101 protein-coding genes, 1 tRNA gene, 1 rRNA gene and 4 pseudogenes (1 of these 107 only partly in view) are annotated in these 114,798 nt (G+C 60.9%); 54 read left to right on the forward strand and 53 right to left on the reverse strand.

The window, feature by feature from the left end:
- Positions 1-154: 154 nt before the first annotated feature.
- A 5S ribosomal RNA gene (rrf, locus tag N430_RS11155) occupies positions 155-270 on the forward strand.
- Positions 271-336: 66 nt separating this feature from the next.
- Here the strand turns inward: rrf and N430_RS11160 are convergent.
- The gene (locus tag N430_RS11160) at positions 337-1,200 is read right to left on the reverse strand and encodes a universal stress protein (RefSeq protein ID WP_110639154.1); all 864 of its coding nucleotides are present in this window, start codon (positions 1,198-1,200) and stop codon (positions 337-339) included.
- A gap of 153 nt (positions 1,201-1,353) precedes the next feature.
- Here N430_RS11160 and N430_RS11165 point away from each other — a divergent pair, with 153 nt between their 5' ends.
- A complete protein-coding gene (locus tag N430_RS11165) occupies positions 1,354-1,971 on the forward strand; it encodes a tRNA-(ms[2]io[6]A)-hydroxylase (RefSeq protein ID WP_110639153.1) in 618 nt (205 codons plus the stop codon).
- A 3-nt stretch (positions 1,972-1,974) separates the two neighbouring features.
- Here N430_RS11165 and N430_RS11170 read toward each other — a convergent pair whose 3' ends face one another.
- A complete protein-coding gene (locus tag N430_RS11170; protein WP_110639152.1) occupies positions 1,975-2,295 on the reverse strand; it encodes a YqjD family protein in 321 nt (106 codons plus the stop codon).
- Between the two features lie 127 nt (positions 2,296-2,422).
- Here N430_RS11170 and N430_RS11175 point away from each other — a divergent pair, with 127 nt between their 5' ends.
- Complete coding sequence (locus tag N430_RS11175) at positions 2,423-2,686, forward strand: hypothetical protein (RefSeq protein ID WP_110639151.1); 264 nt, start codon at positions 2,423-2,425, stop codon at positions 2,684-2,686.
- A 9-nt stretch (positions 2,687-2,695) separates the two neighbouring features.
- On the opposite strand, the gene N430_RS11180 is transcribed toward N430_RS11175, so the two are convergent.
- Positions 2,696-3,184 carry an LEA type 2 family protein gene (locus N430_RS11180; RefSeq protein ID WP_110639150.1) on the reverse strand — a complete coding sequence of 163 codons (489 nt, stop codon included), beginning with the start codon at positions 3,182-3,184 and terminating at the stop codon, positions 2,696-2,698.
- A gap of 136 nt (positions 3,185-3,320) precedes the next feature.
- Between N430_RS11180 and N430_RS11185 the strand changes: the two are divergent.
- The 3 genes and pseudogenes from N430_RS11185 to N430_RS11195 form a co-directional block, all read left to right on the forward strand.
- Positions 3,321-3,827, forward strand: a pseudogene (locus N430_RS11185) (RNA polymerase sigma factor); the annotation flags it as partial.
- A gap of 4 nt (positions 3,828-3,831) precedes the next feature.
- Entirely contained in the window at positions 3,832-4,707 is an 876-nt protein-coding gene (locus N430_RS11190; protein ID WP_256592121.1) for a FecR domain-containing protein, read from the forward strand.
- A 129-nt stretch (positions 4,708-4,836) separates the two neighbouring features.
- Positions 4,837-7,260: a TonB-dependent receptor gene (locus N430_RS11195; RefSeq protein WP_110639148.1), complete on the forward strand. Its 2,424-nt coding sequence runs from the start codon at positions 4,837-4,839 to the stop codon at positions 7,258-7,260.
- 109 nt (positions 7,261-7,369) lie between these two features.
- On the opposite strand, the gene N430_RS11200 is transcribed toward N430_RS11195, so the two are convergent.
- Entirely contained in the window at positions 7,370-8,260 is an 891-nt protein-coding gene (locus N430_RS11200; RefSeq protein ID WP_110639147.1) for a LysR family transcriptional regulator, read from the reverse strand.
- Between the two features lie 101 nt (positions 8,261-8,361).
- Here N430_RS11200 and N430_RS11205 point away from each other — a divergent pair, with 101 nt between their 5' ends.
- The 6 genes from N430_RS11205 to N430_RS11230 all read left to right on the forward strand — a co-directional run bounded on the left by N430_RS11205 (position 8,362) and on the right by N430_RS11230 (position 13,910).
- A complete protein-coding gene (locus N430_RS11205; RefSeq protein ID WP_110639146.1) occupies positions 8,362-9,441 on the forward strand; it encodes an extracellular solute-binding protein in 1,080 nt (359 codons plus the stop codon).
- A 25-nt stretch (positions 9,442-9,466) separates the two neighbouring features.
- Entirely contained in the window at positions 9,467-10,429 is a 963-nt protein-coding gene (gene speB / locus N430_RS11210; RefSeq protein WP_110639145.1) for an agmatinase, read from the forward strand.
- A gap of 136 nt (positions 10,430-10,565) precedes the next feature.
- Positions 10,566-10,883, forward strand: coding sequence for a hypothetical protein (locus N430_RS11215; RefSeq protein ID WP_110639144.1), 318 nt, complete (start codon positions 10,566-10,568; stop codon positions 10,881-10,883).
- A 20-nt stretch (positions 10,884-10,903) separates the two neighbouring features.
- Positions 10,904-12,052, forward strand: coding sequence for a PQQ-dependent sugar dehydrogenase (locus N430_RS11220; RefSeq protein ID WP_110639143.1), 1,149 nt, complete (start codon positions 10,904-10,906; stop codon positions 12,050-12,052).
- 154 nt (positions 12,053-12,206) lie between these two features.
- Positions 12,207-13,316: a cell division protein ZapE gene (gene zapE, locus N430_RS11225; protein ID WP_110639157.1), complete on the forward strand. Its 1,110-nt coding sequence runs from the start codon at positions 12,207-12,209 to the stop codon at positions 13,314-13,316.
- Positions 13,317-13,328: 12 nt separating this feature from the next.
- Positions 13,329-13,910: a DinB family protein gene (locus tag N430_RS11230; RefSeq protein ID WP_110639142.1), complete on the forward strand. Its 582-nt coding sequence runs from the start codon at positions 13,329-13,331 to the stop codon at positions 13,908-13,910.
- Here the strand turns inward: N430_RS11230 and N430_RS11235 are convergent.
- From N430_RS11235 to yegQ, 6 genes are all read right to left on the reverse strand, one after another.
- Positions 13,907-14,905 (reverse strand): alpha/beta fold hydrolase, encoded by a 999-nt coding sequence (locus N430_RS11235; protein ID WP_110639141.1) that lies wholly within the window; start codon positions 14,903-14,905, stop codon positions 13,907-13,909. The two genes, N430_RS11230 and N430_RS11235, sit on opposite strands and share 4 nt — an antisense overlap.
- Positions 14,906-14,980: 75 nt before the next feature.
- Positions 14,981-15,418, reverse strand: a complete 438-nt coding sequence (locus N430_RS11240; protein ID WP_110639140.1) for a YqaA family protein — start codon at positions 15,416-15,418, stop codon at positions 14,981-14,983.
- Positions 15,418-15,846, reverse strand: a complete 429-nt coding sequence (locus N430_RS11245) for a DUF411 domain-containing protein (protein ID WP_110639139.1) — start codon at positions 15,844-15,846, stop codon at positions 15,418-15,420. Before N430_RS11245 ends, N430_RS11240 begins: the two co-directional genes overlap by 1 nt.
- Positions 15,847-15,860: 14 nt before the next feature.
- Positions 15,861-16,604, reverse strand: coding sequence for a copper resistance protein B (locus N430_RS11250; RefSeq protein WP_110639138.1), 744 nt, complete (start codon positions 16,602-16,604; stop codon positions 15,861-15,863).
- A complete protein-coding gene (locus N430_RS11255; protein WP_110639137.1) occupies positions 16,597-18,288 on the reverse strand; it encodes a copper resistance system multicopper oxidase in 1,692 nt (563 codons plus the stop codon). Before N430_RS11255 ends, N430_RS11250 begins: the two co-directional genes overlap by 8 nt.
- Positions 18,289-18,366: 78 nt before the next feature.
- Positions 18,367-19,701, reverse strand: a complete 1,335-nt coding sequence (gene yegQ / locus N430_RS11260) for a tRNA 5-hydroxyuridine modification protein YegQ (protein ID WP_110639136.1) — start codon at positions 19,699-19,701, stop codon at positions 18,367-18,369.
- A gap of 129 nt (positions 19,702-19,830) precedes the next feature.
- On the opposite strand from yegQ, the gene N430_RS11265 reads away from it, so the two are divergent.
- Positions 19,831-20,895, forward strand: a complete 1,065-nt coding sequence (locus tag N430_RS11265; protein WP_110639135.1) for an AI-2E family transporter — start codon at positions 19,831-19,833, stop codon at positions 20,893-20,895.
- Positions 20,896-20,904: 9 nt separating this feature from the next.
- On the opposite strand, the gene N430_RS11270 is transcribed toward N430_RS11265, so the two are convergent.
- A complete protein-coding gene (locus N430_RS11270) occupies positions 20,905-22,968 on the reverse strand; it encodes a TonB-dependent receptor domain-containing protein (protein WP_110639134.1) in 2,064 nt (687 codons plus the stop codon).
- A 230-nt stretch (positions 22,969-23,198) separates the two neighbouring features.
- On the opposite strand from N430_RS11270, the gene N430_RS11275 reads away from it, so the two are divergent.
- The 3 genes from N430_RS11275 to N430_RS11285 are packed head-to-tail and all read left to right on the forward strand — an operon-like array spanning position 23,199 to position 24,182.
- Entirely contained in the window at positions 23,199-23,444 is a 246-nt protein-coding gene (locus N430_RS11275) for a helix-turn-helix domain-containing protein (protein WP_110639133.1), read from the forward strand.
- Positions 23,445-23,455: 11 nt separating this feature from the next.
- Positions 23,456-23,827 (forward strand): head completion/stabilization protein, encoded by a 372-nt coding sequence (locus N430_RS11280; protein ID WP_110639132.1) that lies wholly within the window; start codon positions 23,456-23,458, stop codon positions 23,825-23,827.
- Positions 23,820-24,182, forward strand: a complete 363-nt coding sequence (locus N430_RS11285; protein WP_110639131.1) for a hypothetical protein — start codon at positions 23,820-23,822, stop codon at positions 24,180-24,182. Before N430_RS11280 ends, N430_RS11285 begins: the two co-directional genes overlap by 8 nt.
- Before the next feature lie 2 nt (positions 24,183-24,184).
- Here the strand turns inward: N430_RS11285 and N430_RS11290 are convergent, their stop codons facing one another.
- Positions 24,185-24,571 (reverse strand): helix-turn-helix domain-containing protein, encoded by a 387-nt coding sequence (locus tag N430_RS11290; protein WP_110639130.1) that lies wholly within the window; start codon positions 24,569-24,571, stop codon positions 24,185-24,187.
- A gap of 201 nt (positions 24,572-24,772) precedes the next feature.
- Between N430_RS11290 and N430_RS11295 the strand changes: the two genes are divergently transcribed.
- The gene (locus N430_RS11295) at positions 24,773-25,078 is read left to right on the forward strand and encodes an ogr/Delta-like zinc finger family protein (RefSeq protein ID WP_110639129.1); all 306 of its coding nucleotides are present in this window, start codon (positions 24,773-24,775) and stop codon (positions 25,076-25,078) included.
- Positions 25,079-25,121: 43 nt separating this feature from the next.
- On the opposite strand, the gene nuoN is transcribed toward N430_RS11295, so the two are convergent.
- From nuoN to N430_RS11380, 16 genes are all read right to left on the reverse strand, one after another.
- The gene (gene nuoN, locus N430_RS11300) at positions 25,122-26,591 is read right to left on the reverse strand and encodes an NADH-quinone oxidoreductase subunit NuoN (protein ID WP_103446704.1); all 1,470 of its coding nucleotides are present in this window, start codon (positions 26,589-26,591) and stop codon (positions 25,122-25,124) included.
- A 7-nt stretch (positions 26,592-26,598) separates the two neighbouring features.
- On the reverse strand, positions 26,599-28,131 hold the full coding sequence (gene nuoM / locus N430_RS11305) for an NADH-quinone oxidoreductase subunit M (RefSeq protein WP_103446705.1): 1,533 nt from the start codon (positions 28,129-28,131) through the stop codon (positions 26,599-26,601).
- Positions 28,132-28,180: 49 nt separating this feature from the next.
- Positions 28,181-30,034: an NADH-quinone oxidoreductase subunit L gene (nuoL, locus tag N430_RS11310; protein WP_060513526.1), complete on the reverse strand. Its 1,854-nt coding sequence runs from the start codon at positions 30,032-30,034 to the stop codon at positions 28,181-28,183.
- Positions 30,031-30,339, reverse strand: a complete 309-nt coding sequence (gene nuoK, locus N430_RS11315) for an NADH-quinone oxidoreductase subunit NuoK (RefSeq protein ID WP_008096201.1) — start codon at positions 30,337-30,339, stop codon at positions 30,031-30,033. Before nuoK ends, nuoL begins: the two co-directional genes overlap by 4 nt.
- Before the next feature lie 3 nt (positions 30,340-30,342).
- Positions 30,343-30,843 carry an NADH-quinone oxidoreductase subunit J gene (gene nuoJ, locus N430_RS11320; RefSeq protein WP_027920603.1) on the reverse strand — a complete coding sequence of 167 codons (501 nt, stop codon included), beginning with the start codon at positions 30,841-30,843 and terminating at the stop codon, positions 30,343-30,345.
- Between the two features lie 10 nt (positions 30,844-30,853).
- A complete protein-coding gene (gene nuoI, locus N430_RS11325) occupies positions 30,854-31,402 on the reverse strand; it encodes an NADH-quinone oxidoreductase subunit NuoI (RefSeq protein WP_003251442.1) in 549 nt (182 codons plus the stop codon).
- Positions 31,403-31,413: 11 nt separating this feature from the next.
- Positions 31,414-32,421 (reverse strand): NADH-quinone oxidoreductase subunit NuoH, encoded by a 1,008-nt coding sequence (gene nuoH / locus N430_RS11330; RefSeq protein ID WP_027920602.1) that lies wholly within the window; start codon positions 32,419-32,421, stop codon positions 31,414-31,416.
- Positions 32,418-35,132, reverse strand: a complete 2,715-nt coding sequence (gene nuoG / locus N430_RS11335) for an NADH-quinone oxidoreductase subunit NuoG (protein WP_110639128.1) — start codon at positions 35,130-35,132, stop codon at positions 32,418-32,420. Before nuoG ends, nuoH begins: the two co-directional genes overlap by 4 nt.
- Positions 35,133-35,265: 133 nt before the next feature.
- Entirely contained in the window at positions 35,266-36,627 is a 1,362-nt protein-coding gene (gene nuoF / locus N430_RS11340; RefSeq protein ID WP_110639127.1) for an NADH-quinone oxidoreductase subunit NuoF, read from the reverse strand.
- Positions 36,624-37,121 (reverse strand): NADH-quinone oxidoreductase subunit NuoE, encoded by a 498-nt coding sequence (gene nuoE, locus N430_RS11345; protein ID WP_003251433.1) that lies wholly within the window; start codon positions 37,119-37,121, stop codon positions 36,624-36,626. The genes nuoF and nuoE overlap by 4 nt, the downstream gene beginning before the upstream one ends.
- Before the next feature lie 2 nt (positions 37,122-37,123).
- A complete protein-coding gene (gene nuoC, locus N430_RS11350) occupies positions 37,124-38,905 on the reverse strand; it encodes an NADH-quinone oxidoreductase subunit C/D (protein ID WP_027920599.1) in 1,782 nt (593 codons plus the stop codon).
- Between the two features lie 79 nt (positions 38,906-38,984).
- On the reverse strand, positions 38,985-39,662 hold the full coding sequence (locus tag N430_RS11355) for an NADH-quinone oxidoreductase subunit B family protein (protein ID WP_027920598.1): 678 nt from the start codon (positions 39,660-39,662) through the stop codon (positions 38,985-38,987).
- Positions 39,663-39,672: 10 nt separating this feature from the next.
- A complete protein-coding gene (locus tag N430_RS11360; RefSeq protein ID WP_011534614.1) occupies positions 39,673-40,086 on the reverse strand; it encodes an NADH-quinone oxidoreductase subunit A in 414 nt (137 codons plus the stop codon).
- A 381-nt stretch (positions 40,087-40,467) separates the two neighbouring features.
- Positions 40,468-41,130 (reverse strand): lysoplasmalogenase, encoded by a 663-nt coding sequence (locus N430_RS11365; RefSeq protein ID WP_110639126.1) that lies wholly within the window; start codon positions 41,128-41,130, stop codon positions 40,468-40,470.
- 224 nt (positions 41,131-41,354) lie between these two features.
- Entirely contained in the window at positions 41,355-42,680 is a 1,326-nt protein-coding gene (gene aceA, locus N430_RS11375) for an isocitrate lyase (RefSeq protein WP_054913919.1), read from the reverse strand.
- Between the two features lie 490 nt (positions 42,681-43,170).
- Positions 43,171-43,935, reverse strand: coding sequence for a secretin N-terminal domain-containing protein (locus tag N430_RS11380; protein WP_178083383.1), 765 nt, complete (start codon positions 43,933-43,935; stop codon positions 43,171-43,173).
- Positions 43,936-44,079: 144 nt separating this feature from the next.
- Here N430_RS11380 and N430_RS11385 point away from each other — a divergent pair, with 144 nt between their 5' ends.
- Together N430_RS11385 and N430_RS11390 are read left to right on the forward strand one after the other, a co-directional pair.
- Positions 44,080-45,240 carry a hypothetical protein gene (locus tag N430_RS11385; RefSeq protein WP_110639124.1) on the forward strand — a complete coding sequence of 387 codons (1,161 nt, stop codon included), beginning with the start codon at positions 44,080-44,082 and terminating at the stop codon, positions 45,238-45,240.
- A 93-nt stretch (positions 45,241-45,333) separates the two neighbouring features.
- Positions 45,334-46,776, forward strand: a complete 1,443-nt coding sequence (locus N430_RS11390) for a SulP family inorganic anion transporter (RefSeq protein ID WP_110639123.1) — start codon at positions 45,334-45,336, stop codon at positions 46,774-46,776.
- A 109-nt stretch (positions 46,777-46,885) separates the two neighbouring features.
- On the opposite strand, the gene fusA is transcribed toward N430_RS11390, so the two are convergent.
- Both fusA and N430_RS11400 read right to left on the reverse strand, forming a co-directional pair.
- Positions 46,886-48,997, reverse strand: a complete 2,112-nt coding sequence (gene fusA, locus N430_RS11395) for an elongation factor G (protein WP_110639122.1) — start codon at positions 48,995-48,997, stop codon at positions 46,886-46,888.
- Between the two features lie 73 nt (positions 48,998-49,070).
- Positions 49,071-49,496 carry a hypothetical protein gene (locus tag N430_RS11400; protein ID WP_110639121.1) on the reverse strand — a complete coding sequence of 142 codons (426 nt, stop codon included), beginning with the start codon at positions 49,494-49,496 and terminating at the stop codon, positions 49,071-49,073.
- 131 nt (positions 49,497-49,627) lie between these two features.
- Here N430_RS11400 and N430_RS11405 point away from each other — a divergent pair, with 131 nt between their 5' ends.
- Entirely contained in the window at positions 49,628-49,930 is a 303-nt protein-coding gene (locus N430_RS11405; RefSeq protein ID WP_054884890.1) for a hypothetical protein, read from the forward strand.
- 3 nt (positions 49,931-49,933) lie between these two features.
- Here N430_RS11405 and N430_RS11410 read toward each other — a convergent pair whose 3' ends face one another.
- A complete protein-coding gene (locus N430_RS11410) occupies positions 49,934-51,184 on the reverse strand; it encodes an aspartate aminotransferase family protein (RefSeq protein WP_110639120.1) in 1,251 nt (416 codons plus the stop codon).
- Between the two features lie 102 nt (positions 51,185-51,286).
- Positions 51,287-52,186 (reverse strand): transcriptional regulator GcvA, encoded by a 900-nt coding sequence (gcvA, locus tag N430_RS11415; protein WP_110639119.1) that lies wholly within the window; start codon positions 52,184-52,186, stop codon positions 51,287-51,289.
- 267 nt (positions 52,187-52,453) lie between these two features.
- Here gcvA and N430_RS11420 point away from each other — a divergent pair, with 267 nt between their 5' ends.
- Together N430_RS11420 and N430_RS11430 are read left to right on the forward strand one after the other, a co-directional pair.
- Complete coding sequence (locus N430_RS11420) at positions 52,454-53,836, forward strand: amino acid permease (RefSeq protein WP_110639118.1); 1,383 nt, start codon at positions 52,454-52,456, stop codon at positions 53,834-53,836.
- A gap of 514 nt (positions 53,837-54,350) precedes the next feature.
- Positions 54,351-55,046, forward strand: a complete 696-nt coding sequence (locus N430_RS11430) for a glutathione S-transferase N-terminal domain-containing protein (RefSeq protein WP_110639116.1) — start codon at positions 54,351-54,353, stop codon at positions 55,044-55,046.
- A 169-nt stretch (positions 55,047-55,215) separates the two neighbouring features.
- On the opposite strand, the gene N430_RS11435 is transcribed toward N430_RS11430, so the two are convergent.
- Positions 55,216-56,832 carry an inorganic phosphate transporter gene (locus N430_RS11435; RefSeq protein WP_110639115.1) on the reverse strand — a complete coding sequence of 539 codons (1,617 nt, stop codon included), beginning with the start codon at positions 56,830-56,832 and terminating at the stop codon, positions 55,216-55,218.
- A gap of 121 nt (positions 56,833-56,953) precedes the next feature.
- Between N430_RS11435 and N430_RS11440 the strand changes: the two genes are divergently transcribed.
- Entirely contained in the window at positions 56,954-57,430 is a 477-nt protein-coding gene (locus N430_RS11440; protein WP_256592122.1) for a GNAT family N-acetyltransferase, read from the forward strand.
- Between the two features lie 108 nt (positions 57,431-57,538).
- Here the strand turns inward: N430_RS11440 and N430_RS11445 are convergent, their stop codons facing one another.
- The 11 genes from N430_RS11445 to N430_RS11495 all read right to left on the reverse strand — a co-directional run bounded on the left by N430_RS11445 (position 57,539) and on the right by N430_RS11495 (position 71,908).
- Positions 57,539-58,993: a right-handed parallel beta-helix repeat-containing protein gene (locus tag N430_RS11445; protein WP_110639114.1), complete on the reverse strand. Its 1,455-nt coding sequence runs from the start codon at positions 58,991-58,993 to the stop codon at positions 57,539-57,541.
- A gap of 3 nt (positions 58,994-58,996) precedes the next feature.
- Positions 58,997-60,082, reverse strand: coding sequence for a polysaccharide lyase (locus N430_RS11450; RefSeq protein WP_110639113.1), 1,086 nt, complete (start codon positions 60,080-60,082; stop codon positions 58,997-58,999).
- A 146-nt stretch (positions 60,083-60,228) separates the two neighbouring features.
- Positions 60,229-61,641 (reverse strand): alginate biosynthesis protein AlgX, encoded by a 1,413-nt coding sequence (locus tag N430_RS11455; protein ID WP_110639112.1) that lies wholly within the window; start codon positions 61,639-61,641, stop codon positions 60,229-60,231.
- 27 nt (positions 61,642-61,668) lie between these two features.
- Complete coding sequence (locus tag N430_RS11460) at positions 61,669-62,298, reverse strand: alginate O-acetyltransferase AlgF (protein WP_110639111.1); 630 nt, start codon at positions 62,296-62,298, stop codon at positions 61,669-61,671.
- An 18-nt stretch (positions 62,299-62,316) separates the two neighbouring features.
- A complete protein-coding gene (locus N430_RS11465) occupies positions 62,317-63,411 on the reverse strand; it encodes an alginate O-acetyltransferase (protein ID WP_110639110.1) in 1,095 nt (364 codons plus the stop codon).
- A gap of 9 nt (positions 63,412-63,420) precedes the next feature.
- Entirely contained in the window at positions 63,421-64,848 is a 1,428-nt protein-coding gene (locus N430_RS11470; protein WP_110639109.1) for an MBOAT family protein, read from the reverse strand.
- Positions 64,849-64,862: 14 nt separating this feature from the next.
- Positions 64,863-66,317 (reverse strand): alginate export family protein, encoded by a 1,455-nt coding sequence (locus N430_RS11475; protein WP_110639108.1) that lies wholly within the window; start codon positions 66,315-66,317, stop codon positions 64,863-64,865.
- Entirely contained in the window at positions 66,314-67,765 is a 1,452-nt protein-coding gene (locus N430_RS11480; RefSeq protein WP_110639107.1) for a tetratricopeptide repeat protein, read from the reverse strand. The genes N430_RS11475 and N430_RS11480 overlap by 4 nt, the downstream gene beginning before the upstream one ends.
- A gap of 21 nt (positions 67,766-67,786) precedes the next feature.
- Complete coding sequence (locus tag N430_RS11485) at positions 67,787-68,950, reverse strand: PilZ domain-containing protein (protein WP_110639106.1); 1,164 nt, start codon at positions 68,948-68,950, stop codon at positions 67,787-67,789.
- Positions 68,951-68,982: 32 nt separating this feature from the next.
- Positions 68,983-70,509, reverse strand: a complete 1,527-nt coding sequence (locus N430_RS11490) for a glycosyltransferase (RefSeq protein ID WP_178083384.1) — start codon at positions 70,507-70,509, stop codon at positions 68,983-68,985.
- A gap of 91 nt (positions 70,510-70,600) precedes the next feature.
- Entirely contained in the window at positions 70,601-71,908 is a 1,308-nt protein-coding gene (locus tag N430_RS11495) for a nucleotide sugar dehydrogenase (protein ID WP_110639105.1), read from the reverse strand.
- Positions 71,909-72,434: 526 nt separating this feature from the next.
- Here N430_RS11495 and N430_RS11500 point away from each other — a divergent pair.
- The 11 genes from N430_RS11500 (at position 72,435) to fdhA (ending at position 84,687) form a co-directional block, all read left to right on the forward strand.
- Positions 72,435-72,809 (forward strand): helix-turn-helix domain-containing protein, encoded by a 375-nt coding sequence (locus N430_RS11500; RefSeq protein WP_110639104.1) that lies wholly within the window; start codon positions 72,435-72,437, stop codon positions 72,807-72,809.
- A 78-nt stretch (positions 72,810-72,887) separates the two neighbouring features.
- Positions 72,888-73,526 carry a UvrY/SirA/GacA family response regulator transcription factor gene (gene uvrY, locus N430_RS11505; protein WP_054884910.1) on the forward strand — a complete coding sequence of 213 codons (639 nt, stop codon included), beginning with the start codon at positions 72,888-72,890 and terminating at the stop codon, positions 73,524-73,526.
- A 6-nt stretch (positions 73,527-73,532) separates the two neighbouring features.
- On the forward strand, positions 73,533-75,356 hold the full coding sequence (gene uvrC / locus N430_RS11510) for an excinuclease ABC subunit UvrC (RefSeq protein WP_110639103.1): 1,824 nt from the start codon (positions 73,533-73,535) through the stop codon (positions 75,354-75,356).
- 33 nt (positions 75,357-75,389) lie between these two features.
- Complete coding sequence (gene pgsA / locus N430_RS11515; protein WP_028626065.1) at positions 75,390-75,950, forward strand: CDP-diacylglycerol--glycerol-3-phosphate 3-phosphatidyltransferase; 561 nt, start codon at positions 75,390-75,392, stop codon at positions 75,948-75,950.
- A gap of 64 nt (positions 75,951-76,014) precedes the next feature.
- Positions 76,015-76,090 (forward strand) — tRNA-Gly (locus N430_RS11520).
- 221 nt (positions 76,091-76,311) lie between these two features.
- A complete protein-coding gene (locus tag N430_RS11525) occupies positions 76,312-78,111 on the forward strand; it encodes an integrase arm-type DNA-binding domain-containing protein (protein ID WP_110639102.1) in 1,800 nt (599 codons plus the stop codon).
- Between the two features lie 266 nt (positions 78,112-78,377).
- Positions 78,378-79,316, forward strand: coding sequence for a LysR substrate-binding domain-containing protein (locus N430_RS11530; protein ID WP_110639101.1), 939 nt, complete (start codon positions 78,378-78,380; stop codon positions 79,314-79,316).
- 116 nt (positions 79,317-79,432) lie between these two features.
- Complete coding sequence (locus N430_RS11535; protein WP_110639100.1) at positions 79,433-80,689, forward strand: SRPBCC family protein; 1,257 nt, start codon at positions 79,433-79,435, stop codon at positions 80,687-80,689.
- A 9-nt stretch (positions 80,690-80,698) separates the two neighbouring features.
- Positions 80,699-81,829 carry a hybrid-cluster NAD(P)-dependent oxidoreductase gene (locus tag N430_RS11540; protein ID WP_110639099.1) on the forward strand — a complete coding sequence of 377 codons (1,131 nt, stop codon included), beginning with the start codon at positions 80,699-80,701 and terminating at the stop codon, positions 81,827-81,829.
- A gap of 228 nt (positions 81,830-82,057) precedes the next feature.
- Positions 82,058-83,386, forward strand: a complete 1,329-nt coding sequence (locus tag N430_RS11545; protein WP_110639098.1) for an MFS transporter — start codon at positions 82,058-82,060, stop codon at positions 83,384-83,386.
- A 104-nt stretch (positions 83,387-83,490) separates the two neighbouring features.
- Positions 83,491-84,687, forward strand: a complete 1,197-nt coding sequence (gene fdhA / locus N430_RS11550) for a formaldehyde dehydrogenase, glutathione-independent (protein ID WP_110639097.1) — start codon at positions 83,491-83,493, stop codon at positions 84,685-84,687.
- 103 nt (positions 84,688-84,790) lie between these two features.
- Here fdhA and N430_RS11555 read toward each other — a convergent pair whose 3' ends face one another.
- From N430_RS11555 to N430_RS11565, 3 genes are all read right to left on the reverse strand, one after another.
- Positions 84,791-85,141 carry a RidA family protein gene (locus tag N430_RS11555; RefSeq protein WP_110639096.1) on the reverse strand — a complete coding sequence of 117 codons (351 nt, stop codon included), beginning with the start codon at positions 85,139-85,141 and terminating at the stop codon, positions 84,791-84,793.
- Positions 85,142-85,153: 12 nt separating this feature from the next.
- Entirely contained in the window at positions 85,154-86,473 is a 1,320-nt protein-coding gene (locus N430_RS11560) for an MFS transporter (protein WP_110639095.1), read from the reverse strand.
- Between the two features lie 111 nt (positions 86,474-86,584).
- Entirely contained in the window at positions 86,585-87,907 is a 1,323-nt protein-coding gene (locus N430_RS11565; RefSeq protein WP_110639094.1) for an FAD-binding oxidoreductase, read from the reverse strand.
- Positions 87,908-88,050: 143 nt separating this feature from the next.
- On the opposite strand from N430_RS11565, the gene N430_RS11570 reads away from it, so the two are divergent.
- From N430_RS11570 to N430_RS11590, 5 genes are all read left to right on the forward strand, one after another.
- Complete coding sequence (locus tag N430_RS11570) at positions 88,051-88,971, forward strand: LysR substrate-binding domain-containing protein (protein ID WP_110639093.1); 921 nt, start codon at positions 88,051-88,053, stop codon at positions 88,969-88,971.
- Between the two features lie 1,048 nt (positions 88,972-90,019).
- Entirely contained in the window at positions 90,020-90,595 is a 576-nt protein-coding gene (locus N430_RS11575) for an OsmC family protein (protein ID WP_110639092.1), read from the forward strand.
- Complete coding sequence (locus N430_RS11580) at positions 90,595-91,287, forward strand: DsbA family protein (protein ID WP_110639091.1); 693 nt, start codon at positions 90,595-90,597, stop codon at positions 91,285-91,287. The genes N430_RS11575 and N430_RS11580 overlap by 1 nt, the downstream gene beginning before the upstream one ends.
- A gap of 40 nt (positions 91,288-91,327) precedes the next feature.
- Complete coding sequence (locus tag N430_RS11585) at positions 91,328-91,891, forward strand: TetR/AcrR family transcriptional regulator (RefSeq protein ID WP_110639090.1); 564 nt, start codon at positions 91,328-91,330, stop codon at positions 91,889-91,891.
- Between the two features lie 209 nt (positions 91,892-92,100).
- Complete coding sequence (locus N430_RS11590; RefSeq protein WP_110639089.1) at positions 92,101-92,358, forward strand: TonB-dependent receptor; 258 nt, start codon at positions 92,101-92,103, stop codon at positions 92,356-92,358.
- Positions 92,359-92,388: 30 nt separating this feature from the next.
- Here N430_RS11590 and N430_RS29695 read toward each other — a convergent pair.
- A pseudogene (locus N430_RS29695) lies at positions 92,389-92,731 on the reverse strand (FCD domain-containing protein); the annotation flags it as partial.
- A 338-nt stretch (positions 92,732-93,069) separates the two neighbouring features.
- Between N430_RS29695 and N430_RS11600 the strand changes: the two are divergent.
- The 3 genes from N430_RS11600 (at position 93,070) to N430_RS11610 (ending at position 96,418) form a co-directional block, all read left to right on the forward strand.
- Entirely contained in the window at positions 93,070-94,452 is a 1,383-nt protein-coding gene (locus N430_RS11600) for an FAD-binding oxidoreductase (RefSeq protein ID WP_110638758.1), read from the forward strand.
- A 14-nt stretch (positions 94,453-94,466) separates the two neighbouring features.
- A complete protein-coding gene (locus N430_RS11605; protein WP_110638757.1) occupies positions 94,467-94,817 on the forward strand; it encodes a cupin domain-containing protein in 351 nt (116 codons plus the stop codon).
- Between the two features lie 89 nt (positions 94,818-94,906).
- Positions 94,907-96,418, forward strand: a complete 1,512-nt coding sequence (locus tag N430_RS11610; protein WP_110638756.1) for a CoA-acylating methylmalonate-semialdehyde dehydrogenase — start codon at positions 94,907-94,909, stop codon at positions 96,416-96,418.
- A gap of 158 nt (positions 96,419-96,576) precedes the next feature.
- Here the strand turns inward: N430_RS11610 and N430_RS11615 are convergent, their stop codons facing one another.
- The 3 genes and pseudogenes from N430_RS11615 to N430_RS29985 form a co-directional block, all read right to left on the reverse strand.
- A complete protein-coding gene (locus tag N430_RS11615) occupies positions 96,577-98,040 on the reverse strand; it encodes a PucR family transcriptional regulator (RefSeq protein WP_110638755.1) in 1,464 nt (487 codons plus the stop codon).
- Positions 98,041-98,072: 32 nt separating this feature from the next.
- A complete protein-coding gene (locus N430_RS29980) occupies positions 98,073-98,837 on the reverse strand; it encodes a methyl-accepting chemotaxis protein (protein ID WP_371922774.1) in 765 nt (254 codons plus the stop codon).
- A gap of 93 nt (positions 98,838-98,930) precedes the next feature.
- Positions 98,931-99,950 (reverse strand): annotated as a pseudogene (locus N430_RS29985) (cache domain-containing protein); the annotation flags it as partial.
- 664 nt (positions 99,951-100,614) lie between these two features.
- On the opposite strand from N430_RS29985, the gene N430_RS29700 reads away from it, so the two are divergent.
- The 5 genes from N430_RS29700 (at position 100,615) to N430_RS11640 (ending at position 104,606) form a co-directional block, all read left to right on the forward strand.
- Positions 100,615-101,040, forward strand: coding sequence for an MFS transporter (locus N430_RS29700; protein ID WP_305888042.1), 426 nt, complete (start codon positions 100,615-100,617; stop codon positions 101,038-101,040).
- Complete coding sequence (locus N430_RS29705; RefSeq protein WP_256592124.1) at positions 100,992-101,615, forward strand: MFS transporter; 624 nt, start codon at positions 100,992-100,994, stop codon at positions 101,613-101,615. The genes N430_RS29700 and N430_RS29705 overlap by 49 nt, the downstream gene beginning before the upstream one ends.
- Before the next feature lie 135 nt (positions 101,616-101,750).
- The gene (locus N430_RS11630; protein ID WP_110638753.1) at positions 101,751-102,353 is read left to right on the forward strand and encodes a helix-turn-helix domain-containing protein; all 603 of its coding nucleotides are present in this window, start codon (positions 101,751-101,753) and stop codon (positions 102,351-102,353) included.
- A 124-nt stretch (positions 102,354-102,477) separates the two neighbouring features.
- Positions 102,478-103,083 carry an HD domain-containing protein gene (locus N430_RS11635; protein ID WP_110638752.1) on the forward strand — a complete coding sequence of 202 codons (606 nt, stop codon included), beginning with the start codon at positions 102,478-102,480 and terminating at the stop codon, positions 103,081-103,083.
- A gap of 674 nt (positions 103,084-103,757) precedes the next feature.
- A complete protein-coding gene (locus N430_RS11640; protein ID WP_110638751.1) occupies positions 103,758-104,606 on the forward strand; it encodes a glycine betaine ABC transporter substrate-binding protein in 849 nt (282 codons plus the stop codon).
- 50 nt (positions 104,607-104,656) lie between these two features.
- Here N430_RS11640 and N430_RS11645 read toward each other — a convergent pair whose 3' ends face one another.
- Both N430_RS11645 and N430_RS11650 read right to left on the reverse strand, forming a co-directional pair.
- On the reverse strand, positions 104,657-105,784 hold the full coding sequence (locus N430_RS11645; RefSeq protein ID WP_110638750.1) for an SRPBCC family protein: 1,128 nt from the start codon (positions 105,782-105,784) through the stop codon (positions 104,657-104,659).
- Positions 105,785-105,900: 116 nt separating this feature from the next.
- Entirely contained in the window at positions 105,901-106,824 is a 924-nt protein-coding gene (locus N430_RS11650; RefSeq protein WP_110638749.1) for a LysR substrate-binding domain-containing protein, read from the reverse strand.
- Between the two features lie 415 nt (positions 106,825-107,239).
- Here N430_RS11650 and N430_RS29710 point away from each other — a divergent pair.
- The 7 genes and pseudogenes from N430_RS29710 to N430_RS11680 all read left to right on the forward strand — a co-directional run.
- Positions 107,240-107,410, forward strand: a pseudogene (locus tag N430_RS29710) (Rieske 2Fe-2S domain-containing protein); the annotation flags it as partial.
- A 606-nt stretch (positions 107,411-108,016) separates the two neighbouring features.
- Positions 108,017-109,171, forward strand: coding sequence for a hybrid-cluster NAD(P)-dependent oxidoreductase (locus N430_RS29715; RefSeq protein ID WP_256592128.1), 1,155 nt, complete (start codon positions 108,017-108,019; stop codon positions 109,169-109,171).
- An 837-nt stretch (positions 109,172-110,008) separates the two neighbouring features.
- Entirely contained in the window at positions 110,009-111,349 is a 1,341-nt protein-coding gene (locus tag N430_RS11660) for an FAD-binding oxidoreductase (RefSeq protein WP_218278051.1), read from the forward strand.
- Positions 111,350-111,373: 24 nt separating this feature from the next.
- Complete coding sequence (locus tag N430_RS11665) at positions 111,374-112,264, forward strand: dihydrodipicolinate synthase family protein (RefSeq protein ID WP_110638747.1); 891 nt, start codon at positions 111,374-111,376, stop codon at positions 112,262-112,264.
- A 113-nt stretch (positions 112,265-112,377) separates the two neighbouring features.
- A complete protein-coding gene (locus N430_RS11670) occupies positions 112,378-113,445 on the forward strand; it encodes a glycine betaine/L-proline ABC transporter ATP-binding protein (protein WP_110638746.1) in 1,068 nt (355 codons plus the stop codon).
- A gap of 30 nt (positions 113,446-113,475) precedes the next feature.
- On the forward strand, positions 113,476-114,333 hold the full coding sequence (locus N430_RS11675) for a proline/glycine betaine ABC transporter permease (protein ID WP_110638745.1): 858 nt from the start codon (positions 113,476-113,478) through the stop codon (positions 114,331-114,333).
- Positions 114,320-114,798 carry the 5' portion of a proline/glycine betaine ABC transporter permease gene (locus N430_RS11680; protein ID WP_110638744.1) on the forward strand. Its footprint extends 361 nt past the window's final position, so only the first 479 of its 840 coding nucleotides appear in the window; the start codon lies at positions 114,320-114,322; the stop codon falls past the right edge of the window. Before N430_RS11675 ends, N430_RS11680 begins: the two co-directional genes overlap by 14 nt.

A 114,798-nucleotide genomic window follows, 5' to 3' on the forward strand; every position in this document is an offset into this window, starting at 1 on the left:
AATTGCCCGTGAGGCTTGACCATATAACACCCAAGCAATTTGCTGACGCAGATTGCGGTGGTGAAGACGAAACGAACCGAAAGTTCGCAAGACCACAAATTCACATATCCGAATTCGCTGGGCTGTCCATCTGGACATTCTGGCTACAGAATTTCTTGACGACCATAGAGCATTGGAACCACCTGATCCCATCCCGAACTCAGCAGTGAAACGATGCATCGCCGATGGTAGTGTGGGGTTTCCCCATGTGAGAGTAGGTCATCGTCAAGATTCATTTCGCAAAACCCCTATCTGCGCATGCAGGTAGGGGTTTTGTCTTTCTGGCAGAGAAAACCCTCAACCCCGGGCTAGTTCCGCCAGGTGTGCCGTTGCTTCTTCGCTCTTGAGTACCAGTACATCGCCTACCAGCGAATCGAGCACCACTTCCGAGGTATTGCCGATGAGGGCACCGGAAATCCCGGTGCGCGCAACGGTGCCGATCACTGTGACAACGGCATCCAGTTGCTTCTCGAAATGGGGAATCAGCACATCTGCTGGCCCTTCCGCGACATGCAGGCGGTCTTCGTTGATATCGAACTCGGCCTGGAACGCACTGCAGGCCTCCCGATAGCGCTTCTCGATGGTTTCACTCAACTGATAAACCGGGTCTGACGCCGACAGCATGGGGGAGGGGTGCGCACTGACGACATGCAGGTTGCCTTTGGCCAACCCGGCAATCGCGTAGCCGTGGTCGATGATGCTGGCGTGCAGGCGACGATGATCCTCGTCCTGGTTGCCCACATCCACCGCTGCCAGGATCACACCACCAGTCCAGGGTCGTTCGCTCTTGACCATCAGCACTGCACACGGGCACTGACGTAGCAGCTTCCAGTCGGTAGGCGTCAGCAGGGCCTTTTTCAGCGGGTTATCTGGCCGATGTTCCTTGATCACCAGCTCACAACCTTCAGCCTGCTGTACGGCGATGATCGATTCATGCAAGGTTTCATGCCAGGTCTGTTCATGGGTGACATTGTCATAGCCATCATCATGCAACTGGCTGCCGAGCAGGCTGAGCAAGGCACTGTGGTCATGCTTTTTGTCACACATCAGCAGATGCAGGCGAGCACCGGTCACGCCGGCAATCAGCTTGGCCCGGGTCAGCGCACGGCTATGGGCATGTTCGGGGTCGAGGACGACGAGGATGCTACGGACAGCTTGCATGGGGGTGAACTCCGTCAAAGGTGGCGACCAATGCCTGACTATAGTCGGCGCCTCCCGCGTCGCCGCTTGATGTACATCAAGCATAGTCACTGGTGCTGCCCGTCGCCCTCGGTATAATCGCCGGTCTTGCCTGTCCAGTGTGGTTGTTCGCTTATGTCGCTGATCCCCGAAATCGATGCCTTCCTCGGCTGCCCGACCCCAGATGCCTGGATCGAAGCGGCGCTCGCCGATCAGGAAACCCTGCTGATCGATCACAAGAACTGCGAGTTCAAGGCGGCCAGCACCGCCCTGAGCCTGATCGCCAAGTACAACACCCACCTGGACCTGATCAACATGATGTCGCGCCTGGCCCGTGAAGAGCTGGTGCATCACGAGCAGGTGCTGCGGCTGATGAAGCGCCGTGGTGTGCCGCTGCGGCCGGTTTCGGCAGGGCGCTACGCGTCTGGCCTGCGCCGCTTGGTGCGGGCGCACGAACCGGTGAAGCTGGTGGACACGCTGGTGGTCGGGGCGTTCATTGAGGCCCGCAGCTGTGAGCGCTTTGCGGCCCTGGTACCCCACCTCGATGAGGAGCTCGGCACCTTCTACCACGGCTTGCTGAAAAGCGAAGCCCGCCACTATCAGGGCTACTTGAAGCTGGCCCACCAATATGGGGACGAGGCGGACATCGCCCGTCGCGTCGAACTGGTGCGCGCAGCAGAAGCAGAGCTGATCCAGTCTCCCGATCAGGAACTCCGCTTCCACAGTGGTATCCCGATGGCGCAGGCTGCCTGACGCCTAGTAGCGGCGCCCCAGCAGCAGGCCGATCACCAGGCCGAAGCCTGCTGACACAGCCACGGTCTGCCATGGATGGCCACCAATATAGTCCTGGGTGGCGTCGACCACCGGTTGCGCCTTGGCGCGGACCTGGCCGGCGGCCTCACGGGCCTGGCGCAGTTTAAGGCTCACCTGCGCCCGCAGGGTCTCGGCTTCTTCGCCAACCAGCGTGGCGCTTTCGCTGAGGAGTTTTTCCGATTCTTCGATCAATGCCTGCAGTTCACTGAACACCTGGTCCTTGATCTGATCACTGTCGGCCAGTGCGGCGGTTTTTCGGGCCATGAACACGTCCTCGTTGATGGGGGATTGAACAATGGATGCCAGCGCGCCGGGAAAGTTGCGATGGCTTTGCCGATGATGCGACGCCAGGGTGTAAGATAGCGGCCATTTTCAACAGGCAGGTACTTTCATGACTTTCAATCTGGCCAACATGAGCTTCGAGGAACGGGCGCAGATCGAGGCGGAAAAGGCCCGCCTGTTCGAGATGTGGCAGAACAACCTGGGTAAGGCCAAGGGTGAAGCCGCGCGGCTGATCGCCGAAAAACCACGCCGCAAAGGCAAGTGGGCGGAATGGGTGCGGGCCGAACTGGACGCTTTGTCGCCGCCGGAATACGCCAGCATGGTCCGCAGCGAGGTCAACAAGATGATGGCTGCCGCCAGCACCAATCGCTGATCCATCCCCCTACCAATACAGGCTGCCCTCCTTGGGCAGGTCCAGCTTGCCCTCGTCGGTGAAGCGCACGGTGCCAAACGGCCCGCTGGCCAGCTTGCCACGCAGCTTGTAAGGCATCCCTTGCAGTGAATCGAGCTTGCCCAGGCCATAGGCCTGGCGCAGGAAGGCGAACGCCGTGATGCTCACCGGCACCACGATCACGGCTTCGTCGTAGCGGCCGATGTGCCCTTGCTGATCGCTGACCCCAGCCGCCAGCGGCTGCCCGTTCACCTCCAGGTTCAGCGCAATGCCGTTGTAGTCGATGGCCGACTCGTTGGGGTTCTGCACCCTCATCTTCACTGCCATGCGCATTTCAAGCTCCTGTCCCGGCAGCGGTTCGATGCCGATCACACTGATGTTGAGCGGGTCACGGGCCTGGAACAGTGCGCAGGCGTTGAGCCCGCCAGCCAGCATCAGCACCAGCAGCAGACGAAGGGAGCGGTGCAAACGGGCAGCCATGTGGAAGGTCCTTGCCGACGAAGTGGTGCCTGCAGTGTGGCAAATGCGCGGCAGCGTTGAAAGTGCAGGGCTTTATGAAAGATACTGTTTCTCATTAACGCCCGACAATTTCTCTTACTGGCAGTGCTTCTACCCCATGCTGACGTCTCCCGTGTCCGGTCTGCTGGCAAGTTTCCAGGAGCACTACGACGACCTGCTGCAGTTTCTCACCCGGCGCATGAGCGACCGGCAGCGTGCCGCCGACGTGGCCCAGGAGACGTACCTGAAGCTGGTGAAGATCGACGAGCAGGCGGTGCCGGTGCTGCATGCGCGCAGCTTCATCTTCCGTGTGGCCGGCAATCTGGCCATCGATGCCCTGCGCCGTGAACAGCGCATTGCGGCCAGCCATGACGACGGTGACGGAGCAGGGGAGGTGGCTTGCCCGGCGCCGCCACCGGAGGCGACGCTGCTGGCCCGCGAGCGCCTGCAGATTCTCGACGAAGCCCTGCTGCAGTTGTCCAGCAACGCTCGCCAGGCGCTGTTGCTGAACCGTGTCGAGGGCCTGACCCAGGCGCAGATCGCACAACGGCTGGGCGTTTCCGAGAGCATGGTGGCAAAATACATCGGCCAGGCCCTGCGCCATTGCCGCGACTGGCTCAAGCACAACCATGACTGATACCTCGACCATGCACGCTCCGCAGCCGATCAGTGACTTGTCCGACGATGCCCTCGACTGGCAGGTACTGCTGCACTCGGGCCATGCCAGTGCTGCCGATCAGGCGCGCTACCAGCGCTGGTGCCAGCTGAGCCCGGCACATGCCGAGGCGGCGCATGAGGCCGAAGCGCTGTGGCAGGATCTGGGCCATACGCCGACTGCCCAGGTGTTCGAAGCAGCGCCCGTGCGCCGCAACAGGCGCCACTGGGCAACGGGCATCGCCGCCTCCCTGGTGCTGCTGGTGGCAGGTTACGGCGGCTGGCAACAGGCGCCGATGTGGCTGGCGGACTATCACACGGGCATCGGCGAGCAACAGCGCATTACCCTCGCGGACGGTACGCGGGTACTGCTCAACAGCGCCAGTGCCCTCAACGTGGCCTTCAGCGCCGGCGAGCGCAGGGTGACGCTAGAGGCCGGCGAGGCCCTGTTCGAAACCACCGATGACCCACGTCCCTTCGTGGTCGAAACCGCCGGTGAAGCGGTGCAGGGCAGTGCGGCAACCTTCAGTGTGCGCCGTGACGGCCATGTGGTGCTGGCCAAAGGTGAAGCGCGGCTTGGTGATCACAGCCTGGCCATCGCAGCCGACGCCAGCGCGCAGACGGCCTGGCAGCGGGGCAAGCTGATCTTCAATGGCAAACCGTTGGGGCAGGTGCTGGCCGAGCTCGAACGCTACCAGCACGGCCGCATTCTGCTCTCCGACCACAAGCTCTCGGCACTCGAAGTCAGTGGCGTATTCGACCTGAACGAGCCACAGGCCCTGCTGCGCACCCTGGAGCAGCGTTACGGCCTCAAGGTCACCTATCTGCCGTGGCTGGCCGTGGTCCACTGAGCCTGTAAAAAATAATCGAAACTTTTTTCATTTGGCGCTGCAAGTTCGTGCAAGCCAGAACGTCGTAGTGGGACTGATCAGCAACCCATTCTCATTTACGACTTGTCTGGAAGCTTATTCGTGCCTCTTTTGCCCATGCCCACCCACCGTCGCGGCGGTCGCCTTCACCATGCCTTGATGTCCTGCAGTGCCTTGGCCATGTTCGCCGGCCCCCTGCAGGCATGGGCCGCCACAGACGTGCCTGCACAGGTTCAGGCGCGCCAGGTGCAACTGGACCTGCCGGCACAACCTCTGGATCAGGCCCTGACCGCTTTCGCCGACCAGGCCGGCCTGCACCTGCTGTACACCACGGGAGATGTGGCAGGCCTGAACAGCCCGGCGCTGCAGGGCAGCTACAGCCTCGAGCAGGCGCTGCAACGGCTGCTGGCCGGCAGCGACATGGCCTGGCAGTTCAGCGATCCGCGCACGGTCACCCTGCGCAAGGCTGCGCCTGCGCCGCAGGCGGTCAACCTCAAACCCATCGAAGTCAGCGTTGCCTCGCGCACCAGCACGGCCATCAGCGAAATCCCCGGCACGGTGTGGGTGGTGGACCAACAACAGTTGCGTGAACAGATCGACAGCGGCGTCAGCCTCAAGGAGGCCATTGGCAAGCTGGTGCCAGGCCTGGACCTGGCGCCCGAGGGGCGCACCAACTATGGCCAGAACATGCGTGGGCGCAATGTGCTGGTGATGATCGATGGCGTCAGCCAGAACAGCTCGCGCGGCCTGTCGCGCCAGTTCGACAGCATTTCACCGTTCAACGTCGAACGCGTCGAGGTCTTGTCCGGCGCCAGCGCTATCTACGGCGGCGGCGCCACCGGCGGCATCATCAACATCGTCACCAAGAAAGGCGAACCCGGCCCGGCCCGCTTCGAGACCCAGCTGGGTGCCAGCAGTGGCTTCAACAACAGCGACGACCTGGCTACGCGCTTCGCCCAGTCGGTCAGTGGCGGCAACGAGCGAGTCAGCGGGCGCCTGGGGATCTCCGGCGAGCAGAACGAAGCGTTCTACGATGGCGCAGGCGATCAGATCTTCATCGACAACACCCAGACCGACCTGCAGTACAACCGCACCATCGACGTGCTGGGCACCCTCGGCCTGAAGCTCACCGATGAGCAAAGCGTCGACCTGCTGGCCCAGTACTACGATTCCGGCAACCACGGCAGTACCGGTATCTACTTCCCCAACCTCAACTACAACGCCCCCTCCGACCTGGAGGACGCCGAATTGCGCAGCGGCTATTCCTCGGACCTGGAGCCACGCACCCGGCGCCTGCTGCTCAATGCGAACTACCACCACACCGATGTGCTGGGCCAGGACTTCTACCTGCAGGCCTCGTACCGCAAGGAAAACGACAACTTCTTTCCGTTCCCGTACTACAACCGCGCCACGCCGACCGGTGCGCGCGGCGTGTACTTCGCCGCCTCGCAGCAGAACTTCGAGGTCACCAGCCTCAAGGGCCTGTTCGCCAAGCAGTGGGATACCCTCAAGCTGACCTATGGCGTCGACCTGGACCGCGAGCGCTTCAATGCCGACCAGACCACCTTCGACGCTCTGACTTCATCCGAAAGTGGCGGCCTGGACCTGGACAAGCAGAGCAAAGCCGAGCGCTATCCCAGCTACCGGGTCGATGGCGTTTCGGTCTACGCCCAGCTCGACTGGCATGCCACCGACAACCTGACCTTGTCCGGCGGCGCCCGGCGCCAGCAGATGGACGTGGATGTCAGCGACTTCAAGGGCGTGCCTGGTGGCAGTAACGACTATGAGGTCAACCTGTACAACGTCGGCGCCATCTACGACTTCAAGAACGGCCATCAGGTGTGGACCAACTATGGCGAAGGCTTCGACCTGCCGGACCCGGCCAAGTACTACGGCAAGCCTGGCCTGAGCGTCGCGGACAACCCGCTGGCCGGCATCAAGAGCCGCCAGGTCGAACTGGGTTGGCGCTATGCCGACCTGGATTGGGACGCGCAGGCAGCGCTTTACTACATCTGGTCGGACAAGATCATCAACGTCGACTCGCAAACGCTGACCATCAACGTTGAAGACCAGAAGAGCCGCGACTTCGGCTTCGAGGGCGCGCTGACCCGGCACTTCCAGACGGGCTGGGAGGCGGGGGGTACCGTTCACCTGACCCGTTCCGAGGAAGAAGACACCGACGGTGGCTGGATCAAGCGCGATGCCCGCTATGCCTCGCTGTCCAAGGCCACGGCGTTCGTCGGCTGGAAGGGTGATGGGCGCAGCGCGCGACTGCAGGCCAACCATGCCTTCAGCCTGAAGGACGATGCCGATCATGAGATCGACGGCTACACCACCTTCGACCTTCTAGGCAGCCAGGACACCGGTTTCGGTACCTTCAGCGCAGGTATCCAGAACCTGCTGGACAAGCAGTACAGCACCGTGTGGGGGCAGCGGGCGACGCTGTTCTACTCGCCGACCTATGGACCGGCCTATCTCTATGACTACCAGGGGCGCGGCCGTACCTACACCCTGACCTGGAGCATGGCTTACTGATTCTTGCTGTCTGACCCGGCCTCTTCGAGGGCTCGCCCCACAGGGATAGCGCCCAACCTCAGGGCAGCGCTGTTCCTGTGGGAGCGGGCAAGCCCGCGAAGAGGCCAGATCAGCAGAACGCTACCAGCAAATCTTCCACAAATGCCGCCTGCGCCTCCCCTGGCACCTGCGCCCGGTGCCGGGCCAAGGTGAAGGGCACCACGAAATCCAGCCCCGGATCCAGCGCCCGCAACACCCCCTGAGCCTCCCAACTCGCCGCACAGTGACACGGCAGATAGCCAATATGGCGCCCCGAAAGAATGAGCGTCAGCACGCTCTCGATCTGTTCCGCCACCGCCATGCTGCGCCGGCTCTGGAACGGCTCGCCGCCCTTGAGAAAGCGATAGGGATGACGGACCTGATCCGCCTCCAGCAACTGCTCGTGGGTCACCTCGGCCACATCGAACAGCACATGCCCCTTGCCGCAGTACAACCGCTGCCGCTCCTCGAACAACGGCTGGTAGTCAAACGCCGCCTGGTTGCCGGAAAAGTAGCTGATGGCGAAGTCCAGCCGTTGCTCCAGCAGCAGCCGCTCCAGCTCCGCTGGAGGCGCGCTGATCAGCTCCAGCTGCACCGCTTCCTCGCGGTCACGAAAGCGTGAAATGGCCGAGGCCAGGCGCAGGCTCACGGCCGCATCCTGGTTCTCGGCCATGCCCACCCGCACTGTGCCCAGCAGGCGCCCGGCCACGCCGTTGGCCTGTTGGCGGAACAACTCGATGTTCAGTAACAGACCACGTGCCGCTTCCAGCAGCAACTCGCCCTTGTCGGTCAGGCGAAAGCCGCCTTTGCCGCGGCTGCACAGGCGATAACCCAGGCGCGTTTCCAGCTGCGCCATGCGCTGGCTGATGGTGGGTTGGCTCAAGCCCAGTACGCCTTGGGCAGCACTGAAGCCGCCGGCCTCTACTACAGTGACGAACAGCCGCAGCTGGTGCAGGTCGGGGTCGTGCAGTTGTCCGAGCATCACATTGCTCCCGATGAATGTCAGCTTTGCAAACTTGCCATTCTTGCAATGTTACCCGGCTGGCATGCTGGCGGCATCCACCCATTTGCGAGGTGCCCATCATGCGTCGATCGCTGTGCCTGTTGTCCCTGATCCTGGCCCTGCCGCTGCAGGCCGAAGAAAAGGTCGTCAATCTCTACAGCTGGGCCGACTACGTCGCCCCGGAAACCCTCCAGCGCTTTGAAAAGGAAACCGGCTACAAGGTGCGCTACGACACCTTCGACACCACCGAAGTCCTCGAAACCAAGCTGCTCACCGGCCGCAGCGGCTACGACGTGGTCGTGCCGTCCGCCACCGTACTGGCCCGGGCGCTGAAGGCCAATGCCCTGCAGCCGCTCGATGCGCAAGGCATGCCCGGTTACGCCAACCTCGACAAGGACCTGCTGGCCAAGCTGGCCGAGGCCGACCCAGGCAACCGTTACGCAGTGCCCTACACCTGGGGCACCCTGGGCCTGGGGGTGAATGTCGAGGCGGTGCGCCAGCGCCTGGGCGATGTGCCGCTGGACAGCCTCGACCTGCTGTTCAAACCCGAGTACGCCAGCCGCCTCAAGGCGTGCGGCATCGCCATGCCGGACTCGCCCCAGGAAGTGATTGGCGTCGCCCTCAACTACCTCGGCAAAGACCCCTACAGCCAGGACAAGGCTGACCTCGCGGCGGCGCAGAACCTGCTGAACCAGCTGCAACCGTCGATCAGCTACGTCGCCAATGGCCGGCAGATCAACGACCTGGCCAACGGTAGCGTGTGCCTGGCACTGACCTACAACGGCGATGCAGCCATGGCCGCCGACCAGGCGCGCCGCGCCGGCAAGCCGTTCGAGCTGATCTACCGCATCCCCCGTGAAGGCACGCTGGTGTGGCAGGACAACCTGGTCATCCCCAAGGACGCCCCGCACCCGGAAGCTGCCCGGGCGTTCATCGCGTTCATGCTGAAACCTGAGTCGGTGGCAGCGCTCACCAATACGCTGTTCTTCGCCAATGCCAACCAGGCGGCCACACCGCTGGTGGATGAAGCCGTGCGCAATGACCCGGATATCTACCCCCCTGCCGACGTGCGTGAGCGCCTGTATGCCGACCGCAGCATGGCGTTGTCCGACCTGCGCCAGCGCAACCGGCTGTGGACGGCCTTCCGCAGCCGCCAGTGACCGATAACCATAAAGGAGCCCAACCGTGGAACAAGCCCAGAACAACGACCAGGCCATGACCCGCGACAGCCTGTACGGTACCGCAGCGGAAAGTACCTACGCCGGTATCACCAGTTTCTCCCGTCGTCGCTACAGCCGCGATTTGCGCGGGGTGGATGTGGTGGTCAGCGGTGTGCCGTTCGACACTGCCACCAGCAACCGCCCCGGCGCGCGTTTCGGGCCGCGTGCGATCCGTGCCGCCTCGGTACAGCAGGCCTGGGCGCGCCACTGGCCGTGGGCATTCGACCCGTTCGACCACCTGGCAGTGATCGACTATGGCGACTGCGCCTTCGACAGCGGCACCCCGCAGTCGGTACCCGACAGCATCCAGGCCCACGCCGAGCACATTCTTGAAGCCGGTTGCGCCATGCTCACTCTGGGTGGCGACCATTTCATCAGCTACCCGCTGCTCAAGGCCCATGCCCGGCGCCATGGCCCGCTGGCGCTGATCCATTTCGATGCGCACAGCGACACCTGGCCGGACGAAGAGGGCCGCATCGACCATGGCACCATGTTCTGGCATGCCGCCCGCGAGGGCCTGGTCGATCCGTCCTGCTCGGTGCAGGTCGGCCTGCGCACCACCAATGACGACAGCCAGGGCTTCGCCATTCTCGATGCCCGGCAGGTGCACCGCCAGGGCACCGAAGCGATCATCGCCGCGATCCGCCAGCGGGTCGGTGACAAGCCGGTGTACCTGACATTCGACATCGACTGCCTCGACCCGGCGTATGCACCCGGCACCGGTACCCCGGTATGTGGCGGCTTGAGCACGGTGCAGGCGCTGGAGATCCTCGGTGGCCTGCGCGGCATCAACCTGGTGGGCATGGACCTGGTGGAAGTGGCACCGGCCTATGACCACGCCGACATCACCGCGCTGGCCGGGGCCACCCTGGCCATGGAGATGCTGTGCCTGTACGCGGCGCGGCACAAGGTCGATGCCGCCCGGTGATCGGCGGGCCTGATGCAGCGTGCCATCAGGCCCATACTGAAACATCAGGAATCGCATTCACACTTTTGCCGCGAACCCTTCGCGCCTTAGGCTATCCAAACGCTCAAGGCGCGCTTTTTCGTACAGGAGGTGAAGCATGAAACTCACGGTGCCAACCTTGATCATCGGCTTGACTCTGGGCCTGTCGGTGCAGGCAGCGCCTGCGCAGCCCTTGCAGCTCGCCGCCAGTAACAACAACCCCTACAACAGCCCGATCCAGCGTGCCAACCCCAACAGTCGCCAGGGCAGCATGCCGGCCACACCGCCCGTGCGCGGCCCGTCCACCCAGCCCATCTATCGCACGCCAAGCCTGGATAACCGTGGTATTGGCAATGGCGACAACCTGCGCCGCCAGCAGCAGGCCCCCAATCTGGAGCCGACGCGGCCACCGCGTGATAGCCAGCGTGCGCCTTGACCCATAGAAAGGAATCCTGCATGACCCGAACCCACTGGCTGACCGCCTTGACCGCTGCTGCGCTGTTGCCGCTGCTGGCACACGCCGCCCCTGAACAGCAATTTTCCAGCGAAGAAGGGCAACTCACGGTCAGCACCGTGGCCGATGGCCTGCGCAACCCTTGGGCGCTGGCTTTCCTGCCAGGTGGCAAGGACATGCTGGTCACCGAGCGCCCAGGCAACCTGCGCGTGGTGAGCGCCGAGGGCAAGGTCGGCCCGCCCATCAGCGGCGTGCCCAAGGTCTGGGCCGAAGGCCAGGGCGGCCTGCTCGATGTGGTGCTGTCGCCTGAGTTCGCCAAAGACCGCACGGTGTACCTGTCGTATGCCGAGGAGGGCAGTGATGGCAAGGCCGGCACAGCGGTAGGCCGTGGCCAGCTGTCCGAGGACCGCGCCCGGCTGGAAAACTTCAATGTGATCTTCCGACAGCAACCCAAGCTTTCCGAAGGCAATCACTTCGGCTCGCGGCTGGTGTTCGACCGCGACGGCTTCCTGTTCATCGCCCTGGGCGAGAACAACCAGCGCTCGACCGCCCAGGACCTGGACAAGCTGCAGGGCAAGGTCGTGCGGATCTTGCCCGACGGCGAAATACCGAAGGACAACCCCTTCGTCGGCAAGCAGGATGTGCGCCCGGAAATCTGGTCGTTCGGCCACCGCAACCAACAGGGCGCGGCGCTAAACCCCTGGACCGGCCAGCTCTGGACCCACGAACACGGCCCGCGTGGCGGCGACGAGATCAACATCCCGGCGCCTGGCAAGAACTATGGCTGGCCAATCGCCACGCACGGTATCAACTATTCGCTGATGCCGATCCCCGAAGCCAAGGGCAAACATGTCGACGGCATGGTCGACCCGCACCATGTCTGGGAGAAGTCGCCCGGCATCAGCGGCATGGCCTTCTATGACAGCCCGACCTTCAAGGCCTGGGATCACAACCTGTTCATTGGCGCGCTGGCCACCCAGGAACTGATCCGCCTGCAACTCGATGGCGACAAGGTCGTCCATGAAGAGCGCTTGCTGGGTGACCTGAAGGCGCGCATCCGTGATGTGCGGGTGGGGCCGGATGGCTACCTGTATGTGCTGACCGATGCCAAGGATGGGGAGTTGCTGAAGGTGGGGTTGGGCGAGGGCTGAAGCAGCTTTTTGACTGCAATGGCCCTTTCGCGGGTAAACCCGCTCCCACAGGGACCTCATTGGCTTCAGGCGTGGTGAAGCCCCTGTGGCAGCGGGTTTACCCGCGAAAGGGCCAGCCCATACAATGCAGTCCTCACAGTTCAAGCCAGCAGCCATGCAACTCGACCCGCTAAATTGCTATCGCGTGGCACTTTCAGAGCACGGCTTCGCCGAAGATCCGGCCCAGGTCAAGGCTGTCACGGCCCTGCAAACCTGCTTCGAAGCCCTGGAGCATGGCCATACCCCCCAGGGCCTGTACCTCTGGGGCCCGGTCGGTCGCGGCAAGACCTGGCTCATGGACCTGTTCCACCGCTGCCTCAGCGTCCCGTCCCGGCGCCAGCACTTCCACCATTTCATGGCCTGGGTCCACCAGCGCCTGTTCCAGCTCAACGGCACTGCCGACCCGTTGAAGGCGTTGGCGCGGGAACTGGCCGCGCAGATCCGCGTGCTGTGCTTCGACGAGCTGTTCGTCAGCGACATCGGCGATGCGATCATCCTCGGCCGCCTGTTCCAGGTGCTGTTCGATCACGGCGTCGTGGTGGTCGCCACCTCCAACCAGCCACCGCAACAGCTGTACCGCGATGGCTTCAATCGCGAGCGCTTTCTGCCGGCCATCAGCGCCATCGAACGGCACATGCAGGTGCTTTCGGTGGCAGGCGAGCAGGATCATCGCCTGCACCCGGGCGCACAGCGCCAGCGTTACTGGGTGGCCCAAGCGGGGAGCAAAGGCGGCGCGCTCGAAGCCGTTTTCCAGCAGCTCAGCCCGGATGACCCCGGCAGCAATGCACCCCTGCTGATCGGTACGCGGCAGATCCAGGTGATCCGCCGCAGCACCCAGGCCATCTGGTGCCACTTTACCGAGCTCTGCGAACGGCCTTTGGCCGCCATGGAGTTCATGGCCTTGTGCGATCAGTTCCCGGCCATCCTGGTCGAGGGTATCCCGGCCCTGGGCGGCGAACAGCGGGCCGGGCGCATCGCCCGTGGCACCGAAGATGGCGCGGCGCGTGTTGCGGCAGGTGACCGCGAATTGCCGATGCTGTCGCCCGAGGATGACGCCGTGCGCCGCTTCATCGCCCTGGTGGACGAATGCTATGACCGCCGGGTGGCCCTGTACCTGGAGGCGCAGGTTCCGCTCGATGCGCTCTACACTCAAGGGTATCTGGCGTTCCCGTACCAACGGACCCTGAGCCGGCTACGGGAGATGCAACTGCAACGCTTCGCCTGAAGGAGCCAAACCATGGAGCCGCTGTCGCATCATCTGCTGACCCAGGCCTACAACAATGGCTGGGCCAACCACCGCCTGTACAAGGCCTGCCTGCAACTGACCCACGACGAGTTCGTCGCCCCCCGTTGCAGCTTCTTCCCGTCGATCAAGGCCACCCTCAACCACCTGCTGACTGTGGACTGGTTCTACCTGGACATGCTCGAGTGCGAACAGCGCGGTGAGGCGCCGAACCCGGATGGCGAACGCTTCTTCGAGCCGGAGCAACCGTTCGCCACCTGCACCGACCTGCATGCCGAGCAGGCTCAGGCCGACCATCGGCTGATCGCCTATTGCAGCTTGCTGCAGGACGACCAACTGGCGCGCTACGTGAGTATCGTGCGGCCCGAACGGATCCAGCGCGAACAGCGCCTGCGCTTGCTGGCGCACCTGTTCGAGCACCAGATCCATCACCGTGGGCAGGTGCATGCGATGCTCAGTGATACGGCAGTAAGGCCGCCGCAGCTGGATGAGTTTTTCTGTGAAGAGGAAGCCGACCTGCGGGCGCTGGACTTTGCCGAACTCGGCTGGAGCGAAGCGCAGGTCTGGAAGGGTTAGCGGCCGAGCCACTCCACCAGCGTGCGGTTGAAGCGCCGTGGCTCCTCGATCTGCGGCGCATGCCCCATGCCTTCGAAAGTCACCAGTTCGCCTTGTGGAATCAGCTTGGCCACTTGTGGCCCCAGTTCCTTGTACTTGCCCAGCTTGACCTTCACCTCAGGCGGGGCGATGTCGCTGCCGATCGCCGTGGTGTCCTGGTCGCCGATCAGCAGCAGGGTCGGCATCTTCAGGTCCTTGAACTCGTGATACACCGGCTGGGTGTAGATCATGTCGTAGATCAGCGCCGAGTTCCATGCCACCGCCTCATGCCCCGGCCCCTTGTTCAGGCCCACCAGCATCTGCACCCAACGCTCGTATTCAGGCTTCCAACGTCCCGCGTAGTAGGTCTTGCGTTCATACTCACGCACGCCTTCGGCATCGAGCTTGAGCTCACGGGCATACCACTGGTCCACCGTGCGGTAGGGCACGCCGAGGGCTTTCCAGTCTTCCAGGCCGATCGGGTTGACCATCGCCAAGCGCTCGACCTGCTGCGGGTACATCAGCGCGTAGCGGGTGGCGAGCATGCCCCCGGTGGAGTGGCCGAGCACGATAGCCTGCTTGACGCCCAGCTGTTCGAGCAGGGCGTGGGTGTTCACCGCCAGTTGCTGGAAGCTGTACTGGTACTGGGCCGGCTTGCTAGAGGTGCAGAAGCCGATCTGGTCCGGGGCGATCACACGGTAGCCCGCCTGGCTCAAGGCGTCGATGGTGGTCTCCCAGGTGGCGGCGCAGAAGTTCTTGCCGTGCATCAGCACCACGCTGCGGCCATTGGCCTGGCCCTGGGCCGGCACATCCATGTAGCCCATCTGCAGGTGCTGGCCCTGGGACTGGAAGTCGAAATGCTTGAGTGGGTGAGGGTAGGTGAAGCCTTCGAGCTGTTTGCCGTAGGTGGGCGATTCGGCAGCGATGGCGGGGATGCCGACGAGGCAGGCCAGGGCCAGGGCGGTTGCGCGCAGCATGGGGGAACTCCGTGTAGGACCATGTAGGAATTGGCGACTGTAACAGTCAGTGGACCACCTTAAACGTTAAAGGTGTTACCAGGCGTGAAACCAGCCCAGGGTAATCATCGCCACGACGATATAGCGCCCGCCCTTGGCCAGGGTCACCAACAGCAGAAAACGCCAGAACGGCTCACGCATGATGCCGGCAATCAGGGTCAGCGGATCGCCGATCACCGGCATCCAGCTCAGCAGAAGCGACCATTGCCCCCAACGCTGGTAGCGCTGTTGCGCGCGTTCCAGCTGGCTGGCGCTGAAGGGGAACCAGCGCTTGTCGCGCAGGTGCTCGAGGGCCCGACCGAGCAGCCAGTTGACCACCGACCCGAGCACATTGCCCAGGGTGGCCACCAGCAGCAAGGTCAGCCAGACTTCGGGCTGGCGCAGCAGCAGGCCGACCAGCACCGCCTCCGATTGCAGCGGCAGCAGGGTGGCGGCACCGAAAGCGCTGAAAAACAGCGCCCAGAGGCTCAGCATCAGTAGCTGGCGACCACGGTGTCCTGGCCATCCTGGGTCACGCCGATGACCTGGTAGGCATCCTTGTGGTCACCCATTTCCATGCCAGGCGATCCCATGGGCATGCCCGGCACGGCCAGGCCCTTGAGGTCGTTGCGCCTGGCCAGCAGGCGCACCTGTTCGGCGGGTACATGACCCTCGACGAACTTGCCGTCGATCACCCCGGTGTGGCACGACGCCAGGCGCGGCGCCACGCCCAGGCGCTGCTTGACGGCGCTCATGTTCGGCTCGACGTGGTCGTTGACGCTGAAGCCGTTGTCGCGCAAGTGGCTGATCCAGGCCTTGCAGCAGCCACAGTTGGGGTCGCGATAGACATCGATGGTTTCGCCAGCCTGGGCCAGGCCGGTAATGGCCAGCAGGCCGAAGGTGATCAGGTGTTTACGCAGCATGGTCGAACAACTCCTTAGAAACGCAGGCGTATGCCTGCCACCAGACGGGTTTGGCCGAGGTCATCGCCGTCCTCACGGGCCTGACTGGCGCGGTTGCCGTGCAGGCGCTCGAAGCTTACCCCGACATAGGGCGCGAAGCCCCGGCTGATTTCGTAGCGCAGGCGCAGGCCGACTTCGCTGTCGGCAAGCCCGGCGCCCTGTTCGTGGCCGGCATCGTTGCGGCCGTAGAAGTTGGCTTCCAGGTTCGGCTCGAGGATCCAGCGGTTGCTCAGCAGGATAGCGTAAGCGGCTTCCAGGCGCAGTGCGCTCTGTTGTCGCTCGCCGGCATAGGCGGTGGCTTCCAGTTCCAGGCCATACAGCGGGGTGCCCTGGATGCCGAAGGCGGCCCAGGTCTGCCCGCTGGCCGGCTTGAAGTCCTGGCGCAGGCCGCCGACCAACTCCCACCAGGGGCTGATCGCATGGCCCCACAGCGCCTGCAACTCTGCCTTGTGGGTCTTGCCTTGTTGCCGTTCACCCTCGGTGCGCAGCCACAGGCGATCGATGTCGCCACCGACCCAGGCCGTGGCGTTCCACTTGAGGGCGCTGCTGCTTTCGAAGTTCTGGTACTCCAGCTGATCGACGATCACTGCCCAATCGACGGCACGATCATGCACCTGATGGCCGGGCAGGGGCGAAGCAGCGGCCATGGCCCGTTCGCTGGCCAGCAGCGCGGCCAGGGCGACACCCGTGACCAGGCGCCGGTTGTTGATCTCATTCATCGACCCGTACCTCGCGGAACATGCCGGTCTCCATGTGGTAGAGCAGGTGGCAGTGGTAGGCCCAGCGGCCCAGGGCGTCGGCCGTGACCCGGTAGCTGCGGCGGCTGCCAGGTGGCATGTCGACCGTGTGCTTGCGCACCAGGAAGCGCCCGTGTTCGTCCTCCAGGTCGCTCCACATGCCGTGCAGGTGGATGGGGTGGGTCATCATGGTGTCGTTGACCAGGGTGATGCGCACCCGCTCGCCGTAGGCCAGGCGCAACGGCGCGGCATCGCTGAACTTGACCCCGTCGAACGACCAGGCGAAGCGCTCCATGTGCCCGGTCAGGTGCAGTTCGATATCCCGCGAAGGCTCGCGGCCATCCGGGTCGGGGTAAGGGCTGCGCAGGTCGGCATAGGTCAGCACCCGGCGGCCATTGCCGCGCAGGCCGATGCCAGGGTCGGACAGGTTGGCGCGGGGGGCCATGGTCTGCATGTCGACCAGCGGGTTGCCGGTTTCGCTGTCGGGATGGTCCTGCATGCTGCCCATGCTGCCGTGGTCCATGCCGGCCATGGCGCTGTGGTCCATCGCGGCCATGTTGCCGTGGCCCATGTCGGCCATGCTCAGCACCGGGCGCGGGTCAGGCGCTGGCACCACGGCCTGCAGGCCCATGGCACGGGCCAGGGTGCCGCGGGCATAGCCGCTGCGGTCCATGCTCTGGGCGAACAGGGTATAGGCGGGCAGGTCGCCGACGGTCACCAATACGTCATAGGTTTCGGCCACTGCGATACGCAGCTCGTCCACGCTCACCGGCGTCACCGGCAGGCCGTCGGCGGCGATCACGGTCAGCGTGAGGCCCGGGATGCGGAAATCGAAATAGCTCATGGCCGACGCATTGATCAGGCGCAGGCGCACGGTTTCGCCGGGTTGGAACAGGCACGTGAAGTTGCCGTCCGGGGGCTGGCCGTTGAGCAGGTAGGTGTAGCTGGCGGCGCTGATGTCGGCGAGGTCGGTCGGGCTCATGCGCATGCGCGCCCAGGCCAGGCGCTCATCGACGGTATTGCCCCAACCCTTGTCCGCCACGTCGGAGACAAAGTCGGCGAGCGTGCGTTTGTGGTAGTTGAAGGCGTCGGACTGCTTTTTCAGGGTCGCGAGTAACGCTTCTGGCGCCTGTTCGGACCAGTCGCTGAACAGCAGCACATGGTCGCGCTGGTAGCTATGCGGCTCGGGCTCGCGCGGCTCGATGACGATTGCGCCATACACCCCGGCCTGCTCCTGCAGGCCGGAATGGCTGTGGTACCAGTAGGTGCCGCTCTGGCGCAGTGTGAATTGGTACAGGTAATCGCCACCTGGGGCGATGCCGGCGAAGCTCAGGCCCGGTACGCCGTCCATGTTGGCCGGCAGGAGGATGCCGTGCCAGTGGATCGAGGTGTCCTGGTCGAGGCGGTTGCGCACGCGCAGGGTCACCGTATCACCTTCGCGCCAGCGCAGCAGCGGGCCGGGCAGGCTGCCATTGACGGTCAGCGCGGTGCGTGGCCGGCCGGTGATGTTGACCGGCGTCTGGCCAATGAACAGCTCGAAGTGCTGGCCGGCCAGCTCGCGGCCATCGCTGGCCTGGGCCAGCGGCCGCCACAAGCCCAGGCCGGCCAACGTGGTGGCGGCGCCCAGGCCTTTGACGAAGGTGCGGCGGGTAGGGTTGCGCAACATGGCGTGGCCTCATGCAGGGGAGCCACGATCCTCGCCGTTTGCGCCTGTCAGCTGGCTGAGGCGCAGATTACAGCCGTGTCAGGCAGCCTGTTCAGCGTCGCCCAGGTCACGCATCAGCAGGCCGTAATCCAGCGCAACCTGCTCGGGAATCGGCAGGTACACCACGTGGCCGTCGCCGGGCGCCACCTCGATGGCGCGCTGTTGGCGATCGAGCAGGCGGTGCAGGTCGAAGTGGTAGTTGCCACGCGGGGTCATCAATTCCAGGTGGTCACCCAGGGCGAAGCGGTTCTTCACCTTGACCTCGGCCAGGCCATCGACGCGCACCCCTGTCAGTTCGCCGACGAACTGCTGGCGCTCGGACAACGAGTTGCCGCGCAGGTAGTTCTGGTACTCGTCGTGTACATGGCGGCGCAGGAAGCCTTCGGTGTATCCCCGTTGCGCCAGCGATTCGAGGTTGTCCATCAGGGCCAGGTCGAACGGCCTCCCGGCCGCAGCGTCGTCGATGGCCTTGCGGTATGACTGGACCGCCCGGGCGCAGTAGAAATGCGACTTGGTGCGGCCTTCGATCTTCAGCGAGTGAACGCCCATGGCGGCCAGGCGCTCGACGTGCTGGATGGCGCGCAGGTCCTTGGCGTTCATGATGTAGGTGCCATGCTCGTCCTCGAAGGCCGGCATCTCGCTGCCTGGGCGATTGCTTTCCTGCAGCAGGAACACCTGCTCGGTGGGGGCGCCAAGGCCCAGGGTCGGCTCGACCTCGCGAACGATGTCTCCGCTGGCGTCTTCGGTGGCCGGCGTGGCCTCGTATTTCCAGCGGCAGGCATTGGTGCAGGTGCCCTGGTTGGCATCGCGCTTGTTCAGGTATCCGGACAGCAGGCAGCGACCGGAGTAGGCCATGCACAGTGCGCCATGGACGAACACTTCCAGCTCCATGTCCGGCACGTGCTGGCGGATCTCCTCGATCTCTTCCAGCGACAGCTCCCGCGACAGGATCACCCGGCTCAGGCCCAGTTGCTGCCAGAACTGCACGCTGGCCCAGTTCACCGTGTTGGCCTGTACCGACAGGTGCACCGGCATCTGCGGAAAATGCTGGCGTACCAGCATGATCAGCCCGGGGTCGGACATGATCAGCGCATCGGGCGCCATTGCGATCACCGGTGCCAGGTCCTTGAGGAAGGTCTTCAGCTTGGCGTTGTGCGGCGCGATGTTGACCACCACATAGAAGCGCTTGCCCTGGGCATGTGCCTCGCTGATGCCCAGCGCCAGGTTGGCGTGGTCGAATTCGTTGTTGCGCACCCGCAGGCTGTAGCGCGGCTGGCCGGCATAGACCGCGTCGGCTCCGTAGGCGAAGGCATAGCGCAGGGTCTTGAGGCTGCCGGCGGGGGCAAGCAGTTCGGGCTTGGCGGGTAGGGTCATGGGCGCACCGGGGCAAAGGCGCGGATGCTAACGGCTGAGCGGCGGCGGGGTATTGATTTGAATCAAGGTCAGCGTGGCACTTTTGCGTAGGTGGTGTGCACTAATAACCATGACACCCAAGGAGCCGCCATGAACCAAGACGCCCTGCAGAACAAAGCCCTGGCAGTACTTCTGACACTGGTGACCATCGCCTTCGTGTGGATCCTGCTGCCGTACTACGGCGCGATCTTCTGGGCGGTGATTCTCAGCATCCTGTTCGCGCCGTTGCAGCGTCATTTGCTGATTCGCTTTGGCCGCCGCCGCAACCTGGCGGCGGGCTGCACCGTGCTGGTATGCCTGCTGGTGGCGGTGCTGCCGGTGATCGTCACCAGTGCCTTGCTGGTGCAAGAAGGCGCCGCGCTGTACCAGCGCATCGAGAGCGGGCAGCTGGACATCGCCGGCTACGTCGAGCACGGCAAGGACATGCTCCCGGCCTTCGCCCAGCACGGCCTGGATCGCATGGGCGTGGGCAACCTGGACGGCCTGCGCGACAAGATCACCAAGTGGGCTACCCAGGGCAGCCAGGTGCTGGCCAGCCAGGCGTTCAACTTTGGCCAGGGCACCTTCGAGTTCCTGGTGAGCTTCGGCATCATGATGTACCTGCTGTTCTTCTTCCTGCGCGAGGGGGCCGACGTGGCGCGCCGGGTGCGCCTTGCCGTGCCGCTGCCGGAACACCAGAAGCGCCGGCTGCAACTGAAGTTCAACCGGGTGGTACGGGCCACGGTCAAGGGCAATGTGCTGGTGGCCATCACCCAGGGCGCGCTGGGTGGCTTCATCTTCTGGGTGCTGGATATTCCCAGTGCGCTGGTCTGGGCGGTGCTGATGGCGTTTCTGTCGCTGTTGCCGGCGGTGGGGGCGGGGATTGTCTGGGCGCCGGTGGCCGCGTATTTCCTGCTTACCGGGGCGATTTTGCCGGGAGTGATCCTGACGGCGTTCGGGGTACTGGTGATCGGCCTGGTGGACAACCTGCTGCGGCCGATCCTGGTGGGCAAGGACACGCGGATGCCCGATTACCTGATCCTGGTGTCCACCCTTGGCGGCTTGGCGGTATTCGGGCTCAATGGCTTCGTGATCGGGCCATTGATCGCGGCGTTGTTCGTCTCCAGTTGGGCAATCTTCGCCGCGACGAAACCTCAGGTGCAGTTACCGTCCTGAGGCGTTCAGTCAACGGAAGCTGTACGAAACCCCGGCGTAGACGCCAAAGCCTTCGCCCGGTGTCGAGCGGGCCACGTCCTGCCCGGCATCGTCGTACCCCGGCGTCACGGTTGCCGCGTAGCGCTGGTTGGTCAGGTTGCGCAGGTCCAGCCAGGTCTGCCAGTCCTGCTTCGGCGAATCCCAGCCCAGGCGCGCACCGAGCAGGGCATAGGCGTCGGCGTGGTAGCTGTTGGCGTAGTCGACCTGCACCTTCGACGCCATCTGCGTGTTGACCCCGGCGTAGAACCCGCTCGGCCAGTCGTAGCGCAGCTCGGCCTGGTAGTAATGCATGGGGATGCCGGGCAGGCGGTTGTCGCCGAACTTGTCGTCATCGCGGTAGTGGAAGTCGCTGAAGGTGTAGGCCTGGCGCAGGCTCAGCTTGCCAGTGCCGGGTTGCGCCCAGAGGATGCTGTCCAGCCCGGCCTCGACGCCTTGGTGCACGGTAGGGCTGGCGTTGAATTCCTTGAACGGCAAGCCTTGCACGACTTCCACGTTGAGCAGTTCGTGACGTACCTGCGAGTAGTACCAGGCCAGGTCCCAATGCCCCAGCGCCGAGTCACCGCGGGCGCCCAGTTCCAGGGTGGTGGCGGTCTGGTTCTGCATCTTCATCGGCTGGTTGTTGACCGGCGCGCTCCACACCAGCGACCACGGGTGCGGTGGCTCCACCGAGCGGCTGAGGTTGCCGTAAACCTGAAGGTCCGGGCGAATGTCGTAGCGCAGGCCCACACGAGGCGCATAGTCCCAATCATGCTGGCTGACCTTGCCACCACTGGCCGGGTAAGTGACATCGCTTTCCCGACGGGTGTAGATCATCGCCAGGCCCGTGGTCAGCCACAGGTTCGGGACCAGTTCCAGGTCATTACCGGCATGCAACACCGTGTCCGAGCCCTGGTAGCTGAAGTCGCGTGTGCGGGCGCCGACCACATCGTTGACCCGCGAGAACTGCGAGGCGCCACTGTTGGGCAGATGCTTGGTGGTGCGCCAGCCAAGGGTGGTCTTGCTTTCGTGACCGAACAGGGTGTCACGGCGGAAGTAGTTCAGCGTGCCGCTGACATCGGTGTAGGCCACCTTGAGGCGCATCGGGCCTTCGCGCAGGTCCATCGGGTAGTCGTGATAGACAAGCCCCGTCTCCAGCCGCGAATCGTCATCGAGGAAGAAGGTGGTCTTGTTGCCCACCCAGGTGCTGCCGGGTTGCGGGCGGCTGTCGTTGCGCGACAGGTAGCTTGGGTTGGCGGCGCGTGGATCGTGCTTGATCTGCTCCTTGGTCAAACGCCCGGCCAGCTCGTTTTCGGTTTCCCGATAACGCAGGTAGAAGCGCGTTTCCAGGTTCGGGTTGAAGCGGTAGCCGACATTGGCGGCGATGCCTTTCGAGCTGCCGCTGCTGTGTTCCTGATAGCCGTCGTACTCCGAGTCGGTCAGGGCCACGTAGTAATCGAGGTTGCCCAGCACCTGCCCGGAGCTGATCTGCCGGTGCTGGTAGCCGCGGCTGCCGGCCTCGTAGCGCACCTGCAGCGGCGCGGCATCGTAGCCGGTGTGGGTCACGTAGTTGATGGCCCCGCCCAGGGCCAGCGAGCCTTGATCGAAGCCGTTGGCCCCGCGCAGCACTTCGGCACGGCTCAGCCACAGGGGTTCGAACAGCTCGTAAGGCGTACCCCCCGGGCCGGTCAGAGGCAGGCCGTCGAACATCGTGTAGACCCCGGAGCCATGGGCACCCGGCGCACGGTTGATGCCCGAGCCGCGGATCGACAGCTTGATGCCATCGTTACCCGCCGACTGCGCGAACACGCCGGGCTGGTAGGCCAGCACATCCTGGTTGCTGGCAACACGGCCTTGCCCGACAGTTTGCATGTCCACCAGGTTGGTGGCACCCGGTACTGCTCGCAGGCGTTCGCGGGCATCGTCCAGTTCGCTTTGCTCCTCGTCGTTGATCAGTACCTGGCCCAATTCGACGGCAGGCGCTGCCGTGGCGTGCTGGCTGACGGTGAATAGGGCCAGCAGACCAAGGTAAGACGAGAGGGGTAAAACGGGACGCATCGTACAACTCCAGGCGATAGGCGGACGGGCAACGGCGTTGTGACGCGCGAAAAGCCGATCGAAGCACGGCGATAAGAAATTTTCCTGTGTAGCTCGTGTTGGACGGATGTGTAAGACGGTTCTTTACAAGTTGCATCGCTGGAGCAGGCAAGGCCGGCGTCCGTAAGGTGGCCCCATAGGCGGCAGCACTCCGCGCTGCCCAATCTGGCGACTACTTGGGGAACTCAGTGATGGACACCAACCTGCGACGGACACCTGAAAGCCATGCCGATGCGCCGATTCACCTGACACCACGTGAACAGCAAGTGCTGTTGTGGTGCGCCTACGGCAAGACTTCATGGGAGATCGGTCAGATCCTGCAGTGCAAAGAGTCGACGGTGAACTTTCACGTCTCCAACCTGCTGCGCAAGTTCGATGTTCCCACGCGCGTCGCAGCCGTCATCAAAGCTATCCGCTACGGCATGCTGGCCGAGTAGTGAGGAACGACATGCGTGCAGAACACTTAACCCCGCAATCTCCAACCGAGCCTTCGTTCAATGCTTCACGGTTTCCTGATTGTCACGATCCCTTTTGGCCACGCATCGAACTGAGCGTGCTACGTGAACACCTGCAGCTTGGCGAGGCGGTCAGTGAGGCGCGCCTTGCCTTGGCCGCGCGCTGCGCCGCCATCGATGCCGCCAGGGAATTCGCAAGCTGGCGTAGCGCGTTGCGTCGTCGCGGTTACCGGCGCCTTGAAGAGGTGGCCGGGCATGCCAGCGGCAGGGCGCTGTCAGTCTGCTATCGGTACTTCATTGCGGCTGCGGTAAGGCGTGGCCTGCATGCCGGGCCGACAGCCGGCGGAGGAACTGCACATGGATGAGCCCTACCTGATGGAGGCCGCTATCGCTGCTTTCTACGAATTGCTGGATACCGAGGGCAGGGCGTTGTTCGGTGCGCTTTTGGGGGCCTTGCTGGTAAGCGCCGCCCGGGATCGGTTCATCATCGTTTCGCGCAAGCGCCTGTCTGCCCGCAAGCAGGTGTTGCTGGTGTTCCTGACCCTGGGGGTCGGTTACTTGTTCGAGCCGCTGTTGCACGCGATGGCGCCAATGCTGTCCCGTGGCATGGCCGCGTTCGCCGCTGCGGTAGTGGTTATCCCGATTACCTTGAAGGTGCTGGTCTGGCTGGACTCGGTAGACCTGCGCGAGCTCATCCAGCGCTGGCGCCGCCGAGGCTGATCTTACTGTGTCGCAGGCGAGCGCTTTGTCAGCTCCTGCAATTGCCGCTCGAGCTGACGGATACGCTGCTTGTCTTCGATGTACAGCAGCACCGACTGGCGGTCTGAATGGGAAAGCTCGCGTAGCCGGTCGAGCATGTCGCTCTGCCAGTTGTCCTGGCTTTCCGGCGCACGGCTGTCATCGCGCTCACCCAGAAGCAGCCAGTCCAGCGAGCAGCTGTGCTGTCGGGCAAGGTCTATGCAAAGTGAGTATGGAATGCTGTCGCGTACTTTCCAGCTGCTCAGGGTCTGCGGGCTGACTGCCAAAGCCCTTGCCAGCTGAACGTCGGTATTCGAGCCGGTCAGTAGCTTGAGGCGTGCCAGCACCGATGCAAACAAGTGGCTACTCATAACAAATATCCATGACTGGTTTAACAACATTCCTTGGGCTTAGAATACTCGTTATGAATATTTTCAATCCGATTTGAGGAGATATCTTGGCATGAGAAGTAATATGATGAAAAAACTTTCTAGAATCGTAGTCAATGCTCGGGCCAATGGCGGGCTTTTCCTACAGCGTGATGGTTCAAGCAGCACGCGCAGGTACATTGCGTGAGTACCTACAAGCTTGTCTGCCCCCACTGCAACAGCCGTATGCGCATTCGGACCAGTGAAGGTCGGCATATCTTCCTGCGCGTAGCCTACTTGCAATGTATCAATGAGGCCTGCGGCTGGTCGGTGAGGGCGGAGTTTGAAATGACCCACGAACTTTCGCCCAGTGGCATGCCCAACCCAGAAGTGCACTTGCCTTCGGCCAGCAAGGAACTGCGCAAGTCTGCTGCCCTGGCGCGCAATGAAAGCTCGCCGGGTGGCCCAGGGCTGGGAAAGCCCACCGAGGCGGCCACCAAACGCAGATAAAAAAACACCCCGCATGTGCGGGGTGTTTGTTTTTCAGCTGTGATCAGCCAAGCAGTTGCAGGCCTGCGTGCTGGACCATTTCCAGCAGTGGCTGCGGGTACACACCCAGGACGAAGGCGAGAATGGCGATGGCCAGCAGCATCACGCCGCCGGTGCGCTGTTCCCACTTCAGCGGGGCGTCGTGGCGACGCAGGTTCGGCTCGACCAGGTACAGGGTGACCATGACGCGCAGGTAGTAGTACACACCGATGGCGCTACCGATCACCAGGGCACCGACCAGCCACCACAGCTGCGACTCGACGCCGGTGGCGATGATGTAGAACTTGCCGATGAAGCCGGCGGTCAGCGGGATACCCGCCAGCGACAGCATCATCACGGTCAGCACGGCGGTCAGGTACGGGCGGCGCCAGAACAGGCCGCGGTACTCGTACAGCGCGTCGGCGTCGCGGCCGCCGTAAGGCGAGGACATCAGGGTGATGACACCGAAGGCGCCGAGGCTGGTGATCACGTAGGTGACCAGGTACACGCCCATGGCTTCCAGGGCCAGGCCCTTGCTGGCGACCAGGGCGATGACCAGGTAGCCGAAGTGGGCGATGGACGAGTAACCGAGCAGGCGCTTGAGGTTGCTCTGGGTCAGCGCCAGCAGGTTACCGATCAGGATCGACGCCACGGCGATCACGGCCAGGACGGTGCTCAGCACGCCGCTGCTGGCAGCAGGGGAGAGCATGAACAGGCGCACCACCACGGCGAACACGGCAACCTTGCTGGCGGTGGCCAGGAACGCGGCGACCGGCGCCGGGGCGCCTTCGTACACGTCCGGGGTCCACAGGTGGAACGGTACCAGCGACAGCTTGAAGGCCAGGCCGACCAGCATCATGCCCAGGCCCAGCTGGGCCAGCAGGCTTGGCATGCTGGTGGCGGCCAGGGCCTTGCCCAGCTGGTCGAAGGTCAGGCTGCCAGCGTCGGCGTACAGCAGGGCCATGCCGAACAGCAGGAAGGCGGAGCCGGCGGCCGACAGCACCATGTACTTGATGCCGGCTTCCAGCGAACGCTTGTTGAAGAAGGCATACGCCACCAGGCCATAGACCGGTACCGACAGCAGCTCCAGGCCGATGAACAGGCCGGCCAGGTGGTTGGCGCTGACCAGCACCAGGCCACCAAGGGCAGACATCAGCAGCAGCAGGTACAGCTCTTCACGGTTGCCCGGGAAACCCTTGGAGCCTTCGCCGAGGTAGGCGTGGGCGAGGGTGACGCAGGCCAGCGTGGCGACCAGGATGATCGCCATGTACAGGCAGGCGAACTTGTCGATGGTGACCAGCGAGGTCACCGCCAACGGCGCGACCTTCAGCGCCGGCAGGATCGACAGCAGGGCCAGGTTCAGGCCCACGGTGGACAGCAGGAAGGTCTGCGAGTGGTTGCGCTTCCAGGCGATCGCCAGCATCACCACCACCGTGGTGATGGTGGTGATCAGCATCGGCGCCAATGCGATGAAGTGTTGAGTGGTGAATTCCATAGCGCTCTTACCGGGCCGAAGCGAGTTGAGTGAAAGCGGAACCGAGCCACTGCTGCACACCACTCATGGTGGCGGCAGAGGTGTCGAGGAACGGCTGTGGATACACGCCCAGCAGGATCAGCAGCCCGGCAAGGCCGAGGACCATGATCAGCTCGCGACCGTCCATGCCGGCCAGCACGGTGTCGGCCTTGGCCGGGCCGAAGTAGGCGCGGTGGATCATGATCAGCGAGTACACCGAACCGAACACCAGGCCGGTGGTGGCGATCACGGTGATCCACGGTACATGCACGAAGCTGCCGATCAGGATCAGGAACTCGCCGACGAAGTTGCCGGTACCTGGCAGGCCCAGCGACGCCGCGGCGAAGAACAGGCTGATGGCTGGCAGGTAGGCGATGCGGTGCCACAGGCCGCCCATTTGACGCATGTCACGGGTATGCAGGCGCTCGTACAGCTGACCGGACAGGATGAACAGCGCGGCAGCCGACAGGCCGTGGGCCAGCATCTGGATCACCGCGCCTTGCAGGGCCTGCTGGCTGCCGGAGTAGATACCGATCAGCACGAAGCCCATGTGCGAGACGCTGGAGAAGGCGATCAGGCGCTTGATGTCGGTCTGCGCGAAGGCCAGGAAGGCACCGTAGAAGATACCGATCAGGCCCAGGGTCATGGCGATCGGCGCAAACTCAGCCGAGGCGTTCGGGAACAGCGGCAGGGCAAAGCGCAGCAGGCCGTAGGCCGCAGTCTTCAGCAAGATACCGGCCAGGTCCACGGAACCTGCGGTCGGTGCCTGGGCGTGAGCGTCAGGCAGCCAGGAGTGGAACGGTACCACCGGCAGCTTCACCGCGAAGGCGATGAAGAAGCCCAGCATCAGCAGGTACTCGGTACCGGCTGGCAGCTGTGCCTTGAGCAGGTCGCTGTAGTTGAAGGTGATGACGCCAGTGTTGCTGTAGTTGACCAGTACCAGGCCCAGGATCGCCACCAGCATGATCAGGCCGCTGGCCTGGGTGAAGATGAAGAACTTGGTCGCCGCGTAGATCCGGGTCTTCTTGCCGTCTGCCGAGCTGTGACCCCAGAGCGCGATGAGGAAGTACATCGGCACCAGCATCATTTCCCAGAAGAAGAAGAACAGGAACAGGTCCAGGGCCAGGAACACACCGACCACGCCGCCGAGGATCCACATCAGGTTGAGGTGGAAGAAGCCGACGTGGCGCTGGATCTCTTTCCAGGAGCACAGCACCGACAGCACACCGAGCAGGCCGGTGAGCAGGATCATCAGCAGCGACAGGCCGTCGAGGGCCAGGTGGATGCTGATGCCGAAGCGCTGGATCCACTGGACTTTGTATTCCACCGCCCAGTGGGGTTCGGCGCCCGGGGCAGGGGCCAGGGTGTAGTCGCCGTGGGCCCACAGCCAGAGGCCGATGCCGAGCAGCAGGGACATGGTCAGCAGCGCGATCCAGCGCGGCAGGGTGGCGCCGAAGCGCTCACCCAGCCAGCACAGCAGGCCGCCGATGAAGGGGATCAGGATCAGCCAAGGCAAAATCATGACGGGTTGGTTTCCTTTCGCAGAGTCGCAAGGTTCGCAAAGTTCATGGTCATACCGCTGCCACTACTACAGCGCCGAGTACCAGCACTGCGCCAACGGCGATCGAAGCGGTGTACCAGCGCAGCTGGCCGGTCTCGGTCTTGCTCATGGCGACGTTGCCGCCGCGAGCCAGGCGAGGGATCAGGCCGATGCTGCGGTCAACCGGATCCTTGCGCAGGACGTGGCTGATCAGCAGGTAAGGTTTGACGAACAGCTTGTCGTAGATCCAGTCGAAGCCCCAGGCGGCGAACCACCAGGCCGACAGCACACGACCGATGCCGCTGTTGGCGACCGCGCTGACGAAGCTGCGCTTGCCGAGGAACAGCAGGGCCGACAGCAGGATGCCGGCGATGGCGATGGCACCCGAGGTGATCTCCAGCGCGTGCTTGGCTTCGCCACCGGCATGGCCGGCGCTCTCAGGCAGCACACCGGCCAGTGGCGGGGTGATCCAGGCGCCGACGAAGGTCGACAGCACGATCAGCACGCCCAGCGGCAGCCAATGGCTGATGCCGTGGCCAGCGTGGGCTTCGGTCTTGGCTTCGCCGTGGAAGGCGATGAAGATCAGGCGGAAGGTGTACAGCGAGGTCATGAACGCGCCGACCAGGCCGGCGTACAGCAGGCCGGTGTTGCCGCTGGCGAAGGCTTCCCAGAGGATCTCGTCCTTGGAGTAGAAGCCCACGGTCACGATCGGCAGGGCAGCCAAGGCAGCACCACCGACCACGAAGCTGGCGTAGGCCAGTGGCAGTTTCTTCCACAGGCCGCCCATCTTGAAGATGTTCTGCTCGTGGTGGCAGGCAACGATCACCGCACCGGAGGCAAGGAACAGCAGGGCCTTGAAGAAGGCGTGGGTCATCAGGTGGAAGATCGCCGCGTCCCAGGCGCCAACGCCCAGGGCCAGGAACATGTAGCCGATCTGGCTCATGGTCGAGTAGGCGAGGATACGCTTGATGTCGGTCTGTACCAGCGCGGCGAAGCCGGCCAGTACCAGGGTCACGCCACCCACCACACCCACCAGGTGCAGGATGTCCGGCGCCAGCAGGAACAGGCCGTTGGTACGGGCGATCAGGTACACGCCCGCGGTCACCATGGTTGCCGCGTGGATCAACGCCGAAACCGGGGTCGGGCCTGCCATCGCGTCGGCCAGCCAGGTCTGCAGCGGCAGCTGGGCCGACTTACCGACCGCGCCACCCAGCAGCATCAGGGTTGCCAGGACCATCCAGGTGTCGCCAGCCTGGAACTTCTGCGGTGCCAGCACCAGCAGTTCCTGCACGTTCAGGGTACCCAGCTGGGCGAACAGGATGAACAGGCCGATGGCCATGAACACGTCGCCAATGCGGGTGACGATGAACGCCTTGAGTGCCGCGTTACCGTTGTTGCGGTTGCTGTAGTAGAAACCGATCAACAGGTACGAGCACAGGCCCACGCCTTCCCAGCCGAAGTAGATGAACAGCAGGTTATCGCCGAGGATCAGGAACAGCATGCTGGCGATGAACAGGTTGGTGTACGAGAAGAAGCGCGAGTAACCGGCTTCGCCACGCATGTACCAGGAGGCGAACAGGTGGATCAGGAAGCCCACACCAGTGACCACGCCCAGCATGGTGACCGACAGGCCGTCCACATACAGGGTGAAGTTCGGCGCAAAGCCATCCACCGACATCCACTGCCACAGCAGCTGGCTGTACGCGCCGCCCTCAGGCGGGGCGACGTTGAATTGCCAGATGACGTAGGCGGCCACGGCGGCCGAGAGGCCGACCGAACCGACGCCGATCAGCGCGGACAGGTTCTCCGAGAACCGACCACGCGAGAACGACAGCAGCAGGAAGCCGATCAGGGGGAAGACGAAAGTCAGGAAGATAAGGTTCATCCGCGCATCTCACTGGCAGCATCGATGTCGAGAGTGTGGAAGCGGCGATACAGCTGCAGCAGGATTGCCAGGCCAATGCTGGCCTCGGCGGCTGCCAGGCTGATCACCAGAATGAACATCACCTGGCCGTCGGGCTGGACCCAACGGGCACCGGCGACGATGAACGCCAGGGCAGAGGCGTTCATCATGACTTCCAGGCTCATGAGCACGAAGAGGATGTTGCGGCGGACCATCAGGCCAACCAGACCTAAGCAGAACAGGATGCCGGCGACTGCCAGACCATGCTCGAGAGGGATAGCACCCATGATTTACTCCTTCGCCTCGTTGCGGCCCAGGTGGAAGGCGGTGACCGCTGCAGCGAGCAGCAGCATCGACGCCAGTTCGACCACCAGCAGGTACGGGCCGAACAGGCTGATACCCACTTCCTTAGGGCTGACGGTGGTACCGCTGATGGCCGCGCCGCTCGGCGAGACGAACAGCACGTACAGCAGCTCCAGCAGCAGCAGGGCGGCCAGGATCACCGGCCCTGCCCAGATGCCGGGCTTGAGCCAGCCCCGCTCCTGGGCGACCGAGGCCGGCCCGAGGTTGAGCATCATTACCACGAACACGAACAGCACCATGATGGCGCCGGCGTAGGCGATCACTTCCAGGGCGCCGGCGAACGGCGCACCCAGGGCGAAGAAGATCATCGCGACGGAAATCAGCGAGATGATCAGGTACAGCAAGGCGTGCACGGGGTTGGTGCCGGTCACCACCCGAAGGGTGGAGACCACGGCGATCCCGGATGCGAAGTAGAAAGCGAATTCCATCTTTCTGTCCTTATGGGAGCAAGCTCTTCACGTTGATCGGCTCGGCTTCGTTCTGTGCAGAGCCCTTCGGCTTGCCAGCGATCGCCATACCCGCAACACGGTAGAAGTTGTAGTCAGGGTTCTTGCCGGGGCCGGAGATCAGCAGATCTTCTTTCTCGTACACCAGGTCCTGACGCTTGAACTCGGCCATTTCGAAATCCGGAGTCAGCTGGATCGCGGTGGTCGGGCACGCTTCTTCACACAGGCCACAGAAGATGCAGCGCGAGAAGTTGATGCGGAAGAACTCCGGGTACCAACGGCCGTCCTCGGTCTCGGCCTTCTGCAGCGAAATGCAGCCGACCGGGCAGGCCACCGCGCAGAGGTTGCACGCTACGCAGCGCTCCTCGCCGTCGGGGTCGCGGGTGAGGACGATGCGGCCGCGGTAGCGCGGCGGCAGGTACACAGGTTCTTCGGGGTACTGCAGGGTGTCGCGCTTGCGGAACCCGTGGGAGAACACCATTGCCAGGCTGCGCAGCTGGGTGCCGGTGCCCTTAACGATGTCGCCGATATACTTGAACATGGGTCAAATCCTCACTGGGCCGCGACGGCTGGCGTGTTGTAGAGCACGATCGCAGCGGTCACCAGCAAATTGATCAGGGTCAGCGGCAGGCAGAACTTCCAGCTGAAGTCCATCACCTGGTCATAGCGTGGGCGCGGGATCGAGGCGCGCAGCAGGATGAACAGCATGATGAAGAACGCGGTCTTCAGAGCGAACCACAGGAACGACAGTTGCGGCAGGATGCCGAACGGGCCGTGCCAGCCGCCGAAGAACAGGGTCACCAGCAGCGCCGAGATGAGGATGATGCCGATGTACTCACCGACGAAGAACATGCCCCATTTCATGCCGGCATACTCGATGTGGTAGCCGTCGGCCAGTTCCTGTTCCGCTTCCGGCTGGTCGAACGGGTGACGGTGAGTCACGGCGACGCCAGCGATGAAGAAGGTGCAGAAGCCGAAGAACTGCGGAATGATGAACCACAGGTTCTGTGCCTGGTACTCAACGATATCGCGCATGTTGAACGAACCCACCTGCACCACCACGCCCATCAGCGCCAGGCCCAGGAACACTTCGTACGACACGGTCTGTGCCGAGGCACGCAAGCTGCCCAGCAGGGCGTACTTGTTGTTCGACGACCAGCCGGCGAACAGCACCGCGTAGACCGACAGGCCGGCCATGGCGAAGAAGAACAGCAGGCCGATGTTCAGGTCGGCGACGCCCCACAGCGGGGTGATCGGGATCACGCAGAAGGCGATCAGCAGGGCACTCATGGCCACGACCGGCGCCAGGGTGAAGATCATGCGATCGACGAAGGGCGGGTTCCAGTCTTCCTTGAAGAACATCTTCAGCATGTCGGCAGCGATCTGGAACATACCGAACGGGCCGACGCGGTTCGGACCGTAACGGTCCTGCCACCAGCCCAGCAGGCGCCGCTCGACGAAGCTGAGCAGCGCGCCGCAGACCACCACCGCGAGCAGGACCACGACGGCCCGGACCACGGTGAGGATCACATCGATCACTTCGGGGGTGAACCAGCTCATTGTGCTGCCTCCTGCAGACCTTCGACGGATGCACCGAAGATGGCAGGCGGGATGCCGGCCAGGCCTTTGGGCAGGGCAACCAGGCCAGCGCCCAGTTCTTCATTGATGCGCAGCGGCAGGCGCAGGGCCACACCGGCAACGTTCAGGCTCAGCAGGGCGCCGTCGTTGACACCCAGGCGGTCGGCTTCGGACTTGGCCAGGCCGACGTAGGCGACCGGGATGCGCTCCTGCACCGGGGCGGCGCGCGAGGAGCTCTCTTCGCTGCCGAACAGGTGGAAGAACGGTACCGCCGTCCAGGTGCCACGGGCCGGGTTGAAGGCGCCCGGGATGGCGTTGAACCAGTTCAGGCGATCGCCTTGCGATTCGATCAGGCGCACGCCCGGGTCACCGGCACGCAGGTGGCCACCGACCTCGTCCTGGAACTTGTTCCAGGCTTGCGGCGAGTTCCAGCCCGGCGACCAGGCGAACGGCACCTGCTGGCGCGGTTCGGCCGACCCCGAGTAGCCTTCCATGGAGAAGGCGAACGCGGTGTCCTTGTCCTGCGGGGTACGTGGCTCGTGCACGCTGATGTTGGCGCGCATGGCGGTGCGGCCGGAGTAGCGCAGCGGCTCACGGGCCAGCTTCATGCCTTTGATGCGGAACGCGGCGCTAGGCGCGGCGTTGACGATGCCGGCCAGTTGCGGGGCGGCTTCGGCGCAGGCGCTGGTGACGTGGTCCAGCTGGGTCCAGTCGACCGGCTTGTTGAGCAGGGTGGCACGCAGGGCGTGCATCCAGCGCCAGCCTTCGTGAACCAGAATGCTGCTGTCCAGGTACTGCGGGTCGAACACCTGGAAGAAGCGCTGGGCGCGGCCTTCCTGGCTGACCAGGGTACCGTCGCCTTCGGCGAAGGAAGCGGCCGGCAGCACCAGGTGGGCGCGGTCGACAGTGGCGGTCTTGGAGTGGTCGGCGACAATCACCACCTTGGCTGCGGCCAGGGCAGCATCGACCTTTGCGGCCGGTACGCGGGCGTACAGGTCGTTTTCCAGCACGACGATGGCGTCGGCCTTGCCGCTGATGACGGCGTCCAGTGCGGCATCCACCGACTCGCCACCCAGCATGGCCAGGCCGAGGCTGTTGGCCTCAGGCACCACCAGGCTCAGCGAACCGTTCTTCTCGCGCAGCTTCAGGGCCTTGGCGATGTTGGCGGCGGCTTCGATCAGCGCCGGGTCGGCCAGCGAAGTACCGGCGATCACCAGTGGGCGCTTGGCGGCGACCAGGGCGTCGGCGATGCGTTGGGCCAGGGCCTTGGCTTCAGCGTCCAGGCCTTCTACGGCCGGCGCGCTTGGGTCGATGGCGTTGGCTACGGCGAAACCGATGCGGGCGAGGTCCGCCGGGGCAGCGTGCACGCATTCTTCAGCCACGTCGTCCAGCTTGGTTTCAGCCAGCGAAGCGATGAACAGCGGGTACAGCGCGTGCTGGCCGATGTTCTTCACGGCGGCGTCGAGCCACGGTTGCACCTTCATGGCTTCAGCCATGGCCTCGGCCTTGCCCTTGGTGGACTGGCGTACGGCCAGGGCAACACGGGCAGCGGTCTGGGTCAGGTCTTCTCCGAGCACGAACACGGCGTCGTGGTCTTCGATGTCGCGCAGGGTCGGCACTGGCAGCGGGCTGTTGTTCAGCACGTTCAGGGCCAGGCGCACGCGGGCCAGTTCGCCAGCTTCCATACCGGAGTAGAAGTAGTCGGCGCCGACCAGCTCACGCAGGCCGTAGTTGCTTTCGAGGCTGGCACGTGGCGAGCCGATACCGACGATGGTGCGGCCGCGCAGCAGGTCGGCGGCCTTGTCCAGGGCGGCGTCCAGGCCCAGCTTGGTGCCGTCGGCCAGGTGTGGCTGGCGTGGGCGGTCCTTGCGGTTGACGTAGCCGTAGCCGAAGCGGCCGCGGTCGCACAGGAAGTACTGGTTGACCGAACCGTTGAAGCGGTTCTCGACCCGACGCAGTTCGCCATAGCGCTCGCCCGGGCTGATGTTGCAGCCGCTGGAGCAACCGTGGCAGATGCTCGGGGCGAACTGCATGTCCCACTTGCGGTTGTAGCGCTCAGAGTGGGTCTTGTCGGTGAACACGCCGGTCGGGCAGACCTCGGTCAGGTTGCCGGAGAACTCGCTTTCCAGCACGCCGTCTTCGACGCGACCGAAGTACACGTTGTCGTGGGCGCCATAGACGCCCAGGTCGGTACCACCGGCATAGTCCTTGTAGTAGCGCACGCAGCGGTAGCAGGCGATGCAGCGGTTCATCTCATGGGCGATGAACGGGCCGAGGTCCTGGTTCTGGTGGGTACGCTTGGTGAAACGGTAGCGGCGCTCGTTGTGGCCGGTCATTACCGTCATGTCCTGCAGGTGGCAGTGACCGCCTTCCTCGCACACCGGGCAGTCGTGCGGGTGGTTGGTCATCAGCCATTCGACGACGCTGGCGCGGAACGCCTTGGACTCGTCATCGTCGATGGAAATCCAGGTGCCGTCGGAGGCAGGGGTCATGCAGGACATGACGATACGACCACGGGTGTCGTTCTCGTCGGTGTACTGTTTGACCGCACATTGCCGGCAGGCGCCGACGCTACCGAGCGCCGGGTGCCAGCAGAAATAAGGGATGTCGAGGCCGAGTGACAGACACGCCTGTAACAGGTTGTCTGCACCGTTGACTTCGAGCGCTTTGCCGTCTACGTGGATAGTGGCCATTGTTCAAAGTTCTTCGTTGGCCCGCGTGAGCGGGCGTGGCTAATGGAAATCGGTGAGCTTGCGACACGCCACGATCGACTCGGGCCTGCCGGCAAGCTGGCGAGTGGCACGGACCACCCGCCTAATCATCTTGTTATGCGCCGACCACGATCGGCTTCGCCAGGTTCGGACGCAAAGTGCCAGCGCTTTCAGGCGCAACACCGGCCTCGAACTCCGAGCGGAAGTACTTGATGGCACTGCCCAGCGGCTCGACGGCACCCGGTGCGTGAGCACAGAAGGTACGGCCTGGGCCGAGGAAGTTGACCAGCCCCAGCAGCGTCTCGATGTCTTCGGCGCGGCCCTGGCCTTTCTCCAGTGCGCGCAGCATCTTCACGCTCCACGGCAGGCCGTCACGGCATGGGGTGCACCAGCCGCACGACTCACGGGCAAAGAACTCTTCCATGTTGCGCAGCAGCGAGACCATGTTGACGCTGTCGTCGACCGCCATGGCCAAACCGGTACCCATACGGGTGCCGACCTTGGCGATGCCACCGGCGTACATCTGCGCGTCGAGGTGCTCGGGCAGCAGGAAGCCGGTACCGGCGCCGCCTGGCTGCCAGCACTTGAGCTTGAAGCCGTCGCGCATGCCACCGGCGTAGTCTTCGAACAGCTCGCGGGCGGTGACGCCGAACGGCAGTTCCCACAGGCCCGGGTTCTTCACCTTGCCGGAGAAGCCCATCAGCTTGGTGCCATGGTCTTCGCTGCCTTCACGGGCCAGCGACTTGTACCAGTCGTTGCCATTGGCGACGATGGCCGGGACGTTGCACAGGGTTTCGACGTTGTTCACGCAAGTCGGCTTGCCCCACACGCCAACGGCGGCAGGGAAGGGCGGCTTGGAGCGCGGGTTGGCGCGGCGGCCTTCCAGCGAGTTGATCAGTGCGGTTTCTTCACCGCAGATGTAGCGGCCGGCACCGGTGTGCACGAACAGCTCGAAATCAAAACCGCTGCCCAGGATGTTCTTGCCCAGCAGGCCGGCGGCCTTGGCTTCGTCGATGGCGCGGTTGAGGTTCTTCGCCGCGGTGGTGTATTCGCCACGCAGGAAGATGTAGCCACGGTAGGCCTTCAGGGCGCGGGCGCTGATCAGCATGCCCTCGACCAGCAGATGGGGCTGTTGCTCCATCAGCATGCGGTCCTTCCAGGTGTTCGGCTCCATTTCGTCCGCGTTGCACAGCAGGTAGCGGATGTTCATGGATTCGTCTTTGGGCATCAGGCCCCACTTCACGCCAGTGGGGAAGCCCGCGCCGCCACGGCCCTTGAGGCCGGAGTCCTTGACGCTCTGCACGATGTCGTCGGCGGACATCTGCGCCAGCGCCTTGCGGGCAGCGGCGTAGCCGTTTTTCGACTCGTACTCGGCCAGCCAGACCGGCTCGCCGTCATCACGCAGGCGCCAGGTCAGCGGGTGGGTTTCGGCCGTGCGCGCGATGCGGTTGGCCGGGCCGAAGGAAGTAATGGTCATACGTAACCCTCCAGCAGTTTGGAAACACCAGCCGGCTGCACGTCACCGAAGGTGTCGTCGTCGATCATCAGCGCCGGGGCCTTGTCGCAGTTGCCCAGGCAGCACACCGGCAGCAGGGTGAAACGCCCGTCCGCAGTGGTCTGGCCGAGGCCGATGCCCAGCTCGCTCTGGATTTGGCTGACCACCGATTCGTGGCCGCCGATGTAGCAGACCATGCTGTCGCACACGCGGATGATGTGGCGGCCAACAGGCTGGCGGAAGATCTGGCTGTAGAAGGTGGCGACACCCTCGACGTCGCTGGCCGGGATGCCCAGCACTTCGCCGATGGCGTGGATGGCGCCGTCCGGCACCCAGCCACGTTCCTTCTGGACGATCTTCAAGGCTTCGATGGACGCCGCGCGCGGGTCCTCGTAGTGATGCATTTCGTGCTCGATGGCCGAGCGCTCGGTTTCGCTCAGGGCGAAACGGTCTGTCTGGATAAGCGTGCTGTTCATGCTTAGCGGTCCACGTCAGCCATAACGAAGTCGATACTGCCCAGGTACGCAATGAGGTCGGCGACCATGCTGCCTTTGATCACCGAAGGGATCTGCTGCAGGTGCGGGTAGCTCGGGGTACGGATCCGGGTGCGGTAGCTCATGGTGCCGCCATCGCTCGTCAGGTAGTAACTGTTGATGCCCTTGGTCGCCTCGATCATCTGGAACGACTCGTTGGCCGGCATGACCGGCCCCCACGAGACTTGCAGGAAGTGCGTAATCAGGGTTTCGATGTGCTGCAGGGTGCGCTCTTTCGGCGGCGGCGTGGTCAGCGGGTGATCCGCCTTGTACGGGCCTTCCGGCATGTTGCGCAGGCACTGGTCGATGATGCGGATACTCTGGCGCATCTCTTCGACACGGACCATGCAGCGATCGTAGGCATCGCCGTTGTGGGCCAGTGGTACTTCGAACTCGAAGTTCTCGTAGCCGGAGTACGGGCGCGCTTTACGCAGGTCGAAGTCGCAACCGGTGGCACGCAGGCCGGCACCGGTGGTACCCCACTCCAGGGCTTCCTTGGTGTTGTACGCGGCAACACCGATGGTACGGCCCTTGAGGATGCTGTTCTGCAGGGCGGCCTTGGTGTACTCGTCGAGGCGCTTGGGCAGCCATTCGACGAAGTCCTTGACCAGCTTGTCCCAGCCGCGCGGCAGGTCGTGGGCGACGCCACCGATGCGGTACCAGGCCGGGTGCAGGCGGAAACCGGTGATCGCTTCGATCACGGTGTAGGCGCGCTGGCGGTCGGTGAAGGTGAAGAACACCGGGGTCATGGCGCCGACGTCCTGGATGTAGGTACCCAGGAACAGCAGGTGGCTGGTGATACGGAAGAACTCGGCCAGCATGATGCGAATCACGTCGACCTTCTGCGGCACCTGGATGCCGGCCAGCTTCTCGACCGCGAGCACGTACGGCAGGTTGTTCATCACCCCGCCGAGGTAATCGATACGGTCGGTGTAGGGGATGAAGCTGTGCCAGGACTGGCGTTCGGCCATTTTCTCGGCACCACGGTGGTGGTAGCCGATGTCCGGCACGCAGTCGACGATCTCTTCACCGTCCAGCTGCAGGACGATACGGAAGGCACCGTGGGCCGAAGGGTGGTTCGGGCCGAGGTTGAGGAACATGTAGTCCTCGTTGGCGCCCTGACGCTTCATGCCCCAGGCTTCCGGGTTGAAGCGCGCCGATTCCTCTTCAAGCTGCTGCTTGGCCAGGGTCAGGCTGTAGGGGTCGAACTCGGTGGCACGGGCAGGGTAGTCCTTGCGCAGCGGGTGACCTTCCCAGGTCGGCGGCATCATGATGCGGCTCAGGTGCGGGTGGCCGGCAAAGTCGATGCCGAACATGTCCCAGACTTCGCGCTCGTACCAGTTGGCGTTTGGCCAGATACCGGTCACGGTCGGCAGGTTCAGGTCGCCTTCGCTGAGCGACACCTTGATCATCACATCGCTGTTACGTTCAACCGACAGCAAGTGGTAGAAGACGCTGAAGTCGGCAGCTGGCAGGCCGCGGCGCTGGGTGCGCAGGCGCTCGTCGACGCCGTGCAGGTCGTACAGCATGCTGTACGGCTTGGCCACGCCGCGCAGGAAGCTGAGCACTTCCTTGAGCTGGGCGCGCTTGACCCACAGCACGGGCATGCCGGTGCGGGTTTCCTGGGCGACGAATGCGTCGGCGCCAAAACGGTTGTGCAGTTCGACGACCACATCCTGGTCGTCAGCCTTGTAGGGCGGAATGAAAATAGCGTTGTCCGCTGTCATGGTCTCGGTCGCTTTGGGTCAGCGTTAAGAATGAAGCCAGGCCGCCGGCTCCATCGGGAGCGGGCGGCAGGTCGCTGGATCAGACTTCGTCGGGGCTGCGCAGGTTGGTTACCGCAATGCGCTGTTCACGACGCAGGTCTTTCTGGGCTGGCATCTCGGCACGGTAGATGCCTTGATCACCAACCACCCAGGAAAGCGGGCGTCGTTCTTGGCCGATCGACTCCTGCAGCAGCATCAAGCCTTGCAGGAAAGCCTCAGGGCGTGGCGGGCAGCCAGGCACGTAGACGTCCACGGGGAGGAACTTGTCGACCCCCTGAACGACCGAGTAGATGTCGTACATGCCACCGGAGTTGGCGCACGAACCCATGGAGATGACCCACTTCGGCTCGAGCATCTGCTCGTACAGGCGCTGGATGATCGGCGCCATTTTGACGAAGCAGGTACCGGCGATGACCATGAAGTCGGCCTGACGCGGCGATGCCCGGATGACTTCGGCGCCAAAGCGGGCGATGTCGTGGGGCGCCGTGAAGGCCGTGGTCATTTCCACGTAGCAGCAGGACAGGCCGAAGTTATACGGCCAGAGGGAGTTCTTGCGACCCCAGTTGACCGCGCCACGCATCACATCTTCAAGCTTGCCCATGAAGATGTTCTTGTGGACCTGGTCTTCGAGCAGCTGGTCGGTGACGGTTTCCCGATCACCTACCGGGTATTGCTCGTTGGGCGCATCCGGATCGATTCTGGTGAGATTGTATTGCATTGCCAAAGCCTCATTGTTTCAGCTTCGCTTGCCGCTTGCGGCGACCTTCGGGTGCCCAGTCAAGAGCTCCGACGCGCCATAGGTAGACAAGACCAGCCAACAGAATTGCTATGAAAACGAGTGCTTCGACGAATCCGGTCCAGCCACTTTCGCGGACGGACACAGACCATGCATACAGGAAGAGGGCTTCGATATCGAAGATCACGAACAGCATCGCGACCAGATAGAATTTGGCGGACAGGCGCAGGCGGGCGCTGCCGACGGGCAGCATGCCGGATTCGAAGGGTTCGTTCTTGGCGCGGCCCCAGGCCTTGCTACCGAGCAGGCTGGAGAGACCGAGCATGAAGGCACACAGGCCGACGACACCCAGAAGGAAGATGGCAAAGCCCCAGTTGTGGGCGATGAGTCCTGCCGAATCGGACATGCTAGAGATCCTTATACAGAGACCCAGCTCTGCAGTCTGAAATAAGTAGAGCGGCGACGTGGTGTCGCAGGTGCAGTGACCAAATGTCGCAGCTGAATCAATCGGGCTGATTTTATGGGTAAACCCGATGCAAGTAAAATTTCCGTTGCAAATTTATTCGTAGGATTTAGAACAAAACTCGCTCCTAACTGGCTGAAAGCCTTGAGATTCGGGCATTGCATGCGGTTTTGTTAATTATGTTTCTTGCGACTGGTAACGAATTACAAACTTCGTAATGATAATTAATATCATTTGAGCTGAACCCATCTAATTGGGCTGTTCTGCACCTTGTAAAGTTCATCTGCAGATTCCCCCTACTTGTAAATGCGAAAGACTCCTGTTCTAGCAGCTTCCGATGCCGCGCGCACCGCTCTGGGTCAATACTTTATCGGTTGAGCCATGACGGACTGACGATGCGATGGCCCACTGGCCGAGCCAGTAGGCGAGGATGATCAGGTAAGGCGCGGCAGCGAATGGGCTGACGAAGCGATCGATGCCGATCAGGCTGTCGGAGAACACGAACAGGCAGGCGCCCAATGCGGCAACACCACCGCAGGCCAGCGAGCGCCAGAGCATGGCGCTGATGGCCAGGGCGTAGACCGCGACCGGGGCCAGCAGCGGGCCAAGGCCGTGGCTGGCCAGCACGCCAAAGAGGGTTATGCCGGTGATGGCGCTCAACAGCAGTGCGGGCAGGGCGGGGCGCAGGTTCTTGCCTAAATAGGCGCGCAGGTAGGCCAGATGGGCGCAGAGGAATGCGACAAGGCCGAACACGAACAGGTCAGCAGGGATGGCCAGGAGGATGTCGCCCAGTACCGAGAACGCCAGGCCGATGGTGATCCAGCGGCGATAGGGTGAGGCGGGGGCGGTGTAAAGCCAGGCAATCAGTGCCAAAACTGGAATGGGCTTGGCCAACAGGCCGAGCAGCGCGTTGTCGCTGGCCACTGCATATAGATAGAGGGCGGCGGCGGCCAGGGCGAGCATCATCAGGTGGCTTGGACGGGGCATGGGCGGTCCTTGCTGCTGGGCTGCCACAAGCATAGCCCTGATCCTGGGAATTGCTTCAGCCTGAACCGGCCCTTTCGCGGGCACGCCCGCTCCCACAGGATAACCACAGCCTTCGAACTGTGCGCAGTTCCTGTGGGAGCGGGCGTGCCCGCGAAAGGGCCAGTACAGGAAAAAGAAAAGCCCGGGGCTTTCGCAAGCCCCGGGCCTCTGTCAGCAACCCACTATCAGTGGAACTGCTCTTCCTCGGTCGAACCGGTCAGTGCAGTCACCGACGAAGCGCCACCCTGGATCACGGTGGTCATGTCGTCGAAGTAGCCGGTGCCGACTTCCTGCTGGTGCGCCACGAAGGTGTAGCCCTTGCTGGCGTCGGCGAATTCCTGCTCCTGCAGCTTCACGTAGGCGGTCATGTCGTTGCGGGCGTAGTCGTGCGCCAGGTTGAACATGCCGTGCCACATGTTGTGGATGCCGGCCAGGGTGATGAACTGGTGCTTGTAGCCCATGGCCGACAGCTCGCGCTGGAACTTGGCGATGGTCGCGTCGTCCAGGTTCTTCTTCCAGTTGAAGGAAGGCGAGCAGTTGTACGACAGGATCTGGTCCGGGTATTCCTTCTTGATGGCTTCGGCGAAGCGACGGGCTTCGTCCAGGTCCGGCTTGGCGGTCTCACACCAGATCAGGTCGGCGTACGGGGCGTAGGCCAGGCCGCGGGCGATGGCCTGGTCGAGGCCGGCACGCACCTTGTAGAAGCCTTCACGGGTACGCTCGCCGATCACGAACGGCTGGTCGTACGGGTCGCAGTCGCTGGTCAGCAGGTCGGCGGCGTTGGCATCGGTACGGGCCAGGATGATGGTCGGCACGCCCGATACGTCGGCAGCCAGGCGCGCAGCCACCAGCTTCTGTACGGCTTCCTGGGTCGGTACCAGTACCTTGCCACCCATGTGGCCGCATTTTTTCACCGAGGCCAGCTGGTCTTCGAAGTGCACGCCGGCGGCGCCCGCTTCGATCATGTTCTTCATCAGTTCGTAGGCGTTCAGCACGCCGCCGAAACCGGCTTCGGCGTCGGCCACGATCGGCGCGAAGTAGTCGATGTAGCCGTCGTCACCTGGGTTCTTGCCGGCTTTCCACTGGATCTGGTCGGCGCGGCGGAATGCGTTGTTGATGCGCTTGACCACGGTCGGTACCGAGTCGACCGGGTACAGCGACTGGTCAGGGTACATGGACTCGGCCGAGTTGTTGTCGGCGGCGACCTGCCAGCCAGACAGGTAGATGGCCTGGATGCCGGCCTTGACCTGCTGCACTGCCTGGCCGCCGGTCAGGGCGCCCATGCAGTTGACGAAATCTTTTTCTGGGCGGAAGGATGGATGGGCACCTTCGGTGACCAGCTTCCACAGTTTTTCTGCACCCTGGCGGGCAAAGGTGTGCTCAGGTTGCACGGAGCCACGCAGGCGAACGACATCGGCGGCGGTGTAGGTACGGGTCACGCCTTTCCAGCGCGGGTTCTCGGCCCAGTCTTTCTCGAGGGCTGCAATTTGCTGTTCGCGTGTCAGTGCCATGGAAATAAACCTCGTCGCATCGATCTTGGGTTAATTGTGCTGATGCTCGGGGCCGATCAGGGACCTGGCAGCTGTCCTGTCCGGGGGAGTGCGGCGGCGAACGCGAAGGCTCGAAGGGGAAGGAGGTGCAGGTCAGGCGCAGGTGTGCTCCGGCAGGTCGGCTCGTGGTTGCCTTGCTGCGGTGCTACGCGATTGCCATTACTGCGGTGATGCGCTTCCGTCCCTCGGGACAACTTCTTCGTTGCAGTCGCAATCCCGTCGAACCGCCTTGTGGGCCGTATAGACACGAGGTGCCTCCAGGGGTGGGAGGAGTACGCCTCGAAGGCCCTTGCCAGGGCCCCTGATTAGCGGGAGCGAGGCCATCATGCCTTTGGGAAAAAGACCCTGTCAACGGTTTTGTAGTGCTTTTTTCTACTTACTACATCTTTGGTCTAGTGCGACTTGGCGGTCAGTTTCAAGGCCTTTGGTCGAGGCCTTGAATTGCCTGGGATCAGTCCAGAAGGTCGACTTTGACGCGCAAAGTCATGTTTTCACCCCGTTGTGTGCTGTAAGTGCGACTTGACGGGTTGCGCTCGGCTTGGCTCTGCTGGTTGTAGCCGGCCAGGGTGATCCACTCGCCGAGCCTGCCACTGATTGTCGTGTCGGTACTTTGCACTTTCACTACATCGGCACGTTCCTGGCTCATTCGGTCGTTATTGGTGCTTATTTGCAGGCGAACCGTATCGCCGCTCAGGCTCGGCGTGACGTAGAAACCCTGGGTCACATTGCGGTATTCGGTGTTGCTCTGAATGCGCCCGTAGCCATCGGTGCTGGTGCTGGTGATCGGGATGCTCTGGCCGATCTGGATCAGCGCGGGTTGGCCTTCGCTGGCCTGGATTTGCTGCAATCCGCCATCGCGGTTGCTGGTGCCGTAGCGGATGACCTGGCCGTTGCCGCGGTTGTCCTGGTAGTTGCTGTCATTGTTGTCGACGCTGATCAGCAGGCGTTTGGGGGTGGTGTCCAGCTGTTGCAGCAGGGCGCGCAGGTCGTCGATGCGTTCGGGGCTGGCATTGACGATCAGCTTGTTCTCGAAGGCGCTGACCGTGCCGTCGCGGCCGATGAAGGCCTGGGCGGCAGGCAGCAGTTCGGCGCTGCTGCGATGCTGCAGGGGCACCACCTCGGTGGCGGCCTGGGCGGTGAGGCTGGTGGCCAGCAACAGGGCAGTGAAGAGGGGGCGTAGCGGCATGTCCATGATCTCCGCAGGTGGAATCAACATGATGGCAAATTTGTCAGATATTTGCCGGGCCTGGATCACAGCTGTCCGTATGCATGGCTGCCATGGAAAGGGAGAAGGGTGTTTTATCTTCTTTTATCTTGTAGGCTATAAATTATAGTCGTTACGATAATTGAGGATAATGACATGTCACCCTCCCGCCCGTTGCTGCGTCGCGAACAGTTGGCCAAAGCCCTGGCCCAGGACCTGGCCGGCGAGTCGTTGGTCGATTACAGCTCGGGCATGTTCCTGGCTGCGCCTCGGCGTACCGGCAAGAGCACCTTCCTCAACAACGACTTCATCCCTGAGTGCGTGCAGCGTGGCTGGCTGCCGGTGTATGTCGATCTGTGGTCGGACCGCGATGCCGCCCCGGCCGATCTGATCAGCGGCGCGATCGGTACCGCGCTGGGCCGTTTCGAGGGTGCGTTGCCCAAGGCCGCGAAGAAAGCGGGCATCGACAAGATCAACCTGCTGCGTACCCTCAGTTGGGACTTCACCCGCCCGCAACTGCCAGCCGGTACCACCCTGGCCCAGGCGTTGGCGGTGCTGCACCAGGTGTCAGGGCAGATGGTGGTACTGATCATCGATGAAGCGCAGCACGCGCTCAACAGTGAAGATGGCCTCAATGCCATGTTCGCCCTCAAGGCGGCGCGCGACCATCTCAATCGTGGAGACCGCCCGGACGGCCTGCGCCTGGTGTTCACCGGGTCCAGCCGTGACAAGCTCGCCAACCTGGTGCTCAAGAGCAAGCAGCCGTTCTTCGGTGCCAGCATCACCCCGTTTCCGTTGTTGGGGCGCGAGTATGTCGGCTTCATTACCGAGCTGTGGAACCGCCGTCTGGCCGACAGCAACCAGTTCAAGGCCGAGGATCTGGAATATGCCTTTGAGTTGGTGGGGCGGCGGCCAGAAATGCTCAACAAGTTGCTGGCTGAGGTCAGTGTGGGGTTGGGCGAAGCGGCCAACTTGGGCGAGTTGTTGCGCACCGGCGCGCTCAACCACCAGGCTGGGGTGTGGAGTGACTACGAAAGTGCCTGGAACGAGTTGTCGCCGTTGCAACAGGCTGTGCTTGAGGTCATGGCCGACCGCGCGCAGGTCCGGCAGCCGTTCTCGCCGTTTACCGAGCAGACCATGATCGATGTCGCACGCAAGCTGGAGCAGGCCGGGGCCAACGTCAACGCCAGCACGCCCAATGTGCAGAAGGCCCTGGATGCGCTGCGCGACAAGGAGCTGGTGTGGAAGGCCAACCGTGGCGAGTACGCCCTGGAGGATGCGTCGATGGCGCAGTGGCTGACCCGTACAGGCCGATAGCATGCCTCGCGGTGGCCGTTGTCAGACAAATTCCGTAACATCGCGCCCCTTGTTTTTCCGTACCGTCCGCCCGGACCGCACCACAGGATGCCCATGAAACCCGCCCGACTACGCGCCGACCTGCTCGCCGGCCTGACCACTTCGTTCGCCCTGGTGCCCGAGTGCATCGCCTTCGCCCTGGTAGCCCACCTCAACCCTTTGATGGGCCTGTATGGCGCCTTCATCATCTGCACCCTGACGGCGCTGTTCGGCGGCCGCCCGGGGATGATCTCCGGTGCCGCAGGCTCCATGGCGGTGGTGATCGTCGCACTGGTGGTGCAACACGGTGTGCAATACCTGCTGGCCACGGTGCTGCTGGGCGGGGTGGTGATGATCCTGTTCGGCCTGCTGCGCCTGGGCAAGCTGGTGCGGCTGGTGCCGTACCCGGTGATGCTCGGCTTCGTCAACGGCCTGGCGATCGTCATCGCCATGGCCCAGCTCGAGCACTTCAAGGACGGTGAGCACTGGCTCAGCGGCGCACCGCTGTACCTGATGATCGGCCTGGTGGCGCTGACCATGCTGGTGGTCTACGTGCTGCCGAAGCTGACCCGTGCGGTGCCGCCGGCACTGGTGGCGATCCTCGGGGTTGGCGTGGCGGTGTACCTGCTTGACCTGCCGACGCGCACCCTCGGCGACATGGCGCACATCGCAGGTGGCCTGCCACAGCTGGCTTTGCCGCAGGTGCCGTGGAACCTGGAAACCCTGAAGATCATCGCCCCTTACGCGGTGCTGATGGCCATGGTCGGCCTGCTGGAAACCCTGCTGACTCTCAACCTCACCGACGAGATCACCGAGAGCCGTGGCTACCCGGACCGCGAATGCGTGGCCCTGGGGGCGGCCAACATGGTCTCCGGCCTGTGCGGTGGCATGGGTGGCTGCGCGATGATCGGCCAGACCGTGATCAACCTCAGCTCCAACGGCCGTGGCCGGTTGTCGGGCGTGGTGGCCGGGGTGATGATCCTGCTGTTCGTGCTGTTCCTGTCGCCGCTGATCGAACGCATTCCGCTGGCGGCGCTGGTCGGGGTGATGTTCGTGGTAGCCCAGCAGACCTTCGCCTGGGCCTCGCTGCGGGTATTGCACAAGGTGCCGGTGAGCGATGTGCTGGCGATCATCGCGGTGACCGTGGTGACGGTGTTCACCGACCTGGCCACGGCGGTGCTGTTCGGTATTGTCATCGCGGCGGTGAACTTTGCCTGGCAGCACGCCCGCGAGCTGTATGCCGACAGCCACGAGGACGGGGAAGGTGGCAAGCATTACCAGGTGCATGGCACGCTGTTCTTTGCCTCGACCACGCCGTTTCTCAACCAGTTCGACCCCGCCAAAGACCCGGCCAAGGTCACCCTCGATTGCCAGCACCTGAGCTTTGTCGATTATTCGGCGATTGCGGCGTTGAAGACCCTGCGTGAGCGTTATGCCAAGGCCGGCAAGCACCTGCGCGTGGTGCATCTGTCGGAGCGCTGCAAGAAGCTGCTGAAGCGGGCTGGCGAGCAGCACTGAAGTTCTGTGCTACTTATGCCGGCCTCTTCGCGGCTAAAGCCGCTCCCACAGGGGGATGCGATCCCTGTGGGAGCGGCTTTAGCCGCGAAGAGGCCGGCACAGGAGAACGTCATTCCCCGCGGTTCTTCTTGACGATGCCATCGGCAATGCTCGCCGGTGCCTCGGCATAGCGGGTGAACTCCATCGAAAAACTCGCCCGCCCCTGGGTCATCGAGCGCATCGAGGTGGCATAGCCGAACATCTCGCCCAACGGCACCTCGGCGCGGATCACCTTGCCCGCCGGTGTCTCATCGCCATCCTGGATCATGCCCCGGCGCCGGCTCAAGTCGCCGAGGATATCGCCCTGGTACTCCTCCGGCGTCACCACTTCGACCTTCATCACCGGCTCCAGCAACACCGCGCCGCCTTTCTGCGACAACTGCTTGGTGGCCATGGAGGCGGCGATCTTGTAGGCCATTTCGTTGGAGTCGACGTCGTGGTACGAGCCGTCGAATACCGCCGCCTTCAGGTTGATCAGCGGGTAACCGGCCAGCACGCCGTTCTTCATCTGCTCCTCGATGCCTTTCTGGATCGCCGGGATGTACTCACGCGGCACCACGCCGCCGACGATCTCGTTGACGAACTCCAGGCCTTCCTTGCCTTCATCGCCAGGGGCAAAGCGGATCCAGCAGTGGCCATACTGGCCGCGCCCGCCGGACTGGCGAACGAAGCGGCCCTCGATCTCGCAGGTATTGCGGATCTTCTCGCGGTAAGCCACCTGCGGCTTGCCGATGTTGGCGTCGACGTTGAACTCGCGTTTCATGCGGTCGACGATGATGTCCAGGTGCAGTTCGCCCATGCCGGAGATGATGGTCTGGCCGGTTTCTTCATCGGTGCGCACACGGAACGACGGGTCTTCCTGGGCCAGCTTGCCCAGGGCGATGCCCATCTTCTCCTGGTCGCCCTTGGTCTTCGGTTCCACCGCCACCGAGATCACCGGGTCGGGGAAGTCCATGCGTTCGAGGATGATCGGCTTGTCCATGTCGCACAGGGTGTCACCGGTGGTGACGTCCTTCATGCCGATCAGCGCAGCGATATCGCCTGCGCACACGTCCTTGATCTCGGCGCGCTGGTTGGCATGCATCTGCACCATGCGGCCGATGCGTTCCTTCTTGCCTTTCACCGAATTGAGTACGGCGTTGCCTGAGCTGAGCACGCCGGAATATACCCGGGCGAAGGTCAGGGTGCCGACGAAGGGGTCGGTGGCGATCTTGAAGGCCAGGGCAGAGAAGGGCTCTTTATCGTCGGCGTGCCGCTCCAGGTGCTTTTCTTCGTCGTCCGGGTCGGTGCCCTTGATCGCCGGGATTTCCGAGGGCGCGGGCAGGTAGTCGATCACCGCGTCGAGCATCAGCGGTACGCCTTTGTTCTTGAACGAAGAGCCGAGAATGGTCGGGACGATTTCATTGGCGATGGTGCGTTGGCGCAAGGCCGCCTTGATTTCATCGACGCTCAGTTCCTCGCCTTCGAGAAACTTCATGGTCAGCTCATCGTTGGCTTCGGCGGCGGCCTCGATCATGTGTGCACGCCATTCGTCGGCCAGTGCCTGCAGTTCGGCGGGAATGGCTTCTTCGCGGTAGCTGGTGCCCTGGTCGTTGTCGTTCCAGTAGATCGCCTTCATCTTCACCAGGTCGATCTGGCCGATGAAGTTCTCCTCGCTGCCGATGGCCAGCTGGATTGGCACCGGGTGGTGACCCAAGCGCTGGTCGATCTGCTTGACCACGCGCAGGAAGTCGGCGCCCTGGCGGTCCATCTTGTTGATGTAGGCCAGGCGCGGCACGTGGTACTTGTTGGCCTGGCGCCAGACTGTCTCCGATTGCGGCTCGACGCCGTCGGCGCCGCTGAACACCACCACCGCGCCGTCGAGCACGCGCAGCGAGCGCTCCACCTCGATGGTGAAGTCGACGTGGCCGGGGGTGTCGATGATGTTGAAACGGTACTTGTCGGCGAACTGCTTGGTCGAGCCTTGCCAGAAGGCTGTGGTCGCCGCCGAAGTGATGGTGATGCCGCGTTCCTGTTCCTGGGCCATCCAGTCCATGGTCGCGGCGCCATCGTGCACCTCGCCCATCTTGTGGTTGACCCCGGTGTAGAACAGGATGCGTTCGGTGGTCGTGGTCTTGCCAGCGTCCACGTGGGCGACGATGCCGATATTGCGGTACAGCTCGATGGGCGTTGTACGGGCCATGGCGGGCTACCTGCGGATGGGCGGATTCCCCCACGGTAGCAGAGCGGGGAAATCCTGCCTGACCGCCGGGCCGTCAGTCAGCCTGGGCTTGCAGCATCCATTGGCCGTCGATTTCGCGGGCCAGGCCGCTGGCCGGCAGCAGGGCCAGCAGGCGCTGGTGCAGGGCGGCTTCGGTGAAGGTCTTGAGGGTGGTCAGGTCCAGCGCGCCGAGCAGCGTAAGGTCGGCCTTGGTGTACGACAGCCAGGCCTTTTTCAGTACCTGGGCGACGTCACTCCCGGCGGTGCTGGCGAAGCGGCGGTGCCACGGGCGGCCTTCGAAGGTGAAGTTGTGTGCGTGGCTGTAGGTGCTTTCGTCGCTGCCTTCGGCGCAGCGGTGGCAGCGGCACGGGCCTTCGCCAAAGGCGTTGCGCAGGTAGCTGTTGAAATCCACGACGGGCTTGAGGGTCAGGCGTTTGTCGACCTCGAACAGGTCGGCGATCAGGGGTTCTTCGGCGCTCACTCAGGTGTCCTCGTGTGGTGTGGCGTGCATCGGCGGGCACCCTAACAGATCGGGGCAGCTTTTGCAGGCCCGGCCTCTTCCGCGTACTCTACGCGCCCATCTACCCCGACACCCTTTTGAGGTAACCCCGCTTGAGCACCAAGTACCCCTACACCGCCACCGTGACCATCAGCGCCGAAGACCGCGGCGGTGACACCGAAGCCTCGGAAAACCCAGGCATGCGCGTCGGTCTGGAAGCGGTAACCGAAACCCTGAAGAAGGTGCATTTCGTCGGTACGCTCGCGGCCCCCGAGAAAACCGCCACGCACATCTGCGTGACCCTGGAGAACGGCCTGACCTACTACGGCCCGATCGTCAACGGCCACGCCGAACTCGAAGGCGGCTGGATCGCCTTCGAGTCCGACATGCTCACCCCTGAAGAACTGGGCCTGTAAGCCTCAGCTCAGTTCAGCCAGGCACTGCTCGAAGATATCCAGCCCTTCCTCGAGCACTTCGGCCTCGATGGTCAGCGGTGCCAGCAGGCGAATGATGTGCCGCGCCTTGCCGCTGGGCATCAGCAGCAGCCCCTTGGACCGCGCCGCTTCCATCACCTTGGCCAACTGGGCTGGTGCCGGGCTGCCATCGGCATTGACGAACTCGATGCCACGCATGGCGCCGGTGCCGGTCAGGCGGCCGATGTACGGGCTCAGGTTCGAGGCCTTCCACCGGGCGTGGCGGCTAACGATCGCTTGCTCCTGGCGTTCACCCCAAGTGGCAACGTTGTCGTCGGTCATCTGTGCCAGGCTCGCCAGCGCCGCCGCGCAGGCGATCGGGTTGCCCGAATAGGTCCCACCCAGGCCGCCCTTGGGCAGTGCCGCCAGCAAGTCCTGACGCCCGACCACGGCGCCCAGCGGCATGCCGCCGGCGATGCTCTTGGCCAGTAACAGCAAATCCGGTTCGATGCCTAAGCGTGGGAAAGCGAAACGCTGGCCGGTACGGCCGAAACCGGACTGGATCTCGTCGATGATGATCAGGATCCCGCGCTCGTCGCAGAAGCGCCGCAGTGCCTGGGCAAACGCTGGGTCAAGGGCCAGGAAGCCGCCTTCGCCTTGCACCGGTTCGAAGATGAACGCCGCCACGTCCTCCACCGCCAATTCGACGCTGAACAGGCGGTCCATGGCCTTGAGCGCCTGCTCGCAGGTGACGCCGGTATCGGCGCTGGGGTAGGGCAAGTGGTACACCGGCCCCGGCAGTTCACCGACCTTTTGCTTGTACGGCGCGACCTTGCCGTTGAGGTTCAGGGTGGCCAGGGTGCGGCCGTGGAAGCCGCCGTCGAAGGCGATGATGGCGCGTTTGCCAGTGGCGGCGCGTGCAACTTTCAGGGCGTTTTCCGCCGCTTCAGCGCCGCTGTTGGTGAGCATGCCGGCCAGCGGGTAGCTGACCGGGACGAACTGGCGCAGGCGCTCCATCAATTCCAGGTACGGGCCATGGGGCGCAGCGTTGAAGGCATAGTGGGTCAGGCGGCTGGCCTGGGCCTGGATGGCCTCGACCACGGCCGGGTTGCAGTGGCCCAGGTTGAGCACGCCGATACCGCCGACAAAGTCGATGTAACGTTTGCCGTCGGTATCCCAGACTTCGGCATTACGGCCATGGGAAAGTGTGATCGGATGAACGATGGCAATGGATTGGCTGATACTTTCCAGATTCATGGGCACGCGGACCTTGTTCGAGTTTCTTAATATCCAAGCGCGCCGCGGTATTATTCCGCAAACGAATTATTCGATTGCGATCATTCCCTGGATTCGCGAACTCTAGCGGTCGTCCTCGGCCGCCCGCTCGCGGATCCACTGCACGAAGGCCTTGACCTTGGGCACTTCGGCAGCATGTTCGGCGTGGGCGATGAAGTGCCGGCCATTGCTCGCCACCGGGTGGTCCCAGGCCACCACCAGCTTGCCTTCGCTCAGTTCTTCGGCCACCAGGTAGCGCGGAATCAGGGCAATGCCACAGCCGGCGATGGCGGCGCGGATGCACAGGTAGAACGTGTCGAAGCGCGGCCCGTGGTAGCTGTTCTGGCTGTGCAAGCCCAACCCCAGGAACCACTCGTGCCAAGCCTCCGGCCGTGATGCGCACTGCAGCAGCCGGTGTTCGGTGAGCGCCTCGGCGCTGTCGAAACGGTGCCGGGCCAGCAGCTCGGGTGCGCACACCGGCACTACCTCCTCGCTGAACAACTCGATGCAGGTGGCCCCCGGCCAGGTGCCCTGGCCGAAGAAAAAGGCGATATCGGCCTTGGCCTGCACCAGGTCGAATGGCTCCAGTTCGTTGCGGATGTCCAGGTGGATGCGCGGGTGGCGGTCGCCGAAGCCCTTGAGCCTGGGCACCAGCCAGCGCGCACCGAAGGTTGGCTGGGTGGCGATGCGCAGCACCTCGGTCTCGTCACCGTAGCTGAGGATGTAGCGGCTGGAGATGTCGATCTGGGTGAGGATCTTGTTCACTTCGGTGAGGTACAGCGCGCCGGCCGGGGTCAGGTGCAGGCGCCGGCGAATACGCTGGAACAGCGAATGCGACAGCATGTCCTCGAGCTGCGCGACCTGTTTGCTGACGGCACTCTGGGTCAGGTGCAGCTCCTGTGCTGCACGGGTGAAGCTCAGGTGTCGGGCGGCGGCTTCGAAGCACTGCAGGGCGGTGGTCGAGGGCATCAGGCGTTTGGACATGGCAGGCGCGTACCGAGCAAAAAAGGATGAAGTTCATTCCGTATTGGAATCATGTGCTTCGAAAAGGTCGTTTGTTGACCTCGCCCTATAGATTAATACTGACCTCGATCAACGATTACAACCGGTACGGCGAAGAGGAGGTAACGGCGCGACCGGCGACATAAAACAACAACAACGAGCAATACGACCTACCCGACTTCTGCTCCAACTTTTCAGCCGACGACGGCATTCAAACCGCACGCCGGCCGACCCATTCGAGGGTTCTTCATGGCTTCGCTACACAACAACAAACAGCGTTCCTTGCAGCACGGCCTGACCTCGCGTCAGGTGTCCATGATTTCCATTGCCGGCATCATCGGTGCCGGCCTCTTCATCGGTTCTTCCAACGCCATCGCGACGGCGGGCCCAGCCATTCTCATCTCCTACGCCATGACCGGCCTGCTGGTGCTGCTGGTGATGCGCATGCTGGGGGAAATGGCCATCGCCAACCCCAACAGCGGCTCGTTCTCCACCTACGCCTCCGAAGCCATCGGCCCCTGGGCAGGCTTTACCATCGGCTGGCTGTACTGGTGGTTCTGGGTGCTGATCATCCCGGTCGAGGCCATCGCCGGTGCAGACATCCTGCATGCCTACTTCCCGGGCGTGCCGTCCTGGCTGTTCGCCTTCCTGATCATGGTCGTGCTGTCGGGCAGCAACCTGGTCAGCGTGAAGAACTTCGGCGCGTTCGAGTACTGGTTCGCGCTGGTCAAGGTGGTTGCGATCATCGCCTTCATCGCGGTCTGCAGCCTGGCCGTGTTCGGCTTCTGGCCGCTGGCCGAGGTGTCCGGCATCAGCCGCCTGTGGGACAACGGCGGGTTCATGCCCAACGGTTTCGGCACCGTGCTCGGTGGCGTGCTGATCACCATCTTCTCGTTCTTCGGCGCCGAGATCGTCACCATCGCCGCCGACGAGACCGCCAACCCGAAAGACAAGATCCGCCGTGCCACCAACCTGGTGGTGTACCGCATCGCGATCTTCTACCTCGCATCGATCTTCCTGGTGGTGTCGCTGGTGGCCTGGAACGACCCGAGCCTGAAAGCGGTAGGCTCGTTCCAGCGCGTGCTGGAAGTGCTCAACGTGCCGGGCGCCAAGTTGCTGGTCGACCTGGTGGTGCTGGTGGCGGTGACCAGTTGCATGAACTCCGGCCTCTACACGGCTTCGCGGATGCTCTATTCGCTGGGTGCCCGTGGCCAGGCGCTGAGCATGACCAAGCGCATTTCCGGTGCTGGCGTGCCGACCGTGGCGGTGATCCTCTCGACCCTGGCCGGCTTCGTCGGTTGCTTCGTCAACTATGTGCTGCCGGGCAAGGTCTTCGGTTTCCTGCTGTCCACCACGGGCGCCATCGCCTTGCTGGTGTACCTGGTGATCGCCGTGTCGCAACTGCGCATGCGTGCCCGTGCCGAGCGTGAAGGGCGCCCGCTGGAACTGAAGATGTGGCTGTTCCCGTGGCTGACCTGGCTGGTGATCGGCACCATCGTCATGGTCCTGGGCTACATGCTGTTCAGCGATGCCTACCGCTACGAGACGCTGATGACCGCTGGTGTGACCCTGTTTATCCTGCTGGTCTCGCTGACCCAGAAGAGCGGAAAGGTGGTTGCCCAGACCGCTTGAGGGTGGTGCTTTGATTTGGGGCGTTCGCCTTGGGTTTTGTGGCGTCTGTGAGATCGAGCGCCGCCCGCGCGGCGCATCGCGGGCAAGTCGGATCGCCGCACCGCCGCTCCCACATCTGTTTCGGGCCAGTTAGTCCTGTGCCGCCAACAGGATCCGCCTTGGTGCCTGACTGGAGACCGATGATAAGCAGTTGCGCGCATGACTGGAGATAGATGGAGCGGCATCAGCGCCCACCGAGATGCATTGCCATGCCAACAAGGCGGTCCCTGTTGGCTTCACAGGAGCGATTGGCCCGAAACAGATGTGGGAGCGGCGGTGCGGCGATCCGACTTGCCCGCGATGCGCCGCGCGGGCGGCGCTCGATTTCCGCACCACCAAAAAAGCCAAGACAGGCGTCTGTAAGACACAGAAGAGCTCAAGGCGCACGGCCAGGCCAGCTGATCAACGGCGGGTGATGGTCAGCCAGCCGGGATGTCTCTACAGTGACGGTTCCCATTCAAGCCCAAGGTTGACCATGACCGATCTGAGCGCTTTCCCCATCACCCGTAAATGGCCCGCGAAGCATCCCGAGCGCCTGCAGCTGTACTCGCTGCCCACGCCCAACGGCGTCAAGGTGTCGATCATGCTGGAGGAGATCGGCCTGGCCTACGAGCCGCACAAGGTCAGCTTCGACAACGATGACCAGCTGAGCCCCGAATTCATCTCGCTCAGCGCCAACAACAAGATCCCGGCGATCCTCGACCCCAACGGCCCGGGCGGCCAGCCGCTGGCGTTGTTCGAGTCGGGGGCGATCCTGCAGTACCTGGCGGAAAAGAGCGGGCAGCTGCTGAGCCAGGACCCGGCCCAGCGCTACCAGGCCCTGCAGTGGCTGATGTTCCAGATGGGCGGCATCGGGCCGATGTTCGGCCAGGTTGGCTTCTTCCACTTCTTTGCCGGCAAGGAATACGAAGACAAGCGCCCGCGCGACCGTTACGTCAACGAATCGAAGCGCTTGCTGGGTGTGCTGGACCGGCACCTGCAAGGGCGCGAGTGGATGGTCGATGAATACAGCATCGCCGACATCGCCATCTTCCCCTGGGTGCGCAACCTGGTGGAGCGCTACAACGCCCGCGAGCTGGTGGGCTTCGATGCGTTCCAGGAAGTGCAGCGGGTGTTGGCCAAGTTCCTTGAGCGGCCCGCCGTGCAGCGTGGCCTGAAAATCCCCGCCTGAATCAGCTCACGCCACTTCCTGCAGGTGCGGCCTTTGTGGGAGCGGCCTTGCGTCGCGAAAGGGCTGCGAAGCAGCCCCCAGCGATATGTAATGGTGCAGAAATCCTGGGGCCGCTTCGCGCCCCTTTCGCGACGCAAGGCCGCTCCCGCAAAAAAGCGTTCATTCCGGATCAGAAAATCTGGCTTAGCAGCCAGTACAGACTCCCGGCCAACAGCATCGCCGCCGGCAGGGTCAGCACCCAGGCCATCAGCAGGTTGATCAGCGTGCGCTTCTGGATCCCCGAACCGTTGGCGACCATGGCACCGGCCACCCCCGAGCTCAGCACGTGGGTGGTCGACACCGGCAGCCCGAACATGTCCGCCGCACCGATGGTGCACATGGCGACCACTTCCGCCGAAGCCCCCTGGGCGTAGCTCAGGTGGGTCTTGCCGATCTTCTCGCCCACCGTCACCACGATACGCTTCCAGCCGACCATGGTGCCCAGGCCCAAGGCGATGGCCACGGCCACCTTGACCCACAACGGGATGTAGCGGGTGGCATCGTCCAGCTGCGTCTTGAACAACAGCACATGGCTGCGGGTGTCGGCGTCGAACGCCACCAGCTGTTTCTTCTCGATCAGGCGGATGGTTTCGCTGGTCAGGTACATGTCGTTGCGCACGTTGGCCATGGCTTCGGCTGGCACGCGCTTCAGTGAGCCATAGCCCTTGACCTGGTCACCGATCATGCCGGTCAGCGCGGCGAGTGCCGGTACCAGCTGCGGGTTGGCCTTGGGCTCGGCGATGAATGCGGTCAGCGCCTGGCGCGGGTCGGCGGGGGCCGGCCCGGGCGCCGTGTTTACCAGTGCCTGGCGGGTCACTTCGGCAACGGCGGAGAACTGCAGCGCCTGCTCGCTGGGCATGGTCTTGTTCAGGGCATAGGCCATCGGCAGGGTGCCGACCAGGATCAGCATGATCAGGCCCATGCCTTTCTGCCCGTCATTGGAACCATGGGCAAACGATACGCCGGTGCAAGTCAGGATCAGAATGCCGCGGATCCACCACGGCGGGGGCGTGCGGCCTTCAGGTGCCTGATACAGCGCCTTGCGCTTGACCAGCGCGCGCAGCGCCAGCAGCAACAAGGCGGCGCAGGCAAAGCCGATCAGCGGCGAGAACAGCAGGGCATAACCCACCTTGCTGGCCTGGCTCCAGTCGACCCCGCTGGTACCGTCGCGCCCGTGCATCAGCGCGTTGGCCACGCCGACACCGATGATCGAGCCGATCAGGGTGTGTGAAGAGGACGCTGGCAACCCCAGCCACCAAGTGCCGAGGTTCCAGATGATCGCCGCCAGCAGCAAGGCGAAGACCATGGCGAAGCCAGCCGAAGAACCGACCTGTAGAATCAGCTCGGCCGGCAGCAGGGCAATGATGCCGAACGCCACTGCGCCGCTGGAAAGCAGTACGCCCAGAAAGTTGCACAGCCCGGACCACACGACCGCAACCGGTGCCGGCAATGAATGGGTGTAGATCACCGTGGCCACCGCGTTGGCGGTATCATGGAAGCCGTTGACGAATTCGAATCCCAGGGCGATCAGCAGCGCCAGGCCCAGCAGCAGAAAGGGCGTGACGGTGGTGATCACCGTACCGCTGGCGACCACATCTTGTTTGAGGCTCCAGACGGTGTAGGCGATGCCAGCCAGTAACAGGCCGAAGAACAGCACGAGGGTGGCGCGCCCGGGTTTGTGCGGAAACTGCGGGCGGGCATCGCTATGGGCCAGGGGCTGCTGGCTGGCCAGTGACGGGGTTGCCATGGGGGCTCCGATTGGCGTCGGCGAGGGTGGCACTGAGCATAGAAACAATTCCTCACTTGGATATGACCTCGATCAAGGAATCACCTAGTCTCAGGACAGACGGTAGAGGCATGAGAACACCATGATTCGCTGTAAACATGTCTACGACGAGATCGACGATGAAGATGGCCCGTGCCTGCTGGTCGCCGCGAGCGATGTCTGGCGCACCTTTGCTCGCGATCTGACGCGACGGGCGATGCTGCCCTATTACCGCGAGTTCGACCTGTTGTGGATCGAACAGGCGTTCGATGAAGCCTGGGGCTGGCGCGAGCAGTGGCTGGTGATGGAAGGGGAGACCGTGCTGGGTTTCTGCAGCCTCAGCCAGGACCGGCAGGCGTTGTTCATTCGCGAGTTGCACCTTTTGCCAGAGCAGCGTGGGCGCGGGGTGGGTAGCCAGGTGCTGGAGACGCTGGCCAGATGGGCGGCGCAGCGGCGGCTGCCGTTATTGAGGTTGATGGTGTTCAAGAGCAACCCGGCGCGGCAACTGTACCTGCGCCATGGGTTTGTCGAGATGGGGGAGGATGATTGTTTTGTGAGGATGCAGCGGGTCATTGGGTGACCTGCACTGGCCTCTTCGCGGGGCAAGCCCGCGCCTACAGACCCTGCGTATCGCTGTAGAGCGGGCTTGCCCCGCGAAGAGGCCGGTGAAGTCAATGCAAGCAATGGATCACTGCTGCCTGACCCGCACCGTCTCACCCTGGCGAACCGTGGCCTCGAGCAACTGCCCCTGCAAGGGCAACAAATCCCCGATCAACAGGTTCTGCAGCAACGGCTTGCCATCGAAGCTGTTGCCCCCCAGCACCACATCCCGCATACCTTCCACCCGCACCAGTGCCTTGCCGACCCGGCCCAGGCGATTGCCGCTGAGCACCAGCGGCCCGGCCAGTGGCGTGGCATTGCGCAGGCTGATGGCGTATTCCGCCGTATTGCCGATGCGGTTGTCGAGCAGCGCCACAGCGCCCACCTCGCTGGCATCCACCGCGCTGCCCTGGCTGCTGGCCAGCAGGTTGTCGTCGATCACCAACGGTGCCGCTGCAGTGGGCGCCAGGTTGCGCAGCTGGATGCCATTGCCACGGCTGTCGCCGATGCGGTTGCCGGCCAACAGCACTGCGCCCTGTTGCTCGCTGACTTCGATGGCGGCCTTGGTCGCTCCGAGGATCAGGTTGCCTTCGACCAGGGCGCGAGTCTGGCCACGCAGGCGCACGCCGCTGTTGTTGTCGATACCGCGCAGCTGGTTGCCCTGCAGCTTGACCTGGCTGTTCTGCACATCGAGGGCGTACTGCTGCGACTGCTCGAACCGGCTGCCGGTAATGGTCGCCTGGCTGTGCTGCAGTTCCACCGCGCTGGACATTTCGCTGAACTGGCTGTCACGGATGATCACCGTGGCCGGGCGGGTGCTGGCCGCCTGCTGGGTGCTCAAGGCGGTGGTCAGGCCGCGGGAAAGGTTGGCGTTGTAGCCCAGGCGCTTGAGCGTCGAGCCGAGCACCTGGGTATGGCTGCCGGCCCAGGCCACCACGAACGGCCGCCAGGCGCGGTCGGTGCTGCCCGGCTTGTCGCCAGCCATGCTCTCCAGGCTGGACTGGTTGAGCCCGAGCCAGCCCTGGTTGATCAGCGCCGTGCCGGAGAAACTCGACAGGTACAGGCTGGTGCCTTCGAGCACCAGCCCGGCATCGCTGCCGATCAACAGCGGGTAGCTGAGCAGGTAGCCATCCTTGTAGCGCTTGAGGACGCGCGGGTCGTTCAGTGCATCGTGCAGTTGCGCCAGGGTGATGCTGCCACCACGCAGCATCACCACTTGCGGGTGGTGTGCCTGGTAACCGGCGATGGCGCGGAACAGGCCGTTGTTGACGAACGGCTCGAACGGCCAGCTGCCAGCCTGGGCCGAGAACATCGGCTGCAGGCTGACGCTGGCGCGCCCGGCCGGGCGTTGCCGTTCGGCCTGCTGGAAGGTCACGGCCTGGCGCACCTGCTGGCGCAGTTGCTCGACCTTGAGCTGGCGTTGCTCCCGGGGCAGGGTGTCCACTGTCTGGTTGACCGGCAGCGCTTGGCTGGCGGCCTGGGCAGTGCCTGCCAGGCACAGGGCGGCCAGGCAGGTGAGGGAAAAGCGGGCGAGGGCAGCCATGGGTCAGCTCCTTGATCCGGGCAGTGGAGGGTAGAACGCTTTGATCGGGCCACCGAGCTGGCTGTAGTTGTCCACCTCGCCGTCTTCGCTGTCGTACAGCTGGCGCGCCAGCGCATGGCCGGGGTTGCGCTGCAGGAACGGGATCAGCCACGCCAGCTTGTACGGTGCCACGTCCGCCTGGGACTGGCCCTTGAGTTCGGGCAGGTCGCCTGGGTCGAGCACCGTGCGGGCAGCGAAGTTGGCCAGCAGGTCGAGGGTCTGCTGGTCTTCGTTGCTCCACGGCAGGCCATTGGCGCGTGCCGATTCGGCCAGCAGCACCAGCGGCACCAGCGCGTACTGGCTGTAGTTGGCCGCCAGCTTGCTGCGTGCCACTTCCAGCGGCAGGTAGGCGTAGTTGCCATTGCTGGCGCGCACGGCCTGGGCCAGGCCACGGCGCAGGTTGCCGTCGGCCCACTGGATGAAGTCGTCGCGGCCGACCAGCATGCCGGTGGCGGCGACGGCCCAGGCGGCCCAGTAGTCGTGGTTGTTGAAGTACACGCCGCTGGCGCTGCGGCGGGGATCGTACTCGTGGATCACCAACTCGCCGAGGCGGGTGAACCAGCTGCGCTGGGTTTCGTTCAGTTGCAGCTTGCCGTCGGCAGCCGACTGGGTCAGCAGCACGGCACCGGCCATGGCCGCCAGCGCCCACTTGCGCGCAGCCATGCCGGTGCCGCTGGCGTCCGGGTTGAGCAGGGCGCCGGCTTCGGCCCAGTGTTGCAGCCACTGGTCCTGGCAGGCCAGGGCCATGTTGGCGTCCTGAGGTTTCTTTGCCTGCTGGAAGCGTTTGCTGGCATAGATCAGGCCGCCAACGAACTGCTTGACCTGCTTGGCGATCTGCTCGCTGTTGGCGTCGGGGCTGCTGCGCAGGGTCGACTTGCTGGCATCGCGCTGGTCGTATTTGCTTTCCAGGCGCAGGCTGCCGGTGTAGGGGACGGGGGGTTCCTTGGTGCAGGCCAGGGTGCGGTAGTCGGCGATCATGGCCGCTTGCGGGGTGCTGTGGGCGGGCCAGATGGACTGTGCCGCGTGGGTCTGGGGGAGAAGCAGGCCCATGGCGAGCAGCAGTGCAGCTTTCTGGGGGCGCGTTGCGCCCCTTTCGCGACACAAGGCCGCTCCTACAGGCGATCGCGGTCCCTTGTAGGAGCGGCCTTGTGTCGCGAAAGGGCTGCAAAGCAGCCCCAGGCTTGGCAATACATTCTTCAAAGGCACAGGCGCGTCTCCACATCGGTCGCTACAGTCCCGGCCTTGGTCGGTTCCATGAACACCGACAACAGGTTGGCCCCGGCAAACTCCGGTGCCTTGCTCAGCTCCAGGTAATACTGCCCGCCGGTCACCACCGCGTCACGGCGGAACCACACCTTGTCCCGGGCACCGTTGTCGTAATAGACGATGATGTAGAAGTCCTTGACGTTCTTGTCGCTCAGGCGAATGTCGAGGAACCCTTTGGACAGTGCCTGGCGACCACTGCCGGCATTGCTCAGCAGCTCGATGCGCTCACCCACCTTCAACGCCGGGCGCTGCAATTTCGCGCCGAGCACTTCCTTGCTTGCCGAACAACCACCCTGAACCGCCGGCACCAGCTGGCGATACATCAGCGGCGAATCGAGCCGGTAGTTGGCCGGCAGTTCCCAGACGATCAGCTTGGGCGGTGCCTTGGGCTTGTAGTCGCTGGACAACAGGTACTCCAGCAGCGAGCCATCTTCACCCACCCCGGGCAGGGCGTAGTTGAGGATGTCGACGTTCAGGTACTGCTTCAGGTAGCCATCGAAATTGAACTGCTTGCTCTCGTCCTCACGGGCCGCAGCGTTACTGTCGCCGACCAGGATCACTTCCGGGTCCGGTGCCTCGTCGAACAGCGCGTCGGCGCCTGCGGCCACGGGGATGGTCTGGTAGCCGCGCACGTACTGGAAACCGTAGTTGTTGCCGCAGATGCTGCTCATCGCCAGGTTCAGGGTGCCGTCCTTGGGCACCATCACGCCCGGCTCGGTGCGGTACGCCTTCTTGGTCAGCCCGGCGTAGAACGGCTGACGGCGGATCTCTTCGGCCATCAGTTTCGCCGTGGCCTCGGCGCCGGTGGGCGTCCAGTGGTGGTCGCGGCGGAAGAAGTACTCGCCTTTCGGCGGCTGCTGCACCAGCTGCATCATCGGCGCCACCACCGCGCCGCCCTGGCGCAGCTGGCCGAGGTAGGCACTGAGGCTGTTGCTGGCGCGGGCGTAGTCGAAGCCGTGAAGCTGGTCGGCGAACAGCTTGTCGCGGTGCATCAGCCCACGAGTCGGCTGGATTGCCATGGCCACATGGATGCCCTGGCGCTCGAACGCCTGCATCAGGCGGGCGAACTCCGGGCGCATCGGCGCGGGGATGCCGAAGTCATTGGTCAGGTCGACGGCCGAGCGGAACAGCCAGCGGTCCTTGCCAGGCACGATCTCGCGCATCAGTTTCATGCGCCCTTCGGCATAGCGTTGCGGGTCGCTCAGGGCCGGGCAGACCATGCACTGCAGGTTCTCGCAGCCAGGCCCGGCCACCTGGGCAGCCTGGGCCGGCTGCGCGGCCAGGCCCGGCAGGCTGAGCAAGGCCAGGGCAGCGCTCAGGCCAAAAGGTACAAGGGTCTTCATGTGCCATTCATCCTTGCAGGGCATTCATCACTCGGTCGGGTCGATGCTGTTGGCCAGGGTCATGCTGCGGTTGCCTGGCAGTAGCACGTAGCTGTACGAGCGGCCCTTTTTGAGGAACTGCTCGTCGAAGCTGGCGACCTTGGTGTCCTGCTGGTAAGCGGCGAAGTCGATCTTGATCTCGTTGACCATGCGTGTGCCGGTCTCGCCGTTGCCAATGGCCTCGACCACGTCGTGCTTGCCATCGGAGGTTTTCAGCGTGGCCTGGTTGGCGCTCAGGTTGTAGAAGGCGATCTGCGCCTTCTTCGGCTCGTTGACGTACTTGTCGCTGATCAGCTTCAGCTGCTTGCCGTCGTAGACCACGGTGCTGGCGGCATTGGCCTTGAGCTGCGGCTCGATCGACTTGCCGCCGACGGCGATCTTGTGCGGGCCGGCAGGGGTGAAGCGGTAGCCGCTGAGCTGGCCGGCGGCTACCCGCTGCGGGTTGACCTTGCCGCTGAGGGTGACGTCGATGTTGCTGTCGGACAGGTTCAGCACGCGGACGAACGCCGAGTCGGCCGGGGCCACGGCGTCGTACAGGTCGGCGTTGCCTTCGGCGGCCAGGGCGGCATGGCTGGCAGCGGCCAGGGCGATAGCGGTGAACAGTGGGGCAAGCTTCATCAGGTTCTCCTTGAATCGTCAGAAATGCTGGGGCGCAGCGCTGCGGCTGAGCGAGCCGGGGCGGTGGGCGAGCAGGGTGCGCAGGGGGAATTCCCAGACCACGGTCTCGATGTGTGTGTTGGCCAGCTGGTCGCTGGCCAGGAACTGGTTCATCGCCTCGAACGGGCCGCGGGCTTCCACGGCAATGCTCAGCAGGTCGCGGTTGAGCGCCTCCTTGAGGAAACCGACGAAGTTCCAGTCGTCAATCTTGCTGTAGCTGGTACCGACCAGCAGCAGGCTCTGGTTTTCCTCGGCGAACAGGTCGTCGGCGCCTTGTTCGGCCTTGAGGGTTTCGTACAGGGCGATCGGGTTGGGGCCGAACTGTGGCGCTAGCCGCGCATGGTCGAACTGGATGTAGTTCATCAGGTCGCCCTTGATGCTCTTCTCGCCGGCCTTGTGCGACACGTACACCTGGTCACCCAGCAATTGCGGGCGCTGGCGCGCCAGTTCGTAGGCCGACAGGCGTGCGCCTTCCGGGCTCCAGTGGGTGTCGGACTTGAGGAACAGCTGCGGGCCATCGAGGTTGGCGAGGAAGGCCCCGCGCAACGGCACTACGTCCAGGTGGCGGTTTTGCAGTTCGCCGACGAAGTGGTCATAGAGGCTGGTCACCCGTGGGTCGAAGGCGTGCTGGGCATGGGCCGCGTACACATCCAGCTTCATCGGCAGCGGCAGGATCACCAGCTGCTTGCCGTGTTCGGCCAGCTGCGTGCGGACCTTGGCGATCTGCTCCAGCTGGCTCGCCACGTTGGCCTTGAGGTCGTTGGGCACGCGGTATTCCTGGTTGGTGTAGAGCCAGCCATCCTTGCCCAGCACCACGCCCTTGGTGCCTTCACCGAACAGGTGGAACTGGGCATCGGCCCATAGCTCCACCGACGGGTCACGCAGGAAGAAACGCTTGTCGTAGGCCTGCTCGAACTTGCGCAGCAGCTTGCCGTCGACGAACAGGTTCCAGGTGTCGGTAGAGGTGCGGGCAAAGCTGAATACCGGCGGCAGCGAATAGACGAACATCGCCGCCAGCACCACCACGAACAGAATGCCATTAGCCTTGCTGGCTGAATTCATCACCGGGTACATGGCCGTCTCCTAGAACTGGAAATACAGGAAGGGCGAAAACGAGTTGGCCGCCAGGCTGCTCAATGCCAGCAGGAAGCCGCCCCACAGCAGCACGCTGTGCAGCGCGCCGACATGGCGCATGAAGTAACCGTCCTTGTTGCCGGCGTAGAAACGCACGTTGTTGATCCCGGCCAGTACCAGCCAGGCCAGCGCCACCAGGGCGAAGGCCATGGCCATCTTCGAGGCGCCGAGCACGTACAGTTCCAGCGAGCCGAAGCCGTTGAGGCCGAACAGCGCCTGGTAGATGTCGATACTGTGGCGCAGGTCCATTGTGAAGAACAGCGGCATGCTCAGCAGGATCAGCCCCCCGGTGCGCAGGTTGCGGCCCAGGTGGTAGGGCGTGGTGACCTTGGTCGCCAGGTTGAACTTGCGCTCGATCACCATGCCCACGCCGAAGAACAGGCCCCAGCAGATGAAGGCGAAGCTCGCCCCGTGCCACAGGCCCGACAGCAGCATGGTCCAGATCAGCGCCGGCAGGGCACCGGCCACGCGCTTGCGCACCAGTGGCATGTACACGTAGTCGCGCAGGAAGTGCGCCAGGGTCATGTGCCAGCGTGCCCAGAACTCGGTGATGCTCTGCGAGACATAGGGCTGGTTGAAGTTTTCCGGGAAGCGGAAGCCCATCATCAGCGCCAGGCCCAGGGCCATGTGGCTGTAACCGGCAAAGTCGAAGTACAGCTGCAGGGTCGAGATCACCAGGCCGAACCAGGCGTCGCTGAACTGCAGTGTGCCTTCGCTGACGAACAGCACGTTGATCGGCGCCAGGCGGTCGGCGATCAGCACCTTCATGATGAAGCCGAGCATGAAGCGGCACACGCCCAGCGAGAACAGCTCCAGCGAATGGGTACGCTCGCGCAACTGCGGTGCCAGCTGGCTGTAGCGCAGGATCGGCCCGGCCACCAGGTGCGGGAACAGCGCGACGAAGGCGGCGAAGTCGATGAAGTTGCGCGTTGGCGTGGCGTCCTTGCGGTAGATGTCGACGATGTAGCTCAGGGCATGGAACACGTAGAACGAAATGCCCAGCGGCAGGAAGATGTTCTCCAGCGTCCAGGTGTTGATGCCCAGCGGCGCCAGCAGCAGGGCCAGCACCTCGGCACCGAAGTTGGCGTACTTGAAGTAGCCCAGGGTCGACAGGTTGCCGGCGATGCCAATCCACAGCAGGCGCAGGGCCATGCGCTTGTCGCCGGCATCCAGGCGTGCCTTGATGCGCAGGCCGAACCAGTAGTTCCAGTAGGTGATGCCAACGAACAGCAGCAGAAAGTCCGGGCGCCACCAGGCATAGAAGATGTAGCTGGCGGCCACGATCACCGTCGAGCGCCACTGCGCCTTGGCCAGGAAATACACGGCCAGGAACAGCGGCAGGTAAAGGAACAGGAACACATTGGAGGCGAAGATCATGGCACGGCCCTTCCTTAGTAACTGATCACCACGCCGACGCTCAGCTGGTAGTCATCGCCGGTTTCCAATGCACTGCCGGCATTGAGATAACTGGCGCTGACCAGCGCGTTGACGTCCAGGTGCTTGCCATCGATAGCCACCGGAAACATCTTCCAGTAGTAGTTGAGGTCGATCATCTGCCCGACATTGCGCCCGTTGCCGTTGGTGCCCTGGGTGATGGCGCGGTTGCGTGCCGAACGTTGGTCGCCATTCATGCGGATCGGCAGGGTGCCGTCGGCATCGCGAAGGTCGAGCTGGGTCACCCGCAGGTCCAGCGCGCTGCGCGGGGTGGGGCGGGTCTCCACGGCAAAGCCGTAGTAGCTCAGGTTGCGCAGGTCGAGGGCGACGAACGAGCTGGTCAGGCGGGTGCTGTAGAAGCCGGTGCGGGTGATGCGGTCGGACTGGATGGCGTTGAGGCGGAAGCCGTCGTTCTCGTCGCTGGGCTTGTCGGTCAGGCCGCCGCGCAGCGCCACGCGCGGGGTCCACGCCAGCTCGTCGAAGCGCTTGCCGACTTCGCCCAGCACCGCCCAGCCCTTGCTGCTGTGACCGGTGGTGGTGACGCCGTTGCCGTCGGTGTTGTCCATCTTGCCGTCCAGCGCCGCCAGTTCCAGGTGGTAGTCGCTGAGCACCGGGTAGGCGAGGTTGTCGCCCTTGAAGAACAGCCCGTAGCGCATGCCCTTGAAGTCGTAGCGGTCGTCGGCGTCGTGGCCGCTGTGGTCGTTCTCGTGCATCAGGCGCACACCGACCTGGTTGTTCTGGCTCCAGCGGTAGGCGTACTGGCCCATCAGGTAGGTGGTGCGCTCCTCGCTGTCGGCCAGGCGGTTGACGTCGGTGTTGTAGTTGTGGAACTTCTGGCCGACGGCGAAGAACGCCTCGCTGAAGGTGTCCTGGTAGTTGAAGCGCAGCGACTCGAGGCTGTCGTCCCACCAGATGCCGTAGTCGTCATAGAAGCGCTGGCGGCCGAACGAGGCAGAGAAACGCGGGTCGTCGCCGATCAGGTTGCGCTTGACGTACAGCTCGCGCAGTTCGGCGTACCAGCCCTCGGGCTGCTCGCGCTCGTTGGCGTTGGACGCTTCGTTGGTGAGGTTGCTCGACTGGCTGGAGTCGTAGTTCAACCACAGGCGGCCGTAGACCATCCATTTGGCCCAGCGCTTTTCCGGCGAGTACCAGGCGAACGATGGCTCGTAACGCAGGCTGTAGAACATCTCGCGGTCGCTGCCGACCTGGGAGTCTTGCGGGCCGTAGCCGGTCTGCACGGTGAGCTTGTTGAACACTTCCGAGGTGATGACCGGCTCGCTGCCATCCAGCGCGGCGACGCGCACCGGTTCGTTGCTGTCGGCTTCGGGGCCGGTGATTTCTTCTGCGGCGAAGGCCGCTGGCAACGGTGCCAGGGCCAGCAGGGCGCCGAACAGGGGGTGATGCGCTTTCACAGGGTGGCCTCCTTGAACAGCCCGTTGCGAGCGGCCAGGGCACGCTCGATGTCATCCTTTGGCAGGGTCTTTTCCAGGCGCCTGATCAGGCTGCGCGCGCTGCGTTCACCCAGGTCGAGGGCGACGCGGGCGTAGGTATAGGCCTTGACCGGGTCGTGGCACAGGGCACGGCCGTAGGCGTGCAGGGTGGCCATGCGGTACCAGGCGGCAGTGTTGCCCTTGTCGGCTTCGGCCTGGAACAGCGCCAGGGCCTTCTCTTGGTCGGGCTGGTCCTCGACGCCTTTGCTGTAGTACTCGCCCAGCAGCAGGCCGGCACCGGGGTAGCCGTTGGCACGCAGCTCGTCGATCAGGGCGCGGGCCTTGTCCGGGTCCAGGGTCAGCCAGTTGTTGACCATGTAGAACTGCGCCTGCAGGGCCTTGGCCCGGGTCGGTTCGCGCTCGCGCACCTGGTCGATCAGCGCCTGGGTTTCCTCGGCGTTGTGTTCGGTCGGGTTGGAGATCATGTAGTTGGCCTTGGACACCATGGCCGGCACGAAGCCACGGGCCACGGCCACATCGCGCCAGCGCTGGACCCGGGCGGTGGCCAGGTTCAGCGCGTCGTCCTGGGCCTTTTCGCGGGGCAGTTGTTCCGGGGTGGGCGGCAGCTTCTCGGCAGCGGGTGCAGTGGCCTGGCTCTCGTAGCGGTCGGCGTCCTGTTCGGCGCGCTGCACGCTGGTGATGCTGTCGAGCAGCGCGGCGACGCGGTGGATGATCTCCACCGGCAACTGCTCGCGCTCAGGTTCGAGCTGGTCGGCGAAGGGCGGGAACAGGCGGTCCTGCTGCTCGCCGAGGAACGCGTAGTAGCGGTCCAGGGCGCGCACGTCCACGCGCACCGCCTGGCGATACCAGCGCTCGGCGCTGGCGCGGTCGCCCTGGCGCTCGGCGAGCACGGCGTGGTACAGCTCGGGGCGGCAATTGAGCAGGCAGGCCTGCTCGTACAGCGCCAGCAGCTGGGCGGCCTGGGCGGTGTCGACCAGCTCCGGGTAAGTCAGGAACACTTCCAGCGTGGTGCTGGTGTTGCGCGGGTCGAGGTTGGCCGGGTAGCGCGTCAGGGCCTGCGCCATCCACGGTCGCTGCGCCTCGCGCAGGCTCGGCGTGCGGTCGATCAGGCGGGCCAGCGAGGCCAGTGCCGGAACCATGCCATGGCCGTCGGCAAAGGCCTTCTGGTACAGCGCCACCACTTCCGCGCGGCTGGCGTCTTCGCGCCCGGCCAGCACATCGCCAAGCAGCAGGGTACTGGCCAGGTCGCCACGGGCAGCCAGTTCGCGCAGGTCGGTGGTGACCTCGGCCGACGGGTCCTTGTACAGCGCGTAGCGGATCTGCTCCAGGCTCTGCCCGGCACTGGCCGTGCTGGCGCAGGCCAGGGCCAGGCCGGCCAGCAGCAGACGGGGAGGCATATTGGCGGTCATGGCGTTATCGTCCTCGGCCTTTTAGCGCGCTGCGCCGAACGGCAGGCCCATGAACAGGTCGACCGCGACAGCTTTCTGGTAGGCCGCAGCCGGGAGCGGGCTGTCAGGCTGGATGGTCAGTGCCAGGTTGCGGTTGACCTCGTCGACGCGTGCGTCGACCACTTTGCCGCTGTAGTGCTGGTCGAGGCCGAACACCTGCATGTCCACCGACTTCACCCGGTCGACATCGGCGAGCTTGTCGAACGGCACGTTGGCGCGCACGAACAGGCCCTGGTCCTTGGGCAGCAGGTGCATCAGCGGGGCTTCCTTGTAGCCGTAGCCGTCCAGGCGCTGGCTGGGGTAGTAGACCGTGCAGTCGCACGGGCTGTTGATCACCGTCTCGATGGTGGCGCGGCCGAGCAGGGTCTGCAGGTCGCCCGGCGACAGGTCGGCGACCGCTTTCATGTCGGCCGGGCTGGTGAAGCTGGTGGCCAACTGCGTGGAGATGCTGGCCAGCGGCTGGCCGGCCTGCACTTCGGTGGCACCAGCGGGCAGCAGGTATTTCACATAGCCGTTGTCGGGCATGCTGATGACCTGGGCGTTGGTCGCCACCTGGGCCTGCAGCGCCGGGATGCGGAAGAACAGCAGGTAACCCTTGTAGCCGACGAAGGCCAGCGCAGCGACGCCGGCGGCGGTGTACAGCAAGGTGCCGGTCAGGGCCTTGAGACGGGCACCCGGGGTGCGTGCGCTGGCGAACTTGTGCTTGCGTTCCTTGATGTAGTTCTCGCGCTGCATGACATTGAACAGGCCATTGATGTCAGCGATTTCGCCGGACATATAGGCGCTGATCAGGTAGCGCAGGATGTCGCGCTTCTGTGCATCGAGTTCGACGAACTGCGCGCCCACTTCGCTGCCGCGCTGGGAGACGATGCGGATCTTGCTGTCGATGTTCAGGTCGACCTGGTTCAGGCGCAGGCGGATCGAGGCGTCGTACAGCGTGCCGACTTTCAGCGGCGCGTCGTGGGTCAGGCCCAGGCCGCCCAAGGAAATGTCCTGCAGGGCCACTTCGAACGGCGCCTGCCCGGCACTGGCCAGGCGCACTCGCGCGTTCATCCGGGTGCGCACGTACTGGCGCTCGTCGACCGCCTCATGGACGATGTTGGCCGCTGTCTTGCCCGGGGCCGCGGGAATGTTCGTGGTACTCATGTGCAGGCGCCTTTCCTTAACGTTGCGGGTTCTTAATGAGAGACTTCTAAAAGAACGGTGATGACCCCGAAGAAGATCGCGATCGACGAGCACAGCATCGCCTTCGAGGACCAGCGGTTGAGGCTGGCGTCGAAGTCGACGCTGCCAGTGGCCAGGGTGGTCTTCTGCCGCGTCCAGCTTTGCTGGTCCATGTGGAACATCGCGTAGACCTTCATCAGCGAACCGACGATCTGGTTGTAATAAAGAACGAAGGGGTACATCGGGCTGACCGGGTGGCCGGCGAAGACGAACAGCACGGTCACCAGGCTGCGCGAGATCAGCACCCAGAACAGGTACACCAGCAGGTACTGGATACCGAACACCAGGCCGGCCACCACCGAGGCGGTCAGGCCCATCAGGCAGGTCCACATCGATACGCGCTGGTCGAGCAGCACGTACAGGGTGAACAGCCCCAGTCGGGCGCGGCCAAGCAGGGCGGTGGCGCGGAAGTTCTGCCGCAGCGAGTTGCCGTACCAGCGGAACATCAGCTGGCGGGTGGCAACCAGGAAGCTGTCGCTGGGCGGGTGCTCGACGGTCAGGGTGTGGCTGTCGGGCACGTAGTAGGTGTTCCAGCCGGCGCGCATCAGGCTCAGCCAGCTCGACTTGTCGTCACCGGTGAGGAACTGGAAGCGGCCCAGGCGCCAGTGTTCGAGGAAGTCGGCTTCGACGTCGCGGATGAACTCGGGGTCGGTCATCACTTCGGCGCGGAAGAACGACAGCCGCCCGGTCAGGGTCAGCACCCGGTGCGACAGGGCCATCGAGCACATGTTGATGTGGCGCTGGACGAAACGCATCGAGTGCCACTGGCGCATCCAGCGGCTGCCTTCAACTTCGCAGAATTCGTTGGTGGTCAGGCCGCCCACGTCCGGCAGCACGGCGAACAGCTTGACCGCACGTTCGACACAACCGGGCAGCATCATGGTGTCGCCGTCCACCACTCCGACCACCGCGTCATTCAGCGGCATCTGCCGCGACAGCGCACGGAAGGCATGGGCCAGGCCGTCGCGCTTGCCGGTGCCACGGGCGCGAACGATCACCAGCTTGATGTCGTCGCGGTCCTTGACCTCGTTGCGCATGATCTCCTTGATGAAAGTCTCGTCGCCTTTTTCGACGATCGAGGCGATCACCGTGCACGGCACGTTCAGTCGTTGCACTTCCTGGAATACCGACTGGTAGACCTTGAAGGTGGTCGTGGTGGGGATGCGGAAGCTGGTCACCACCATGAACATGTGCGAGGGCAGTGCGGCATCGCCCAGGCGCTCGACCTGTCGGCGCAGGCGCGGGAACTTCCAGTGCAGGAAGTACATGCCGCGCAGGTAGTGGACGATGGCGTTGCCGTAGCGCCACATGCCCAGCGTGCCGATGATGAAGATGAACAGGTGGTGGTTCGGGTCCAGGTACTGCGGCGCGACCATCTCCGAGGCCAGCGCGATCAGCCCGGCGAGGCACGCCCAGCCGAAGAAGCTGGCGGCTGCGCGCAGGTAGCCGGGTGCCACGAAGGGTGGTTGCTGTCGATCCATGTCGCCTTGACTCCTGTTTTTGCGGTGCCCGCGCGCCACCCCGCCCAGGCGTGAGCCTGAGGCAGGTGGAGCGCGGTGGGTGCCGGCTCGGTTACCAGCAGATGCCTTGGGTGCGGCTGTCGCTCAGGCCGGGCATGAAGCCGACCAGGTCGATCACCTGCTTGCCGTGGCCGGCTTGCAGGGCGCTGGCGAAGCGCGGGTCGTTGTTGCCCAGGACGATCACCTCGGCGTCATCGATCACCTGCTGCAGGTCGCTGTGCAGCAGCGACGAAACATGCGGGATCTTCGCTTCGATGTATTCCTTGTTGGCCCCGTGCACGCGGGCGTACTCGACGTTCTCGTCGAAGATGTGCAGCTGGTAGCCCTTGCCGATCAGGCGCTCGGCCAGTTCCACCAGGGGGCTTTCGCGCAGGTCGTCGGTGCCGGCCTTGAAGGCCAGGCCGAGCAGGGCGATCTTGCGTTTGTCCTGGCGCTCGATCAGGTCGAAGGCGTTCTGCACTTGCGACACGTTGCTGGCCATCAGCGAATCGAGCAACGGCGCTTTCACGTCCAGGCTGGCGGCGCGGTAGGTGAGGGCGCGCACGTCCTTGGGCAGGCACGAGCCGCCGAAGGCAAAGCCCGGGCGCAGGTAGTAGCGCGACAGGTTGAGTTTGTGGTCCTGGCAGACCACATCCATCACCTCGCGGCCATCGACGCCGGCAGCCTTGGCGATGTTGCCGATCTCGTTGGCGAAGGTGACCTTGGTCGCGTGCCACACGTTGCAGGTGTACTTGATCATCTCGGCGACTTCGATCGACTTGCGGATCACCGGGGCATCAAGGCCGTTGTATAGCGACTCGAGGAGGTCGCCGGACTGGCTGTCCAGTTCGCCGATCACGGTCATGGCCGGGAAGTCGTAGTCCTGGATCGCCGTGCTTTCACGCAGGAATTCCGGGTTGACCGCCACACCGAAGTCGACGCCGGCCTGTTTGCCCGAGTACTGCTCAAGGATCGGTACCACCACGTTCTTCACCGTGCCTGGCAGCACGGTACTGCGCACCACCACGGTGTGGCGGCTGCCCTTGTCGCGCAGGGCGGTGCCGATTTCCCGGCAGACCGCTTCCATGTACACCAGGTCGAGGTCGCCGTTCTTCTTGCTCGGGGTGCCGACGCACAGCAGCGACAGGTCGGTGGCGAGGATCGCCGCCTGCACGTCGGTGGTGCCGCGCAGGCGGCCCTTGCTGACGCCGTCCTGCAGCAGCTGTTCCAGGCCCGGTTCGACGATCGGTGACTTGCCCTGGTTGATCAGGTCGATTTTCGCCGGGGAAATGTCCACCCCCAGCACATTGTGGCCGCGGGCCGACAGGCAGCCCGCGCAGACTGCGCCAACATAGCCAAGTCCAAAGATACTGATGTTCATAGGTCCCTCTCCCTGGGGCACGGCAAAGCCGGCCGAGATACATCGTTCATGAAGTTGTCGAAATGGCAGGCGCGCAGAATTAAGCCGCGCTCGGAAGTGGCGTTGCAGGCTGTTTCTTAGTGGTCTTTTTACAGCCTAATGGCGTTTTTATTTTTATTGCAAGCTTTGATATTGGCTTGTTTGAAAATAACTTAAACGCCTCGTGTTAAAGTTTAAAAACTCTTTAAAATCAATAAGTTAAAGTTGTTGTTAGTTGGGCGTCAAAAAAATGATATCGCCGCGCATGGCAATAAAGTGACGCCAAAGGTGTGGCGCCCGCTCTGTTTTCTTCTTGCGCTGCACCGCCTGAATTACGCTGTTGGAACGTACGAAACCCCTGTCAATCAAGGCCTCGCAGGGCCGGGTGGTGGCGCAATACTGGCTTGCGACGCTGGCCGGCGATGGGCATAGTGACCACACAGTCTGCAACTGCTTACAGGATTGTGAGCAGCACCCATGACGGCAAAGGAACAAGGAGAAACGTCATATGAAAGGACTCGGTCCACGGCTGCGCGAAGAGCGTGAACGGCTGGGCATGACCCAGCGGGTATTTGGCGATATCGGCGGCGTCGAGCCCAACGCCCAGGGCAAGTACGAAAGTGGCGAGCGTACGCCACGGGCGGATTACCTGGCGGCGCTGGCAACTCAGGGTGTGGACGCGCTGTATGTGCTCAGCGGTGAGCGCACGCCAGCACCACTGGAAAGCCTGTCGGCGGATGAAACCGGTCTACTGGGCGCATTTCGGCGTTTGCCGGCGGCCGACAAGGCGGCTTTGTGGCATTTGCTGGGGCGCCTGGTGGGTGAGGGCAGTGGTAGTGAGTTGATGCGACAGCCGCGTCATGAGCGCCAGACGTTTCTGTAGGAAGTTTTACGCTAGGTCCGCCATGAAAAATTTTGTTAAGGTGGCGGGATCCAATCGCCCTGTTGACGAGGTGTCTGCTTGATTAGGGTCCTAGTGGTCGACGATCACGATCTGGTTCGAACCGGTATTACTCGCATGCTGGCCGATATCGATGGCCTGCAGGTGGTGGGTGAGGCGGATTCGGGCGAGTCGGCGCTGAAACTCGCCCGGGAACTGAAACCTGACGTCGTGCTGATGGACGTGAAGATGCCCGGGATCGGCGGCCTGGAAGCCACCCGCAAGCTGCTGCGCAGCCACCCTGACATCAAGGTGGTGGCAGTCACCGTGTGTGAAGAAGACCCGTTCCCCACCCGCCTGATGCAGGCCGGCGCTGCCGGTTATCTGACCAAGGGCGCCGGGCTGGACGAAATGGTCCAGGCCATTCGCCTGGCGTTTGCCGGCCAACGCTATATCAGCCCGCAGATTGCCCAGCAGCTGGCGCTCAAGTCGTTCCAGCCGCAAGCGTCGCCGTTCGATGCGCTGTCGGAGCGGGAAATCCAGATCGCCCTGATGATTGTTGGCTGCCAGAAAGTGCAGATCATCTCCGACAAGTTGTGCCTGTCGCCCAAGACCGTCAATACTTACCGCTATCGGATCTTCGAAAAACTCTCGGTCACCAGCGACGTCGAATTGACCTTGCTGGCCGTTCGCCACGGTATGGTTGACGCAAGCCTGTAAACCTTCATGTCACAAGTCTTTGATGCCAGCGCATTCCTGGCGACCTGCAGTGGTCGCCCGGGCGTTTACCGGATGTTCGACGCCGAGGCGCGGCTGCTCTACGTGGGCAAGGCCAAGAACCTCAAGAAGCGCCTGGCCAGCTATTTCCGCAAGACCGGCCTGGCGCCGAAAACCGCCGCGCTGGTGGGGCGCATCGCCCAGGTCGAAACCACCATCACTGCCAACGAGACCGAGGCGCTGCTGCTCGAGCAGAACCTGATCAAACAGTGGCGCCCGCCCTACAACATCCTGTTGCGCGACGATAAGTCCTATCCCTACGTGTTCCTGTCGGACGGTGAATTCCCACGCCTGGGCATTCACCGTGGGGCAAAGAAAGCCAAGGGGCGCTATTTCGGGCCGTATCCGAGTGCGGGTGCCATTCGCGAGAGCCTCAGCCTGCTGCAGAAGGCCTTTTCGGTGCGCCAGTGTGAAGACAGCTACTTCGCCAACCGCACCCGCCCGTGCCTGCAATACCAGATCAAGCGCTGCAAAGGCCCGTGCACCAACCTGGTCACGCCCGAGGAATATGCCGAGGACGTGCGTCACTCGGTGATGTTCCTTGAGGGCCGCAGCCAGCAGTTGGGTAACGAGCTCAACGAGGAAATGGAAAAGGCCGCGATGGCCTTGAACTTCGAGAAGGCCGCCGAACTGCGCGACCAGATTGCCTTGTTGCGCCGGGTCCAGGACCAGCAGTACATGGAAGGCGGCTCCGGCGATGTCGATGTGGTCGCTGCTTTCGTCAACCCGGGCGGTGCCTGCGTGCACTTGATCAGCGTGCGTGGCGGCCGGGTGCTGGGCAGCAAGAACTTCTTCCCACAGGTGGGTATCGAGGAGGAGGTGGCCGAAGTCATGGCCGCGTTCCTGTCGCAGTACTACCTGGGCAATGCCGAGCGCGAGCTGCCTGGCGAGTTGATCGTCAACGTGGTGCACGAAGACTTCGAGGCCATCACCGAGGCCGTGCAGAGCCTGCGCGGCCGCGAGCTGACCATCAGCCACCGCGTTCGCGGCACCCGTGCGCGCTGGCAGCAGTTGGCAGTAACCAACGCCGAGCAGGCGCTCAATGCCCGCCTGGCCAACCGCCAGCACATGGCCGCACGCTTCGAGGCCCTGGCCGAAGTGCTCGGCCTGGATGAAGTGCCGCAGCGCCTGGAGTGCTATGACATCAGCCACTCCAGCGGTGAAGCCACGGTGGCCAGCTGCGTGGTGTTCGGCCCCGAAGGCCCGATCAAGTCGGATTACCGCCGCTTCAATATCGAAGGCGTTACCGGCGGCGACGACTATGCCGCCATGCACCAGGCCCTGACCCGGCGTTATGGGCGGATCAAGGACGGCGAGGGCAAGTTGCCCGACGTGCTGCTGGTGGACGGCGGCAAGGGCCAGTTGAACATGGCCCGCGAAGTGATGCAGGAGTTGGCCTTCACCGACCTGACCCTGCTCGGCGTGGCCAAGGGCGTGACCCGCAAGGCCGGCTTCGAGACCCTGTACCTCAACGACGTGGCCCACGAGTTCACCCTCAAGGGCGACAACCCGGCGCTGCACCTGATCCAGCAGATCCGCGACGAAGCCCACCGTTTTGCCATCACCGGTCACCGTGCCCGGCGCGGCAAGGCCCGCCGTACCTCAAGCCTGGAAGACGTCGCGGGGGTAGGGCCCAAGCGCCGCCGCGACCTGCTGAAACACTTCGGCGGCCTGCAGGAGCTCAACCGCGCCAGTATCGATGAGATCGCCAAAGCCCCCGGCATCAGTAAAAAGCTTGCCGAGTCGATTTATGCCAGCCTGCATAGCGAGTAGAATGCCGGGCTCAACCCGCAGCCAGTCGTACCGATGAATATTCCAAACCTGCTCACCGTTCTACGCGTCCTGCTCATCCCGATCTTCATCCTGCTGTTCTATGTGCCCTATCACTGGAGCTACATGGCCGCCAGCACGGTGTTCGCCATCGCCGCCGCCACCGACTGGCTGGACGGCTACCTGGCGCGTCGCCTGCAGCAGAGCACCCCGTTCGGCGCCTTCCTCGACCCTGTGGCCGACAAGCTGATGGTGGCGGTAGCCCTGGTGCTGCTGGTGCAGGTGCACGCCAACTTCTGGCTGACCCTGCCGGCGGCGGTGATCATCGGCCGCGAAATCGTCGTTTCGGCGCTGCGCGAGTGGATGGCCGAACTGGGGGCGAGGGCGCACGTGGCGGTGTCCAACCTCGGCAAGTGGAAGACTGCGGCGCAGATGCTGGCGCTGGTGATCCTGCTGGCCAACCCGCCGGTGGTGAGCTTCTGGGTGGTACTGGGCTATGGCCTGCTGCTGGTGGCCGCTGCCCTGACCCTGTGGTCGATGGTGCACTACCTGGTAGCTGCCTGGCCGCACCTGCGGGAAGGCTCCGAGCAAAAATAAAAGTTTTTTTGAATCAAGGGGTTGACGCCGTTTCAGATATCGCTAGAATGGCACCCATCACGACGCGGGAATAGCTCAGTTGGTAGAGCACGACCTTGCCAAGGTCGGGGTCGCGAGTTCGAGTCTCGTTTCCCGCTCCAGTTATAGATCTACAGAGTTCCATCGAAGTCTGTAAGTCGTTGAAAAAAGGGCCTTAGGGCCCTTTTTTCGTTCCAGCGGGAACCACCAAAAACCGGTAGTATCCGGGCATTTTAAGGCCAGATTTAAGGCCAGAATTGGAAATGCCTCAATTCGCTTTTCCGGTGGAGCTTGGTGGAGCACGAGACGAGCATTTGGCCTCTGACAGGTTCAGGAGGTCACCATGGCACTCTCGGAGATGGCGATTCGGCACGCCCGGGTCACCGGCAAGGACTACACGCTCGCTGACAGCGATGGCCTGATTCTTCATATCACCGCGCAAGGTGGAAAGGTCTGGCATTTCCGTTACTACTGGGCTGGCAAGCAGAAGCGCATGTCGTTCGGCAGTTATCCTCAGCTCGGGCTGCGGGATGCGCGCACCAAGCGGGATGAAGCGCGATCGTTGATAGCACAAGGCACGAATCCAAGCGAGCAACGCAAGCAACAGCGTCTTGCAGTTCGCCTATCCAGCGATCATGCCTTCGAGGCCGTGTTCAATCAGTGGGTCGCCTTCCGCCGCTTGAGCCTCAAAGAGGGGCGTCAGAGCACGCTGTCACAGATGCTGCGCATCTTCGCCAAAGATATTCTTCCCCACATCGGCGACCGCTCCATTCATGACGTCACCCGGCATGTGCTCATGGAGGTGCTGGATCGGATTGAGTCTCGCGGCGCATTTACCACGGCGGAAAAGTGCCGGACCTGGCTCAATCAACTGTTCCGCTATGCGCTGGTGCGCATCCCTGGCCTCGAGCATAACCCTGCGGCCGATCTGGATGTCGTGGCGATGCCGAAGCCTCCAGTGGAGCATAATCCTTTCCTGCGTATGGCTGAGCTGCCCCCGCTGCTAAGTAAACTACGTACTTATCACGGCGGTCAGCAGACCCTATTGGGTATTTGGCTTCTGCTACTCACTGGTGTACGTACCGGTGAGCTGCGGTTGGCGACGCCGGATCAATTCGACTTGGAGCGTCGGCTGTGGGTGATACCGCCAGAGGTGGTCAAGCAGTTGCAGCTCAAGATGCGCAAGAGCCGTAGCAGCGCTTCCAAAGTGCCCCCATACATCGTTCCGTTGTCAGTCCAGGCGATCGAAGTGGTGAGCCTGCTGCTTGAACGTATAGTGCCCGCGCAGCGGTATTTACTTGCCCATCGAAGCGACTTGAGCAAACGCATCAGCGAGAACACTCTGAACAGTGCGCTGCGGCGTATGGGCTTTGCTGACAGGCTCACCGGGCATGGCATGCGAGCTACCATCTCAACAGCCCTCAACGAGATCGGTTACCCGAAAGCATGGGTTGACGCACAGCTTTCACACGCCGATCCCGATAGGGTCAGCGCTTCGTACAATCACGCCGAGTACGTTGAGCAGCGCCGGGCAATGATGCAGGACTGGGCGAATCGACTAGATCTCTGTGCGCAAGGGCATGTAAAGGCAGCGGAAGCGCCCTTGACGATACGCTTGGAAGGGAGCGCTTCCTTGTCAGTGCATTCCGGAGTCCAGCAGGCTGTTTCAATGCCCAATGTTCTCGTACATCCCGATCAAAAAGAGGGCCGGTATTCTAGAAGTGAGAGGAGGCCGTCGGGAGTGGCGTTCCAAGCTGACGTTACAGGTCGAGAAATCTCCGGCATCCAAAAAGAGCGTGTCGACATGCTTGCTATCTATGAGGCGCCAACTACTCTTCCACTCCCTGTGTTCGCCCGGCTGGCAGGCAAGTCGCGCGATCAACTGAATCGTGATATCAAGGCGCGTAGGTTGCTTTCCCTCAGCCTTGGTAATAGGGGGCAGCGCATTCCCGATTGGCAACTAGACCCTTTAAAGCTCAAGCTGGTGGTTGCAGTTTTCGAAGCGTTGCCAGCCATGAGCTCTTGGGATGCTTATCGTATGTTAGGCGAACCCCATTCCAAATTACGAGGTAGTGCTCCGTACAGTGTCGTCACTCTCAATAATTTCGACGAAGTGCTAAATTTACTTGTATCTGGGCGCTAGGGCGATGCTGGTCGCAATGGGGTGTTAGTGGTCTGCATTAAGCCGCAGTTTCGACCCATGCGGATGTCAGCGCTAATTTGCGCGGGCAGCTTTGTATTCCTAGCTCGCGTCGAATGTCATTTTGGAATTCTAGCATTCCAAAATGGCATGTTTTTTCTGCGTTGCTCATTCAGCGATGGCTGTTATGATTTCTCGTGGGCAGGCGCGAAGCGAGGCCATGCCTAAAATAATTACAAGATAAACATTAAAAGTGGCCTTGATTGAGCATGAAAACCAAAGAGACTGTTGGGAAGTATAAAGGGTATCGACGTATCATTCCTTCGATGACGGCGCTATTACAATTCGAGGCTGTGGCTCGATTAAGAAGCTTCACTCAAGCTGCCTCTGAGTTGGGTGTAACTCAGGCTGCAGTAAGTAAACAAATAAAGTTACTAGAGGACAACATTTGCGCGCAGCTGTTTTACAGGGAGCATCGAGGTATTCGGCTTTCGCATGAAGGGCAGCGCCTATTTGATGTTATTTCAGGCTCGATGCAGAAAATTGCCACTGTATATGACGGTATACGCGAGGGTGAAGCGGCTCAGGAAATTGTTTTAACAACTACCGCTGCTTTCTCGCAACTCAGGATCATGCCAAGACTGACTCAGCTTCATGTGTCCGTCCCAGGCGTCCAGCTCCGACTAGCGACCCAGCTATTCGTAGGAGAGCTACGCAATCGTGATGTCGACGTGGTGGTACGCTATGGCAATGGCGTGTGGGAAGACGGTCGATCCGAGTTCCTCTTTAATGAGGAGGTTTTCCCTGTTTGCGCCCCTTTGTGGCTTGATCGTCGCGGACCAGTAATAACGCTGGACGAATTAGCAGAAGCTGATCTGTTAGACGCAGAGGTCACCAAAGAAGGCTGGATGACTTGGCAGGGGTGGTTCAAGGAGCAGGGGGTTGTCTCTCCCAAGCTGCACTACAGTCTTCGGTGTAACCTCTACACTGATACTATTCAGGCAGCCCTCCATGGTCACGGGGTCGCGTTAGGTTGGGGCCGTCTGCTCGACTACTTCCTCGATTCTGGGCAGCTGGTGCGCTTGACCACATTTGTCGTGAAACCGCGAGATGCTTACTACATCGTCGTCCCGCACGGGCGCATCGAGACGGCCAGCACCAGGGCTCTAATTGAGTGGTTGCGCGAGCCTTTCGCAGTGGAGAAATGATCCATAACCCTAAATCATGCCAGAGTTAAAATTTAGCGCATTGACGCAATTTTTATTGCCTCTGATACTTTGCTCACAGCATTCGTATTGTTCTGACAAAATGCCTGAGGAAAACAATGAACATTGCGCCTGTACAATCGCACCGCGAACTCGTGACTAATCGTCAACCTGGCCATGGCATGCATGGTGACCTATTTGGTCGCCATGATGTCTTCGAAAATGACGTCGATGTTTTTTTCACCAAGCACTGGATTCTAGTGGGGGTTACTGCTGATATCGCTGAGCCTGGCGATGTATCTACAATCGATATTGGAAAATCTTCAATTATTCTAGTGCGCGACGAAGATGAAGAGGTAAGGGCCTATCGTAATGTCTGTCGTCATCGCGGTGCTCGACTGAAAGAAGCTGGTAAATCCACCGTAGGTATGCTGGTCTGCCCATACCACCAGTGGACTTACGATCTTGATGGTAGTTTAAAGCATACTGCGCATATGGGTAAGGATTTCGATCCCTCATGTCGAAGCTTGATTTCTGTAAGTGTTAGGGTTATCGGCACCCACATTTTCGTATGCCTAAGTGATAATCCACCTGAAGACGTGGCGGACTTCAAGGCGACCATGGAGCCCCGCTTCGCACCATATGATCTGACCAATACCAAGATTGCGTACGAGTCCGAGATCATCGAAAATGGCAACTGGAAGTTGGTCATCGAGAACAATCGCGAATGTTATCATTGCGCGGGAACTCATCCTGAATTAGTTGCCTCATTCCTGCCTGAAGATTTTGGCTTCTGTACTGATGGCATGAGCGAGGATTCACTCAAGGCTCTGGACGATTACTACCAACGCAACCGCGACGCTGAAAATGACTGGGAGAGTCAAGGCTTCCTGACTGCAGCTGTGGATCGACTGGGCCCTGATGTGGTGACGCAATTCCGCACGCAGCGCTTGGTTATCGCGGGGCACGGCGAATCGCAAACGCTGACTACCCAAGTTGCGTGCACCAAGTTGTTTGGTGAGCTGACTCGTCGTGATATGGGGGATATCCACATGTGGACCCACAACTCGTGGACTCATGTCATGAGCGACCACTCGGTGATCAGCTACATCATTCCACTTTCTCCAGATCGTACCCTGGTGCGTACTAAGTGGCTTGTGCACAAGGATGCAGTAGAGGGTGTTGACTACGATCTGCAGAAGCTGACCGAGGTTTGGAAGGCTACCAATATGCAGGACGCCAGCTTGGTGGCTATCACCCACAGTGGCACGCAGGATCCTGCATATACCCCTGGCCCATTCTCCGCGTTCACTGAAACATACGTGGAGTTGTTCTCAAGCTGGTATGCAGCTCGTCTTGCTGCTCACGGCATCTGAGGTGAAGTCATGAACAGCATTCACGTCATTCCCGTCAGTCCGGCTAGCGAACGTTTTGCCGACGCCGATCACTGGTGCGCTTTTGGTGCCCAATGGGAAAGCGGCGACAGTAAAGAGATTGAATGTCTCAGTGTGGTGGACGAAACCCACGATGTGAAGACTTTCACCTTCCGTTGCCCGGATTACCATGCCCTGGCGTACGAACCAGGTCAGTTCCTCACTGTGTCACCAGTGATTGGCGGGGAAAGCGTGTCGCGCTGTTACACCCTGTCCTCGACTCCGACTCGTCCGTTCAGCTTCTCGATTACGGTCAAGCGTGTACCGGGTGGCTCGGTATCGAACTGGCTTCACGACAATTTGCGTGCAGGTCATTCGCTGGTGGCGTCAGGTCCTGCGGGTAACTTCACGCCGGTCGCTGGACCGTCGCGAAAGATGCTCTATCTGTCGGCGGGATCCGGTGTGACTCCTTTGATGGCTATGACACGTGCCGCTGCTGACCTTTATGCAGAGCTCGACATTGTGTTTGTTCACAGTGCGCGCACACCAAAGGATATTATTTTCCGCGCAGAGCTTGGGCGTATGGAAGGCTCGATGGCCGAAATGCGCACCTTGTTCTTCTGTGAAGGTCTTGGGGATGAGCCAGAGTGGAATGGTCCAATCGGTCGTCTATCGATCGAGCAGCTTCAGCGGCAAATTCCTGATTTTAAAGAGCGTGAGGTATTTACCTGCGGGCCAAAGGGCTACATGGATGCTACTCGTGCGCTTCTTGAAAAAGCGGGTTTTGACATGGCGCGGTACCACCAGGAAAGCTTCGATATCTCTACCGAAGGCATCGTCGAGCCCGCGTTGATTCCTGCAGTTCTGGGTCAGCCGCAAGATACCTTTACTGTACGTCTGGCTCGCTCCGGCAGGGAGTTCACCATGTCTGCCGAACAGACCGTGCTTTCTGCTGCAAAAAAGGCCGGAGCCATTGTTCCTTCTTCTTGTAGCCAGGGTGTATGCGGTACCTGCAAAACCGCAGTGCTGGAAGGCACTGTGGAAATGAATCATAACGGTGGCATTCGTCAACGTGAAATCGATAAGGGCATGCGGCTGCTGTGCTGCAGTCGTCCAACTTCTGATCTTGTTATCGATCTCTAATTCACGCGCTCGCGTGCATATTCCACGATCTGCTCCCTCTGCAAAGCATTTTGCCTTGTTGCGCAGAGGTGCGGCCTAACCGAGGGACTATCCAATCCGTCAATCCCTTACTGCGGCCTGACACGCCGCGCATGGACCCATTCGTTCGCTGATCAATGGCCCGCGAACCACGCCGTAAGGCGCCGAAGGCCTGACAAAAACAAAAGCTCAGCTGTTCCAGGAGACACCATGGCTCAAACTAATCGTTCAATTGAAGATGTACCTCTTAACCGTTTTCATCGCCTGTTAACACTCCGTTCTGCAGGTGGATCGTTTGTAGACGGCTACGTACTCAGCCTGATTGGCATTGCTCTAATGCCCACTGCAGCCGCCCTAGGCTTCAATAGCTTCTGGGAGGGCTTGATCGCGGCTTCCGCGCTCATCGGTATCTTCTTTGGTGGTTTTCTAGGTGGTTGGTTGACCAATCACTTCGGCCGTCGACGTATCTATTTCGTTGGCCCCATCCTATTTGTGCTCGCATCGCTTGGGCAGTATTTCGTGCAGGATGCACAAACTCTTTTTCTCTTACGGCTGTTGATTGGAGTGGCAGTGGGTATTGAATACCCCGTAGCGACCTCTATGCTGGTGGAGTTCCTGCCGAAAAACTCGCGCGGACCGAGGTTAGCCGGCTTCATCGTCATCTGGTTTGTCGGTGCTGCTGCGGCCTACGTTGTGGGTGAATTGATCCTACGATTGGGTGGTCCTGATGCTTGGCGATTGGTGTTGGCAAGTGCTGCCTTATTTGGCGCAGCGTTATTCATCTTGCGCTTGGGAACGCCGGAATCGCCTCGCTGGCTTCTTAGTAAAGGGCGCGATGATGAAGCTGAAAAAATCATCAAGGGCGTGTATGGGCCTGAGTACTCATTAGCGAACCTGCCGGAAGAGCCTCGCTCTCTGAAGCTTTCTGTGTGGAGCCTGATGCGAGCAGGCTACGGCCGGCGTATGCTATTTGTCAGCGTCTTCTGGACTTGCTCAATCATCCCTGTTTTTGCTGTCTACGCCTTTGCGCCGCGAGTCCTGCAGTCGTTGCATCTGGAAGGTGACTGGGCATCGATAGGTTCAGTGGCGATCACGGCACTGTTCGTAGTAGGTTGTATTGCGGCAACTCGGATGATCAACAGCTTGGGTCGACGTAACCTGTTGATCTTCAGTTTCCTCACTTCAGGATTAGCTTTGTTCGGACTTGGTCTATTCCACGACAGCAATGCGCTGGTAATTCTCTTGCTCTTCGGTGCTTACGCATTGTTCATTGGTGGCGCGCAAGTACTGACGCTTGTATATCCCAATGAAATTTTCCCTACTGAGATCCGTGCTGAGGCCGTCGGTATCGGTACGTCGATCTCTCGTATCGGGGCCGCGGTGGGTACCTATCTGGTACCGATTGGCCTTCAGGACTACGGAATTCAGCAGACCATGTATGCCGCTGCGTTGATCACCATGATTGGTCTGATCGTCAGCTGGGCGATGGCTCCTGAGACCCGGTCGCTGAATTTGCAGCAGGCTGCTGCTCTGGATTGAGCGTTGTAACCCCTTCCTTTCTTCAACCTCTGTAGCGTGTGCGCTACAGAGGTTCTCTTTCATCTCGAAAAATCCCAATCGCCCAAAAGAGGAGCGTCTAACGCATGAGTGCGAACAACAGAGGTGTGGTATATCTCGGAGCTGGCAAGGTCGAAGTTCGGCACATCGACTACCCGAAGATGCAAGACCCGCGCGGTAAGAAGATCGAGCACGGTGTGATCCTCAAGGTAGTCTCCACCAATATTTGCGGCTCTGATCAGCACATGGTTCGTGGACGAACCACTGCCCAGGTTGGCCTGGTCCTGGGGCATGAGATCACTGGGGAAGTGATTGAGATGGGCAAGGATGTCGAACACTTGCAAATCGGTGATCTGGTCTCGGTACCGTTTAACGTCGCATGCGGTCGCTGTCGTTCATGCAAGGAAATGCACACCGGCGTGTGTCTCACCGTTAACCCGGCTCGCGCTGGTGGTGCCTACGGCTACGTCGACATGGGCGATTGGACCGGCGGTCAGGCAGAATACGTGCTTGTGCCATACGCCGACTTCAATTTGCTGAAATTGCCAAACCGCGACAAGGCCATGGAGAAGATTCGTGATTTGACTTGCCTGTCAGATATTCTTCCAACGGGTTATCACGGCGCCGTCACTGCTGGAGTTGGTCCAGGTAGCACCGTTTATGTGGCTGGTGCAGGCCCGGTCGGACTGGCAGCTGCTGCTTCGGCCCGCCTCTTGGGTGCTGCCTGTGTCATTGTCGGCGATCTTAATCCGGCACGCTTGTCTCACGCCAAGGCTCAAGGATTTGAAGTGGTCGACCTGTCGAAGGACACCCCGCTGCATGAGCAAATCATCGATGTTCTCGGTGAGCCAGAGGTGGACTGCGCTATTGACGCCGTTGGCTTCGAAGCTCGTGGCCATGGTCATGAGGGCGCCAAGCAGGAAGCTCCGGCCACCGTGCTCAACTCGTTGATGCAAGTCACCCGTGTGGCTGGCAAGATTGGTATCCCGGGCCTGTACGTAACCGAAGATCCAGGCGCTCATGATGCCGCGGCCAAGATCGGCGCTCTGAGTATCCGCTTCGGCCTCGGTTGGGCCAAATCGCACAGCTTCCACACTGGTCAGACTCCGGTTATGAAGTACAACCGCGCGTTGATGCAAGCGATCATGTGGGACCGCATCAACATTGCCGAGATCGTTGGCGTGCAAGTGATAGGTCTGGACGAAGCGCCAAAAGGTTATGGTGAATTCGATGCGGGTGTTCCGAAGAAATTCGTTATTGATCCTCATCGCAGCTTCACCTGACAGACGTTTTTAGCTCAAGCTAAGCCTTCCTGCTACCAGGAAGGCTTAGTCGCTTGTGAGATACGTGCCCGGTCGTGGCAGGTCCGTACCTCACGCAAAAGGCTTAGCGTTGGCGATAAGCGAACGCCTGAACCTCAATCAAATAGCCGCCTGCAACTAGCTCTGCACCAACGCACGCTCGAACAGGTTTGCCCGAGCCGGCGAGCCATTGAGCGTACACTTCGTTCATATGATCGAAGTCTTTCATATCTGCCAGCCACATTTGTATCCTTGTCAGATCTTGTTTGCTGGCACCAACCTGGGAGAGCAGGTGGTCAATTTTTGCGAATGCCTCTGCGGCCTGCCCCTTGACGTCCTTGCTGATGTCATCAGCAACTTGGCCGGCGGTTTCAACGGTGTGGCCGAACGAGACAACCTGTGCCATAAGTTCATTTTCTAGCTTGCGTTCAATCATCAGAACTACTCCTCAGTGGTGTCCTTCTATGGGTGTATTACCGGTCTCTGGCGCCCAGATCTGGCAGATGATGCCGCCCAGCAGCAGTGCTGCCACGCAGCCGCCCAATGCAGCATGGGTGCCGTAGTTTTCCATCAGAATGGGCAGGATGAAGGTGCCGCCGGCACCTCCAAGGCGGCTTGCGGCGACGACGAAACCGACACCAGAAGCTCTCAGTTCGGTAGGGAACAATTCGGGGGTGTAGGCGAACTCAAGCACGCCCGCGCCTGCAAGCACGCACGCAAAAACGGCAAACAGCGCTACGACCAGCGCGGCTGGCATGTTCGTCCAGGCAGCAAGTATCAGTAACGCGGCCGAGGTGACGTAGAAGCTACCTGTGAGGAAGGCGCGACGTGATATCTTGTTGATGATCATCAAACCGAGTATCGATCCGAGGAGCAGGAACGCGTTGTAGACGATACCGCTAGCGTAGCCATCTTCAACGTTTAGGGTTTCCAGAACGCGAGGGATGAAAGTGCTCATTGCAAAGTATGGAATGACTTGGCAGGTGTAGAACATTGCCCCAACCAAGGTATTGCGTATCCATTTGCGGCTGAACAGATGTAGCCAAGATGCCTGTTCGATCTGGGCGCTTGGAGGGGGTAGCTGGATGTCGTTTCCAAGGCTTGCCTGGACAATGCGCTTGGCCAGCTCGTGACGGCCCTTGTTTACCAACCAAAGCGGTGATTCAGGGGTACCCAGTCGGATCGTGAAGACTAGCAGCGCAGGCACTGCACTGCTGAAGAGGATCCAGCGCCATGCGTTTTCGCCACCCACTTGTTGAAGTAGATAGCCGATACCATAGGCGGAGCTGAAACCCGCTACCCAGGCGACCATCATCAAGCTCAGCAAGCGCCCACGGTGGCGACGTGGTACCAACTCGCTAACCAGCGAGATCCCGACGACGTAGTCAGCTCCCAAGGCCACACCCAATATCAGCCTGAGAACGAATAGTTGCTCGGGACTGTTCACGTAGAACTGCAATACCGAAACTATGCAGAAGACAGCCATAGTCCAGCTGTACAGGCCTCTGCGGCCGATGCGGTCGGCAAGTGGCCCAATTAGTAAGCTGCCGATGAGAATGCCGATCAGTGACGCTGAACCAATAAGGCCCTGCCAATAGGTCGTGAGGCCCAGGGGAGAGGTTGCAAGGCTCATGGCGATACCGATTAGCCCCAGGACATAACCGTCGCTGAACTGACCGCCCATCCCTCCAGTGGCAGCTTTGATATGGAGGCGGCGAAGCGGGGCTTCATCAAACGCGTAAGCGAAGCCTGCGGGAAGCGTTGTCATTGTTATTAGTCTCGTTAAAGCATCTGCGAATGCAGCGGGAAATAGCCTTGTGTCCAAGGCGAGTACGACGCCGCCGCAGACCCTTGCGGGCCTGCAGCAACAAAAGGAGTTTTAGATGTCTCCGCCAGCATTTCTCGATTCATAACTTAAGCGCATGCGTGCGCCAAGGGTGCGGATAGGGTCAGGCGGAACCCAGCTGGGGTTGCTGTTACCCAGAATGAAATCGAGGTTGGCGCTGCGAATTCCGGAGATGTAGTCGGCCATGTAATATCCGAGGTAGGTGCCTTTCGCCACGCCTACACCATTGCACCCGCCGACCACAAAGAGGTTGTCATCGGCCTTCTTAAACACCGACTGGTGGTTCATGGTCATGCACAGCATACCACCCCAGGTAAACTCGAATTTCGTCTTGCGCAAGTTAGGGAAGCGCTGTTCAAAGGATTTTCGGTGTTGAATCCATGCCTTGTGCAAACCTTCATTAGAGCTGCTCAAGGACGGTTCGAAGTCCAGCACATTGCGGATGAAAATCCGGCGGTCTGGGGTCAGGCGAACAGTTGTTCCCGCAGGATGGGCAGAGGTGAGACCCCATGGTTGCACATCTTTGAAATGCGCTTCGTAATCAGCGTCATTCAGGGATTCTGTCAAGCTGGCATAGGTAAATACCGGAGCCAGGCGATTGCTTAGTAGGCCGAACTCTTCGGTGTAGGAGTTAGTAGTTTGGATAAGCAGTTTCGCCCGCACAGTGCCGCCAACGGCCGTTAGGATATGAGGGTGACCGTACTCACAAGAGATGATCGGGCTTTCCTCGAACAGATGAACTGTTTTGGGCAGTGCAGCTGCCACACCCCTCACCAGCGAGGATGGGTTCATCAGGATATTGCCGGGAGTATAGATGGCCCGCTGGTAGTAGTCTGTGCCGAGCCGTTTCTTCAGGTCCAAGGCATCTAGGTCTTGGTACTCAAAGTTTGAGGATTTAAGGGTGGTGACAAAGCTGTCGAGGCCACCCAAGTTCGAACTTTCGTGTGCGGCCATGTACTTGCCGGCGTTCTGCCAGCTGCATTCTATATTGTATCTGTCCTTGAAACCCCGCAGCCTCTCAATTGAGAAGGTGTTCAGCTTATGCAGTTGACGGTCATGCTCGACATCCGGCTGGCCGGCATCAAGGTTATGAGGCAGGTCAATAATAAAACCAGCATTGCGCCCCGATGTGCCTTGGCCTACGCGCAGCGCATCGATGATAGCGATTGACGCTTCAGGGTGGTTCTCAGCAAGTCGGTGTGCCAGCGATAATCCGGTGTAGCCGGAACCGATGATAGCGATGTCGAAGGTGTGGTCGCCTTTCAAGCGTCTGCCTAGCGTCACCTCGCGGCTTGGGGATGTCTCGTACCAACCCAGCTCGCCATCGATTTTTGGAAAATTTTTTATTTTTTGCATGGTACATGGCTCCAGTTATCTAATTGCAAGGTAAGGCTGGGGGCTGGCACATTCAAACGATATAAAGTCATGCAGGCATGCCAATTTGGCATGCTAGCTGTGCTACGCTAGCATTGGGAAAATGCTAAATTGATGGGGTTAAAATGGTTCCCAGCGTCTCAGGCCTGCCTCCGTTGCATGCCCTAATGTACTTCGAGGCAGTTGCAAGACTGCTCAGCTTCACGAAAGCTGCAGATGAACTGTGCGTGACTCAAAGCGCCGTCAGCAAGCAAGTGCGTAATCTGGAGCAGAGCTTGGGTTTCGCCCTGTTCGAACGGCATCATCGAAGCGTTAGACTGACTGCGGCGGGGGATGAACTGATTGCAGCCTGTCAGCCCTTGATTCGCGCTTTGCGAGAATGTGTTTCGCGAATTCGCCACAGCCACGGCGGGAACGTTGTTACGGTCATTTGCACACAGGCTGTGGCGCATTATTGGCTTTTCCCAAAAGTTGTCGAATTTAATCGCCTTAGGCCAGATTTAACCATTCACATTATTTCGACTAATGAAATTACTGCTGAAGCTTGTGCGGATCATGATCTTGGCGTGCTTTATGGGAAGGGGGGATGGAGTGGGCTGAACTGCGAGAAACTATATGATGAGGAGGTGTATCCAATATGTAGCATGGATTTCAAAAGCCCAGAGATCGAGAGGCCGGAGCAATTGCTGGGTTTAAAGTTGGTACAGTTGGACCCTCAAAAGTGGCACTGGATGAATTGGGAGGACTGGTTTAGTCACTTCGATGTAAAGTACATACCTGCGGCCAATGTGCTGGTCTATAATCAAGTTACGTTGACCTTGAATGCGAGTGCTCGCGGGCTTGGGGTTGCCCTCGGTTGGGACTTTATGACAAAGGACATGATTGATGGTGGGATGATTAGAAGGTTGGGCCCTTTTTCCTTTAAGACCGGACGTTCGGATTATCTTGTGTATGCTGCGGCAAAGCCATTGTCTCCAGCGGCGCAGTCATTTAGAGAGTATTTAATTGGGGCGGTAAATGCAGGGTGTAAAGATGGTTTTGTTTGAATCTTAGGATAGTAATTTTCTACTCAATAACGTTAGGGGTTGTTGTTTTTTTGCAAGTTGCAGGTAAGTATTTCGATTTAGTGATCGCATTGCTGCGAGTGCCTATAAATAGGTGTTAGAACCGTAACGCTTCACATCGCATGGCTACGCGATGTCAGTCCAGCAGGTGCTGGACCAAATAGCGACGAGCCTCGGAAGAATCTCGATAAGTTATTTATTTGCGAGTCCCGGGGACTGCGTGCAACCGCCGCGCCGAACTGATGCCCAAAAAGTATTGGTACCTCAGCCAAGAGTGCTGGGTTACACGTTAAAGATGAATTGCCGTTAGGCGCGACCGGCCAAGTCTCTTTGGTCTTGTCGGAATAGCGTGTCTGTCGATTTATGGTTATCAATCCGATTTGGTAATTGGGTCTACGTCAAGTTTGCTTGTGGGTGAGTTATGATTGTATCAAAAGCTATTTATAACTTATTCAGTGCAGTCGTTTTCTGGCTTGTTGCGAAAAGATTTCAATTGGTTTTCTGGGCGACTTTTTGAATAATGGCTTGCACAGTAACGTAAGGTGCTGCGAGGGTTTTATTAATGACTCGAGCTAGGCAGTGACGAATTTTAGATTTGCGAGTTATTAAAGTTCACCTAGGTTTTCGTGACTACCATGTCACCCTCATCTACCGCCTCTCGTCAGGCTTTTGGTCTCGTTTCCTGTTTGGTGCAGAATGCAAGGTAAACTTGCTTGTTGCCGTCCATCCATTTGGACTCGCGCACTACTAGGACTTCGAAGCTACGATTTCTCGCTATCAAGCGTCAAGGTCGTAAGGATGGACTTGTCATGGAGTAGTGCGACGCAGAGCCTCACTGCTATCGGCTCGGAATCGGTGATTAAGATGTCACCGGCAAGGATGGCGCGTGAGCGCAATTCCTCCCTACAAATGGCTAGCGGTAACATGCCGGTGTGGTGCCGGACGAGTAATTGCGAGCGAAGTGCTTGACAGCTATAGCCAGGCCATGAAAATCTACCAACTAGTAGGTAGGCATCAGGGAGGTCTGGAAATGAGTCAAAATCTGAATGGCATTGACGTGGAAGCCTTGCAGGGCTTTGCAAGGTTGGTTGAATCGAAAGCGGAGAAGGGCGCAGTCCGCTTCGGCGTGGCGACACAATGGAAGGGTGGGACCCACTCGGTCACGGAGGTGTCCAGCTATGAGTTGGGCGGCGTGAAAATTGATCGCAATTTCGAGATTGCCGTTGATGAGCCGGTCGAATTGCTTGGTCGTAATAAAGCAGCGAACCCCCAAGAGCTGCTATTGGCGGCGATGAATGCCTGCATGACGGTTGGCTATGTAGCGACCGCTGCCATGATGGGCGTAACGATTAGCTCACTCACGATCAAAGCGTCAGGGATGCTGGACCTGCGCGGCTTCCTTGATTTGAATCAGCAGATAAAACCTGGATACGATAGTTTGGATTACGAGGTGATTGTAGAAGGTGACGGGACGCCAGAGCAGTTCTCACAAATACACGAGGCAGTGGTCCGCACGTCGCCAAACCGCTGGAACATCGCAAATGCTATCCGGCTGAATGCGAAATTGACAATCAACGTAGCGTCGAACGCGGCGGAGGTCGGGTGATGAGTATGGAGCTAATTTACGTCACCGATCCTTATTGCATATGGTGTTTCGGTTTTGCGCAAACCATACACACCGTCGCCAACGAGAACAGGGGCCGGTTGGCGGTTAGTGTCCTGAACGGCGGTATGATTCCGTCAGATATGCCGCTTGCGACTATGTTCGCTCGCTTTCCAGATCCAGTTGGTCTTCATCAGCGAGTCATGGATATGTCGGGCCAGCAGTTCGGGGCATCTTACATGGCGGAAATAGCCGCGTTCCGCACTAGCAAGAGAATTCTCAACTCTACTATGCCTGCCAGGGCGACAGCCACCTTGCGGCGGCTGGGTGTGGAAGACGAATTGGGAATAGCCACAGCGATCCAAGAAGCATACTATCATGATAACAAAGACTTGCAGGTCATTGAGACATATGCCCCGATAGCTAATAGATTCGGCGTCAGATTTTCCACATTCAGGAATTTGATCGAGACAGACGAAATCAGTCAAGATGTTTGGGTTGAGCGGCAGACGATTCAACGCATGGGACTTCAAGGTTTCCCAGCGGTCATTTTGAAGATCGAAGATAAGGCAGTGCTAATTGGCAGCGGCTTCATGCCCGCCGAAAATCTTAGGGAAAATTTGCTAAAGGCTACAGGCTGGGAGATGACTGAAGTCTTAGGCGCAATGTGTGGTCTCGATGGTAAAGGCTGTTAGCTTGGAGTAATATGCTATCTTTTGTCTGTGAGAGTAGAAAATGGGTGATCGACGTTCTGAGATACTTTCTGCAGCAGAGCGTCTTGTCAGGGGGCGCGGATATTCAGGTTTCAGCTATGCCGACTTGTCAGAAACGATAGGGATTCGGAAACCAAGCATCCATCATCACTTCTCTACTAAGGAAGAGCTTGTCCTAGCCGTCCTCGAACAATATCGCTTGAGGTACGCGGACCAGCTCGCCCTAATTACTAAGGCGCATGCAAACGCCCTGGATCAGATCGAAGCATACGGCAAACTTTACCTTGAAGGTGCCCGGCAAGGTTTGGGCTGTCTGTGCGCTGCGCTCAATGCCGAACGGGAAGTCGTGCCCGCAGCGTTGAATGTAGGCGTCAACTCATTCTTTGGCGAGCACCTTGAGTGGCTTTCACGCGGATTAGCTGAGGGGCAGAATCGCGGCGATATCACTCGCCGTCTTTCTGCTACACAAGGCGCAAATTTAATTCTCGCGACACTTGAGGGTGCACTGCTTGTCCAGCGCGCGATTGACGGTAGCGATAGCATTACTATGAACTTGGCGTCGCTACGTGTCACGCTTGCAGCATAATCAGCAAAAAAATGAGCACAGAGAGACTCACTATGTATGCTGCTTTACCGAAAAATATCGTCAGAGGCGTGGCCTAATTCAGCCTGCACGTCTACAAAAGCCCGTATCAGACGAAATTATCATGCTGGTCTCAATCCTTTAGTAAACGGCGCACCCGCGACAATGTTGACTCCGATATCGTGCGTTCATCTAGAGCGATATCAATGTGAATGACCCCGTTTACGGCAGGGTACCGCATCCTGAAGAACTCGATCCGGGTTAGTGACGCTGCCAACTCCTATCACCTGCCTTCCTATACCGTTACCGATCTGTCGATGAAGTTCGACCTGCCAAAGATGGCGGGTCCGGACACGTCAGTGGCGTTTGTGGTGCGCAATGTGTTCGATCGCACCTACGACCCGTCTTCTGCCGTGGAAGGCAGCATGCGCGTGCTGGTGGGCGAACCGCGCCGCTTCGAAATGAGGTGACGATCGAGTTTTAAACTGCGCACATGCTGCTCATGTCGAAGACTTGGCTTCATGCGCCGCTTTCAGCCTGCTGACATGGTCCAGGTGTGACCGCAGGAACTGCGCGGCTTGCTCGCGCTGACCGGACTCGATCAGGTCGAGCAGTTCGATGTGTTCTCGGCATTGCTGGATCAGCGTGGCCTGTCCACGTTGGCTTTGTAGGCCATGAAGCGGCGCAACTGATTCTGTCTGCGGATAGACTCCAGGAAGAACGGGTTGCCCGAACAGCGCACGATCAGCTCATGTAGCTGGGCGCCAATCTGAAACAGTTGCGAGCGGGAAAGGGTGAAGATATCACGGCCAGCAACGCTTCCTGAGTCTTGCGCGCCTGGCGAGAGCTGCTGTTTGAGGCCCTCGTGAAGCGGGCCTGGTTTCATTGGATCTATTTAGGATCCAATGTTGATAACCCGTAATTGCTGAGTATTAGCACCAAATTTTTACGCGCGACAGGATGTGACGCCTACGAACTCCGCCTAAGAGCACCTCGTCATAACTATATTAAGAAGTTTCTGAGTCCATTCCACGCTTCATACATTCGTATAGTACTGCGTGGGTGGATTTTGGAATCTGCCGATGGCGAGTAAACATCAAGGTACATAAGCTCTGGTTTAGAACACCGAACGTCATTCAGACGCTGCCTACATCTTGGGCAGTCAGCCGGAAGCCAACAGCATGTCAGCGAAACTCGATTTGTCGATGTTACCCAACAAGCCTTTATGGTTCGCGCCCAGTGAATCGCGCGCGCAGCTCGATGGCGCTATCCAGGCTGACGTGGTCATCGTCGGTGCCGGGTACACCGGATTATGGACGGCCTACTATCTGCTCAAGGCCGACCCATCGTTGAAGGTAGTGTTGCTTGAAAAACGTGAAGTCGGCTTTGGTGCATCTGGGCGCAACGGCGGCTGGGCGTCGGCGATTTTTCCGATCTCGTTGCATCGCGTTGAGCAGCTGTATTCCCATCACGCCGCTTTGCACCTGCAGGCAGCGATGAACGAGACAGTCGATGAGATTGGCCGGGTACTGGCGCTTGAAGGCGTCGATGCCGACTACGCCAAGCAAGGGTTCCTGTCGTTGGCCCGTAGTGCACCTCAGATGGCCCGAGTGCGGACAGCAGTGGAGAGCTCTGCGCGATTTGGTTTGCCGGACCAATGGCGTTTGCTGGAGGGATCTGAGGCCATTGAAAAAACCGGCGCACGCGGAACGCTTGGCGCCCTGTACACCGAGCATTGCGCATTGATCCATCCTGGCAAGCTGGTGCGGGGATTGGCCAAACTCGTCGAAAGCATGGGCGCGAAGATCTACGAGCAGTCGGCCGTCACCCAAATGGCCCCGGGCGTTGTGCATACTGAACGCGGCTCGGTACGCGCCGAAATGACCGTGCGTGCCACTGAGGCCTTCACTTCTCAGCAGCCGGGCAAATCGCGCTTCGTCATTCCGCTTTACTCGCTGGTGCTAGCCACCGAGCCGCTGCCGCGTCAGTTGCTGGCCAGGCTGAACCTGGACCATCGCATGGCCTTCAACGACATGCGCCATCTGCGCGTCTACGGCCAGGTCACTGCGGAAGGCCGGCTGGTGTTTGGCGGCCGTGGTGCACCCTACAAATGGGGTTCGGTCATGCCCGAGCAGGCCGACCTGGTCGACAGCATTCACGGGAAGATCTACGACACCATGACTGAGTTCTTCCCGGAGCTGGCCAGTGTCCGCGTTACTCACCGCTGGGGCGGCGCGTTGGGCGTGTCCCGCGACTGGTGCCCGACAGTCAGCATCGACCGCAACAATCGTATGGCCTGGGCCGGCAACTATGTTGGCGATGGCGTGGCCACCAGCAACTTAGCCGGGCGTCTGCTGCGCAACCTGATTCTGGGGCATGACGAGGATATCAACACACTGCCTTTGGTCAACCACCGCTCACCCTCCTGGGAGCCGGAGCCGCTGCGTTGGTTTGGTATCAACAGCGGCCTGGCGGCAGCGTCCCTCAGCGATATGGAAGAGCGTTACACCCACAAACCCTCACGCACCGCGATGTTGCTGGAAAAGCTCACGGGCGCTCATTGATAAGGAAAAATTCCATGCCTTCGTTCACCATCATCAAGCATGCCGACATCAAAACCCTGCCACTGGCCCCGAAAGGCCAGCGCGCTGGCGCCGACAAGGGCGATCCGCAGATCGCCATCCAGACACTGGCCCCCGAGGCCGTTGGCAACCTCGGTGTGTGGGAGTGCCAGCCAGGTGGCTGGCCGGTAGTCAACCGACCTGACACTGAATTCACTTACATCATTTCGGGCAAGGCGCTGCTCACCGATGACAGCACCAAAGAAGTGGTGGAAGTCACTGCTGGCGACCTGATCATCCTGCCTCCGGGCTGGACCGGGCGCTGGGATGTGCTTGATACCGTGCGCAAGGTCTACGCCATCTACTGATTTGCTCCCCGTGGAGATGGCCTTTCGCAACGCAAGGCCGCTCCTACAGGACTGTGATCCAATCCGTATAACGTGTTCGGAACAATACAATGACCCAAAGCATTACGAACTGGATCTCTGGCGCGCGCGCCGAGACGACCAGCGGCCAGCAACTGCCGGTCTACAATCCGGCCACTGGCGCGGTCACCGGCCAGGTCCAGCTTTCGGCACAGCAGGATGTGGATGCTGCTGTGTCCTCGGCCAAGGCGGCCTTCCCGGCCTGGAGCAACCTGTCGCCGCTGCGCCGTTCGCGGGTGCTGAACAAGTTCCTGGCGTTGCTCAATGATCACCGTGACGATCTGGCCCGGATGATCACCGCCGAGCACGGCAAGGTCTTCACCGACGCACAGGGCGAAGTGATGCGCGGCATCGAGATTGTCGAGTTTGCCTGCGGCGCGCCGCAACTGCTGAAGACCGACTTCACCGACCAGGTCAGCACCAACATCGATAACTGGACCCTGCGCCAGCCGCTGGGCGTGGTCACCGGCATTACCCCGTTCAACTTTCCGGTGATGGTGCCAATGTGGATGTTCCCGGTCGCTTTGGCCACCGGCAACACCTTCGTGCTTAAGCCAAGCCCGCTGGATCCGAGCCCGAGCTTGTTCATCGCCGAGCTTCTGAAACAGGCCGGCCTGCCGGACGGTGTGTTCAACGTGGTGCAGGGCGACAAGGACGCGGTCAACGCGCTGATCGAGCACCCGGACGTTCAAGCGGTATCCTTCGTTGGATCTACACCGATCGCTAACCATATCTATGAAACGGGAGCTCGCCACGGCAAGCGCGTGCAAGCCTTGGGTGGGGCGAAGAACCATTTGGTGGTGATGCCCGATGCTGACATCGACCAAGTCGTCGATGCGCTGATCGGTGCGGCTTACGGTTCCGCTGGCGAGCGCTGCATGGCGATCAGCGTGGCGGTGTTCGTCGGTGACGATGCCGCTGAGAAAGTGATGCCCAAGCTGATCGAGCGCACCCGCGAGCTGAAAGTGCTCAACGGCACTAACCTCGAAGCCGAGATGGGCCCGATCGTTACTCGTGCGGCGCTTGAGCGCATCACCGGTTACATCGATCAAGGTGTGCAAGAGGGCGCGAAGCTGCTGGTCGACGGGCGCAACTTCAACGGCCAGACCGCCGGTGAAGGCTGCGGCGATGGCTTCTGGCTCGGCGGCACGCTGTTCGACAACGTTACCCCGGACATGCGCATCTATAAGGAAGAGATCTTCGGCCCAGTGCTGACTTGCCTGCGCGTGAAAGACTTCGCCGAGGCAGTCGACCTGATCAACGCCCATGAATTTGGCAACGGCGTCAGCTTGTACACCCGTGACGGCCACATCGCCCGTGAGTTCGGCCGCCGCATCCAGGTCGGTATGGTCGGCATCAATGTGCCGATTCCGGTACCGATGGCCTGGCATGGCTTTGGTGGCTGGAAGAAGAGTCTGTTCGGCGACATGCATGCCTATGGCGAAGAAGGGGTGCGCTTCTATACCAAGCAGAAGAGCATCATGCAGCGCTGGCCGCAGGCGATCGCCAAAGGAGCAGAGTTCGCGATGCCGACAAGCCATTAAGGCGTTCGGCTAATCGAAACGTACAACCCCGACCATGCGGCGGGGTTGTCGTTTTCCAGCATAAAAAGCTGTAGGAGTCGGCTTGTCGGAGATCAGGCCGATACAGGCAGCGCCAACGTCGTTTGGCTGCAATGACCTCATTTCCGACAAGTCGATTTCTACATGGATTTTGCGATATCTGTTCCCTCAAGCAAGCCGCAGTTCCTGCCCGCCTGAATCGCAATCCAGAGCCGCGCGATGCCTTCGGTGGAGGTCGCTTTGATGCCGGTCAGTTGCCCCACCAGTTTCATACGGTAAACGAGCGTTTGCCGGTGAACCTCTAGGTCGATCGCCGTGGCCTTCCAGTTACCGTCGTTGGCCAGGAACGTGATCAGGGTGTTCAGCAGCCTGGCGTTGTTCACCCGATCGTACTCGATCAACGCTCCAAGGTAACGGCCTACTAGCGCTCGTGCTTCGGGCAATGATTTCGGTGCCATGACCAGTCCGGTATCGATGTCACCATAACGCAATGCCAGTGCGCCCGTTTCCTGCGCCTGAGCCAGCGCCAGGCGTGCCTGACGGAGGCTTTCGCGCAAACCGGTAGCCGTTGCGATCGGGCCGCTGACGCCGATTACGGTGCTGCTGCCCAGGCTGTCGAGCAGGTTATTGATCATGGCCGGATTATCACAGCTGAGAGCCAGAAGCAGATCGTCCGCTTCTAGTAGCAAGGGGCAGGCCAGGTGCAGGGCAGGGGCTTGGTGGACTTCGCTCGCATTCCATGGACCTGCGGCGCCTGGCTTGATAGCTAGGGACACCAGCGTACCATCAAAGCCCTTGCGTTTCAGGGTGGGCCGAGCGATGGCGAACTCGGTCTCGTTGTCGAGCAGGCTACGCAGCAAGGCAGCGCCCTCCATGCGCTGGGTGTCGCGGTGAATCATCTCTCGTTCGAGTTCGACCCCAAGCAATCCCACCAGTGAACGTACCAGAATCGAGTCATCCAGCGAGCCCTTTGGGCGGCGCCCGATCAACAGGTTGGCGTTGGCGCGGCCAGCGATAGGAATACGCTCGAGCCCATGGCTGGCACTCGGGTTGCCTTGTCTGGCTTCGACAATACAGATGCCGCTGACGGCATCCTCGATGGCCAGGTCCAGATCCAGGGTCTGGGCCAGCACCGCAAGGCGGCCGCCCATGTCCGCTTCACGCCGCAGTGCCTCGGCATAGGTGTGGAACAACCGCTCGCTGGCATTGAAGCGTTCGCGTTGTGCCTGCAGCACGCTTTCGATGACTAAGTGCGAGAGCTTGACGAACTCAAGCTCGAAGCTTGCGTGGATGATCGGGAAATACATCCGGTCGGCTGCTTCGAGCATCTGGGGTGTCAGCGGCGGCGCATCGGGCCTGGGGGCGATCACCAAGGCGCTGGCATTGCTTTGCTGCAGTTGCTCCAGCCAGTCGACTTGGGCGTGGGCAGTCGAAGGCAGGCCTACACCGGTTGTCATCACCAGATCGCCAGGTGAGACCCAGCGCCAGGGGTCTGGCAGCTCGACGGTGTGTGCCCATCTGATGACCCTGCTGCTGCCACCTGAGCCTGCGACGATCTCCAGTCTGAGCAACTCCATGGCAGCGAGTTCATGCACAGTAAGCATGTAGTCCTCCGGTACGGCTTTGCCGTCGCCAGCTATATTCTGAAGCTTCCTACCAACTGCTGTAACCGATTGGCCTGCTGGTCCAGTTCGGCACACGCGCGCAAGGTCGATTGCAGGTTTTGTACGCCATCTTGGTTGAGGGTATTGATTTCGCTGATATCCATGTTCAGCGAGTCGACTACGGCGGTCTGCTCTTCAGTGGCAGTTGCAACGGACTGATTCATCCCGTCGATTTCGCTGATACGTTGAGTCACGCTGCCTAGGTGCAGGCCCGCCTGGTTGGCAACTTCCATGCTCTGTTCGCTATACCGCTGGCTGTCGTTCATGGTGGTGACTGCGTCATGTGCGCCGATTTGCAGTTCTTCAATCATCTGCTGGATTTCCTGTGCCGATTCCTGTGTACGGTGGGCCAGGTTGCGCACCTCGTCGGCCACCACTGCAAAGCCGCGGCCTGCCTCCCCGGCGCGAGCCGCTTCGATGGCAGCGTTCAGAGCCAGCAGGTTGGTCTGTTGGGAAATGCTTTTGATCACTTCGAGGATTTGGCCGATGTTGACCGTCTTGCTATTGAGCGACTCGATGTTGCTGCAGCAGGCGCGGATCTTGCCAGACAGCTCGTTGATCTTGGAGATGGTGTGTTCAACCACTTGCAAGCCTTCATCGGCCAGACCGCGCGCAGACGAGGCCTGTTGCGAGGCGTCTGCAGCGTTGCGGGCGATTTCCTGGGCGGTGGCGCCCAGTTCGTTGATCGCTGCGGCAACGGTATTGGTACGGCTTGCCTGATTGTCGGAGTTGTTCATCGACGCATTCGAGGCGTCGAGTACCCGACGAGCGACCAGGTTGACCTGTGCGGTGGTCGAGGACACTTCTCGGATCGAGCTGTGCACGCGCTCGACAAACTGATTGAAGGCCTGGGCCAGTTCGCCGAACTCGTCCTGACTGTGAATGGCCAGGCGCTGGGTAAGGTCGCCCTCACCATTGGCAATGTCCCGCATGGCACGGCCCATGGCATGTAGCGGCTGCATCAGCACCCTAATCAGCATGCCCAGCAGCAGGATGATCAATATCACGGCGATCACAGTGGCCATCAGGGCTGAAGTGCGCAGTTGATCCAGGGTGCTGTAGGCCTTGCCTTTGTCCACGGCTACGCCGATGTACCAGTTGACCGAGGGCAAACCATTGATAGGGGTGAAGGTCATGATTTGCGTGCGGCCGTCGACCGAAACTTCGGTCAGGCCGCCACCTATGCTCGGCGTGTTATGCGGGAATGCGTCATGCAAGGTTCTCATCATCAAGTCTTTTTGCGGATGCGCCAGGATCTTGCCGTCGGCGCTAACCAGAAAGGCGTAGCCCATGCCGTCGAAGTTCAGGGCGTTGATGATTTTCACCAGTGCATCGAGGCTGAGGTCGCCACCGGCCACGCCCAGGGAGTGCACGGGGGTGGCGATGGTCATGGTCAGCTGTCCGGTGGTGACATCGACATAGGGTTCGGTCAGGGCTGTACCACCGGCGCTTTGGGCGCTTTTGTACCAAGGGCGGCTGCGTGGGTCGTAGCCATCGGGCCGGACAGTGGGCTTGTTGATTGCAAACGTGCCGTCCTGGGTGCCGAGGTAGGTGAAAACGAAGGTAGCGCTCAGCACCTGTTGCTCCAGCAGCCGTTGGATGGCGCCGGTTGAGGGGTTGGCAGCCAGCGATTCACCCATGCTTTCGAGGAGCAGTACGCGGCCGGAAACCCAGTTCTGAATGTTGCTGGCGGTAACCGACCCCATCTCCTGCAGGCTGTGCTCGAGGTCCGTACTCACCGCGTTGCGTTGCAAATGGTCGTTGTAAAAGGTGAACAGAGAAATGGCTGCGATCACCACCAGGGAGGCGGCCAGCAGGATTTTTTGGCTGAAGCTCAGTTTTCTTGTCATGTTCGCTGGCGTCCCTGATGTGACGCAGTCCTGTTCTGAGTGTGAGAATTCGCACGCTGACAGCCGTGACCGGGCTTGGGTTTACCGTGGCGGGAGAGGCCTGTTTTTTGCGATCAAAAAAAAGCCGCCCGTGTGAGGCGGCAAAGCAGAAGCAGGGGCCGTTGACCATTTGCTCAGGGCGTTATGCAGTCGCTTGAGTCAAATCCTCTACGGGCAATGCTTGGGCCAGGAAAAACCGGTCAGGTCGTGTTCGTGGGAGATCATAAAGGATTTCAAATAATTTTTTCAATAAATTATCTGCATGAGAATTTAATGTGTGATTTGAGTTTTTTTGAGTAATTTTGTAAATGCAATACTAGGCCGTAGCCCCTACCTGTACCGCACGTGCTGGAACGGGTGGGCATGGAGACTGGGCAGTGAACAGGGACAGGCAGCGCCGATGAGCGATTCAGTTATACGGGTATGGTGTGCGGTCAGCGTGCTGTGCGCCGCTTCGTTTACCATTGTTACCTCAGAATTCGCCCCGATTGGTCTGTTGTCACAGATTTCAACCGACCTGGGTCAATCCCCCTCGACGGTGGGGTTGACGGTGACGCTATAGGCATGGATTGGAGCTGCCAGCGGCCTACTGTCCAGCGGGTTGAACCGTTGGATACCGCGCAAGGTGCTATTGATCACGTTGATGTTGCTACTGGCCGCTTCGAACGGCCTGGCGGCGGTATCTTCGGATTTTTCAACGTTCCTCGGCGCCCGCGCTTTGGGTGCATGGGTGCATGGCGTTTTCTGGGCGATAGTCGCCGCCAGTGCCGCGCACATCGTGCCAGTACAGCGCATGGGGCTGGCCACCTCGATCGTCTTTGGTGGCATTACAGCTGCTACGGTCATGGGCGTACCACTGGTCAATCTGGTGGGCAATCACGATGGCTGGCGCACGCCGTTTGCTTACCTTGCCCTGACGTGCGTTGTTAGCGCCGGTGCACTAGCCTTGGCGCTTCCTCCCATGCAGATTCCTCCGCTTGTAAAGGTGTCGGATTCGCAGCCGTGTTGCGGCGCAAGGATCTGCTATTCGTTTACATCATCACTGGCCTAACGGCTGCTGCGCACTTTGCCGCTTACACCTTTGTCGAACTCTTTCTCGACCAGCTTGCCGGCATTACACCCAGGATGATTGCCACCCTCCTGTTTGCCTACGGCGCAGCTGGCCTCCTTGGCAATGTGCTCAGTGCGCTGTTTATTGATCGTCACTTGAGGGTTTTCATCCTTGGGGCATTGGCCACGATGGCAATGTCCCTGATGACCCTGAGCATCTTCGACTCTGCGCCAGGCATTGCAGCAGTGGTTCTCCTGCTGGTGCTCTGGGGTATCTCAATTTCCGGCTTGTTTACAGGCTTGCAAACCTGGGTCTTGAGGATTGCTGGTGATCACACGCTGCCGGCAACCGCAATGCATACGGCCGTGTTGAACAGTGCGATTGGGCTCGGGGTGATCATGGGCGGGAGCGCGTTGAACGTATTCGGGCCGAGGGGCGCGATGCTTGCAGCAAGCGTGATGATTGCTCTTGCTCTTGCTCTTGCTCTTGCCCTTGCCCTTGCCCTGATGCTGAGCGCAGGCCTGCGTGGCCGAGCATCTAGGCGGTACAGATCAGCTGGAAAACCATACGTTTGATAAAATTTTCATATTTTTATCGTAATGGAAAAAAACTAACAAAAAACATGAAATATTTTTCCCATTGTGCATAATTGGTTTAAGAAATTTCCTAGCGTGCATCCTGAACTGGGCGAAGTACAGCATGAGGGTCGTATGACAAGCTACATGACACACCCCGGCAATAGCGCAGGCGCCACCGTCAGTGATTCCACCGCCTGGGGGGCGCAGATCCGCAAACTGCGCAAAGCGCGTGGGCAGACGCTATCCCAGCTCGGGTCAGCGATCGGTCGCTCGACCAGCTTTATCAGCAAACTGGAGCGGGGGAGTACCGAGATATCCATCACCGATTTGATAAAGCTGGCAGGTGTGCTCGGGGTGCCTATCGGTTGGTTTTTCGATGCGCAGCATCAGGCCCCTTTGGAGGTTGGCCGCCTGGTAAGGTGTAACAGTCGCCGTCGACTCGGCGCGTTCCTCGACGGTATTACCGAAGAATTGTTGTCGCCTGATATCGGCGGCATGTTTGAGATGTTTCTGAGTACCTTCGCCGTGTGGGCCACACGTCCAGAAGCTGCACCGCGGGACACCGAAGAGGAGCTCTACGTCCTGCAAGGTCAGTTTGATATCTGGGTGAAAGGCGAAAAGTTCAGCTTGCGCACCGGTGATAGCTTCCGAATTGTGCGTGAGTCTTACCGCTGGGTGAATACCGGAGACGTTGAAGTCAAGGTGATCTGGGTCATTGCGCCGCCTACGTACTGACGCCCACAGGTTGGGGTTGGCCGTACCTGAAGAAAACTAGAAAGACAGTCGGATGACTTGATGAGGTGGCTGCACTCGCCCGACCGCGGTGAGGGTGCGCCAGTGAGCTTAACAGGAGGGTGTAATGGAAAGTGTTTCGTTCCGTCAGATGAAAGATGGGAAAAAAGAAGAATACGAAATGCTGCACAAGATAGAGGCGGATTTCGCGACGCTTCTGCCAGACCGGATTCTGGGTTGCCTGCGCGCGCTGGAAAATTCCCTGGGTGGCTACCAGATCGACCGACTGCAGCATTCGCTGCAAACCGCCACGCGCGCGGAGAATGACGGGGCAGACGAGGAAATGATCGTGGCTGCACTGATCCATGATCTTGGTGATGAACTGGCACCGTATAACCACTCCCAGTACGCGGCTTCGATCATTCGGCCCTATGTGCGTCCAGAAGTTACATGGGTGATCAACTATCACGGCTTATTTCAGAATTTCTATTACGTGCACTTCTTCGGCGGCGACCCCAATGAGCGAGACTTCTACAAGGATCACCCCTATTACCAAAGTTGTGTGAATTTTTGTGAGGCCTGGGACCAAGCGTCTTTCGACCCGGATTACCCTACCTTTCCGCTTGAACATTTTGAACCCATGGTTCGGCGGATCTTTACGCGGCCTGCGTTCGATCCCCGTTATGTGGGGGACGAGCGTATGGGGGTAAGTCCGGAGCGCTCTGTTGCCTAACCCGTGCTGCCTGTGCGCCTGGCCGAGGCTGGCCAGGAATTGCTAGGTGGATGTTAATGCCTTGGGGCTGGTGTGCAGCAGTGGCCAGTCCCGATGCGGACAATTAAATGTTACGTAGAAATCAATAAGGAGGATTGCAAGGCAGCATCACACTGTTCTATAGCTGAAAAGTACATGAAGCGTGGCTTGAATCAAATAACAAAAAATGAGCGTGCCTTATGAAAACAATAGTGCTTTTGAATCGTGGCTTTCGTGACCATTTTGATGGTTTGCAAGTTAAACTCTTCTCCGTGCTGCAAAGGGCTCTGAAGCAAGTTCAAGTTGAGCTGCGAGCGTTTTATGCTGACATCAGGCTAGACGCCTCTGAGCGTCAACCCAACAGCGCGCCCCTCCCGCTGACTGCGCATGCGCACTTGGCCGTTGGCACACTGATGATCGAGGAAGTACAACCACCGCCAACATTGTCCTGTTCGTCGCCCCGTTCATCTTGATTGATTTTGCGAACCCTTGCAGCGGTCAGCCATGGCCGGCGCGACCGGTTAACGCGCGCCCGCTAGTCTGCTTGTGTTGCCATCGTGTGGATTGAGTGCAGGGGGGTTAACCTGCCGCGCAGCGGTAAAAACCTTGCTTATCAATATGATGCTACTAACCCGATCATCGAAAGGTGCGAACGTATGCATAAACTTTTAAGAGTTTTGGCGCTTACCCTGGCGTGCTTTTTTGCCGGTTTCGTTCAGGCGGCAGACAAGCCCGTTATCAAGATAGGCACGCTGCCATGGGAAGACTTCATACCGCTGTCTGATATTGCCAAGCATTTTCTCGAGAAGCAGGGGTTCCGGGTTGAGGTGACGACCTTGCCCGATTGGGGTATCGCGTTTGCCGCCGTGGCAAGAGGCGATGTGGATATCATGATTTCCAATATCAACTACGTCACCGCTGATTATTGGCAAAAAAGTTACCAGAACCTCGAGAAGGTTTCAGTGGTTTCCCATGGCCTGCGCCAAGGGATAGTGGTCCCCGACTATGTACCCATCAAGTCTATTGAAGAACTGGACGGTATCAAGGACCAGGTAGGTGGCAAAATCATCGGTATCGAGTCGGGGTCGGGCATCATGCGCGACACCGCTGATGTCATCAAGCAGTATGGTCTGCACTACACGTTGCTTGAAGGCAGCACTGCTGCGATGACGGCCCAATTGCAGTCGGCGATCGAGCGAAAGGCGCCCATCGTTACCATGCTGTGGCAACCCTCGTGGATGGACATGAAGTTCAAAGTTCGCTACCTGGATGATCCCAAGGGGGTATTCCCGCCTGCGCAAACGTATTATTGGATCGCCAAGAAAGGCTTCTCCAATGCGAACCCGCGGGTGCGAGAGGCACTCGCCAGTGTCTATGTACCTATCGACGACATCACGGCGATCAATATGTGGGTCAATCAAGGCATGACCATGCAGCAAGCGGTGGAGAAATGGTGGGGCCAGAACACGCGACTGGTCGATAAATGGGCCGTAATGGCCAAGTAGATAGGCGTTTGGGGGGCTTGTCGCTCGTGCGCCAAGCCCCTTTTAGGGTTTTAAATACCGTGAGCCGCCAAGCGCGTGCTGTACCAGCGAGTGAACTGGTCCACGAAGTTTTCAACCACCGGTGAGAAGGGGCCGGGCACATAGGCGGCATCCTGGGTTCCGCTGTGCGTGATCCCCACCAGCGCAGCATCCTGCTGATGCGTGGCGATCCAGACCTCGGTCAATTCCTTCAGGTTGTAGTCTCGGCCTTCCACAGCATCTTTGTGAACCAGCCACTTTGAGCGCACCAGCGTCTTGCCCGTCGAAAGCGGAATCAGGTACGCGATCACGGCGTGGTCGCTCATCACATGAGTCCACGAGTTGTGCGTCCAGAAGTGCAGGTCGCCAAGATCGCGCCGAGTCAGGTTTCCCAGCAGTTGGGAGCAGGCCACACGGGTACTCAAAGTGAGCGATTCGCCATGATTGGAAATCACCCAGCGTTCGGTTCTGAACTGGGTGGTAGCGTCCTCATCTAGGTACTCGACTGCTTCACTGATCCAGCCCTCGTTGGCCCAACTCTTCTCGGTCATGGCACACTGGGCTTGGAGCGCATCCCTTTCCGCTTGTTGCTCAGCGGTGGCGCTGCCGTCGGAGAAGTCCTCCATTGGGATGAACGCAACGTTGAGCTCAGGATGCCCTGCCGCGCAGTGGTAGCATTCGCGATTGTTTTCAATCACCAGTTTCCAATTGCCGTCCTCGATGATTTCCATCTCAAAGGCAATTTTACTGTCGGCAAATTCATACGGGGCGAAGCGCGGCGATAGGGTTTCGGTGAGGTAATCAATATCTGCCGGCGGGTGATCGTCAAAGCACACCAGTATGTGAGCACCGACCACGCGCACCGCGCAGGGCTTCGAGCTGTGAGCATCGTCACTGTCTCCAACGCTGCGAAACGCAGCGACAGTCAGTACATTTTGTCGTACCAAGCTCACGGTGTATTTGCCGACGGTCACGTTGATGCTGTCGCCCGGCTTCGGGATTTGGGGCGTCACGCCGACCACGATCCAGTGTTTGCTAAAGAAGATGTCCATGTCGGTCTGAAAGATATCTTCGCGCCCGAATACACCGCCGGGTAGGGCACTGTAGGGTTGTCGTAAATTGATGAGTTCACGGTGGGTTATTGTATTTGTTTGAGCCATGTCCATCTCCCGGTTGCGCAGTTCTGATATTGAACTGGGCCAGTATCGGAATGCCTGGAAAGATGGTCAACGGGCTTTATTCTCAAGCTGACGTGAGTATAAGTTATGCCTGTATCCTAGGGGGACGGCAGTGGGACATCGCTCTGCAGGCACTGGAGAATGCCGTTGACTTCCGCCGTTCGCTGGCGACCGGCCGCGAGGAACAAATAGTAGGCATCCTTCAGTTTGATTGAATGTTCTGACACCCTCACCAGGCTACCGGTGGCAAGCTGGCTTTGCAGCATTCGGCTCCAGCCCAAGGCAATACCATGACCTTGCAGCGCCGCTTGCACTGTATTGCCGTACAACACGCTGCGCAGGGTGAACTCAAGTTTGGAAGGGGCATAACCCAGCGCCCTGAACCAGGTGTGCCAGGTCATCCAGCCTTCCAGTGTGGCATCGGTATCGATCAGTGCTGCGCGGGCCAAGTCTTCGAGGCTTGCTGGCGCCCCGTGCTCATCACGCCAGGCGGGAGAGCACACCGGAAAAATTTCTTCATCAAACAGAAAGATAGACTCGCCGCCCTCCCAGTTGCCGGTGCCGAAACGCACCCAGATGTCTGCTTCTCGATCCGAGTTGACGGTGAGCCGAAGTTTGAGGCCCGGCATCAAGGCCTTGATCAGCGGCAAGCGCGGTAGTACCCGAAGATTAGAGAAGTCCGGTGAACTGGCCAAAGAAATACTGAGTTCGTGGAGACCGTCGGTAATTTTGTCGAAGGCACTCGCGATGCGCTGCATCGATCCGTCCATTGCACCGAACAGCAGCGCGCCTGCCGTCGTCAACTTGATCGATCGGGGCAGCCGCTCGAATAGACGTGTCCCCAGCACGTCTTCAAGAAATTTGACATGCTTGCTGGTCGCCGCCTGGGACACACCGAGCTCCTGGGCTGCCAAGGTGAAGCTTTCATACCGGGCCACCGCCTCAAAGGCCACCAGCGCATTCATGGAAGGGATGATTCGACGGTAGCCTTTTTGCTGACGGGGCTTTTCGGGACAGCTCATCGTGTTCTCCGACAACGCCGGTGCGTGCGGCACAGGCAGGTGGTGTAGTGCCACAGGCAAACCTGGGCGCGGTGCACTCATGCCGCATGACTTCAAGTGGCGACAGGTCATTGTTTGCCTGTTCAGATGCGGCCACGGGTTGAAGTAGGCTGGGTGAGCCGGACATAACTATCACTCATGTTAGCTTAACAATAAAGTGCGTTGACGTATTTTAAGGGCTGGCTTGATACTCGAAAGTATAAATTTAATAACAGCTGTGCTGGATTCGAGGTGCGTCGTGAATAGTGCAATCATAAGTAGCTGTCAAGCGCTGGCCCCGCTTCAGGCGCCCGCTCATGATGGGGGCGGCAGTGTTTTGCGACAACTAAGTGTGTTCGAGACTGACCTCGACATTTTTTATCACAAGCACTGGGTCGTGGTAGGCGTTAACGCCGATGTCGCCGAACCGGGTGACAGTTTAACCGTTGATATTGGCACCTCTTCAATCATTATTGTGCGCGATGACGCAGGGCGGGTTCGTGCGTATCGTAATGTCTGCCGCCACCGTGGTGCGCGGCTCAAGGCGCCCGGAAAGGCCCCGGTGGGAATGCTGGTGTGCCCGTATCATCAATGGACGTATGATCTGGATGGGGCGCTACGCCACACCCTTCATATGGGCAAGGACTTCGACCCGACGTGCCGTAGCCTGATACCCGTCTCGATCAACGTAATAGGGCCGCTGATCTTCGCCTGCTTGAGTGACAGTGCGCCCGAAGGCGTGCAGGAGCTGGGCCAGCCGATGATGAGTGCATGCGGGCACCGGTACAGCAAGCTCGTGCATGAAAGCGAAGTGGTCGAAAGCATCAATTGGAAACGATTGATGGAAAACGTCCATGCATGTGATGACGGACAGGTCGGTGCGCTGGAGGCTTCATCTTCGTTTTTGCAGGGCCGGGCCGACGGCGTGAGCTTTTGGACCCACAACGCCTGGGGAGCGGTGAGCAACGGATGCCTTGTAATCACTTCGATTATTCCGGTCGAGCCAGACAAGACGGTAGTGCGTACGCATTGGCTCTCCGATCCCAGTTCCGTAGAAGGGCGGAACTATGACCAGACGGCTCTGCCAGGTAGAGGCGTTATCGCCAGCTCCCCTGATACCGATGGCGACGCAGAGCATGCATCCAACCCATTTGTACGGTGGTATGGCGCTCGGATGGCGGTTCATACCTTGAGCCCGCAGATTATTCCGGCGGCGCACATTGACACCGTGGGGCAGTCCCAATGTTTCAGTGATGCCAACGTATGGTCCTCGGTTGGAGAGCCGTGGAGCAGCGGTGAGCAAAAGAACCTGGAGGTTTGCGCTGTTATCGACGAGACCCCGGACGTTCGCACCTTTGTGTTTCGCTGTGGGGATTTAACTGCCTTGTCTTTCGAGCCGGGGCAATTCATCACCGTCTCCCCTCAATTCGCCGGCCAGGTCTGGTCGCGATGCTACACCTTGTCGTCATCACCCACGCGGCCTTTCACCTTCTCTATCACGGTCAAGCGCGTGCCGGGAGGCTTGGTATCGAACTGGTTGCACGACAACCTTCGCGTCGGCGCCAGGTTGAATGCGTCCGGGCCTGCCGGCGTATTCACACCCGTCGGGCACCCTTGCCGAAAATTGCTCTACCTGAGTGCGGGCTCTGGTATCACACCGTTGATGTCCATGACGCGTACCGCTTTCGATCTGCGTGCCGACCTTGATATCGCATTCGTGCACAGCGCGCGTACGCCATCGGATATCGTGTTTCGCGGTGAGCTTTCCCGCCTTGAACAGGCGCAATCGCATTTCAAGGTATCGGTCATTTGCGAGGCGGTTGGTGACGAACCGGAGTGGGGCGGCCCCCTCGGGCGGATAGACCTGAGCCTGCTGCAACAGCTGGTGCCCGACTTCTTGCAGCGCGAGGTGTTTACCTGTGGGCCCAAGGGGTACATGGAGGCTGTGCAGCGAATGCTCGGGCAAGGTGGTTTCGACCTGCGCCACTACCACCAGGAAAGCTTCGACCTTGGCTCAGGTGCCGAGGGTGTCGAGCCCCAGCCACTTCAGGCTGCAACCGAAAGTGAAGTATTTACGGTAACCCTTGCTCGAAGCGCGAAGGTGTTCACGATGGACGGCTCGCAGACCCTATTGAGCGCTGCGAGAAAAGCGGGTGCTGTGGTGCCGTCATCATGTAGCCAGGGTGTTTGCGGCACCTGTAAAACCACCATAATCGAAGGCTCCGTAGAAATGCAGCACAAGGGAGGCATTCGCCAGCGAGAAATCGACAAGGGCCAACGGCTTCTTTGTTGCAGCCGGCCAACCTCTGACCTGGTCATCGATCTGTAGACCCACTGGATCGTACGCTGCCGTTTTTCAAGCGCTGAAGAGGCATGGGGTGCGCTTCTTCAACGCCTTGCTCAAGCCATACCCCAGTGGCTTTGGTGTAATCGCCCCTTCGTCCTGAATCCTGCGCCGGCGCTTTCGCGGCAGCGCTGGATGCCCAGCCTTCGCTAGCTCGCTTGTTTCACCAGCGTGCTGAAGGGCTAACCGTTGCCCTGCGCATCAATCCCCCTTATTTCCCATCGCCAGCCAGCACCCGGGCTCGGGCTAGCGCTGCCTGCCCGCGCGCGCCTGGGCGCTGGAGAGGGCGGCTTTTCAGCGATTCGCAAGGGTGAAAATGGCGACGTTCTGCTATTCCGTGGAGGAATTAGCACAGATGGTAAATCAAAAATTATTCATAAGAAAAAAAAGTGGATTTTTTTATTGAGTTGGAGATAATGACCCCATAGTTTTCTTGATGCATATGACCCTTAGCCGGATGGAGGCGACCGATGACCGATCAGCTGCATGCCTGCGCCAATGGCTTCGAACCGCGAGCGGATAGCCAAATGCCGGTTTCCGGGCATGGGCTCTTGCTCGGTTCGGCGGGCGGCAGGGCGTGCGATCGGTAGTCTTGGGTGGGCTGCTCGGCAGACCGAGGCTGATCACGCTACGGCTATTCAGTTGCAACAATAAAAATAAAAGCAGCGCTCCGAAATCTTCCTGATATCAGCGCTGGTGGGTGAACAAAAGAATAAATAATCGTCCTGCGTTGCAGGGCAGCTATTTACCTACTGCCTGGGCGGGTACGCCTGCCTTGGAATCTCTTCAATAGCGGTTTCTTGTTTCGTCAGGAGAATAAAAGTGGCTTCTACGGTATTTGGCAAGCGCATTGACGTTGCCCCGCCCAAAAAAGACCCGACTGACTCAGGGTGGTACCTTGCTGCAGGCCCTGAACTTCCTTACAACACCTTGCGCGGCGAAGTTACCTGCGAGTGCCTGGTTATCGGTGCTGGCTGGATGGGACTGCACGCGGCACGCCGATATGCTGAGCTCAATCCCAGCGCTCACGTGGTGCTTGTAGATGCTGGGCGCATCGGTAACAACGCCTCGGGCCGCTGCCTGGGCTTTGCCATCGATTTGGCGCACAACCCGCGCAAGCGTGATTTCATCGAAGATGTCAAAGGCAATAACGAGGAGTATCACGTTAACCTCGAGGGTACCGCCTACCTGAAGTCTTGGGTGGACATGGGTGTGGATTGCGACTGGGACCCGCAGGGCAAGTACCATAGTGCAGCTACCGATCATGGTGTTGCTGACTTGATGAACTTCTCCAAGGCCCTTGACCGCATGGGTCAAAAGTACCGCTGGGTCGAAAAAAATGAGATGCAAGATCTGACCGGTAGCAAGCATTACATCAAGGGGCTCTTCCATCCAGGCACCGTCTTGTTGCAGCCGGCCAAGTACCTGATGAATGCCGCGCGGATGATGCCCAAGAACGTCACGGTGTACGAGAACACCATCGTCAATACAGCCACCTTCGGCAAACCGCAGCACGTATTCCAGACCCAGGGCGGCGTAATCAGGGCACGCAAGGTGATTCTCTGCACCGCTGGCTACCTGAACAACTTCGGTTTCTTCCCGAAATCGGCCATCCCGGTCTACACCTTTGCCAGCATGACGCGTGTGCTGACGGAAAAGGAACTGGCGGGTGTCGGTCACGGCCCGTTCGGCCTGATTCCGGCCAACAGCTTCGGTACCACCGTACGCCGCACCACTGACAATCGTCTGATCTTCCGCAATGTCTACGCCTATGCCAAAGGTCACAACGTCGGCACGGCTGAGATTTACAACGCTCGTGAGTACCAGAAGCTGTCCTTCGACCGCCGTTATCCGGAACTTACCAAGATCGGTTTCGAGCACAGTTGGGGCGGCATGCTCACGCTCGCCCAGAATGGTGGCATGGCGTGGGGCGAGCTGGCCGAAAATGTGTACAGCTCTTCGTTCTGTAACGGCACGGGTGTTTCGCGTGGCAGTGCGTTCGGCAAAGCCATTGCAGAACTTGCATCTGGCATGAGCTCGGAAACTATTGAAATCCTCAAGCGACGCGCCAAACCAAGTCGCGCCTACCCGGAACTTATTACCGAGTTCGGCGTGAATTATGTAACTGGCAAGCGCTTCAAAGAAGCTGGCGAAGAAATCTGAAATTAATAACAAAGGAGACGCAGCATGGCAAACCTGAGTGGTATCAACGTCGCGATGCAAACCCCGTTCAATGAAGACGGGTCGATCAACTTCAGCGCTTATGCAGAGGTGATCGAGCAGTACATCGCCGCCGGCGTTCACGGTCTCGTATTGGGCGCAGGTACCGGCCAGCACCCGTTCCTCACCGAAGAAGAGTGCAACAAACTCTACGAAGTGGGTATCAAGCAGATCAACAAACGTTGCAACGTGATCTGCCAGAGCTCGGCGCTGAACGTTGATGAAGTGGTGCGTCGCTCGCAGCACGCCGAAAAACACGGCGCCGACGCGCTGATGATCCTGCCTCCGTATTTCGAAGGCCCGACCGACGACGACAGTCTCTTCAACTTCTATAAAGAGATCGATGCGGCTGTCAACATCGATATTATCGGCTACAACATCCCGCAAGCCACTCAGATCGCCGTGTCCACCGATCTGCTGCAGCGCCTGGCTGAACTGAAGAACTTCACCTACATCAAGGACAGTGCTGGCGACCTGACTACCCAGCAGGGCTTCCTGACCAGTGATGCCTGCAAGACCAAGGTTGCCGTACTCAACGGTTGCGACACCACCACCTTCTACGCTTTGGTTGCCGGCGCTAAAGGTGCCATCTGGGGTGGTGCCAACGCCGTTCCGCATGAAGCAGTACGCATGTACAACCTCGTGCAGGAGAAGAAGTACGCCGAAGCGTTGCAAGTGTGGGAAAAAATCCTGCCACTGATGCTGCTGTTCTGGAACGGCCGTTACGTGCCGCTGGTTCTGAAAGCTGCACAGCTCAATGGCTTTGGCACCGGTAACCTGCGCAAACCACTGCGCGCACTGGAACCTGCTGAGGAAGCCGAGCTGAAGAAAGTCCTGGAGCAAATTAAAGGCGCTTGATGCGCCCGCCGTCAGGGACGACGGCCACGTTGTTTTCAACGTTGCGTAGAGGGCACCCCACGCGGTGCCCTCTACGACCCCCTCATGCTTGCGGGTAAGAAGACATGAACGCGATGAATAATAAAAGTAATAGAACAGCGTCAACCGTGGTCGAGTGCCGCGGTGTATGGAAGATTTTTGGCAATCAGAGCGCTGCAGCAATCGATGCCGCCAGAAAACACACCCACAGCAAGGATCAGCTGCTGGAAGCCTTCGGTTCGGTCATCGCCGTGTCGGATGCCAACTTCAGCGTTGCTGAAGGGGAGACGTTCTGCATCATCGGTTTGTCAGGCAGTGGCAAGTCTACACTGATCCGCCACTTCAACCGGCTGATCGATCCCACATGTGGTGAAGTGCTGGTGCACGGTCGTGATATCTGCAAGATGTCGGCACCCGAGCTGCGCGAATTGCGCTCGAGCAAGATCGGTATGGTATTCCAGAACGTCGCGTTGCTGCCCTACCGCACGGTATTGCAGAACGTGATGCTCCCCCTCGAAGTGCAGGGGATGAAAAAGCAGGAAGCCCAACGCAAAAGCCAGGAGGCCTTGGATCAGGTCGGCCTCGGCAACTGGGCCAAGCGCTACCCACAGGAACTTTCCGGCGGTATGCAGCAGCGGGTGGGTATTGCCCGGGCCCTGGCCGCCAACCCGGATGTTCTGCTGATGGATGAGCCCTTCAGCGCCCTCGATCCCTTGATCCGCAAACAACTGCAGATCGAATTCCGCAAGCTTTCCACCGAGCTGCGCAAGACCACCATCTTCATCACTCACGATATCGACGAAGCGATTCGCATCGGTGATCGCATCGCGATCATGAAGGACGGTCGGCTGATTCAGGTAGGTACGCCAGAAGAAGTGGTATTGCGCCCGGCCGACGACTACGTGGCCAGCTTCATGGAAGGTATCTCGCGACTCAAGTTGCTCAAGGCCCGCTCCATGCTGCAGGGCCTCCATGCTGACCCGCATCCGGGCTCGCTAGAGGCGATGGCCAGCGTGCATATCGATGCCGACCTGGAAACCCTGATCGATGTTTCGTTGCAGGGCCAGCAGGATCGAGTCGCCATTCGCGATGGTAGCCGCATCGTTGGCACCGTCAGCCGCGAAACACTGCTCAAAGCCGTGCGTGGTCTGGATCTGGCTTAAGCCAGGGTCTTTCTCAACGTTCCAAGGAGGCTGGCGATGCCTGACCTTATCGAACAATTCGACCTGCAGGTGGAAAACTTGCTGGCTTGGCTGGTCGAGCGCGGCGGTGCGTTCTTCGATGCCGTCAGCAGTGTGATGACCGGGCTCTACGCCATGCTCAACGCGCTGTTGCTGCTCGCACCTTGGTGGGCGCTGTGCGCGCTCATCGGCGTTGCAGCCTGGCGTGTCGTCAACATGGGTTTTGCTGTCGTGGCTGTGCTCGGGCTGTGGCTGTGCCAGCTCATGGGGTTGTGGCAGGAAACCATGGCCACCCTCACGCTGGTATTCACCTCGACCCTGATCGCGCTGGTGATCGCGGTGCCGCTCGGCGTGCTGGTGGGGCTTTCGGCGCGCTGGAAAAAGGGCGCTGAACTGCTGATGGACTTCATTCAGACGGTGCCGTTGTACATCTTCCTGCTCCCAGGCATTGCATTGCTGGGGTACGGGCCTGCGACGGCCATCTGGGCGACTTGCCTGGTGGCAATACCGCCGGCGTTCCGCCTCACCGCCCATGGTGTGTTCAACACGCCCAAGCAGTTCTGCGAACTCGGTGCTGCGGTGGGTATGACCGCGACCAGCCAAGTGTTCAAGATTCGTGTGCCCTTTGCCATGCCTTCCATCCTCGCGGGGATCAACCAAAGTCTGATGCTCAGTTTTGGCATGGTCGTGATTGCCGGTATTGCCGGATCTGGCGGCCTGGGTCAGACCATCTATGAAGCTGTGCGGACGATGAAAATCGATGCTGCGGTCAATGCCGGCATTGCCATCGTGGTTCTGACCATCGTACTCGACCGCATTTCCCAAGGCCTTTGCAACACCAGTAAGGAGCCCGCCCATGGCAACGCCTGAGGTTTCGCCTGGCGCATTGATCGCGCCCTTCCTGAGTATGCTCAACAACAACTTTCACGATGGTTTCAAGGCAGTCGCCGGCTTCTTCGACGGGTTGATCAGCGGCATTGCGTCGGGCCTATCGTTTGCCCCGTCGTGGGTGACGATTGCGGTGTTGTCGCTGCTCGCGCTCCTGGTGGCGGGGTGGCGCGGCGGGGCTCTGTGCCTCTTTGGCCTGGGGCTTTGCCTGGTCATGGGGATGTGGGAGCCCGCCGTGCAGACACTTGCTCTGATTCTGGTGGCCGTGGCGTTCTCGCTGGTGATCGGCATCATTGTCGGTGTGTTGATATCGCGCAGCCGGTTGCTAGAGGCGCTGGCGCGGCCTTGTCTGGACGTGATGCAAACCATGCCTCCGTGGGTTTACCTGGTGCCCGCCGTCGTACTGTTCGGCTTGGGTACTGTCCCGGCGCTGCTCGCCACCATCGT

Source organism: Pseudomonas sp. CC120222-01a, from assembly GCF_003097235.1.
In the GTDB taxonomy this organism is placed as follows: Bacteria; Pseudomonadota; Gammaproteobacteria; order Pseudomonadales; family Pseudomonadaceae; genus Aquipseudomonas.

Excerpts from the sequence above, each read along its gene's own strand:
- N430_RS11160 (WP_110639154.1), bottom strand. The coding sequence starts at position 1,200 with ATGCAAGCTGTCCGTAGCATCCTCGTCGTCCTCGACCCCGAACATGCC.
- N430_RS11165 (WP_110639153.1), top strand. The coding sequence starts at position 1,354 with ATGTCGCTGATCCCCGAAATCGATGCCTTCCTCGGCTGCCCGACCCCA.
- N430_RS11170 (WP_110639152.1), bottom strand. The coding sequence starts at position 2,295 with ATGGCCCGAAAAACCGCCGCACTGGCCGACAGTGATCAGATCAAGGAC.
- N430_RS11175 (WP_110639151.1), top strand. The coding sequence starts at position 2,423 with ATGACTTTCAATCTGGCCAACATGAGCTTCGAGGAACGGGCGCAGATC.
- N430_RS11180 (WP_110639150.1), bottom strand. The coding sequence starts at position 3,184 with ATGGCTGCCCGTTTGCACCGCTCCCTTCGTCTGCTGCTGGTGCTGATG.
- N430_RS11190 (WP_256592121.1), top strand. The coding sequence starts at position 3,832 with ATGACTGATACCTCGACCATGCACGCTCCGCAGCCGATCAGTGACTTG.
- N430_RS11200 (WP_110639147.1), bottom strand. The coding sequence starts at position 8,260 with ATGCTCGGACAACTGCACGACCCCGACCTGCACCAGCTGCGGCTGTTC.
- N430_RS11205 (WP_110639146.1), top strand. The coding sequence starts at position 8,362 with ATGCGTCGATCGCTGTGCCTGTTGTCCCTGATCCTGGCCCTGCCGCTG.
- N430_RS11215 (WP_110639144.1), top strand. The coding sequence starts at position 10,566 with ATGAAACTCACGGTGCCAACCTTGATCATCGGCTTGACTCTGGGCCTG.
- N430_RS11220 (WP_110639143.1), top strand. The coding sequence starts at position 10,904 with ATGACCCGAACCCACTGGCTGACCGCCTTGACCGCTGCTGCGCTGTTG.
- zapE (WP_110639157.1), top strand. The coding sequence starts at position 12,207 with ATGCAACTCGACCCGCTAAATTGCTATCGCGTGGCACTTTCAGAGCAC.
- N430_RS11230 (WP_110639142.1), top strand. The coding sequence starts at position 13,329 with ATGGAGCCGCTGTCGCATCATCTGCTGACCCAGGCCTACAACAATGGC.
- N430_RS11235 (WP_110639141.1), bottom strand. The coding sequence starts at position 14,905 with ATGCTGCGCGCAACCGCCCTGGCCCTGGCCTGCCTCGTCGGCATCCCC.
- N430_RS11240 (WP_110639140.1), bottom strand. The coding sequence starts at position 15,418 with ATGCTGAGCCTCTGGGCGCTGTTTTTCAGCGCTTTCGGTGCCGCCACC.
- N430_RS11245 (WP_110639139.1), bottom strand. The coding sequence starts at position 15,846 with ATGCTGCGTAAACACCTGATCACCTTCGGCCTGCTGGCCATTACCGGC.
- N430_RS11250 (WP_110639138.1), bottom strand. The coding sequence starts at position 16,604 with ATGAATGAGATCAACAACCGGCGCCTGGTCACGGGTGTCGCCCTGGCC.
- N430_RS11255 (WP_110639137.1), bottom strand. The coding sequence starts at position 18,288 with ATGTTGCGCAACCCTACCCGCCGCACCTTCGTCAAAGGCCTGGGCGCC.
- yegQ (WP_110639136.1), bottom strand. The coding sequence starts at position 19,701 with ATGACCCTACCCGCCAAGCCCGAACTGCTTGCCCCCGCCGGCAGCCTC.
- N430_RS11265 (WP_110639135.1), top strand. The coding sequence starts at position 19,831 with ATGAACCAAGACGCCCTGCAGAACAAAGCCCTGGCAGTACTTCTGACA.
- N430_RS11270 (WP_110639134.1), bottom strand. The coding sequence starts at position 22,968 with ATGCGTCCCGTTTTACCCCTCTCGTCTTACCTTGGTCTGCTGGCCCTA.
- N430_RS11275 (WP_110639133.1), top strand. The coding sequence starts at position 23,199 with ATGGACACCAACCTGCGACGGACACCTGAAAGCCATGCCGATGCGCCG.
- N430_RS11280 (WP_110639132.1), top strand. The coding sequence starts at position 23,456 with ATGCGTGCAGAACACTTAACCCCGCAATCTCCAACCGAGCCTTCGTTC.
- N430_RS11285 (WP_110639131.1), top strand. The coding sequence starts at position 23,820 with ATGGATGAGCCCTACCTGATGGAGGCCGCTATCGCTGCTTTCTACGAA.
- N430_RS11290 (WP_110639130.1), bottom strand. The coding sequence starts at position 24,571 with ATGAGTAGCCACTTGTTTGCATCGGTGCTGGCACGCCTCAAGCTACTG.
- nuoN (WP_103446704.1), bottom strand. The coding sequence starts at position 26,591 with ATGGAATTCACCACTCAACACTTCATCGCATTGGCGCCGATGCTGATC.
- nuoM (WP_103446705.1), bottom strand. The coding sequence starts at position 28,131 with ATGATTTTGCCTTGGCTGATCCTGATCCCCTTCATCGGCGGCCTGCTG.
- nuoL (WP_060513526.1), bottom strand. The coding sequence starts at position 30,034 with ATGAACCTTATCTTCCTGACTTTCGTCTTCCCCCTGATCGGCTTCCTG.
- nuoK (WP_008096201.1), bottom strand. The coding sequence starts at position 30,339 with ATGGGTGCTATCCCTCTCGAGCATGGTCTGGCAGTCGCCGGCATCCTG.
- nuoJ (WP_027920603.1), bottom strand. The coding sequence starts at position 30,843 with ATGGAATTCGCTTTCTACTTCGCATCCGGGATCGCCGTGGTCTCCACC.
- nuoI (WP_003251442.1), bottom strand. The coding sequence starts at position 31,402 with ATGTTCAAGTATATCGGCGACATCGTTAAGGGCACCGGCACCCAGCTG.
- nuoH (WP_027920602.1), bottom strand. The coding sequence starts at position 32,421 with ATGAGCTGGTTCACCCCCGAAGTGATCGATGTGATCCTCACCGTGGTC.
- nuoG (WP_110639128.1), bottom strand. The coding sequence starts at position 35,132 with ATGGCCACTATCCACGTAGACGGCAAAGCGCTCGAAGTCAACGGTGCA.
- nuoF (WP_110639127.1), bottom strand. The coding sequence starts at position 36,627 with ATGACCATTACTTCCTTCGGCCCGGCCAACCGCATCGCGCGCACGGCC.
- nuoE (WP_003251433.1), bottom strand. The coding sequence starts at position 37,121 with ATGAACAGCACGCTTATCCAGACAGACCGTTTCGCCCTGAGCGAAACC.
- nuoC (WP_027920599.1), bottom strand. The coding sequence starts at position 38,905 with ATGACAGCGGACAACGCTATTTTCATTCCGCCCTACAAGGCTGACGAC.
- N430_RS11355 (WP_027920598.1), bottom strand. The coding sequence starts at position 39,662 with ATGCAATACAATCTCACCAGAATCGATCCGGATGCGCCCAACGAGCAA.
- N430_RS11360 (WP_011534614.1), bottom strand. The coding sequence starts at position 40,086 with ATGTCCGATTCGGCAGGACTCATCGCCCACAACTGGGGCTTTGCCATC.
- N430_RS11365 (WP_110639126.1), bottom strand. The coding sequence starts at position 41,130 with ATGCCCCGTCCAAGCCACCTGATGATGCTCGCCCTGGCCGCCGCCGCC.
- aceA (WP_054913919.1), bottom strand. The coding sequence starts at position 42,680 with ATGGCACTGACACGCGAACAGCAAATTGCAGCCCTCGAGAAAGACTGG.
- N430_RS11380 (WP_178083383.1), bottom strand. The coding sequence starts at position 43,935 with ATGTTGATTCCACCTGCGGAGATCATGGACATGCCGCTACGCCCCCTC.
- N430_RS11385 (WP_110639124.1), top strand. The coding sequence starts at position 44,080 with ATGTCACCCTCCCGCCCGTTGCTGCGTCGCGAACAGTTGGCCAAAGCC.
- N430_RS11390 (WP_110639123.1), top strand. The coding sequence starts at position 45,334 with ATGAAACCCGCCCGACTACGCGCCGACCTGCTCGCCGGCCTGACCACT.
- fusA (WP_110639122.1), bottom strand. The coding sequence starts at position 48,997 with ATGGCCCGTACAACGCCCATCGAGCTGTACCGCAATATCGGCATCGTC.
- N430_RS11410 (WP_110639120.1), bottom strand. The coding sequence starts at position 51,184 with ATGAATCTGGAAAGTATCAGCCAATCCATTGCCATCGTTCATCCGATC.
- gcvA (WP_110639119.1), bottom strand. The coding sequence starts at position 52,186 with ATGTCCAAACGCCTGATGCCCTCGACCACCGCCCTGCAGTGCTTCGAA.
- N430_RS11420 (WP_110639118.1), top strand. The coding sequence starts at position 52,454 with ATGGCTTCGCTACACAACAACAAACAGCGTTCCTTGCAGCACGGCCTG.
- N430_RS11430 (WP_110639116.1), top strand. The coding sequence starts at position 54,351 with ATGACCGATCTGAGCGCTTTCCCCATCACCCGTAAATGGCCCGCGAAG.
- N430_RS11435 (WP_110639115.1), bottom strand. The coding sequence starts at position 56,832 with ATGGCAACCCCGTCACTGGCCAGCCAGCAGCCCCTGGCCCATAGCGAT.
- N430_RS11440 (WP_256592122.1), top strand. The coding sequence starts at position 56,954 with ATGATTCGCTGTAAACATGTCTACGACGAGATCGACGATGAAGATGGC.
- N430_RS11445 (WP_110639114.1), bottom strand. The coding sequence starts at position 58,993 with ATGGCTGCCCTCGCCCGCTTTTCCCTCACCTGCCTGGCCGCCCTGTGC.
- N430_RS11450 (WP_110639113.1), bottom strand. The coding sequence starts at position 60,082 with ATGGGCCTGCTTCTCCCCCAGACCCACGCGGCACAGTCCATCTGGCCC.
- N430_RS11455 (WP_110639112.1), bottom strand. The coding sequence starts at position 61,641 with ATGAAGACCCTTGTACCTTTTGGCCTGAGCGCTGCCCTGGCCTTGCTC.
- N430_RS11460 (WP_110639111.1), bottom strand. The coding sequence starts at position 62,298 with ATGAAGCTTGCCCCACTGTTCACCGCTATCGCCCTGGCCGCTGCCAGC.
- N430_RS11465 (WP_110639110.1), bottom strand. The coding sequence starts at position 63,411 with ATGTACCCGGTGATGAATTCAGCCAGCAAGGCTAATGGCATTCTGTTC.
- N430_RS11470 (WP_110639109.1), bottom strand. The coding sequence starts at position 64,848 with ATGATCTTCGCCTCCAATGTGTTCCTGTTCCTTTACCTGCCGCTGTTC.
- N430_RS11480 (WP_110639107.1), bottom strand. The coding sequence starts at position 67,765 with ATGACCGCCAATATGCCTCCCCGTCTGCTGCTGGCCGGCCTGGCCCTG.
- N430_RS11485 (WP_110639106.1), bottom strand. The coding sequence starts at position 68,950 with ATGAGTACCACGAACATTCCCGCGGCCCCGGGCAAGACAGCGGCCAAC.
- N430_RS11490 (WP_178083384.1), bottom strand. The coding sequence starts at position 70,509 with ATGGATCGACAGCAACCACCCTTCGTGGCACCCGGCTACCTGCGCGCA.
- N430_RS11495 (WP_110639105.1), bottom strand. The coding sequence starts at position 71,908 with ATGAACATCAGTATCTTTGGACTTGGCTATGTTGGCGCAGTCTGCGCG.
- N430_RS11500 (WP_110639104.1), top strand. The coding sequence starts at position 72,435 with ATGAAAGGACTCGGTCCACGGCTGCGCGAAGAGCGTGAACGGCTGGGC.
- uvrC (WP_110639103.1), top strand. The coding sequence starts at position 73,533 with ATGTCACAAGTCTTTGATGCCAGCGCATTCCTGGCGACCTGCAGTGGT.
- pgsA (WP_028626065.1), top strand. The coding sequence starts at position 75,390 with ATGAATATTCCAAACCTGCTCACCGTTCTACGCGTCCTGCTCATCCCG.
- N430_RS11525 (WP_110639102.1), top strand. The coding sequence starts at position 76,312 with ATGGCACTCTCGGAGATGGCGATTCGGCACGCCCGGGTCACCGGCAAG.
- N430_RS11530 (WP_110639101.1), top strand. The coding sequence starts at position 78,378 with ATGAAAACCAAAGAGACTGTTGGGAAGTATAAAGGGTATCGACGTATC.
- N430_RS11535 (WP_110639100.1), top strand. The coding sequence starts at position 79,433 with ATGAACATTGCGCCTGTACAATCGCACCGCGAACTCGTGACTAATCGT.
- N430_RS11540 (WP_110639099.1), top strand. The coding sequence starts at position 80,699 with ATGAACAGCATTCACGTCATTCCCGTCAGTCCGGCTAGCGAACGTTTT.
- N430_RS11545 (WP_110639098.1), top strand. The coding sequence starts at position 82,058 with ATGGCTCAAACTAATCGTTCAATTGAAGATGTACCTCTTAACCGTTTT.
- fdhA (WP_110639097.1), top strand. The coding sequence starts at position 83,491 with ATGAGTGCGAACAACAGAGGTGTGGTATATCTCGGAGCTGGCAAGGTC.
- N430_RS11555 (WP_110639096.1), bottom strand. The coding sequence starts at position 85,141 with ATGATTGAACGCAAGCTAGAAAATGAACTTATGGCACAGGTTGTCTCG.
- N430_RS11560 (WP_110639095.1), bottom strand. The coding sequence starts at position 86,473 with ATGACAACGCTTCCCGCAGGCTTCGCTTACGCGTTTGATGAAGCCCCG.
- N430_RS11565 (WP_110639094.1), bottom strand. The coding sequence starts at position 87,907 with ATGCAAAAAATAAAAAATTTTCCAAAAATCGATGGCGAGCTGGGTTGG.
- N430_RS11570 (WP_110639093.1), top strand. The coding sequence starts at position 88,051 with ATGGTTCCCAGCGTCTCAGGCCTGCCTCCGTTGCATGCCCTAATGTAC.
- N430_RS11575 (WP_110639092.1), top strand. The coding sequence starts at position 90,020 with ATGAGTCAAAATCTGAATGGCATTGACGTGGAAGCCTTGCAGGGCTTT.
- N430_RS11580 (WP_110639091.1), top strand. The coding sequence starts at position 90,595 with ATGAGTATGGAGCTAATTTACGTCACCGATCCTTATTGCATATGGTGT.
- N430_RS11585 (WP_110639090.1), top strand. The coding sequence starts at position 91,328 with ATGGGTGATCGACGTTCTGAGATACTTTCTGCAGCAGAGCGTCTTGTC.
- N430_RS11590 (WP_110639089.1), top strand. The coding sequence starts at position 92,101 with ATGACCCCGTTTACGGCAGGGTACCGCATCCTGAAGAACTCGATCCGG.
- N430_RS11600 (WP_110638758.1), top strand. The coding sequence starts at position 93,070 with ATGTCAGCGAAACTCGATTTGTCGATGTTACCCAACAAGCCTTTATGG.
- N430_RS11605 (WP_110638757.1), top strand. The coding sequence starts at position 94,467 with ATGCCTTCGTTCACCATCATCAAGCATGCCGACATCAAAACCCTGCCA.
- N430_RS11610 (WP_110638756.1), top strand. The coding sequence starts at position 94,907 with ATGACCCAAAGCATTACGAACTGGATCTCTGGCGCGCGCGCCGAGACG.
- N430_RS11615 (WP_110638755.1), bottom strand. The coding sequence starts at position 98,040 with ATGCTTACTGTGCATGAACTCGCTGCCATGGAGTTGCTCAGACTGGAG.
- N430_RS29980 (WP_371922774.1), bottom strand. The coding sequence starts at position 98,837 with ATGAACAACTCCGACAATCAGGCAAGCCGTACCAATACCGTTGCCGCA.
- N430_RS11630 (WP_110638753.1), top strand. The coding sequence starts at position 101,751 with ATGACAAGCTACATGACACACCCCGGCAATAGCGCAGGCGCCACCGTC.
- N430_RS11635 (WP_110638752.1), top strand. The coding sequence starts at position 102,478 with ATGGAAAGTGTTTCGTTCCGTCAGATGAAAGATGGGAAAAAAGAAGAA.
- N430_RS11640 (WP_110638751.1), top strand. The coding sequence starts at position 103,758 with ATGCATAAACTTTTAAGAGTTTTGGCGCTTACCCTGGCGTGCTTTTTT.
- N430_RS11645 (WP_110638750.1), bottom strand. The coding sequence starts at position 105,784 with ATGGCTCAAACAAATACAATAACCCACCGTGAACTCATCAATTTACGA.
- N430_RS11650 (WP_110638749.1), bottom strand. The coding sequence starts at position 106,824 with ATGAGCTGTCCCGAAAAGCCCCGTCAGCAAAAAGGCTACCGTCGAATC.
- N430_RS29715 (WP_256592128.1), top strand. The coding sequence starts at position 108,017 with ATGGCGGTTCATACCTTGAGCCCGCAGATTATTCCGGCGGCGCACATT.
- N430_RS11665 (WP_110638747.1), top strand. The coding sequence starts at position 111,374 with ATGGCAAACCTGAGTGGTATCAACGTCGCGATGCAAACCCCGTTCAAT.
- N430_RS11670 (WP_110638746.1), top strand. The coding sequence starts at position 112,378 with ATGAATAATAAAAGTAATAGAACAGCGTCAACCGTGGTCGAGTGCCGC.